The organism is Roseateles sp. DB2, assembly GCF_051857535.1.
Lineage (GTDB): Bacteria > Pseudomonadota > Gammaproteobacteria > Burkholderiales > Burkholderiaceae_C > Roseateles_B.
Genome location: NZ_JBPZGY010000005.1, coordinates 343,032 through 436,362, shown reverse-complemented (window position 1 = coordinate 436,362; position 93,331 = coordinate 343,032). Strand labels below are relative to the sequence as shown.

The 93,331-nt window shown below is 68.1% G+C and carries 77 protein-coding genes and 3 tRNA genes; 46 read left to right on the top strand and 34 right to left on the bottom strand.

Features of this window, described 5'->3' with window-relative positions; genetic code table 11:
* Nucleotides 1-221: 221 nt before the first annotated feature.
* Complete coding sequence (locus ACS5PK_RS11390) at nucleotides 222-1,130, bottom strand: hypothetical protein (protein ID WP_439440345.1); 909 nt, start codon at nucleotides 1,128-1,130, stop codon at nucleotides 222-224.
* Between the two features lie 153 nt (nucleotides 1,131-1,283).
* On the bottom strand, nucleotides 1,284-1,949 hold the full coding sequence (locus tag ACS5PK_RS11385) for a hypothetical protein (protein WP_439440344.1): 666 nt from the start codon (nucleotides 1,947-1,949) through the stop codon (nucleotides 1,284-1,286).
* Between the two features lie 784 nt (nucleotides 1,950-2,733).
* On the opposite strand from ACS5PK_RS11385, the gene ACS5PK_RS11380 reads away from it, so the two are divergent.
* From ACS5PK_RS11380 to ACS5PK_RS11365, 4 genes are all read left to right on the top strand, one after another.
* Nucleotides 2,734-3,132, top strand: a complete 399-nt coding sequence (locus tag ACS5PK_RS11380; RefSeq protein WP_439440343.1) for a hypothetical protein — start codon at nucleotides 2,734-2,736, stop codon at nucleotides 3,130-3,132.
* 44 nt (nucleotides 3,133-3,176) lie between these two features.
* Nucleotides 3,177-3,554 carry a hypothetical protein gene (locus ACS5PK_RS11375; protein ID WP_439440342.1) on the top strand — a complete coding sequence of 126 codons (378 nt, stop codon included), beginning with the start codon at nucleotides 3,177-3,179 and terminating at the stop codon, nucleotides 3,552-3,554.
* 313 nt (nucleotides 3,555-3,867) lie between these two features.
* Nucleotides 3,868-4,059, top strand: coding sequence for a DUF4160 domain-containing protein (locus tag ACS5PK_RS11370; protein ID WP_439440341.1), 192 nt, complete (start codon nucleotides 3,868-3,870; stop codon nucleotides 4,057-4,059).
* The gene (locus ACS5PK_RS11365; RefSeq protein WP_439440340.1) at nucleotides 4,056-4,535 is read left to right on the top strand and encodes a DUF2442 domain-containing protein; all 480 of its coding nucleotides are present in this window, start codon (nucleotides 4,056-4,058) and stop codon (nucleotides 4,533-4,535) included. Before ACS5PK_RS11370 ends, ACS5PK_RS11365 begins: the two co-directional genes overlap by 4 nt.
* 7 nt (nucleotides 4,536-4,542) lie before the next feature.
* Here the strand turns inward: ACS5PK_RS11365 and ACS5PK_RS11360 are convergent, their stop codons facing one another.
* A complete protein-coding gene (locus tag ACS5PK_RS11360) occupies nucleotides 4,543-5,832 on the bottom strand; it encodes a HipA domain-containing protein (RefSeq protein ID WP_439440339.1) in 1,290 nt (429 codons plus the stop codon).
* A 338-nt stretch (nucleotides 5,833-6,170) separates the two neighbouring features.
* On the opposite strand from ACS5PK_RS11360, the gene ACS5PK_RS11355 reads away from it, so the two are divergent.
* Nucleotides 6,171-7,829 (top strand): serine hydrolase domain-containing protein, encoded by a 1,659-nt coding sequence (locus ACS5PK_RS11355; protein ID WP_439440338.1) that lies wholly within the window; start codon nucleotides 6,171-6,173, stop codon nucleotides 7,827-7,829.
* A 210-nt stretch (nucleotides 7,830-8,039) separates the two neighbouring features.
* Nucleotides 8,040-8,726, top strand: a complete 687-nt coding sequence (locus tag ACS5PK_RS11350) for a response regulator transcription factor (RefSeq protein WP_439440337.1) — start codon at nucleotides 8,040-8,042, stop codon at nucleotides 8,724-8,726.
* An 18-nt stretch (nucleotides 8,727-8,744) separates the two neighbouring features.
* Here the strand turns inward: ACS5PK_RS11350 and ACS5PK_RS11345 are convergent, their stop codons facing one another.
* Entirely contained in the window at nucleotides 8,745-9,872 is a 1,128-nt protein-coding gene (locus tag ACS5PK_RS11345; protein ID WP_439440336.1) for a sensor histidine kinase, read from the bottom strand.
* A 640-nt stretch (nucleotides 9,873-10,512) separates the two neighbouring features.
* On the opposite strand from ACS5PK_RS11345, the gene ACS5PK_RS11340 reads away from it, so the two are divergent.
* On the top strand, nucleotides 10,513-12,078 hold the full coding sequence (locus tag ACS5PK_RS11340; protein ID WP_439440335.1) for a methyl-accepting chemotaxis protein: 1,566 nt from the start codon (nucleotides 10,513-10,515) through the stop codon (nucleotides 12,076-12,078).
* Nucleotides 12,079-12,702: 624 nt separating this feature from the next.
* Here ACS5PK_RS11340 and ACS5PK_RS11335 read toward each other — a convergent pair.
* Nucleotides 12,703-13,080, bottom strand: coding sequence for a hypothetical protein (locus ACS5PK_RS11335; protein WP_439440334.1), 378 nt, complete (start codon nucleotides 13,078-13,080; stop codon nucleotides 12,703-12,705).
* 472 nt (nucleotides 13,081-13,552) lie between these two features.
* Here ACS5PK_RS11335 and ACS5PK_RS11330 point away from each other — a divergent pair, with 472 nt between their 5' ends.
* The 5 genes from ACS5PK_RS11330 to ACS5PK_RS11310 all read left to right on the top strand — a co-directional run bounded on the left by ACS5PK_RS11330 (nucleotide 13,553) and on the right by ACS5PK_RS11310 (nucleotide 16,757).
* On the top strand, nucleotides 13,553-15,709 hold the full coding sequence (locus ACS5PK_RS11330; RefSeq protein ID WP_439440333.1) for a TonB-dependent siderophore receptor: 2,157 nt from the start codon (nucleotides 13,553-13,555) through the stop codon (nucleotides 15,707-15,709).
* 223 nt (nucleotides 15,710-15,932) lie between these two features.
* Nucleotides 15,933-16,008 (top strand) — tRNA-Asn (locus ACS5PK_RS11325).
* 129 nt (nucleotides 16,009-16,137) lie between these two features.
* Nucleotides 16,138-16,213, top strand: a tRNA-Asn gene (locus ACS5PK_RS11320).
* 60 nt (nucleotides 16,214-16,273) lie between these two features.
* Nucleotides 16,274-16,349: transfer RNA gene (locus tag ACS5PK_RS11315), tRNA-Asn, on the top strand.
* 63 nt (nucleotides 16,350-16,412) lie between these two features.
* Nucleotides 16,413-16,757 (top strand): zinc ribbon domain-containing protein YjdM, encoded by a 345-nt coding sequence (locus tag ACS5PK_RS11310; RefSeq protein WP_439440332.1) that lies wholly within the window; start codon nucleotides 16,413-16,415, stop codon nucleotides 16,755-16,757.
* 6 nt (nucleotides 16,758-16,763) lie between these two features.
* On the opposite strand, the gene ACS5PK_RS11305 is transcribed toward ACS5PK_RS11310, so the two are convergent.
* Nucleotides 16,764-17,651, bottom strand: a complete 888-nt coding sequence (locus tag ACS5PK_RS11305; protein WP_439440357.1) for an AraC family transcriptional regulator — start codon at nucleotides 17,649-17,651, stop codon at nucleotides 16,764-16,766.
* Between the two features lie 209 nt (nucleotides 17,652-17,860).
* On the opposite strand from ACS5PK_RS11305, the gene ACS5PK_RS11300 reads away from it, so the two are divergent.
* Complete coding sequence (locus tag ACS5PK_RS11300; RefSeq protein ID WP_439440331.1) at nucleotides 17,861-18,406, top strand: carboxymuconolactone decarboxylase family protein; 546 nt, start codon at nucleotides 17,861-17,863, stop codon at nucleotides 18,404-18,406.
* A gap of 9 nt (nucleotides 18,407-18,415) precedes the next feature.
* On the opposite strand, the gene selD is transcribed toward ACS5PK_RS11300, so the two are convergent.
* Nucleotides 18,416-19,474: a selenide, water dikinase SelD gene (gene selD / locus ACS5PK_RS11295; protein WP_439440330.1), complete on the bottom strand. Its 1,059-nt coding sequence runs from the start codon at nucleotides 19,472-19,474 to the stop codon at nucleotides 18,416-18,418.
* A gap of 85 nt (nucleotides 19,475-19,559) precedes the next feature.
* On the opposite strand from selD, the gene mnmH reads away from it, so the two are divergent.
* The 3 genes from mnmH to ACS5PK_RS11280 all read left to right on the top strand — a co-directional run bounded on the left by mnmH (nucleotide 19,560) and on the right by ACS5PK_RS11280 (nucleotide 23,879).
* Nucleotides 19,560-20,612, top strand: coding sequence for a tRNA 2-selenouridine(34) synthase MnmH (gene mnmH / locus ACS5PK_RS11290; RefSeq protein ID WP_439440329.1), 1,053 nt, complete (start codon nucleotides 19,560-19,562; stop codon nucleotides 20,610-20,612).
* A gap of 97 nt (nucleotides 20,613-20,709) precedes the next feature.
* Nucleotides 20,710-22,962 (top strand): M1 family metallopeptidase, encoded by a 2,253-nt coding sequence (locus ACS5PK_RS11285; RefSeq protein ID WP_439440328.1) that lies wholly within the window; start codon nucleotides 20,710-20,712, stop codon nucleotides 22,960-22,962.
* Nucleotides 22,959-23,879 (top strand): hypothetical protein, encoded by a 921-nt coding sequence (locus tag ACS5PK_RS11280; protein WP_439440327.1) that lies wholly within the window; start codon nucleotides 22,959-22,961, stop codon nucleotides 23,877-23,879. The genes ACS5PK_RS11285 and ACS5PK_RS11280 overlap by 4 nt, the downstream gene beginning before the upstream one ends.
* Before the next feature lie 29 nt (nucleotides 23,880-23,908).
* Here the strand turns inward: ACS5PK_RS11280 and ACS5PK_RS11275 are convergent, their stop codons facing one another.
* Genes ACS5PK_RS11275 through ACS5PK_RS11265 form a run of 3 tightly spaced genes read right to left on the bottom strand, consistent with a single transcriptional unit; the run spans nucleotide 23,909 to nucleotide 26,462 of the window.
* Nucleotides 23,909-24,388 carry a carboxymuconolactone decarboxylase family protein gene (locus tag ACS5PK_RS11275; protein ID WP_439440326.1) on the bottom strand — a complete coding sequence of 160 codons (480 nt, stop codon included), beginning with the start codon at nucleotides 24,386-24,388 and terminating at the stop codon, nucleotides 23,909-23,911.
* Nucleotides 24,389-24,438: 50 nt separating this feature from the next.
* Nucleotides 24,439-25,386 carry an RNA polymerase sigma-70 factor gene (locus tag ACS5PK_RS11270; protein ID WP_439440325.1) on the bottom strand — a complete coding sequence of 316 codons (948 nt, stop codon included), beginning with the start codon at nucleotides 25,384-25,386 and terminating at the stop codon, nucleotides 24,439-24,441.
* Between the two features lie 50 nt (nucleotides 25,387-25,436).
* Nucleotides 25,437-26,462, bottom strand: coding sequence for an AraC family transcriptional regulator ligand-binding domain-containing protein (locus tag ACS5PK_RS11265; RefSeq protein ID WP_439440324.1), 1,026 nt, complete (start codon nucleotides 26,460-26,462; stop codon nucleotides 25,437-25,439).
* Between the two features lie 181 nt (nucleotides 26,463-26,643).
* On the opposite strand from ACS5PK_RS11265, the gene ACS5PK_RS11260 reads away from it, so the two are divergent.
* The 4 genes from ACS5PK_RS11260 (at nucleotide 26,644) to ACS5PK_RS11245 (ending at nucleotide 30,109) form a co-directional block, all read left to right on the top strand.
* Nucleotides 26,644-27,846 carry a lipid-transfer protein gene (locus tag ACS5PK_RS11260; protein ID WP_439440323.1) on the top strand — a complete coding sequence of 401 codons (1,203 nt, stop codon included), beginning with the start codon at nucleotides 26,644-26,646 and terminating at the stop codon, nucleotides 27,844-27,846.
* Nucleotides 27,847-27,867: 21 nt separating this feature from the next.
* A complete protein-coding gene (locus ACS5PK_RS11255; RefSeq protein ID WP_439440322.1) occupies nucleotides 27,868-29,031 on the top strand; it encodes an acyl-CoA dehydrogenase family protein in 1,164 nt (387 codons plus the stop codon).
* Between the two features lie 73 nt (nucleotides 29,032-29,104).
* Nucleotides 29,105-29,659, top strand: a complete 555-nt coding sequence (locus tag ACS5PK_RS11250; RefSeq protein ID WP_439440321.1) for a hypothetical protein — start codon at nucleotides 29,105-29,107, stop codon at nucleotides 29,657-29,659.
* 48 nt (nucleotides 29,660-29,707) lie between these two features.
* Nucleotides 29,708-30,109, top strand: a complete 402-nt coding sequence (locus ACS5PK_RS11245) for a hypothetical protein (protein WP_439440320.1) — start codon at nucleotides 29,708-29,710, stop codon at nucleotides 30,107-30,109.
* A gap of 68 nt (nucleotides 30,110-30,177) precedes the next feature.
* Here ACS5PK_RS11245 and ACS5PK_RS11240 read toward each other — a convergent pair whose 3' ends face one another.
* Both ACS5PK_RS11240 and chrA read right to left on the bottom strand, forming a co-directional pair.
* Nucleotides 30,178-32,391, bottom strand: a complete 2,214-nt coding sequence (locus ACS5PK_RS11240; protein WP_439440319.1) for a M3 family metallopeptidase — start codon at nucleotides 32,389-32,391, stop codon at nucleotides 30,178-30,180.
* A gap of 64 nt (nucleotides 32,392-32,455) precedes the next feature.
* The gene (gene chrA / locus ACS5PK_RS11235; protein WP_439440318.1) at nucleotides 32,456-33,838 is read right to left on the bottom strand and encodes a chromate efflux transporter; all 1,383 of its coding nucleotides are present in this window, start codon (nucleotides 33,836-33,838) and stop codon (nucleotides 32,456-32,458) included.
* A gap of 150 nt (nucleotides 33,839-33,988) precedes the next feature.
* Between chrA and ACS5PK_RS11230 the strand changes: the two genes are divergently transcribed.
* The 3 genes from ACS5PK_RS11230 to ACS5PK_RS11220 all read left to right on the top strand — a co-directional run bounded on the left by ACS5PK_RS11230 (nucleotide 33,989) and on the right by ACS5PK_RS11220 (nucleotide 37,512).
* Nucleotides 33,989-35,314, top strand: a complete 1,326-nt coding sequence (locus ACS5PK_RS11230) for an O-acetylhomoserine aminocarboxypropyltransferase/cysteine synthase family protein (protein ID WP_439440317.1) — start codon at nucleotides 33,989-33,991, stop codon at nucleotides 35,312-35,314.
* Nucleotides 35,315-35,669: 355 nt separating this feature from the next.
* Nucleotides 35,670-36,347, top strand: a complete 678-nt coding sequence (locus tag ACS5PK_RS11225) for a hypothetical protein (RefSeq protein ID WP_439440316.1) — start codon at nucleotides 35,670-35,672, stop codon at nucleotides 36,345-36,347.
* 739 nt (nucleotides 36,348-37,086) lie between these two features.
* Nucleotides 37,087-37,512 (top strand): hypothetical protein, encoded by a 426-nt coding sequence (locus tag ACS5PK_RS11220; RefSeq protein ID WP_439440315.1) that lies wholly within the window; start codon nucleotides 37,087-37,089, stop codon nucleotides 37,510-37,512.
* Nucleotides 37,513-37,836: 324 nt separating this feature from the next.
* Here the strand turns inward: ACS5PK_RS11220 and ACS5PK_RS11215 are convergent, their stop codons facing one another.
* Nucleotides 37,837-38,049, bottom strand: a complete 213-nt coding sequence (locus ACS5PK_RS11215) for a YjfB family protein (protein ID WP_439440314.1) — start codon at nucleotides 38,047-38,049, stop codon at nucleotides 37,837-37,839.
* A gap of 187 nt (nucleotides 38,050-38,236) precedes the next feature.
* On the opposite strand from ACS5PK_RS11215, the gene ACS5PK_RS11210 reads away from it, so the two are divergent.
* The 8 genes from ACS5PK_RS11210 to ACS5PK_RS11175 all read left to right on the top strand — a co-directional run bounded on the left by ACS5PK_RS11210 (nucleotide 38,237) and on the right by ACS5PK_RS11175 (nucleotide 50,197).
* On the top strand, nucleotides 38,237-39,262 hold the full coding sequence (locus tag ACS5PK_RS11210) for a sulfate ABC transporter substrate-binding protein (RefSeq protein WP_439440313.1): 1,026 nt from the start codon (nucleotides 38,237-38,239) through the stop codon (nucleotides 39,260-39,262).
* Between the two features lie 22 nt (nucleotides 39,263-39,284).
* Nucleotides 39,285-40,148, top strand: a complete 864-nt coding sequence (gene cysT, locus ACS5PK_RS11205) for a sulfate ABC transporter permease subunit CysT (protein ID WP_439440312.1) — start codon at nucleotides 39,285-39,287, stop codon at nucleotides 40,146-40,148.
* A gap of 127 nt (nucleotides 40,149-40,275) precedes the next feature.
* Nucleotides 40,276-41,154: a sulfate ABC transporter permease subunit CysW gene (gene cysW / locus ACS5PK_RS11200; protein ID WP_439440356.1), complete on the top strand. Its 879-nt coding sequence runs from the start codon at nucleotides 40,276-40,278 to the stop codon at nucleotides 41,152-41,154.
* Entirely contained in the window at nucleotides 41,151-42,203 is a 1,053-nt protein-coding gene (locus tag ACS5PK_RS11195; RefSeq protein WP_439440311.1) for a sulfate/molybdate ABC transporter ATP-binding protein, read from the top strand. The genes cysW and ACS5PK_RS11195 overlap by 4 nt, the downstream gene beginning before the upstream one ends.
* 13 nt (nucleotides 42,204-42,216) lie before the next feature.
* A complete protein-coding gene (locus ACS5PK_RS11190) occupies nucleotides 42,217-43,140 on the top strand; it encodes a CysB family HTH-type transcriptional regulator (protein WP_439440310.1) in 924 nt (307 codons plus the stop codon).
* A 223-nt stretch (nucleotides 43,141-43,363) separates the two neighbouring features.
* Nucleotides 43,364-46,111, top strand: a complete 2,748-nt coding sequence (locus ACS5PK_RS11185) for a TonB-dependent receptor plug domain-containing protein (protein ID WP_439440309.1) — start codon at nucleotides 43,364-43,366, stop codon at nucleotides 46,109-46,111.
* A 166-nt stretch (nucleotides 46,112-46,277) separates the two neighbouring features.
* Entirely contained in the window at nucleotides 46,278-47,306 is a 1,029-nt protein-coding gene (locus ACS5PK_RS11180; protein ID WP_439440308.1) for a sulfate ABC transporter substrate-binding protein, read from the top strand.
* A gap of 545 nt (nucleotides 47,307-47,851) precedes the next feature.
* Nucleotides 47,852-50,197 carry a TonB-dependent receptor plug domain-containing protein gene (locus ACS5PK_RS11175; RefSeq protein WP_439440307.1) on the top strand — a complete coding sequence of 782 codons (2,346 nt, stop codon included), beginning with the start codon at nucleotides 47,852-47,854 and terminating at the stop codon, nucleotides 50,195-50,197.
* A gap of 148 nt (nucleotides 50,198-50,345) precedes the next feature.
* Here the strand turns inward: ACS5PK_RS11175 and ACS5PK_RS11170 are convergent, their stop codons facing one another.
* The 3 genes from ACS5PK_RS11170 to ACS5PK_RS11160 are packed head-to-tail and all read right to left on the bottom strand — an operon-like array spanning nucleotide 50,346 to nucleotide 53,163.
* Nucleotides 50,346-52,028: a serine hydrolase domain-containing protein gene (locus ACS5PK_RS11170; protein WP_439440306.1), complete on the bottom strand. Its 1,683-nt coding sequence runs from the start codon at nucleotides 52,026-52,028 to the stop codon at nucleotides 50,346-50,348.
* Between the two features lie 20 nt (nucleotides 52,029-52,048).
* Nucleotides 52,049-52,636 carry a hypothetical protein gene (locus ACS5PK_RS11165; protein WP_439440305.1) on the bottom strand — a complete coding sequence of 196 codons (588 nt, stop codon included), beginning with the start codon at nucleotides 52,634-52,636 and terminating at the stop codon, nucleotides 52,049-52,051.
* Nucleotides 52,633-53,163, bottom strand: coding sequence for an RNA polymerase sigma factor (locus ACS5PK_RS11160; protein WP_439440304.1), 531 nt, complete (start codon nucleotides 53,161-53,163; stop codon nucleotides 52,633-52,635). The genes ACS5PK_RS11165 and ACS5PK_RS11160 overlap by 4 nt, the downstream gene beginning before the upstream one ends.
* A gap of 198 nt (nucleotides 53,164-53,361) precedes the next feature.
* On the opposite strand from ACS5PK_RS11160, the gene ACS5PK_RS11155 reads away from it, so the two are divergent.
* The 9 genes from ACS5PK_RS11155 to ACS5PK_RS11115 all read left to right on the top strand — a co-directional run bounded on the left by ACS5PK_RS11155 (nucleotide 53,362) and on the right by ACS5PK_RS11115 (nucleotide 64,256).
* Nucleotides 53,362-54,408, top strand: coding sequence for an SPFH domain-containing protein (locus ACS5PK_RS11155; RefSeq protein ID WP_439440303.1), 1,047 nt, complete (start codon nucleotides 53,362-53,364; stop codon nucleotides 54,406-54,408).
* A gap of 80 nt (nucleotides 54,409-54,488) precedes the next feature.
* Nucleotides 54,489-56,072 carry a DUF4178 domain-containing protein gene (locus ACS5PK_RS11150; RefSeq protein WP_439440302.1) on the top strand — a complete coding sequence of 528 codons (1,584 nt, stop codon included), beginning with the start codon at nucleotides 54,489-54,491 and terminating at the stop codon, nucleotides 56,070-56,072.
* 43 nt (nucleotides 56,073-56,115) lie between these two features.
* Nucleotides 56,116-56,340: a DUF350 domain-containing protein gene (locus tag ACS5PK_RS11145; protein WP_269629857.1), complete on the top strand. Its 225-nt coding sequence runs from the start codon at nucleotides 56,116-56,118 to the stop codon at nucleotides 56,338-56,340.
* A gap of 12 nt (nucleotides 56,341-56,352) precedes the next feature.
* Entirely contained in the window at nucleotides 56,353-56,850 is a 498-nt protein-coding gene (locus ACS5PK_RS11140; RefSeq protein WP_439440301.1) for a GNAT family N-acetyltransferase, read from the top strand.
* Between the two features lie 23 nt (nucleotides 56,851-56,873).
* Nucleotides 56,874-57,170: a YciI family protein gene (locus tag ACS5PK_RS11135; protein WP_439440300.1), complete on the top strand. Its 297-nt coding sequence runs from the start codon at nucleotides 56,874-56,876 to the stop codon at nucleotides 57,168-57,170.
* Between the two features lies 1 nt (nucleotide 57,171).
* A complete protein-coding gene (locus tag ACS5PK_RS11130) occupies nucleotides 57,172-58,746 on the top strand; it encodes a polyamine aminopropyltransferase (RefSeq protein WP_439440299.1) in 1,575 nt (524 codons plus the stop codon).
* 2 nt (nucleotides 58,747-58,748) lie between these two features.
* Nucleotides 58,749-60,359: a flavin monoamine oxidase family protein gene (locus tag ACS5PK_RS11125; protein WP_439440298.1), complete on the top strand. Its 1,611-nt coding sequence runs from the start codon at nucleotides 58,749-58,751 to the stop codon at nucleotides 60,357-60,359.
* A 285-nt stretch (nucleotides 60,360-60,644) separates the two neighbouring features.
* Nucleotides 60,645-63,407 carry a bifunctional diguanylate cyclase/phosphodiesterase gene (locus ACS5PK_RS11120; RefSeq protein ID WP_439440297.1) on the top strand — a complete coding sequence of 921 codons (2,763 nt, stop codon included), beginning with the start codon at nucleotides 60,645-60,647 and terminating at the stop codon, nucleotides 63,405-63,407.
* 51 nt (nucleotides 63,408-63,458) lie between these two features.
* Nucleotides 63,459-64,256: a hypothetical protein gene (locus tag ACS5PK_RS11115; protein ID WP_439440296.1), complete on the top strand. Its 798-nt coding sequence runs from the start codon at nucleotides 63,459-63,461 to the stop codon at nucleotides 64,254-64,256.
* 15 nt (nucleotides 64,257-64,271) lie between these two features.
* Here ACS5PK_RS11115 and ACS5PK_RS11110 read toward each other — a convergent pair whose 3' ends face one another.
* A complete protein-coding gene (locus ACS5PK_RS11110; protein ID WP_439440295.1) occupies nucleotides 64,272-64,925 on the bottom strand; it encodes a hypothetical protein in 654 nt (217 codons plus the stop codon).
* 237 nt (nucleotides 64,926-65,162) lie between these two features.
* Here ACS5PK_RS11110 and ACS5PK_RS11105 point away from each other — a divergent pair, with 237 nt between their 5' ends.
* Both ACS5PK_RS11105 and ACS5PK_RS11100 read left to right on the top strand, forming a co-directional pair.
* Complete coding sequence (locus ACS5PK_RS11105) at nucleotides 65,163-66,152, top strand: FHA domain-containing protein (protein ID WP_439440294.1); 990 nt, start codon at nucleotides 65,163-65,165, stop codon at nucleotides 66,150-66,152.
* A gap of 18 nt (nucleotides 66,153-66,170) precedes the next feature.
* Complete coding sequence (locus ACS5PK_RS11100; RefSeq protein ID WP_439440293.1) at nucleotides 66,171-67,610, top strand: serine/threonine-protein kinase; 1,440 nt, start codon at nucleotides 66,171-66,173, stop codon at nucleotides 67,608-67,610.
* A gap of 13 nt (nucleotides 67,611-67,623) precedes the next feature.
* On the opposite strand, the gene ACS5PK_RS11095 is transcribed toward ACS5PK_RS11100, so the two are convergent.
* From ACS5PK_RS11095 to ACS5PK_RS11035, 13 genes are all read right to left on the bottom strand, one after another.
* Nucleotides 67,624-68,052 (bottom strand): hypothetical protein, encoded by a 429-nt coding sequence (locus tag ACS5PK_RS11095; protein ID WP_439440292.1) that lies wholly within the window; start codon nucleotides 68,050-68,052, stop codon nucleotides 67,624-67,626.
* Nucleotides 68,053-68,128: 76 nt separating this feature from the next.
* Nucleotides 68,129-70,549 carry a glycosyltransferase gene (locus ACS5PK_RS11090; RefSeq protein WP_439440291.1) on the bottom strand — a complete coding sequence of 807 codons (2,421 nt, stop codon included), beginning with the start codon at nucleotides 70,547-70,549 and terminating at the stop codon, nucleotides 68,129-68,131.
* Between the two features lie 25 nt (nucleotides 70,550-70,574).
* Nucleotides 70,575-71,924, bottom strand: coding sequence for a hypothetical protein (locus ACS5PK_RS11085; protein WP_439440290.1), 1,350 nt, complete (start codon nucleotides 71,922-71,924; stop codon nucleotides 70,575-70,577).
* 28 nt (nucleotides 71,925-71,952) lie between these two features.
* Nucleotides 71,953-72,558 (bottom strand): phage tail protein, encoded by a 606-nt coding sequence (locus ACS5PK_RS11080; RefSeq protein ID WP_439440289.1) that lies wholly within the window; start codon nucleotides 72,556-72,558, stop codon nucleotides 71,953-71,955.
* Nucleotides 72,555-75,476, bottom strand: a complete 2,922-nt coding sequence (locus ACS5PK_RS11075; RefSeq protein ID WP_439440355.1) for a hypothetical protein — start codon at nucleotides 75,474-75,476, stop codon at nucleotides 72,555-72,557. The genes ACS5PK_RS11080 and ACS5PK_RS11075 overlap by 4 nt, the downstream gene beginning before the upstream one ends.
* A gap of 62 nt (nucleotides 75,477-75,538) precedes the next feature.
* Entirely contained in the window at nucleotides 75,539-76,156 is a 618-nt protein-coding gene (locus ACS5PK_RS11070; protein WP_439440288.1) for a hypothetical protein, read from the bottom strand.
* A gap of 121 nt (nucleotides 76,157-76,277) precedes the next feature.
* Nucleotides 76,278-76,913, bottom strand: a complete 636-nt coding sequence (locus tag ACS5PK_RS11065; RefSeq protein WP_439440287.1) for a hypothetical protein — start codon at nucleotides 76,911-76,913, stop codon at nucleotides 76,278-76,280.
* Nucleotides 76,914-77,096: 183 nt separating this feature from the next.
* Complete coding sequence (locus tag ACS5PK_RS11060) at nucleotides 77,097-77,732, bottom strand: nucleotidyltransferase family protein (RefSeq protein WP_439440286.1); 636 nt, start codon at nucleotides 77,730-77,732, stop codon at nucleotides 77,097-77,099.
* A complete protein-coding gene (locus ACS5PK_RS11055; RefSeq protein ID WP_439440285.1) occupies nucleotides 77,732-78,787 on the bottom strand; it encodes an XdhC family protein in 1,056 nt (351 codons plus the stop codon). Before ACS5PK_RS11055 ends, ACS5PK_RS11060 begins: the two co-directional genes overlap by 1 nt.
* A 13-nt stretch (nucleotides 78,788-78,800) precedes the next feature.
* Nucleotides 78,801-81,071: a molybdopterin cofactor-binding domain-containing protein gene (locus ACS5PK_RS11050; RefSeq protein ID WP_439440284.1), complete on the bottom strand. Its 2,271-nt coding sequence runs from the start codon at nucleotides 81,069-81,071 to the stop codon at nucleotides 78,801-78,803.
* A gap of 11 nt (nucleotides 81,072-81,082) precedes the next feature.
* Complete coding sequence (locus ACS5PK_RS11045; RefSeq protein ID WP_439440283.1) at nucleotides 81,083-81,556, bottom strand: (2Fe-2S)-binding protein; 474 nt, start codon at nucleotides 81,554-81,556, stop codon at nucleotides 81,083-81,085.
* Nucleotides 81,557-81,717: 161 nt separating this feature from the next.
* Nucleotides 81,718-82,725, bottom strand: a complete 1,008-nt coding sequence (locus ACS5PK_RS11040) for a LysR family transcriptional regulator (protein WP_439440282.1) — start codon at nucleotides 82,723-82,725, stop codon at nucleotides 81,718-81,720.
* A gap of 74 nt (nucleotides 82,726-82,799) precedes the next feature.
* On the bottom strand, nucleotides 82,800-83,975 hold the full coding sequence (locus ACS5PK_RS11035) for a questin oxidase family protein (RefSeq protein WP_439440281.1): 1,176 nt from the start codon (nucleotides 83,973-83,975) through the stop codon (nucleotides 82,800-82,802).
* Nucleotides 83,976-84,085: 110 nt separating this feature from the next.
* On the opposite strand from ACS5PK_RS11035, the gene soxR reads away from it, so the two are divergent.
* Complete coding sequence (gene soxR, locus ACS5PK_RS11030) at nucleotides 84,086-84,607, top strand: redox-sensitive transcriptional activator SoxR (RefSeq protein WP_439440280.1); 522 nt, start codon at nucleotides 84,086-84,088, stop codon at nucleotides 84,605-84,607.
* A gap of 151 nt (nucleotides 84,608-84,758) precedes the next feature.
* Complete coding sequence (locus ACS5PK_RS11025) at nucleotides 84,759-85,649, top strand: alpha/beta fold hydrolase (RefSeq protein WP_439440279.1); 891 nt, start codon at nucleotides 84,759-84,761, stop codon at nucleotides 85,647-85,649.
* Between the two features lie 29 nt (nucleotides 85,650-85,678).
* On the opposite strand, the gene ACS5PK_RS11020 is transcribed toward ACS5PK_RS11025, so the two are convergent.
* From ACS5PK_RS11020 to ACS5PK_RS11005, 4 genes are all read right to left on the bottom strand, one after another.
* Entirely contained in the window at nucleotides 85,679-86,449 is a 771-nt protein-coding gene (locus ACS5PK_RS11020; protein WP_439440278.1) for a hypothetical protein, read from the bottom strand.
* Entirely contained in the window at nucleotides 86,446-87,642 is a 1,197-nt protein-coding gene (locus tag ACS5PK_RS11015) for a patatin-like phospholipase family protein (protein WP_439440277.1), read from the bottom strand. Before ACS5PK_RS11015 ends, ACS5PK_RS11020 begins: the two co-directional genes overlap by 4 nt.
* Before the next feature lie 34 nt (nucleotides 87,643-87,676).
* A complete protein-coding gene (locus ACS5PK_RS11010; RefSeq protein WP_439440276.1) occupies nucleotides 87,677-88,987 on the bottom strand; it encodes a tetratricopeptide repeat-containing protein in 1,311 nt (436 codons plus the stop codon).
* Nucleotides 88,988-89,145: 158 nt separating this feature from the next.
* Nucleotides 89,146-89,535: a hypothetical protein gene (locus ACS5PK_RS11005; protein WP_439440275.1), complete on the bottom strand. Its 390-nt coding sequence runs from the start codon at nucleotides 89,533-89,535 to the stop codon at nucleotides 89,146-89,148.
* A 322-nt stretch (nucleotides 89,536-89,857) separates the two neighbouring features.
* Here ACS5PK_RS11005 and ACS5PK_RS11000 point away from each other — a divergent pair, with 322 nt between their 5' ends.
* Together ACS5PK_RS11000 and ACS5PK_RS10995 are read left to right on the top strand one after the other, a co-directional pair.
* A complete protein-coding gene (locus tag ACS5PK_RS11000) occupies nucleotides 89,858-92,830 on the top strand; it encodes a toll/interleukin-1 receptor domain-containing protein (protein WP_439440274.1) in 2,973 nt (990 codons plus the stop codon).
* A gap of 230 nt (nucleotides 92,831-93,060) precedes the next feature.
* Complete coding sequence (locus tag ACS5PK_RS10995) at nucleotides 93,061-93,264, top strand: hypothetical protein (RefSeq protein WP_439440273.1); 204 nt, start codon at nucleotides 93,061-93,063, stop codon at nucleotides 93,262-93,264.
* Nucleotides 93,265-93,331 lie beyond the last annotated feature (67 nt).

The window sequence follows — 93,331 nt, the reverse complement described above, 5'->3', positions numbered from 1 at the left end:
CAACCGGCGCTTTGACCTGCGGGCGATATTGGTCGCGCTACTGAGCGATGCCATCCGCTCCCAGCCCTGGCGGCAGGTTTCATTGAGGCAGCGGATGCCAGCGGAGATAGGTGCCTAATCAGGTAAATCTAAAGGCCTACAGATTTATGGCCTGACCCCGACTCCTGGCCTGAGCATCTTTAACTGCCGGCCGACCGCCGTACATCAAAGAACCGTAACGGTCAGCCTGATCGTCGGCGCCAACGCCGATACCGCGCCCTCAGTGGCCCGAACACGTAGTACTTGAACCAGCCTATTGGCCGGGCCTCGAACATCTCCTTGCTGAGCAGGCCTGACCTTCTTTCGCGAAGATCATCAAGGTCCATCACCTCGATGGACTCACAGCTCAAACGACCCGTGGACACGTGGGATTGGAAAAGAGTTCGAAGCGCGTCGGCGCTTTTTAACGATGCCTCCGTGATACGGATTTCTTCGAACGGTTGTACTTTGTGGTCGAACCGCCGAATCATCAGGGTTTGTTTTTTTCCCCCTTCGGCAGTGAGCGTCACGATGTACTGAACGTTACCCCCAATCACTTCCCCTTCGTACATCCCGCGCTGAGGCGAGACAGTCGTAGTCAATTGATTACGGAGATAGTCGTGCGTCGGCTTCCAAGCTTTGGGGGGCTCCTTGACAACATGCTTTCCTTCGCTGGTCGAAACAACTAGTCGATGCTTTGTTATGCCACGGTGTAGTAGCGACTGCATTGCAATTCGACTTCCATGGGCAATGTAGTGCTCAATTGGACCATAGGACTTGGTCCAAGTCTCATAGGCGCGCAGGATATGCGGAGACTTCTCAAAGTCCTCAATCAAGATGTAGTAGCCGCGACTTACGCGCAGGTACACCGCATAGATAGAAACGGCGCGATCCTTAAGGTTCTCGATCACGATGGATGACACGTACGGGTCATCGCACTCTGCGCTGAATTTGATGCTATGGAAACCGCGCAAGTTCAGCGAACTCTTGCGCCTGTAGTTCAGCCAAGCAATGGTGGCTGCTGTCGCAGAAATCAATAGCGCAGTGAACGAGACTAGCAGTGCAATCAGCCCCACATGCGGCTTAATGGCCCCGAGAATTGTCTGAAGCAATTGATCCTCCCTTAGGATTCGTGGCCCACATCGGAGCCGGGGTCACGACTCGGAGCCTGGGTCAGGCCATAAATCTAAAGGCCTACAGATCTAAGGCCTGACCCCGCTCCGCTTCGCGGACCTTGAGGCAGCTGCGCAAGATCACTGACTTACTTATTGCCCACCGGGCGGCGATGGCTTCTGCGGAGGGAGGCCGTTCCTGACAATGCGATGAATCAACGACGGCATCTGTCCTGACGCCGCAATAGCTTCTCGACTGAGCGTCGCCCTGCGCCCCCCCTGATAACCTGCCAAGGCCAGTGTCACCAGCACCTGGTAAACCTGCTGCCCCAAAAGATCGCGAAGTTCGCCTGCCTTGTCCTTAAGTTCTATGCGATGTCGGTCATGGTGAAACTTCCTCTCCCCAACCCGCTCCTCCAGCAAGTTAATAACTTCGGCCAGTCGCTCAGTACTTATGTCATTCCCCCAGTCGACTAGCGTCTTGTTGAGGTACCTGATTCGGTGCGCAAAGTTGTTTCGGATGGACGCGAGCATCCTGCAAATCGCGGCTTCCCGAGTCGTGATGATCTCAATTGCTTGAGCCATGTCGACCAGCGCGCCGGCGTTGACCTTCTGACCGCCGAAGACGTCCTCTAACTCTTGCCGCTCAAGCACTTCGCAAAGTGCTTTCACCAAAAGCGCCTCAATGACGACTTGTGTCTTGACCAAGAAGGCCCAATCCGCCTGCTCGAGCATCAGCTCGGAGATCGTTCCAGTTTCAAGCCAAAGTGTGTCTTCAACCTGCGATGTCAATATATCGAACAGTGACTGCTTCGCCAATTTGGCCTCCTTCAGTACCTGAATTCGGAGCCTAACTCATCTGGACCTGGAATCCAGGGTCAGATACCGTCTTGAATTTCAAGCTTTGACACAGCCAAAGCGGGATCAAACGGACGGCCTGAGCGCAGAACGCCAAAAATCAGCATCGCCATCTTGTGCATGCAAGCACCGATGATGGCCTTGGGGGCGTGACCCGGGGGATCGGGGTCATGGGGGATCGAGGTCAGGTCTTGAATCTAAAGTCCTCTATCTACCCGCCCAGGCCTCTCAAATGAACTTCCACATCCGCACCTCCACCGGCAGCGAAGTCATCTTCGACGGTATCCCCACCTCACCCGCCACCGTCTACTACGGCGGCCCGCCGCCCGAGACCGGTCGCTGGCGCGTGGACATTCCTGCCTTCGAGGACTTCTGCGCCCGGCACCTGGCCCCCTGTCCATTTCGGGGCCTCCATCGGCACCTACTACTTCGGGCTGGAGATCGCAGAGCTAGACGGTTGGGGGGACACCTTCACCGCCACCCGGAACTACTGCAGCCATTGGCCGAAGATGCGCGCCCTCGTGTCCGTCGGGCAGCTCGAATGGGCGGAGGTGAAGCACTTGCCTTGCGCGGAGCAGGTCGCGGCACCGTGGGACGCGCTGCTATCGTCCATTGAGCAAGTCGCCACGATGAAACGCCGGCCCAAGGACTTCGATGCGGGCGCCCTGGCTGACGCCGTCCGGCTGATCAGGGCCAGCAGCGAGGCGTCCATGTTTGCCATCAACAACGAGCTGCGGCCCTCACCATGAAGCACACGCCCACCCATACCCAACGTACGGTCCTGGCCCTGACCATGGCCACCATCTTGGCCGCCGCAACCGGCTGCACGAACTCCGAGTCGAGAGAGACCCCCGACGAGAAGGCGGAGTGGTCAGTGCTGCAAGCGGTCGAACTCAAGCACCGGGACCAGCCACTCGCAGAACCGACCGTGCAGACCATTGGAGGACACGAGGTGCTTGGGCTGCGCTCGACCAGCGGCAGGAATGTCTGGATCCTTCTCAGGCCAACGGCGCCGCCCTACTACAAGCAGCTGCCCAGCGAGAACTACATCCTTCCAGCGGAGCTTGCGCAAAGGCTCATCCGTGAGCACCGCGTCTCGTACACGGTTGAATCCGTTCTGGAGTCGAGAGTCGACAAGCCTTGAACTGGGCAATGGGCGCCCCTCCCTCATGCTTAGCCATCCGCGCCATGAGCAAATTCCAGCACCACTCTCGTTTCCCGAAGCCGAAGCATGTGCAGGCGTATCGCTTCCCGTTTGTCTGCTTCCATTGCCGCAAGTCCTTCAAGCTGCCGGTCAGTACCGGATCGCGGCTTTGCCCTCAGTGCAGGCGCCCGATGGAGATGCTCAGCAGGAAGTTCTCGGCCCCCAGGTCTGCTGATGTAGCGCAGTGGAAGAAGGTGCAGTTTCTCGTGGAGCACGGCTTCCGCTTCTACTCCGTCTACAAGCCCGTCGAGTCGGGCGGCAAGCAATCAGTCCGCTATCCGGCGACGTTGGAAGAGGCAAAGGACTTTGTCCTCGCGTTTCGCGAGCAAGCTCATCAGCCTGCGGCTATCGACGTGTACTGACCCCGACCCGCCTTTCATTCAAGCGGCCCGTCTACAGATGCTTTCACGGCGGAGCCTGGCCCTGCCGCCTGCATGCCTGGCTCACCCAAGCCAGTCCAACACTCCCCATTCCTGAGGACCTGGCCCCCGTCCTGCTCCTCTCAGGCGGCATCGCCTTCCCTACACTCCCCACCGCAGCACCAGGCCGGCCTTCCCTCCCCGCGGCACGACGGAAGCTCCGCATCGCACGATGCAATCATTGCATCAGTGCATTCATTGCACCATACTTCCTACCATGCCACCCCTGGCACTCCTGAGCCCCTGCAAGACCACCATGTTCGCCGCCGATCACAACCCGCCCCACTTCCACCTCATGGCCAATGACGGTAGCCAGACGCTGGTAGAGATCAAAGGGCTGACCGTGATCCGCGGCCAAGTAAATGCCGCCGCATTGAAGGAGGCGCTCAGCTGGGCCCGTCAGAACTGGGCCGCCCTTGCGGTCCGATGGAAGGAACTCAATCCATGAGCAAGCATTTCACCCTGCGCAAGGTGAAGGTCCTGGACGGTCTCCGGCTCGCCTTGGTCTATGCAGACGGCGAAGCCTTCACCGTCGACCTGGCCTCCATCGTCAAGCGCCACAAGACGCTGGCCCCGCTGCGCGATGCGGCGGTGTTCAGCAAACCCAAGATCACCGACGGTGGCCAGACCCTCACCTGGGCCGGCCATGACGCGCTGCAGCTGGCCGCGGACAACCTGCGCGCCCGCGCCATCGAGCAGGCGGGCGGGGTCTCGCATGAGTTCATCTGGCATTGGATGGACAAGCACCAGCTGACCCTGGACCAGGCCGCGAAGCACCTGGGGCTGTCCCGGCGCATGCTGGCCTACTACCGCAGTGGCGAGAAGCCGGTGCCGCTCACCGTGGGGCTGGCCTGCCTGGGCTGGGAGATGGTGCAGGCGCAGCCGGGGGCAGCCAATGATGGGCTGTTTGCGATTGCGGGTTGATGGGGCTTCACCCCGGCAGCAAAGGCCCCACAAACGCCCGCACCCTCTCCAAATTCCGGCCCGCCAACTCCTTCATCGCGGGTGACACCGGCACCGCCAGCGCCTCCTCCTGCGCCGCCCGCCAGAAGCGCTCCGCCGCCTCCGCCGCGCAGCGCCACACCTCGGGCTTGGCACCGATGCTGCCCACCTTGGGCTCGATGGGCGTGAGCTCCGGATCCACGCCGCCGCCCAGGGAGGCATAGCGCATGGGCAGGATGTCGTAGGCAGGGGCGAGGCCCTGGAACGCGCCGTCCTCGCCGATCAGCAGGGAGATGTTCTCGAAGTGACGGTCGCTGTTGCCGATGAGCTCGCTGAAGGCGGCAAGGGTGTCCGCGCGGCGCACGTCCTCGGCGCTGAGGAAGCGGGCCTGCGCGCAGCGGGCGGCGAACGGGGACCAGGCGTCGCGCTGGCCGAAGTATTCGTCGTCCACCGCCCCGGCGGAGAGCAGGCCGATGCGGCCATGCAGCCCCACGCGGTCAAAGCGCCGGACCTCAAGGAAGACGTAGCCGCCCGCAGCGAGCAGCGCCGAATGGCTGGCGGGAATGTCCACTTCCTGCAGCGAGCGCAAGGCCAGGTGCTCCAGGGGAAGAAGATCGGCCATGCGACTGCCCAGCTTCGCGAACTTCACGATGACGGGGCCGGCGTCCTGCGTCTGCCACAGAAACTTGGGCTGCTCGCCGCCAGCGCTGGATCCGTAGGCCGCACCCTTGAGCTGGGAGGCCATGGCAACGTAGGCGTCCAGCTTGTCCTGCGCAGGCGTGGGGGGCAGCGCGCGGAGGTCCAGCTCGCGCTGCAGGGCCGTGTCGCCGAAGACCAGGTTGCCGGGCAGGTTCAGCCCCCAGGTGAAGAGCCAGACCACGCGGTGGTCATCGTTCCAGTCCCGCAGACTGGCAGGGAAGCCGGACGTCCGGGCCGCCTCCTGCGCCTGCTGGCGGCCGAGGAAGCCGGAGGGCGCGGCGAAGGCCATATAGGGCGGCAGGCCCTCGTAGAGCCGTGTGACGCCGCTGCGGCGCTCCAGCGTGGCGCCACCGGCCAGGAACTCCACCTCGGCAAAGGGCTCGATGCTGCCGCTGCTCAGGACGCGGTAGATGCGCTGGCGGGCGCCAAGCCCCTGGGGCAGTTCGCGCAGCAAGGCGTAGCGGGGCGTGCGCTCGCCCTTGATGCGGAAGCTGGTGACGGTGTGGGCCAGGCCCTGAATAGTTCGTGACAGCGTCGGCTGGCTCACGCCCAGCGCGGCCATGAGCTGGGCAGCAGACAACGGCCCTCCTCTGAGGGAGCGCTCGATATCCCGGGCTTGATCCCCGGGGGAAAGACGCTGCCGGGTGGTCATTTGAATTCTTTATGAATAGTTCAATGAATTATCCATGAATACATCCACAAGATCAAAGTCGCGGGTCTGATGCCGGAGGGCGGCGCGTGGAGGCTCGATGCAGGCGCGCAATCCATGGGGGGCCGTGAGCGCTCCCGAACGGCAGCCGGACCGTCCCCCCGCCCGCGCAGTCTGTCGCACCGCCGCTGCAGGCATGCCGGCCGATTGACATAGTCGCGCCCTATGCCATGGCAGCCGCCAGCGCAGAACAACAACGAGGACATCCCATGCCCGCATCCACCCCGCGCCTGCGCGCCCTGCCCCTGCTGATTTCCGCGTGCCTTGCCCTGGCCGCTGGCACTACCCGCGCCACCGAACTCGACACCGCCAAGATCGACGCCGTGTTCGCCGCCTTCACCCCGCAGACGCCCGGCTGCGCCCTCGGCGTCTATCGCGAGGGTCAGGTCTTGCTGGCACGCGGCTATGGCCTGGCAGACCTGAACCATGGCGTGCCCATCACGCCCGACACCGTGTTCGACATCGGCTCCAGCTCCAAGCAGTTCACCGCCCTGGCCGTGCTGATGCTGGCCAAGGAGGGCAAGCTGGACCTGCAGGACCCGGTGTCCAAGCACCTGCCCGAGATGAAGGCGCTCGGTCAGCGCTTCACCATCGCCCAGATGCTGCACCACACGGCCGGCCTGCGGGACTACAACGAGCTGCTGCTCCTGGCGGGCCGCGACATGGGCGACGTCACCAGCTCCGCGGACGCGCTGCGCCTGCTGGCCGCCCAGCAGGGCCTGAACTTCGAGCCCGGTACGCGCTTCAGCTACAGCAACAGCGGCTACTTCCTCGCAGCCATGATCGTCGAGCGGGTCAGCGGCCAGAGCATGGACGCCTTCCTGCAGGAGCGCGTATTCAAGCCGCTAGGCATGACGGTGACCCATGTGCGCACCGACCACACCGTCGTGGTGCCGCACCGCGCCACGGCCTACAGCCAGAACGGGCCGACCAGCTTCGCCATCGACATGTCCAACTGGAACCAGCCCGGCGACGGCGCGGTGCAGACCCATGTGCGCGATCTCGCGCGCTGGGACGGCGAGCTGGCCAGGCCCACGGTCATTGACCCGACCCTGCTCAAGGCTCTGCAGACGCCGGGCAAGCTTGCGGACGGCTCGGCCATCCAGTACGGCCTCGGTCTGTCCATGGACCAGTACCGCGGCTTCGCACGCGTCCACCATGCAGGCGCCTGGGGCGGCTACCGCGCGGTCGTGATGCGCTTCCCCGAGCAGCAGCTGGGCCTGGCGCTGACCTGCAATGCTGCGCAGGCGAACCCGGTGGCGCTCGCGCAGCGTGTGGCCGACATCGCGCTGCAGGGCCAGTTCAAGGAAGCGCCAGCCACGCAGGCGGCCCCGACCGCTGCGCCGGCAGGCTTCGATCCTGCCATCTTCATCGGTCTCTATGAGGGCGAGCCCGGCGACCTCCTGCACATCGAGAAGGCGGCCTCGGGCCCGCTCACTCTGCGACGAGGCGGCGGCGGCGCGGCCCTGCGTCCGCTCGGCCCGCGCCGCATGCAGAGTGCCAGCGGCATCACCCAGCTTGACTTGGCGGACGACGGCAAGACCCTCACGCTGACACGCAACGATGAGCCCAAGCCGATGTCCTTCAAGCGCCTGCCCGACTACCGCGCCAGCGCTGCCGAGCGGGCCGCACTGGCCGGGCGATACCACAGCGACGAGTTGGGCGCGGAATGGACGCTGTCGAACCAGCAGGAGGGGCTGACGCTCAAGGGCTCGGGAAGCGGCGAGGCGATGCTGGTGGGCGTCAAGCCGGATCTGCTGGAGGGCCCGGGGTTCAGCCTGCGCGTGGAGCGGGATGCCAAGGGTGTGCCCGTGGGCATGGTCTACGACAGTGCGCGGACGCGGGGCATCCGGCTCTCGAAACGCTGAGGGCCGGTGGCGGTAGGTGGCGGTAGGTGGCGGCAAATGGCGACGGAGGACACCATCGCCATCTAATCCCCAGGATGCATTCCTTTGTCGCCGCATTGATGTGCCAGGAGTCCGCCGCGCGTCGGGCTGCTGGACTCCTGATGCGATGGAATGGGGCAGGGCCTCCGGCGTTTCACGCTAGGATGTCAAGCCCATAGACGCTAGGCACCCATGCTGCCCAAAACTCTGGCCCTGATCGACGACGATCGCGAATACAGCGACGGCCTTTCCCGCTACCTGGTCGAGCGAGGCGTTGCCGTGGACACCTTCGCAGACAGCAACGAGCTTCTCGTCTGCCGTGACCCCTACCGATATGACTTCTACGTCACGGACCTGATGCTGCCGGGCGTGGACGGCGTCGATCTCATCAAGATTCTGCGCATGCGCACCAACGCCGGGGTCCTGGTGGTGTCCGGCCGCCTGGCCAGCGACACCTTCAAGCAAGTGGTCACGGCCGGCGCCGACATGTACCTGGCCAAGCCCGTGCAGTTCGAGCAGGTCGAGATCGCGATCGAAGCGGTCTGCCGGCGTGCTTCCCCGGAAAGTGCGCAGCACAGCGAGTGGTTCTTTGACCGCCGCGAGGCGCTCCTCGTGGCCCCCGACGGCGCGCAGGTCGAGCTCAGCGACGCCGACGTCGTCCTGCTGGAGTGCTTCATCGAGGCACAAGGTGAATTCGTGTCACGGGAGGCGCTACTGCAGCGCCTGGGCCGATCCGGCGCGGGCGATGCATCCGGCGGGCTCAATGCCATGATCTTCAGGCTACGCCGCCGCATCGAGCGAGCAACGCCCGCTGCAGTCCCGCTGCAGACGAAGTCGGGGGTGGGCTACGCCTTCAGGGCGCCTCTCACCTCTCGTTAGCCGGCAGTCCCGCCAGGATCAGCTGTCCGTCTGGCAAATGGTCAGCCTGAACGTGGTGCCCCGCTCACTCGTGCTCAGCACTTCGGCGGTGCCGCCATGCAACTGCATCACCTGGCGAACGATGTAGAGGCCCAGACCGTTCCCTGAGCCCTTGCCACTGCCGCGAGCGCCCCTCGTGAAAAGGGCGGATGCGAGGCTCATGGGAATGCCAGGCCCCTCGTCCGTCACATCGATCAGCAAGGCCAGCGGATCATCGGAATCCGCGATGCGAAGGACGACCTGCGAAGCCGGCGGCCCGAACTTCAGGGCATTGGCGATCAGGTTGCGAAGCGCAAGACGCATCAGGCTCATGTCAAGCATGGCCGTGCGCGTCGCGGTCGCCCTGATCACGTGCACCCGAGCCCGCTCACTCTCGGGCATGTCACCGATGGCCACGGCGATCAGCGCGTCAATGTCGGTGTCCGTCTTCTGAATCGGCCCGGGCCGGGCCAGCAGGGCGGCCACGGCCAGCGTGTTGTCAATGCTGGACTGCACCTGGCCCAACACGGACTGGGCGCGTTGCAACTGGTCAATCGCCAGGTCCTGCCCCAAGTTCTTCAGCAGGCGATGGGCTGTCTGCATGGCAGCGGAAGCATTGTTCAGCGGCTGACGCACCTCATGCGCCAGCACCTCCAGCATCTCCGTGCGCTCAGAGAGCAGTTCCTGCAGATGACTGGCGTGCTCCTCAATCTGATGCCTGAGGGCCTCTTCACGCCTCAGGGCCGCCTGGGTTTGCTTCAGCTGCGTCACTTCGGTGACCTGCACCAGAAATCCGCGCACCGTCCCGCCGACGATGTCGGGAATGTACTCGGCAAGACTGTGCCGCTTGACGCCATCCGGCCCCGGAATGATGCGTTCAAACACCTGCCGCTCACCAGCCAGGGCTGCCCGCATGTGGGGCTCATTCAGCGCGAAAAGCGCCGGCCCCAGAAGCTCCCGGATGGAGGTTCCCAGGAGATTGCCTGGATTGACGCCGAACCAGCGCTCGTAGGCTCGGTTGGCGAATCGGCAACGAAGGTTCTGGTCCCAATACGCCAGCATGGACGGCACCCTGTCCACCAGCAGGCGCATGTAGTAGTCCGGTCCACCGTACTGTTCATCGTTCATACCTTGGGTGCCTCGCTGCATGGCTGGAATCTGCGTCGCCATTGTCACCAGTCCGCGGCGGCGCCAGCCCCCGGCGGGCGAATGCGCACCGCGGTTGCGCCACGGCCATGCGCTCAGGCCCGCCCAGCATGCAACGCACCGGAGCCCGCTCCCATCGGCTCGCCGGGCATGGACGCCGGGAAGCAGGTGGCGAGCCCGGCCATGGGATCAGCGGAAGCAGTGCCCTCAACCCCTTGCTTGGCCGGTCGGAGGCAAAGCGCCCGTCTGATCTCTGCCTGATTCCCATCAGGATTTGCGTATTTATGCACTTATTTGATGCATAGCGAATTTATTCGATGAATGCAAACAAACTTTGCTGCATCATGAACCAGCGTTCCAGCACAGGTGCCGACTCAGCGTCAGCGCCCGGCCGCCGAAGACTTGCACGCCGACTTGCTCCGCCCATGACCTGCCAAACCAAGTTCAGTACCGCGCCAGAGGCAGCGTGTTGCAGGGCTTGTCAGCCCAGGCATGGAGCGAACCCAGGCCGGACGAGCCGTCGCTACGCATGGCCGTGATCCAAGGCCTGGACGACAAGACAAGGACCTATCTGCAATAACGCGTCAACACTCGCCAAATTGGGCAGAAGTACGGAGTGGACATGTCGATTCAATCTCTTTCGGTCAAGGCCAAGCTCTCATCCGCGTTCGGATTTCTGTGCTTCATCTTCGTCATGGTGTCGATACTCGCGCTGAACGCACTCTCCACGGCCAGCGAGAATTTCGCCCAGTTTGTGCACGGGACCAACGCGCGACTGCTGCTGTCCTATGAAGCACGCACCTCCGTCGAATTGCGTGCCATCGCGGCAAGAGATCTTGTCAATGCCGCCGCCAGCGACGTGCAGGCGATAAAAGCTGAGGTGTCAAAAGCCCATCTGAAGGTCACCAAGGATCTTGAAGACCTCGGGAAAATGGTCGGCGACGCCCGAGTCACCGACACGGAGCGGAAGTTGTATGCGGAACTGGCCGACGTGGAGCGGAAGTACGCCCCTGTTGCCCTTGCCATCGTCGAGCTGGCCAGCAATGGCCAGCGCGAGGCGGCGGTGGCAAAAATGAACCAGGAATGCCGCCCGCTTCTCTCATCGCTGGTGAAGGCCGCTCAAGCGTACCGCGACTTCTCCGCCGCCCACTCGTCGGAGCTCGTTGAGCAGGCTGCGCAGGCCTATTCCACCAAGCGTTCTGCCTTGCTGATTGCCTGCCTGCTCACCGCCTGCGCGGCGATTCTCGCTGGATATGCCATCACCAGAAGCCTCAGCCGTGCGCTGGGCGCGGAACCCGGCGTGCTGGGGCAAATCGCCCAGAAGGTTGCCTCCGGGGACCTGAGCGCCATCGAGGCCGGCCCTATCCCGGATGGCAGCGTCATGCATTCCTTGGTGGGCATGCAGCAAAGCCTCGCAAAAATCGTGGGCGTCGTGCGCCATGGCAGCGAGAGCATCGCGACCGGCACATCGCAAATCGCGACAGGCAATGCCGATTTGAGCCAACGCACGGAAGAGCAGGCGAGCAATCTTCAACAGACCGCGGCCTCGATGGAACAGTTGGCCGGCACCGTCCGGACGAGTGCCGATACTTCGCGCGAGGCCAATCGCCTGGCCTCGGATGCCGCGGGCGCAGCCATCCGCGGTGGGGAGCAAGTGGGCCAGGTGGTTCATGCCATGCGCGAGATTGCGGCGTCCTCCTACAAGATTGCGGACATCATCAGCGTCATCGACGGCATCGCGTTCCAGACGAACATCCTGGCCCTCAATGCGGCCGTCGAGGCCGCCCGCGCAGGAGAACAGGGGCGCGGCTTTGCCGTGGTGGCCGGTGAAGTCCGTACGCTGGCTCAACGCAGCGCCCAGGCCGCCAAGGAAATCAAGGGGCTGATCACGGCCAGTGTTGAACGCGTGCAGGCAGGCTCGGCGCAGGTGGATCTGGCGGGGCAATCGATGCAGGAGATCGTCGAACAAGTCCAGCGGGTCAGCGCCATGATCAGTGAGCTGTCCACAGCGGCGAACGAGCAGTCGCAGGGCATCAGCCAAGTGGGGGATGCCGTTCACCAGCTGGACCAAGTGACTCAGCAGAATGCAGCGCTGGTCGAAGAGACGTCCGCTGCAGCGGAAAGCCTCAGGGTCCAGGCCGCACAGCTTTCGCAAGCAGTCAGCGTGTTTCGTATCAGCGCGGCGTGAGCAGGCTGCGGCGCATGCCAGACAAGCCCGATGCGCCCGCGAGCCGGTGGGCAAGTCGGCTTGCGCCGGGCTCAGTGGCCTGTGCCAAGCAAGCCGCCGAGGCCGCCTTGTCTCTTGCCTTGTCGCCGGGCCAGCGCGCGCTCACAGCCGGTGCCCCCGTGCGCAGCCCTGTGCACCGCCCATAGCCTCGCATTGGCCTGCGGCTGTCGAGTCGCTGATGAGCAAGCGGCAAGCAGGCCCACCCCGAGGCGATCCGTCTCGCCTCAAAGCCAGGGCAGGCACGGGAGAGGCTGGCTCGGCATCACCGTCGGCGATCCGCTGACGACCCTTTCTCCCGATGCCATCACTGCTCTCCTGCTCCCGCAGCATGAGGCGGGGAGGCTGGCGCGCCGGGCCGCATACAATGCCGGCCTCAGCTCACTCATCGAGCTGATTCCGCTAGGGGTGCTGGCTCATCACATGAGCCGGCTGAGAAAGTCCCTTTGAACCTGATCGCGCCCAGGCTGGCAGCCTTGCCTGCCCGGGACCGAGGTAAGCCTCAAGCAACAAAGATAAACAAAAACTCGGGCTCCTCAGCCGGCCGGACAGCCATCGCCATGTCAGCTGAGAAGGCGGCGGAGTGAGTCATCGTCCCGCTTTCGACGCCGCTGCTGACGCGTCCCGCGCAGCTGACGCGCGCTCCACCCCCAGCACCCGACCTTCTGGCGAAAGGCTCAACGCAATCCACGCTGTGTTCAGCGAGCCGTCCTTTTCGTAAGGCGCTTCCTGCGGGAACAAAGAACGGAGAAGTTGGTGTGCCTCCGATGCAGTCTTCCCTTTCACCGCGATATCGGCGAGGGTCTGCAGCGCTTCGACCTGGTGCTCGTATTCGTAGAGCGCCTGCTCCCGATAAGTGTTGGTGATGCCTTGGTCAATCGACCGGAAGGCCCACCATCCGTTGGTTCCCAGGAGCGCGATGGCAAGTACGGTGGCTTGCCATTTCCCATTGAATTGAACAGCCAAGAGCCCCTCCTCGAGTCAAAGATGTGCGACGCGCCTATCGCCAAGGACCCTCGCCTTGTCTGAATATGCCGCCACATCTTATCGGCCGGCGATCCATCAGAGGCTGACTCCACAGCGCTTCGCAAGTGGAGAACTGGGAGCTCTGGCGAGACAAGCACTTCAACCGTGATCCGCGGTGAGCTTGGCCCGGCTTTACTGGGGCGCCAAGCGCATGAATCCTGGCGATCAGGCGAACCGCCTACAATTCGCGGTCAGCTTCCTTGTGGAGCTGATTCCGCTAGGGGTGCTGGCTCATCACATGAGCCGGCTGAGAAAGTCCCTTTGAACCTGATCGCGCCCAGGCTGGCAGCCTTGCCTGCCCGGGACCGAGGTAATCCTCGCGCAGGGAAGCACGCACGCCACGGCCTGAGCTCTCAGCAGGCCCTTGATGTGGCCGCTTCGCCGCCCTGCCATCGCTAGAAGCAGTCCGACGATGGCCCGTATCACCCGCTCACTTCCCCATGTCCTCGCCGCCGCCTGCGCGCTCGCCTGCGCACAAGGCGCGACGGCACAGTCCACCGACATCAGCCTCCCCAGCGTGGCCGTCAGCGGCCGCAGCGCCGATGCGCCCGTCAACGTCGGCGGCTTCGGCGACACCCCCGCGGCCAAGCTGCCCTTCCAGGCCAGCGTGCTGAATGCCGACCGTCTGGCGGATGCCGGCCTGAGCAGCCTCGCAGGCCTCGTGAATCTCGACGCCTCAGTGCAGGACAGCTACAACGCCGCCGGCTACGTCTCCTACCTCAAGGTGCGCGGCTTCGAGCTGGACAACCGCTTCAACTACCGCCGCGACGGTCTGCCCATCAATGCCGAGACAGCCCTGGCCCTGGGCAACAAGAGCAGCATCGAGGTCTTCAAGGGCACCAGCGGCATCCAGGCCGGTACGAGCAGCCCCGGTGGCCTCGTGAACCTGGTGGTGAAGCGCCCGACGACGAAGCTGCTGAGCGCCACCCTGAGCGTCTCCGAGCGCGGCACCACCGAAGCAGCACTGGACTGGAGCCAGCGCTTCGGTGCCGGCGAGGCCTTTGGCGTGCGCGTCAATGCCGGCAGTGCGCAACTGCGTCCCGAGCTGAATGACGCCAAGGGCAGCCGGCACCTGCTGGCCGTCGCCGCCGATGCAAGGCTCAGCAGCGACACCCTTCTTGAAGCCGACCTCGAATGGAACCGCCAGTCCCAGCGCAGCCAGCCGGGCATGAGCCTGCTGGGTGACCAACTGCCTTCTGCCAAGGATTTCGACCCGCGCATCAACCTCAACAACCAGGAATGGAGCCTGCCGGTGGTCTTCGACAACCGCCATGCCTCCCTGCGCCTGACCCAGCGCCTGAACGCTGACTGGCGGGCCCAGGCCCATCTGGGCATGCAGCGCTTGAAGACGGACGACCGCCTGGCCTACGCCTTCGGCAAGTTCGACCCCGCCACCTACGACTGCAATCCCTGCGACCGCTATGCCGCCGATGGCAGCTTCTCGATCTGGGATTTCCGCAGCGAGAACGAGCGCCGCAACACGGACGCCCTGGATCTGTCCCTCGCGGGCCGCCTCAGCACGGGCGCGCTTCAGCACCGGCTGAGCACCGGCGTGCTGCTCAGCCGCTTCGAAAGCCGCTTCCAGCAGCAGGCCTACAACCTCGTGGGCGTCGGCCGCATCGACGGCCAGAGCCGCGTCCCCGCCGACCCCAGCCTCACCGACGAGAACACCAAGCGCGACGAGCGCAGCACCGAGTTCTATGTGCGCGACGCCATCCAGATCGACACCCAATGGCAGGCCTTCCTGGGCCTGCGCCACACCCGCCTGCAGCGCGACAGCATCCGCACCAACGGCTCGCGCGCAACCAGCTACTCGCAAAGCCTCAACACCCCGTGGATCGGCCTGAGCTACGCACTGAGCCCCAGCCTCATGGCCTACGGCAGCTGGGGCCAGGGCATGGAGTCGGACGTCACGCCCAACCGCAAGCGCTTCGGCACCCAGGCCGGCCAGGCCCTGCCGGCGATCAAGAGCCGGCAGATGGAGCTGGGGATCAAGTCCGGCAGCAGCACGGTGGACTGGTCCATCGCCTGGTTCGACATCCAGCGCCCGGCATGGGTGGACGTCGGCGCCTGCGATGACGCCACGCCCGGCTCCTGCACTCGCGTGCAAGACGGCAGAGCCCGCCACCGCGGCCTGGAGGCCCAGGCAGACCTGAAGTGGAGCGGCGGCGGCCTGCTGGCCAGTTGGATGGAACTGAAGGCCCGCCGCGAAGGCAGCGCGGACGCCGCCACCAACGGCCTGCAGCCCACCAACGTGCCCAAGCGCAACATCAAGCTGCAGCTGCGCCAGAACGTGCTGGCGGGCCTGCAAGGTCAGCTGGGCCTCGTCTATGAAGGCCCGCGCGCCGTACTGCCGGACAACAGCGTGATGATCGCCGGCTGGACCCGCCTGGACGCTGGCCTGCGCTACGAACAGGCCATGGGCACGCGCCTGTACACCTGGCGCGTGGGCGTGGACAACCTGACGGACAAGCGCGCCTGGCGCGAAAGCCCCTACCAGTACGGCCACGCCTACCTCTACCCCCTGGCCCCGCGCACCTGGCGTGCGAGCCTGGAGGTGACGCTGTAAGCAAGCTGAGCGGGTCAGGCTGAGGCTGGCCCAGGTGGCTGTCGGCTGTCGACTGTCGGCTGTCGGCTGGCGGCTGGCGGCGCAGCCTGGCCAGGGCGAAGCTGTGCTGGCGCAGGCAGGATTGGCCGAGGGGAGGCTGTCAGTGCCCCTAAGGGCTTTCCTGGCGCCCTGCACGCCATGCTTGTGGAAGCCCAGAAATTCTGTCTATAATCCAAGGCTCTGTTCCCCGATAGCTCAGTCGGTAGAGCGCCGGACTGTTAATCCGTAGGTCCCTGGTTCGAGCCCAGGTCGGGGAGCCAAGAACAGAAAGCAAGGTGGATTGAGAGATCTGCTGAGCACCCAAGGCCACCTTGATGCGAATCCTGGTGGCCTTGCTATTTATGAAGGCCTGCTTTTTGCGCAGCAGTGAGCAGGCTGTACCGATCAAATCCCCGATAGCTCAGTCGGTAGAGCGCCGGACTGTTAATCCGTAGGTCCCTGGTTCGAGCCCAGGTCGGGGAGCCAAGAACAAGAAGCATCAAGACGCCCGCGCGCCACCGTATGCGCGGGCTGACATAGAACGATTCCCCGATAGCTCAGTCGGTAGAGCGCCGGACTGTTAATCCGTAGGTCCCTGGTTCGAGCCCAGGTCGGGGAGCCAAATCGAAGCCTCGCTGCACTTGCAGCGGGGCTTTTTCTTTTCCTCCGCGTCAGAGCCACCGCCATGAGCACCCTCCCCCCCTGCCCCCAATGCGCCTCCACCTACACCTACGAGGATGGCGCCAACCTCGTCTGCCCGGAATGCGGCCATGAGTGGTCGGCCCAGGCCTCCGCGGCCGAAGGCGCCGAGGAAGCCCGCGTGATCAAGGACGCGGTGGGCAATGTGCTGCAGGACGGCGACACCGTCACCGTGATCAAGGACCTGAAGATCAAGGGCTCGTCCCTGGTCGTGAAGGTGGGCACCAAGGTCAAGAACATCCGCCTCTCCGACGGCGACCACGACATCGACTGCAAGATCGACGGCATCGGCGCCATGGGCCTGAAGTCGGAGTTCGTGAAGAAGGTCTGAGCCTCTTCAGCGGGCCTGTCTCGCCAGCCACTCCCGCGGCGAACACCCCATGCGCTGCGCAAAGGCCCGCGAGAAAGCCGAGGGGGTGGCATAACCCAGCGCGTCGGCCAACTGCTTGACGGGCTGCCCCTGCCGCAGTGCCTGGCAGGCAAGGCCCAGGCGCCAGCCCAGCAGGTACTCGGCCGGGGTATCACCCATCAAGTCCTTGAACAGGCCCGCGAAACGGCTGCGGGACATACCCGCCGCCGCGGCCATGCGCTCCAGGCTCCAGGCATCGCCAGGCCGTTCATGCACCGCCACGAGCGCACGGGCCAGCTGCGGATGGCCCAGACCGCGCAGCAGCCCGGCCGGCAGACCGCTGGCCTCCGGATGGGCCAGCATCCAGCGCAGCAGCTGCATCAGCAGGACCTCGAACAGCCGGTCCGCCATCAGGCGCTGGCCGCACTGCACGCGCCCGGTCTCGGCGAAGAGCAGACCAAGGCAGGACTCCAGACCCTCGACCTGCGCCAGCGGCAGCACGATCAGCGGGGGCAGTGCGCGCACCAGGGGATGGGCGTCCCCGCCCTCGAATTCCAGCGTGGCGCAGGTGAAATCCGAGCCCTCGGCGGGCGCGTTGTGGAAGTCATGCGCCAGCGGGCGGGGATAGAAGAGCAGGCTGGGCTCGCGCACATGCAGACGTCGCGCCATGCCCGGGTCGGCAGGATGGCTCAGCGTCATCTCGCCCCGCCGCATCACATGCAGAAAGCCGCGCCCGGGCTCGGCCGCGAAATGCGTGGTCCCGCACAAGGGCCCCGCGTGGAAGAGATGGGCCCGCACACGGCAGCGCTCCAGAAGGCCGGACAGTCGGTCCAGCCCCCCATCCCCCTGCACGCCCACAGTCTCCTGCGGAGCCATCACGGGGTCAGGTCTTGCTGTGTCATTCATGGGCTCATGTCTGCGCTAAGGCAGTCCTCGTCAGGCAGCGCCGGGCGGCGTGGCAGGCTCAATTTTGTACCAATTGGATATTTTCAAGGACGATTTAAACCATTTCATCCTTCCTGGCGCGACAAACTGGCGCCATGCCTCAGGGCATGTCAAGCCACCCACCGATGAAAGGATCGACCATGAACCGCCTCTCCCTCCCCACCCCGGACCAAGCCCCCGCCGCCAGCCGCCCCGTGCTGAACCAGATCCAGCAGGCCTTCGGCAGCACGCCGCAGATGTTCCGCACCGTGGCCCATTCGCCCGCCGCACTGCAGGCCATGTGGGCCTTCTTCGGCGCCCTGGGCGGCGGCACGCTGGGCGCCAAGCTCGGCGAGCAGATCGCCGTGGCCGTGGCTGACCGCAACCGCTGCGACTACTGCCTGGCCGCCCACACCGCCCTGGGCCGCAAGGCCGGCGCCACGTCCGAGGAGCTGCGCGCGGCGCAACAGGGCGAGTCCGCCGACCCGCGCACCGCCGCGGCCCTGCGCTTCGCGCTGCAGTTGGTCGAGCACCGCGGGCAGTTGCAGGACGCGGATCTGCAGGCCCTGCGCGCGGCCGGCTTCACGGAAGGCGAGACGGTGGAGATCCTCGCCCATGTGGCCCTGAATCTCTTCACCAACTACGTCAATGTGGCCTTCCAGGTGCCGGTCGACTTCCCGCCGGTGCCCCTGAGCCGCGCGGCCTGAAGCCTCGGATCAGCGCAGCTGCAGACGCGCCGGGCTGCCGTCTGGCGCCTGCAGCTCGCCGATCTCGGCCGCCTGCGCAAAGCCGGCGTCCTGGAAGCACTGCAGCACCTGGGGCACGGCCTCCGGGCTGCAGCTCACCAGCAACCCGCCGCTGGTCTGGGGGTCGGTCAGCAGAGCGCGCTGCCAGTCGGACCATCCCTCGACACCGGCCACCTCGTGGCCATAGGCAGCCCAGTTACGGGTCGAGGCCCCGGTCCAGATGCCTTGCTGCGCGAAGACGAGGGCACTGTGGATCAAGGGCATGTGCCGCCAGTCCACCGCCGCCCGCAAGCCGGAACCGCGACAGATCTCCAACAGATGGCCGGCCAGGCCGAAGCCGGTGACGTCGGTGATGGCGTGCACGGCGTCCAGCTGCGCCAGTTGGGCGCCCACCTTGTTGAGCCGCGTGGTGTGGGCCAGCATCTCCTGGTAGCCCGCCGCGTCCAGCAGGCCCTTCTTGAGAGCGGCAGAGAGCACGCCCACGCCCAGGGGCTTGCCCAGGACCAGGCGGTCGCCCGCGCGCGCGTCGGCATTGCGGCGCACTTTCTTCGGGTGCACCAGGCCCAGGGCCACCAGGCCGTAGATGGGCTCGACCACGTCGATGGAATGCCCGCCCGCGATGGGGATGCCCGCCTCGCGGCAGACGCTGGCGCCGCCTTCGAGGATGCGGCCGATGACATCGGGGCTCAGCGTGTTGATGGGCATGCCCACGATGGCCAGGGCCATGATGGGCGTGCCGCCCATGGCGTAGACATCGGACAGCGCGTTGGTCGCGGCGATGCGGCCGAAGTCGAAGGGATCGTCGACGATGGGCGTGAAGAAGTCCGTGGTCGCCACCAGCGCCTGTTCCTCGTTGAGCTGCCAGACGGCGGCATCGTCGCTGGTCTCGGTGCCCACCAGCAGCTGCGGCGGCACCACGCCTGGCGCGGTGCGGGCCAGGATGTCGGACAGCAGGCCCGGGGCGATCTTGCAGCCGCAGCCGCCGCCGTGGGCCAGCTGGGTGAGTCGGGGAGCGGTGGAATCGTTCATGGCGTGAGCAGGTGAGGCATCCCATCCGGCGTGAAGCCCGCCGGATTTCTGCGAGGATTGTGCCGCCTGTCAGGAAGCCGCCCCCATGTCCCGCCCCCGCCCCATCACGCCCGAGCGCATCCAAGAGTTCGACTGCATCGTCGACGCCCGCTCGCCCGCCGAATACGCCCTCGATCACCTCCCCGGCGCCATCAACTGCCCGGTGCTGGACGACGACGAGCGCCGCATCGTCGGCACCCTCTACAAGCAGCAGGGCACCTTCGAGGCCAAGCGCGTGGGCGGCGCCATGGTGGCGGCCCAGCTGGCGCGGCACCTGCGCGAGACCTTCGCCGACAAGCCCAAGTCCTGGCGCCCCCTGGTCTACTGCTGGCGCGGCGGCATGCGCAGCGGCACCATGGTGCAGTGGCTGCGCCTGGTCGGCTGGGACGCCCAGCAGCTGCATGGCGGCTACAAGGCCTTCCGCGCCCATGTGATGGAGCGCATCGCCACCCTGGCCCCGCAGCTGAAGCTGCAGGTCATCTGCGGCCCCACGGGCAGCGCCAAGACCGCCCTGCTGCAGGCCCTGCTGGCGGCCGGCGCGCAGGTGCTGGATCTGGAGGCCCTGGCCCGTCACAAGGGCTCCATCCTGGGGCGCTGGCCCGGCCAGGAGCAGCCCTCGCAGAAGGCCTTCGAGACCGCGCTGGCCCAGGCGCTGCAGGCCTTCGACCTGGCGCGCACGGTGTTCGTGGAGGCCGAGAGCCGCAAGATTGGTCGCCTCATGCTGCCGGACGCCGTGCTGAACGCCCTGCGCGCCGCGGACTGCATCGCCATCGAGGCCCCGCTGCATGCCCGGCTGGCCTACCTGCTGCAGGACTACGCCTACCTGGGCCACGACGGCGAGGAACTCGCCACCCTGCTGGGCCAGCTCAACGCCAACACCGGCCTGCATGCCAAGGACACCATCGCACGCTGGCAGGCCTGGGCACGCGCCGGCCAACTGGCACCGCTGTTCGAGGCGCTGATGACGGAGCACTACGACCCGCTTTATGCACGCTCCCAACGCAGCAATTTCCTGCGCCTGGCGCAGGCCCGGCCGCTGGTGCTGCCGCGCCTGGATGGGCAAGACCTGGCACTGGCTGCGCAGGGCTTGATGCGCTGACGCGCCCCGTGTGCTTGGTCATGCGCATATGTCCGGGGTTGTGGCGGCGGCTCTCGGCGTTATCCAATGCGCACTCCGACGCTGAGTACATCCGACCATGCCTGCATTGCCTGCCTGGACCCGACGACGCCACACCTGGCTGCTCGCCCTTCTCGTGTTCCTGCTGGCGCTGGGCGGCTGGAAGCTGAGCTCTCACGACAACGACGAAGACGCGCCCGCGGCGCCCTTGAGCTCCGCCTCCACGCCTGAGGCAGCGGTTCCGCCCTCCCCGGACGGCATTCCTCTTGCAGGGCCGCTGGCCTCAGCCGTGCGGACCTCCAGCGACTCCAAGGCCTGGGGCGGCCCCCGCAGCGGCCAGGAAGCCACGCTGTCCGACCGCGTGGTGGACTACCGCATCGAGGCAAGACTTGACCCCGTGCGCCACACCATAGACGGCAAGCAGCAGCTGCGCTGGCGCAACCGCAGCGACCGCGAGGTGCGCTCGGTCTACCTGCACCTCTACCTGAACGCCTTCGAGGGCGAGGGCAGCACCTTCATGACGGAGAAGCGCCAGGGCTTCGCCTTCCGCACCGATGTCGAGTCCGAGGAAGGCGAGTGGGGTCGCATCGAACTGCGCAAGGTCCAGCAGCAGGGCCGCGCCGTGCCCTACCACTTCGTGCAGCCGGATGGCGGCCCCAGGACCGACCGCACCGTGGTCCGCCTGGACCTGCCCCAGGCCGTGCCGGCGGGCGCCAGCACCGTGCTGGACATTGACTTCTTCGACCAGTTGCCGCGTGTCGTGGCCCGTACCGGACACTTCGGCAGCTTCCACCTCGTGGCCCAGTGGTTCCCCAAGATGGCCGTGCTGGAACTGCCTGGCGAACGAGGTGCCACCGAGCCGCGCTGGAACGCCCACGAGTTCCACCTGCACAGCGAGTTCTATGCCGACTTCGGCAGCTACGACGTCACGCTGGACGTGCCGGAAGGCTATGTGGTGGGCGCCACCGGCGAGGAACAGGGCGCGCCGCGCAAGGTCGACGGGCGCAGCATCCACCGCTTCGTCCAGGGCGATGTGCACGACTTCGCCTGGACGGCAGACAAGCGCAGCGCGCAGCCCCTGACGGGCCGCTGGAGCTTCCCCGGCAGCCCCGAGGTGACGATCAAGGTGCTCTCGCCGCCGGAATACGCCCACACCATGCCCAGCGTGCTCAAGGCCACGCAGGACGCGCTGACCTGGTTCTCCAAGACCCTGGGCCCCTATCCCTACCGCACCGTCACTGCCGTGATCCCGCCCTTCAATGCGGGCGAGGCCGGCGGCATGGAATACCCGACCTTCTTCACCACTGACGCCTACAAGAGCGACAAGGAAGGCACGATCGAGCGCTTCGGACTGGACTTCGTCACCATCCACGAATTCGGCCATGGCTACTTCTACGGCATCCTGGCCTCCAACGAGTTCGAGGAGCCCATGCTGGACGAGGGCATGAACCAGTACTGGAACCAGCGCATGTTGCTGGCCGCGGGCCGCCGCATCCCCGTGGCCACGGATTTCATGCAGCGCCTGGGCATCAACCCCAGCGTGGACGTGTTCGATGCCGAGCGCATCGCCTCCCAGGGCAATCCGCCGGACGGCCTGGGCAGCAACGCCTGGCACCGCTATTCCAGCGGCAGCTACGGCAGTGTCTACGCCCGCACCGCCACCGTGATGCGTGGGCTGGAACTGCAGCTGGGCACCGAGGTGATGGACCGCGCCATCCAGGCCTACTACCAGCGCTGGAAGTTCCGCCACCCCTCCGTGGCCGATCTGCGCGACGTGCTGGCTGAGGTCTCCGGCAAGCCGGCCCTGGTCGATCAGGTCTTCAACACCCATGTCTATGCGGCGGCCGGCGTCGATGACCGGGTCGAGAAGCTGGAGAGCGTGGAGGTGGAACCGCCACTGGGGCTGTACGGTCCCAAGGGCAGCGAAGTGACGGCGTCCCAGCGCAGCAAGCAGCTCAAGGCCCAGCGCAAGGCCTGGGACAAGACCCATCCTGATGCCCAGGCCAAGGACGGCGGCGCCCTGCCCTATCGCAGCACCGTCACGCTGCGCCGTCGCGGCGCAGCCCAGCCGCAGACCCTGCTTGTCCGCTTCGCTGACGGCAGCGAGGAGAAGGTGGTCTGGGACGACCAGGAACGCTGGAAGCGCTACAGCTGGGTCAAGCCGGTCAAGGCGGTCTCGGCCGAGCTGGATCCGCAGCAGGCCCAGCGCCTGGACATGAGCGTGGCCGACAACAGCCGCCGCCTCAAACCCGACAGCAGTGCCACCCGCCGCCTGATCAGCGACGCTGGCGCCGCCCTGATGTCCTTCCTCGCCCTGCTGAGCACGCTATGAACACGGTGACCGACATGGGCTCGCCCCTGCCCTCCTCCCGCTCCGACCGCCCCTCCCCCTACGCCGCCGCCCTGCAGTCCGGCCTGCGCCTGGGCCTGCAGTGGCGCCTGCTGCTGAGCTGGCTGCTGATGCTGGGGCTGTCCACCCTGCTGGCGCTGCTGCCCCTGTGGAGCGCCCTGGGCGACTACTTCAACCGCTCGCTGGCGGCCGAGCGCCTGCTGCAGCACCTCGACCCCTCGATGCTGGTGGATGCCATCGCCAACCTGCCGCAGCGCGGCTACAGCCCCCTGTCCGGTCTGCCGGGCCTGGTGCTGGCCGCCTTGTGCCTCCCCTGGCTCAGCGGCATGGTGCAGACCGCTGCGCGTTTCCATGTGGGCCGGCCCACCCTGGGCCAGCTGTGGCTGGGAGGCTGGAAGGAATATCCGCAGATGGCACGGCTCTGGCTGTGGGGCCTGCTGCCCCTGGGCGCCACCGCGGCCCTGATCGGCGGACTGACGGACATGGTGGACGAGCAGGCGCGGCACTGGCTGCTGGAGTCGGACCTGGACCTGCATCGCCGCGTCATCCTGCTGCTCGGGCTGGCCCTGCTCCTGCTGGTCATGGCCTCGCTCGATGCGGCACGTGCACTGCTGGTGCTGGAGCCAGGCCGCCGTTCGGTGGTCAAGGCCTGGGGCAGCGCCGTGCGCGGCCTGCTGCGCCGCCCTTCCCGCCTTTGCCTGAGCCTGAGCCTGTTGCTGCTGGGCCTGCTGCTGGCCGCCCTGCTGGGCTGGGCACGCATCCAGGTGCTGCCCATCGGCCCCCTGGGCCTGGCGGGCGCGGCCCTGCTGAGCCTGCTGCTGGTGCTGGCCCTGGCCTGGCTGCGGGCCGCCCGGGTGTTTGCCCTGGTGCAGTACGGGCGCCAGGTGGGCGCCCGCTGAGACTTCCTTTGAGGCCCGAGAGGGTCAGGTCATGCCAGGCCGGCCGACGCCAGTCCGTAGGCCTCGTCCTTGGAGCCCGGCACGGTCGCAAAGGCGATGGCCAGGCGGTTCCAGCCGTTGATGGCCACGATGGCGAAGCTCAGGGCCGCCAGTTCCGCCTCGCTGAAATGGGCGCGCACGGCCGCGTAGTCGGCGTCCGCCACGCCGTGGGCGGGCAGCTGGGTGAGCAGTTCGGTCCAGGCCAGGGCCGCCCGCTCGCGTGGCGAGAACAGCGGGGACTCGCGCCAGATCGCCACATGGTGCAGGCGCAGCGGGCGCTCGCCGTGGAGGTGGGCCTCCTTGACGTGCATGTCCAGGCAGAAGGCGCAGCCATTGAGCTGCGAGGCCCGTAGCGTCAGCAGGTCCGCGAGCGAGGGTTCCAGCGGGCCTTTCTTGAGGCTGAGGGCAAAGTCCAGGTACTTCTTGAAAGCCTCGGGGGCCTGCTGTGTGTAGTCGAGACGAGAGGACATGGAAAGACTCCTGAAGTGAATGGAGCCCAGGCACCCCGGGCTTTCATCACTCAAGACGCAGCCGCCTCCCGCCTTGTGACAGCCGCCGCCCAGGCCTCGGCCAGGCCCTTCAGTTTCTCCGGGTTGCGCTGCGTGTAGATGCGGGTGATGCGCTGGCCGTCGGTCTCCAGGCACTGGGCGGACTCCAGCCGCCCGTCGATGAAGCGCAGCAGGCCCCACTGCCCGTTCAGGCGCACAATCGCCAGTTGCAGGGCGTGCAGGCCCCGCGCATGACGCCGCCAGGCCGCGAAATACAGCCGTGCGATGCGAGCCGCCCCGGCCAGCACCCGGCCGAAGCTGGGCACCACACCGCCGCCGTCGCTGATCAGTTCGGCGTCCTCGGCCAGCAGGGCCTGCAGGCGGCGGAAGTCGCCTTGCCGCGCGGCCTCGGCAAAGCCGGCCAGCAGGCGGTAGTGGGTGTCGGCCGGGACCTGGTAGCGCGGCCGCTGCGCCTTCAACTGCCCCCGGGCGCGGGAGATGATCTGCCGGCAGGCCGCCTCGCTCTTGCCCAGGGCCTGGGCCACCTCCGCGTAGTCGGCGTCAAAAACCTCGCGCAGAAGGAAGGCCGCACGGGCCTCAGGCGTCAGCCGCTCCAGCAGGGTCAGGAAGGCCATGGAGATGTCGTCGGCCCGCGCCAGCTGCTCCTCGGGCGTGGCCGGGCCCTCGACGTGCGCAGCAGGCAGCCGCGCGTCCAGCTCCAGCCAGGGCTCGGGCAGCCAGAAGCCCACGTAATGCGCTCGCTGCGCCTGAGCCGCGCGCAGGTGGTCGATGGACAGGCGCGTGGTCACCGTCACGAGCCAGGCCTCGGCATTGGCGATGGCGTCCTGCTCGGCGGCGTGCCAGCGCAGCCACACGTCCTGCACCAGCTCCTCGGCCTCGGCGCGGGAGCCCAGCATGCGGTAGGCGATGCCCTGCAGCCGGGGGCGGAGCTGCTGGAAGAAACGGGTGGGGTCGTTCATGCCAGGCAAGACGAATCGGGGCGGCTTCTTGTGACAAGCAGGGCCACCGCCTAGCGCCCCTGCCGGTAGGCCCCGGGCGGCAAGCCGGTCCAGTGCTTGAAGGCACGCTGGAAGGCCGCCGTGTCCGAGAAGCCCAGCTCGATGGCCAGCTTGGCCAGCGGCGTGTCGCTGGTGTGCAGGCGGTAGATGGCCACCTCGCGACGCAGCTGGTCCTTGAGCGCCTGGAAGCTGCTGCCCTCGGCGGCGAGACGCCGCTGCAGCGTGCTGGGCGACATGTGCAGGGCCTGCGCAGTGCGCACCAGGTCTGGCCACAGGGGCTGGGTGCGCTGCAGGTGGGAGCGCACGCGGCCGCTGGTGCCGGCATCGCGCCGGGGCAGGATCACCTGCACAGGCACGTCGGCCATGAAGGCACGCAGGGCCTGCTCGTCCCGGCACACGGGCAGCTGCAGGCGCCCGGCCTGGAACCACATCGCGCTGCGGGCGGCCTCGAACCGCCAGGGCGCGGGAAAGATGGGGCCATAGCCCTCCGAGTAGCTCGGCCGCGCGTAGGCGAAGTCGAAGCGCACCACCGGCAGCTGCCCGCCCACCAGCCAGGCAAACAGCCGCCAGTAGACGCGCAGCACCAGCTCATGCAGATGCGGATGGCTCGCGGCCTCGGCCCGGTGGAAGTCCAGCGCGACGCCCGCCAGGTCCTGGCCTTCGCGGACCAGGACCAGGCTCAGGTCGTCATGCAGCAGGCGGAACACATGGGCGATGTGGCGGATGGCCTGCTCCAGCGTCGGCGCGGCGATGCCCGCGCGCACCTGCAGGGCGAAGGAACCGCGCTTGGAGGGTCGGGACAGCATGCCCAGCACCTCGTCGTCGTGGCGCTCGATCAGGGCGCGCAGCAGCTGCGCCAGCTGGATCGTGGCGATGCGCGCGCCGGGCTGGTGCAGGGCCTCGTCGGGGATGCCGGCCTCGCGCAGGAGCTCGCTGCCGTCGATGCCACGCCGGCGCAGGCCGGACAGCAGATTCAGCGCGAACTCGATGCCCACGGTCAGGGCCGGGGCGGGCGGGGCAGGCTTGCGGGCAGTCACAGCCCGCCACTGTAGCGCCCGGCGCCGCCACCGCGGCCCGCGCCCGGGCGAGGTGAAATGACATCGGGCTGACGTCTTTTGCAATCGCCGCGGCGCTCCGCGCTGCCTAGCATCGGCGGATGGCCGGCCCCGGAGCCGGCGCCAAGCCACGCTGAAGGGGCTGTCCCGAGGAGCAGGAACCATGAATCGCAAGGTCTTCGTCGCCGGGGTCGGCATGATCCCCTTCACCAAGCCCGGTGCCAGCGCGCCCTATCCGCAGATGGCGGCGGAGGCCACACGGCGGGCCCTCGCCGATGCCGGCATCGCCTATGGCCAGGTGCAGCAGGCCTATGCGGGCTATGTCTACGCCGACAGCACTGCCGGCCAGCGCGCGCTGTACGAGGTCGGCATGACGGGCATCCCGGTGATCAACGTCAACAACAACTGCTCCACCGGCTCCACCGCCCTCTTCCTGGCGCGCCAGGCCGTGGAGAGCGGCGCGGCGGACTGCGTGCTGGCCCTGGGCTTCGAGCAGATGAGCCCCGGCGCGCTGGGCTCGGTCTTCAAGGACCGCCCCAGCCCCTTCGACCGCTTCGACCAGACCACGGACGAGCTGGTCGGCCATGCCGAGATCCCGCTGGCCCTGCGCTACTTCGGCGGCGCCGGCCTGGCGCACATGCAGCAGTACGGCACGCAGCTGAGCACCTTCGCCAAGATCCGCGCCAAGGCCAGCCGCCATGCCGCGAACAACCCGCTGGCGCTGTTCCGCACCGTGCTCAGCGAGGAGGAGGTGCTTCAGGCGCCCGCCATGTGGCCGGGCGTCATGACCCGGCTGATGGCCTGCCCGCCCACCTGCGGCGCGGCGGCGGCGCTGGTCTGCTCCGAGGATTTCGCGGCGCGCCACGGCCTGCGGGCCGACGTGCAGATCCGGGCCCAGGCCATGAGCACGGACGGCCCGGCCACCTTCGAGTCGCAGGACATGCGGGAGCTCGTCGGCTTCAGCATGGCCCGCAGCGCGGCCCGCCAGGTCTACGAGGCCGCGGGCGTGGGCCCGCAGGATCTGGATGTCGTGGAGCTGCACGACTGCTTCGCCCACAACGAGCTGATCACCTACGAGGCCCTCGACCTCTGCCCCCTCGGCGGCGCCGAGCAGTTCGTCCTCGATGGCGACAACACCTATGGCGGCCGCATCGTGACCAACCCCTCCGGCGGCCTGCTCAGCAAGGGCCACCCCCTGGGCGCCACGGGCCTGGCGCAGTGCACCGAGCTGGTCCAGCAGCTGCGCGGCGATGCCGGCGCGCGCCAGGTCGAAGGCGCGCGCCTGGCCCTGCAGCACAACCTGGGCCTGGGCGGCGCCTGTGTGGTGACCTTGTACGAGAAGGTCGACCCACGCGCCGCGGCCTGACACGACTGACAGGAGTCCCTCATGCACCCCTCCCTGCTTCCCCGCCTGCACCGCCACCCCTGGATGGACGAGCAGATCGAGGCCTTCCGCGAGCAGGTCCGCCGCTATGTCGCCGCGGAGCTGGCCCCGCAGCTGGAGGGCTGGCGGCGCCAGGGCTACATCCCGCGCCAGGTCTGGCGGCCCTTCGCCGCGTTGGGCTTCCTGCTGCCCGAGCTGGACGAGGCCTGGGGCGGCGCGGGCGCCAGCCTGGCCTACCAGCTGGTCGTGCAGGACGAGCTGGCCCGCGCCGAGATGCCGGCCAACACCGCCGTGCACACCATCGCGGCGCACTACATCCTCGACTACGGGACCGAGGCCCAGAAGCAGCGCTGGCTGCCCGGCCTGGCCAGCGGCGAGCTGCTGGCGGGCATCGCGATGACGGAACCGGGCTGCGGCTCCGACCTCAAGGCCCTGCGCACCCGCGCCCGCCGCGAGGGCGACAGCTACCTCATCGACGGGGCCAAGACCTTCATCACCAACGGCTTCACGGCCAATCTGCTGGTGGTGGCGGTGCGCACCGGCGAGGCGGGCAGCAAAGGCGTCTCGCTGATCGTGCTGGAGACCGAGGACCTGCCCGGCTTCAGCGTCGGCCGCCGGTTGGAGAAGCTGGGCCAGCATGCCTCGGACACCGCGGAGCTGGCCTTCCAGGGCGTGCGTGTGCCTGCCGACCACCTGCTGGGCGGCACGGAGGGCCAGGGCTTTCGCCAGCTGATGAGCCAGCTGCCCTACGAACGCCTGCTGCTGGCCGTGCCGGCGGCCGCCATCATCGAGCGCGCTGTCGAGCTGACCGTCGAGTACACGAGCCAGCGTCAGGCCTTCGGCCAGTCGGTCGCGAGCTTCCAGAACACCCGCTTCAAGCTCGCCGAATGCGCCACCCTGGCCCATGTGGTGCGCAGCTTCGTCAACGACTGCGTGCAGCGCCTGCTGGACGGCACTCTGGACGACGAGGCCGCCTACATGGCCAAGTGGTGGACGACGGAGCAGCAGTGCAAGGTGCTGGACGAATGCCTGCAGCTCTTCGGCGGCTACGGCTACATGGCCGAGTACCCAATCGCACGGCTCTACGCCGACGCCCGGGTGCAGAAGATCTACGGCGGCACCAACGAGATCATGAAAGATCTGATCGCGCGCAAGCTGCTGGGCTGAGGTCGTCATGAAGCGGTCGGCTCGCTGATATCCTCCGCCATCCGCCAATCCCCGGCGCTATGCTCGCAAATCCATGTCCATGACAAAGCCGCCACTCAAGACCCTGGCTGCCGCCCTTCTGCTGGGCTTGTCCGCAGGCGCCTCGTCGCAGAGTGGCTGGAGGGACATGAACGGAGTGGCGCTGCCGGAGAGCGACAACGCCAAGACAAGGCAGGGCTTCAGTGCCTCGCTGATCATCACCCCGGACAAGGACTGGCAGGAAAAGTGGAACACCCCACCGGAAACAGTGCCCAGCTTTCGCACGGCATCCGAAGTTTCCGATGGAGGCGAACTCTTCATCCTGACATTTCTAAGCAACCCCCAGCTTGACGCGACCGGCATGACAGACGTCAGCTGCGATTTCCGGGTGCAGCGTCCAGACGGCAGCCTGTCGGCCGACGAGCACGGCCTGCCCTGCTTCAGGGTGCAGCTGAAGACAGACCCTCGCCATGTCTACCTGTCCACCGCCTCGATGGTGTTCGTGGCCGAGCCGTCGGACGTGCGGGGAACCTGGCGAGTGGAAGTCACCGTGACGGATCGTCAGAGGCAGGTCAGCATCCCACTGCAGTCCTCGTTCACCTTGAAGTGAAGATCGCCGTGCACGCTTTCCGCCATGAGGTCCAAAGCATCGGCCGTCATGGAAGTCGTTGAGCTCAGCTTCGGGCCCGAGGGCCATGACACGCTTCGCCTGGAACTCGGTGCCCTGGGCCGGGAACGCTATTACGTCAACCAGGAGCTCGCCTACAGTCACTGCAGCCTGATGCCACGCGGCCTGCGCCAGTTCCGACACCGGCAGCACCAGTTCACCGTCAAGGTCTGCATCGGCGTGCGAGCGGTCAAGGGAACAGTGCACGTCGACGGCCAACTCCTCAGCGACGATCTCTTCTCAGCCTTCAATGCACGCCTGGCACAGCGCCGGCAGCATCGCCATGCCCTGCGCGAGGCCCGGACTGGCTTCGGCCGCCTGTTCGCCCGCCTGTTCGTCTGGCTCAGCTGCTGCCTGCTGGCGTTCGCCCTGATGAAGTCTTGCTTGGGCTGAGACCCAAGCAGCAAGGCCCGGCCGCTTCACGGCGCCGGGCCTTGTTCATGGCGATGGCGGGAGGCGGCTTACTTCACCGCCACCTTGCCTTCGGCATTCGCCTTGACCTTCAGGCCGCGGCGCTCCAGCAGGGGCTCGATCCGCGGCTCATGGCCGACCACGCCGCGGAACAGTTCCAGCGCATCGCGGCTGCCGCCCTGGCTCAGCAGCTTGGCGCGGAAAGCATCACCCAGCTCGCGCTTGAGGCCGCCTTGGCCCTTGAACCAGGCCACGGTATTGGCGTCCAGCACCTCGGACCAGATGTAGGCGTAGTAGCCGGCTGCATAGCCGCCCATGATGTGGCTGAAGTAAGGCGTGCGGTAGCGCGGGGGCACCGGGGCGTAGTCGAAACCCTCTTCCTTCAGCACGCGGGCTTCGAAAGCCATGACCTGGTCGGCCGAGGGCACTTCCCCGGCCTTCAGCTGGTGCCAGCGCTGGTCCAGCACCGAGGACGCGAGGTACTCGGTGGTCGCCTGGCCCTGGTTGAACTTGCCGGCAGCCAGCACCTTGTCCAGCAAGGCGCGGGGCAGGGTCTCGCCCGTCTTGTGGTGCTTGGCGTAGTGGGCCAGGATCTCGGGCCAGTCGGCCCACATCTCGTTGACCTGCGAGGGGAACTCGACGAAGTCGCGCGGCACGGCCGTGCCGGCGAACATCGGGTACTTCACCTGCGAGAACATGCCGTGCAACGCATGGCCGAACTCGTGGAAGGCGGTGCGCACCTCGTCCCAGGTCATCAGCGTGGGCTCGCCGGCCGGCGGCTTGGGGATGTTGAGGTGGTTGGCCACCACGGGCAGGGTGCCCTCCAGACCGTTCTGCGAGACGTAGGCATTCATCCAGGCGCCGCCGCGCTTGGAGGGCCTGGCGTACATGTCAGCGATGAAGATGGCCAGTTGCGAGCCGTCGGCGTTGAAGACGTCGTAGACGCGCACGTCGGGGTGGTAGACGGGCAGGTCTTTGCGCTCCTTGAAGCGCAGGCCGTAGACCTTCTCGGCGGCGTAGAACACGCCGTTCTCCAGCACGTTCGTGAGTTCCAGATAGGGCTTGAGCTGGCTCTCGTCGAAGCCGAACTTGGCGGCGCGCAGGCGCTCGCTGTAGAAGGCCCAGTCCCAGGCTTCGAGCTTGAAGGTGGGCTGGCCCTTGGCGGCCTGTTCCTTGTCGATCAGGGCCTGCAGTTCGGCGCCCTCGCGGCGCGCGGCGGCCACGGCGGCGGGGGCCAGCTGGCGCAGCATGCCGTTGACGGCCTGCTGGCTCTTGGCGGTCTCCTCCTCCAGCACGAAGTCGGCATGGGTGGCGTAGCCCAGCAGCTGGGCGCGCTCGGCGCGCAGGGCCGCGACCTTGGCGACGATGGCGGTGGTGTCGTGCTCATTGCCACGGCTGCCACGGGCCACCGAGGCCTTGTGCAGGCGCTCGCGCAGGGCGCGGTTCTCCAACTGGGCCTCGAAGGGCTGGCCGGTGGTGTTGAGCAGGGCGATCACGAACTTGCCCTCCAGGCCACGGGCCTTGGCGGCCTCGCGGGCGGCGGCGATCTGGCCGGCGGACAGGCCCTTGAGCTCGGCCTCGCTGTCCACCACGACGGCGCTGGCGTTCACCTCGGCCAGCACGGCCTGGTTGAACTGCGCGCCCAGGCGGGCCAGCTCGGCGTTGATGGCCTTGATGCGGGTCTTCTGGGCCTCGTCCAGCTTGGCGCCGGCACGCACCAGGCGCTTGAAGTAGCGCTCGGTCAGGCGCTGCTCGACGGCACCGAGCTTGTCACGCTGGGCATGGAGCGTGGCGATGCGCTGGTAGAGCTTGGGGTTGAGAAGGATGGCGTCGGCGTGGGCTGCCAGCCTGGGGGCGTACTCGGCCTGCAGCTTGAGACGGGCGGGGTTGGAATCAGCCCCCAGCAGGCTGAAGAGCACGGTGCTGGCGCGGCCCAGCGTGCGGCCCGAGCGCTCGAGGGCGACAAGGGTGTTCTCGAAGGTCGGCGCGGCCGGGTTGTCGGCGATGGCGGCCACTTCCTTCAGCTGCTCGGCCATGCCTGCGTCCATGGCGGGGGCGAAGTCGGCGTCACGGATCTTGTCGAAGGGCGGGTAGCGCAGCGGCAGGGGGCTTTCGCTGAGCAGGGCGTTGGGGGCAGGCTGGACGGCGGCAGTCACGGCGGCACTCGCGGGCGGGGTGGCAGGCGGGGTGGATTCGGCGGCCTGAACGGCCAGCAGAGGCGACGCCAGGCTCATGCCGGCCGCCAGGACATAGGGGAGCTTCACGTCAGGGGTACCTGTCTGGATGCAAAGGCGCGAGCCTAGCAAAAGCACCCACACCTGCCGGGAGTCACGCCCCCAGCAAGCGCCAGACCATGCCCAGGATTGCACACAGGCCCACCACTTCCAGCACGCCACGCTTGAACCGGATCAGGGCCAACCCTGCCGCCACGGTCAGCAGCAAGGCGGCGGCATCCACCACCCCGGCCACGCCCTGCGGCCAGATCACGTGCACGGCGAAGAAGAGCGCCAGGTTGAGGATCACGCCCACGACCGCCGCCGTGATGGCCGTCAGCGGGCCGGTGATGCGCAGGTCCTGGTGGGTGGCCTCGACCAGCGGCGCCCCCGTGAGGATGAAGACGAAGGACGGCAGGAAGGTGAACCAGGTGACCAGCAGGGCCGCCACCGTGCCTGCGGCCAGTGCCGCCCATTCCTGGCCCACCACGGCCGCCCAGCCCGCCTGCAGGGCCTCGGACTGCCAGCCCCCGACGAAGGCCACGAAGGCCACCACCATGATCAGCGGCCCCGGCGTGCTCTCGCCCAGGGCCAGGCCGTCCATTACCTGGCCGGGGCTCAGCCAGCGGAACTGCGTGACCGCCGCCTGGGTGACGTAGGGCAGCACCGCATAGGCCCCGCCAAAGGTCAGCAGGGCCGCCTTGGTGAAGAACCAGGCCATCTGGGTGTAGGGCCCCGAGGCCCCCTGCCAGGCCCACAGCAGGCCGAAGGGCAGCACCCACAGCACGAGAGCCAGGGCCAGCTGCCGGGCCAGGCGGGGCCAGCGGAAGCGGGCGCGCTCGGGCAGCGGGCTGTGGTCGTCGATGACGGTAGGCCGGTGGGCCTCGTCCTTCACACTGCCATGCCCGCCCCCCGCACCCACCAGGGCCGGACGCCAGCGCCCCAGGGCCCAGCCTGCGGCCCCCGCCCCCACGACGATGGCCGGGAACGGCAGCTGCAGCAGCGCCAGCCCGACGAAGGCCAGGCCGGCCAGGCCCCACAGCCAGGCATTGCGCAGGGTGCGCTGCCCGATGCGCCAGGCGGCCTGCGCCACCAGGGCCGTCACCGCCGGCTTGACGCCGTAGAACAGGCCGGCCACCCAGTCCAGCTGCCCGAAGGCCATGTAGACCCAGGACAGCCCGATCAGCAGCAGCAGCGAGGGCAGCACGAAGAGCGCGCCTGCCGCAATGCCGCCGGCCGTGCCGTGCAGCAGCCAGCCGATATAGGTGGCCAGCTGCTGGGCCTCGGGGCCGGGCAGCACCATGCAGTAGTTCAGGGCATGGAGGAAGCGGCGCTCACTGATCCAGCGCCGACGCCGCACCAGCTCCTCGTGCATCAGCGCGATCTGCCCGGCCGGCCCGCCGAAGCTGATGCAGCCGAGCCGCAGCCAGTAGCGCAGGGCCTCTCCCAGCGAGGGATGAGGCGGTGCATCGGCAGCGGGCAAGGGATGGTCGGGCATGGCGCCGCCGATGCTACGGCACATCCCCGCCCCCGGCCGCTGCAGGCTCTGCGGTTTGGAAACATGGATATGCAAAACCTGACAGGACGGCCACGGCTTCCAGGCGCTAGGCTTGCCCCACCTTCCCTTCGAGACCCTTCAGGAGCTTCCATGAGCCAGACCACTCCCGCCGCCCGCCCCGAAGCCGACTGGCACTTCGAGACCCGCGCCGTGCATGCCGGCTATTCGCCGGACCCCACCACCCGCGCCGTGGCCGTGCCCATCTACCAGACCGTGGCCTATGCCTTCGACAGCGCCCAGCACGCGGCCGACCTCTTCGACCTCAAGGCCGAGGGCCACATCTACACCCGCATCAACAACCCCACCAATGCCGTGCTGGAGCAGCGCCTGGCCGCGCTGGAAGGCGGCATCGGCGCGCTGGCCCTGGCCTCGGGCCAGGCGGCCGTCACCTATGCCATCCAGACCATCGCCGAGGCGGGTGACAACATCGTGGCCTCCAGCGCGCTCTACGGCGGCACCTACAACCTCTTCGCCCACACCCTACCCCAGCTGGGCATCACCACCCGCTTTGCCGACTACCGCCGCCCCGAGAGCTTCGAGGGCCTGATCGACGAGCGCACCAAGGCCGTCTTCGTGGAGTCCCTGGGCAACCCGCAGGGCAATGTGACCGACATCGCCCGCATTGCCGAGGTGGCGCACCGTCACGGCGTGCCCCTGATCGTGGACAACACCGTGCCCAGCCCCTACCTGAGCCGCCCCATCGAGCATGGCGCGGACATCGTCGTGCATTCGCTGACCAAGTACCTGGGCGGCCATGGCGCGGCGGTGGGCGGCGCCATCATCGACTCCGGCCGCTTCCCCTGGGACCAGCACAAGGCCCGCTTCAAGCGCCTCAACGAGCCCGACCCGAGCTACCACGGCGTGGTCTACACCCAGGCTGCGGGCGCCGCGGCCTACATCACCCGGGCCCGCGTCGTGCCCCTGCGCAACACCGGCGCGGCGCTGTCGCCTTTCAATGCCTTCCTGATCCTGCAGGGCATCGAGACCCTGGCCCTGCGCCTGGACCGCATCAGCCAGAACGCCCTGGCCGTGGCACAGCACCTCCAGAACCATCCCAAAGTGGCCTGGGTCAACTACGCCGGCCTGCCCGAGCACCCGGACCATGCCCTGGTGCAGAAGTACCTCTCGGGCCAGGGCTCGGGCCTGCTGACCTTCGGCCTGAAGACCGCGCCGGGCCAGGACCCGCGCGCGGCCGGCGCCCGCTTCCTCGACGCCCTGCAGCTCTTCACCCGTCTGGTCAACATCGGCGACGCCAAGTCCCTGGCCACCCACCCCGCCTCCACCACCCACCGCCAGCTCTCACCGGCCGAGCTGGATCAGGCGGGTGTGGGGGAGGACACGGTGCGGTTGTCGATTGGCATTGAGCACATCGACGATTTGAGGCGGGATCTGGAGGGGGCGTTGGCGGCGGTGTGAGGATTGGGGGAGGCTGCGGCGCCGGGGGCGGAAGTCCGGTCCGCGGCGCGCTGCGGTGGCTGTGCGGCGGTTGCTGCCGGCCGCCAGGCCTGGGCTGTTAGCCTGCTTTCGGCCAGGAGCGGAAGGCTGGCAGTGACCGCTTTGCCGCCGCATCAGCTTGGAGCCTTGATGCGTCGCAGCAGTTGCAACCCGTGCCGCTTTTGTCAAATTTTTAGTACCCTGGGCGCGACTGCAGACTGGGAGAAATCGCCAATGAATCAAAGGCTTGTGAAAGCTTGCTGCGGTGTTGTTATACGGACAGCGCCGATATTATGCAGCAGTGTCTGTCTCCCCATAACACGTTAGGCTTTTCTTCGTGGCATCACTGTTTAAATACCTGCCATCAAAGTACCTCGACGCATTTGTCGGCCGAGGTGAATTGTTGTTTCGCTCGCTGTCGTACTTCAGGAACTACGAGGAGCTAGAAGTACGAGGCGATCGACACGAAGGCCGAAGGCTCTACAGCCCACCACAAGGGTTAGCAATCAACAACTTAACTACTGGTGAGAAATTCAACCTCCCCGGGTCTTTCGAATCGAGCGTACAAGACAGAGAAATCTTTGTCTTTTGCCTTGCACAGGAATGTTCGACAGAACTAGCCAGCGAATTCAAAACGGACGTCTGTGTCGAGATCCACAATCCAACAGCTTTACTGGCAAAAGTGCGTGCAGCATTGATGCTTCGGAGGTGGATAAAAAATGCAAGATTGCTCCATGGCAGAGTGGATTACTACTCCCCATCGGAAGCACCACTCGCAGAGTGGGCAGTACCAGAGAGGATGGTTCTACAGAAAACAGTGGACTTCGCGCGCCAGAAAGAATATCGGCTCGCTTTTGCACGAGGCAATGCACTGCAGTTGAATAACGTGGCAACTCAAATCACAACTACCCCTGGGGCAAGTCAACCGACCTTATTAGGGCATCCAGAGCATGTTCTTCGCCTCGGCAGCCTAGCCAAGCTATGCACCGTTCATTCCATCCAAACAGCAGCCTAGGTAAAATGCAAGTGCAACACCGTGCCTTCGCTCCCCAGCCTAACTGGGGGTTCAACGCGGACGCCAACATAGGCCATGCCTTCGGCATTTTCATGGCCTATGTCGGTACCCTCCAGCCTTCGGCTTCCGGCGCCGGTTAACCAGGGCGTTGAATGACTGCTCTGGGGCAGCGAATTCGCCACATCGTTTGCCCGCTCCGGGTCGATAGGCTGAGTCCATCGGGTCGGAGACCGGTCGTTCCGGCGTCACTGGCTCAACCGGCAGCTATGGGAGGCGATCGCGAACGCGTGGTCGCAGCCAGGAGCAGTCATCGAGGAATGACCCGTATCAGGTAGGCTGTGGTGGTATGCCGTTCTTCCATGTACTTGTCGAAGGATCGAACCTCTGCATACCGGGGCAGCCGGACGAGACTCCAATTGTCGGATTCTTCGCCTCGCGAGTGGTCTGGGCTAGGGGGTTGGGGACCGCTGAGCACAAGGCGCTGCGATCTGTGCGTGATGCTTGGGTAAGTGGCCCTTACGCTACCCAACCCACTTCGAGCGAACTGAAGTTAGCCGTATCCGAGTCGAGTCCATCGACGTTTTCTCAGTGGCTACTTGCCCCCAATAAAGGTCATGTGTTCTTCCCTGCTGATCGCGCAGAAGGCATCTCCCCGGAAAGGCACGCCGCCTAAGTCGGCCTATGGCTCGGGCAGATCGTCATTTCAGCGTGTTGCGTACAAGCCGCTAAGAACGACAAGATGAAGCGCCTCATTCTCCTAACAGTCGCCTGCCCCTCCGTTGCACTGGCCGGTGGCGACTATTCAGCCGGCACTGTCAGCAATTTTTCCGGTGAGCGCGGCAATTACACCTTTGTCATTACCTGGGATCAGCCGCCAGCCCGCTACGAGCAGTGCCGCCAGGCCAAGGTCGAGGTCCGGCAAGAGCGCTCGCCCTGGTACTCATGGCTGCCATTCGTGCACTCCGATCATCCAACGTTGGAGCAAACCGACCAGGCAGCGTCCCTTCTGGCTGCGGCGCAGCGCAGTTCGAAGAAAGTCTCGTTCGGCTACATGGGCAACGGATTGCCGCCCGCTGATGGTCAATGTCAATTCAAGAGCAAAGGCTTGCGAGTCGAGCATGACTCGGGAGGCCAGTTTGTCCTGTCATACCACGACCCCGTCTAGACACTCCATCGACTGAGTTGTTGTCCGACTTCTCTATGGCCGCGGGCGCCCTCGTTGAGTGACCGCTTGAAGGATCGCAGTCAAGGCGGTCCATGGCCCGCTCCGGGTCGATAGCAGTCCACTGGCAGATCTGCTCGCAGGGCCGCAATGGAATGACCTCCGAGTTGCCCCACCCCATGCAAGCGCAGGCTATGCGCCCGAAGCCGTCCGCATCAAGGGCCTGCACATCCGGGCGATCGGCACCTTCGGGCGATCAGGACCGCTGAAGCCCCCTGGGCCCGGACCGAGTCGCAGCCGTGGAGGGCGTCAGGCCAACGCCGTCACTCAAGCGTAGGCATTGAGATTCCGCCCCAGATGCCCGCTCGTGGCCAAGGCCGGCTGCGGCAGGGCCGCAATGAGCTGGGCGGCGCCCATTTCCTGGGCATCCAGCGCCTTGCGCAGCACCAGCAGGCTGGCGTCCGCGCCGACCTCGCCGGGCGTGCTGTTGGAGGCACTGCTGACCGCAGCGGCGACGCTGGAGGAATTGGCGATGTCCATTGCGGCACTATCGGCAGGCCCCGCGCCGGCTTGAGGACTGTTTGCCGATCGCCGGCCCGGCGACCCCGCCGCGGCTTATGCACGCCTGCATCAATGCTTATTCTGGATAAGCAAATACAAAAACTATCGTTTATCGAATAAGGAACCTTGGGCACATTGGCGGCTCCTGATCATTCGAGGCTCCGCCATGACGTTCCTGCGCTCCCTGCCCCGCCGCTCCCTGCTGCTCGCCGCCGCCCTGCCTCTGGCCGCGATGCTGATGCCGGCACAGGCGGCCGAACCCGGCCTGCTCAACGTCAGCTACGACGTCTCCCGCGAGCTCTACAAGCAGATCAACCCCGCCTTCGCCGCCAGCTGGAAGGCCAAGACCGGCCAGGCCGTGGTGCTGAACCAGTCGCATGGCGGCTCCAGCAAGCAGATCGGCTCGGTGATCGGCGGCCTGGAGGCCGATGTGGTCACCATGAACCAGGCGACCGACGTGGACCAACTCGCCGACAAGGGCCTGACCCCCGCCGACTGGCGCCAGCGCTTCCCCAACAATGCCGCGCCCTACAGCTCGACCATCGTCTTCCTGGTGAAGAAGGGCAACCCCAAGGGCATCAAGGACTGGACCGACCTGGCCAAACCAGGCGTGCAGGTGATCATTCCCAACCCCAAGGTCACCGGCAACGGCCGCTACAGCTACCTCGCGGCCTGGGGCAGCGTGATCGCCAAGGGCGGCAGCGAGGCGCAGGCGCGTGAGCTCGTCGGCAAGATCTTCGCCAACGTGCCCGTGCTGGACGGCGGCGGCCGCGGCGCCACCACCACCTTCACCCAGCGCGGCATCGGTGACGTGCTGCTGACCTTCGAGGCCGAGGCCGAGCTGATCGAGAACGAGTTCGGCAAGGGCCTGTTCGACGTGGTCGCGCCCAGCGTCTCCATCGAGGCCGAGGCGCCGGTGGCCATCGTCGACAAGGTGGCTGCGAAGAAAGGCAACACGGCGCTCGCCAAGGCCTACCTGGACTTCCTCTACACGCCCGAGGCCCAGGAAATCATCGCCAAGAACAACTTCCGCCCGCGCGACCCGGCCGTGTTCAAGCGCCATGCCCAGCGCTATGCCGACATCAAGCTCTTCAGCGTGGACCAGCTGCTGGGCGGCTGGCCCAAGGTGGGCAAGACGCACTTCGCCGATGGCGGCACCTATGACCAGATCGTGTCGACCCTGAAGCGCTGAACGATCGCTCACTGCCATTGCCATGACCACCGCCGTCCTCACCCCAGCACAGGCCGCCGCCGTGCCGATCCCGAAGCGCCGCCGCGTGCTGCCGGGCTTCGGCCCGACGCTGGGCTTCACGCTGTTCTACCTCTCGCTGCTGGTGTTGATCCCGCTGGCAGCGGTCTTCCTCAAGTCCGCGGGCCATGGCTTCGAGGCCTTCTGGGCCGCGGCCACCTCGCCGCGCGTGCTGGCCTCCTACCGCCTGAGCTTCGGCGCGGCGCTGCTGGCAGCGGGCATCAACCTCGTCTTCGGCCTGATCCTCGCCTGGTGCCTGGTGCGCTACGAGTTCCCGGGCAAGAAGCTGGTGGATGCACTCATCGACCTGCCCTTCGCCCTGCCCACCGCCGTGGCCGGCATCGCGCTGACGGCGCTGTATGCGCCCAACGGCTGGATCGGCTCCCTGCTGGCCCCGCATGACATCAAGGTCGCCTTCACGCCGCTGGGCGTGCTGGTGGCGCTGATCTTCATCGGCCTGCCCTTCATCGTGCGCACGGTGCAGCCGGTGCTGGAGGACATGGAGACCGAGCTGGAGGAAGCCGCCGCCTCGCTGGGCGCGCACCGCTGGCAGACCTTCCGCTACGTGGTGCTGCCCACGCTGACGCCGGCCCTGCTGACGGGCTTTGCGCTGGCCTTCGCCCGTGCCGTGGGCGAATACGGCTCGGTGATCTTCATCGCCGGCAACATCCCGCTGGTGAGCGAGATCACGCCGCTGATGATCATCTCCAAGCTGGAGCAATACGACTACGTGGGCGCCACGGCCATCGCCACCGTGATGCTGCTGTTCAGCTTCGTGCTGCTGCTGGGCATCAACGGCCTGCAGGCCTGGAGTGCCCGCCGGAAATGACCCACCCCCTACGCGCTTCGCGCGCCCCCTCAAGGGGGCACACCCGAAGGACCGGCGGAGCCGGATCCTCGGGTGTCGCTCGACAGAATCAGCTGGAGCCACGACATCCATGAGCGGATCAACAACAATGGCCCTGGGGCAGCGCCCGAGAGGCCGCTACCAGAGCAACCCCGCCACGCGCGAGGCGCCCTGGGTGCGCTGGACCCTGCTGCTGCTCGGCCTGGGCTTCTTCGCCCTCTTCCTCATCCTGCCCCTGGTGGCCGTGTTCACGGAGGCCCTGCGCAAGGGCTTCGACGTCTACCTGGCCGCGCTGATCGAGGAGGACGCCCTCTCGGCCATCAAGCTCACGCTGATCGCCACCGTGATCGCCGTGCCGCTGAACCTCGTCTTCGGCGTGAGCGCCGCCTGGGCCATCGCCAAGCACGACTTCCGCGGCAAGCAGCTGCTGATCACGCTGATTGACCTGCCCTTCTCCGTCTCGCCCGTGGTGGCCGGCCTGATCTATGTGCTGCTCTTCGGCGCGCAGGGCTGGTTCGGGCCCTGGCTGCAGGCGCATGACCTGAAGATCATCTTCGCCGTGCCGGGCATCGTGCTGGCCACCGTCTTCGTGACCTTCCCCTTCGTCGCCCGCGAGCTGATCCCGCTGATGCAGGCCCAGGGCCGGGACGAGGAAGAAGCCGCCACGGTGCTGGGCGCCAGCGGCTGGCAGACCTTCTGGCACGTGACCCTGCCCAACATCAAATGGGGCCTGCTGTACGGCGTGATCCTGTGCAATGCCCGCGCCATGGGCGAGTTCGGCGCGGTGTCCGTGGTCTCGGGCCATATCCGCGGCCAGACCAACACCCTGCCCCTGCACGTCGAGATTCTCTACAACGAGTACCAGTTCGCCGCCGCCTTCGCCGTGGCCTCGCTGCTGGCGCTGCTGGCCCTCGTCACCCTCGGTTTGAAGCAGTTCGTCGAATGGAGAGCAGCCGTCGCCGCACGCGCTGCGAAGGAAGAAGCATGAGCATCCAGGTCCGCAACATCCACAAGCAGTTCGGCGACTTCACCGCCCTGGGCGACGTCAGCCTGGACTTCCCCACCGGCGAGCTGGTCGCCCTGCTGGGCCCCTCGGGCTGCGGCAAGACCACGCTGCTGCGCATCATCGCCGGGCTGGAGACGCTCGACCGGGGTCAGGTCTTGCTCGACGGCGAGGACGCCTCCGACACCCATGTGCGCGAGCGCCAGGTCGGCTTCGTGTTTCAGCACTACGCCCTGTTCCGCCACATGACGGTCTTCGACAACGTGGCTTTCGGGCTTCGCGTGAAGCCGCGCAAACAGCGCCCCAGCGAGGCCGAGATCAAGAAGAAGGTGCACGAGCTGCTGAACCTGGTGCAGCTGGACTGGCTGGCGGACCGCTACCCACCCCAGCTCTCCGGCGGCCAGCGCCAGCGCATCGCCCTGGCCCGCGCCCTGGCGGTGGAGCCGCGCGTGCTGCTGCTGGACGAGCCCTTCGGCGCCCTGGACGCCAAGGTGCGCAAGGAGCTGCGCCGCTGGCTGCGCCGCCTGCACGACGAGCTGCACATCACCAGCATCTTCGTCACCCACGACCAGGAGGAAGCCCTGGAAGTGGCCGACCGCATCGTGCTGATGGACCACGGCAAGGTCGAGCAGGTGGGCTCGCCCCAGGAAGTCTGGGAACGTCCGGCCACGCCCTTCGTCTACGGCTTCCTGGGCGCGGTCAACCGCTTCGAGGGCGAGGCGCAGGGCTCGGTGCTGCACATGGGCGAGCAGCAGCTGCGCCACGGCGGCAGCCTGCAGACGCAGGGCCGCGTGCTGGCCTATGCCCGCCCGCATGAGCTGCAGATCCTCACCGACGCCCAGGCACACGGCCTGCCCGCCACCGTGGACCGCGTGCTGAGCTTCGGCGCCGCGGCCCGCGTGGAGCTGCGCGGCCCCGACGGCCAGCACCTGGAGGCCGAGCTCACCCGCGAGCAGGCCTCGCAGCTGCAGCTGCAGCCGGGCCAGCGCGTGCAGCTGCAGGCCTCGCGCCTGTCCCTTTTCGAGGCCGCCTGATCACGCCACGCCCATGAACTTCCAGCAGCTGCGCATCATCCGCGAGGCCGTCCAGCAGAACTTCAACCTGACCGAGGTGGCGGCGGCGCTGTTCACCTCGCAGTCCGGCGTGTCCAAGCACATCAAGGACCTGGAGGACGAGCTGGGCGTGGAGCTCTTCGTGCGCCGCGGCAAACGCCTGCTGGGCCTGACCGCGCCGGGCAAGGAGCTGGCGATCATCGTCGACCGCATGCTGCAGGACGCGCGCAACATCAAGCGCCTGGCCGACCAGTTCGCCGACGCCGAGGCCGGCCAGCTCACCGTGGCGACCACGCACACGCAGGCGCGCTATGCCCTGCCGCAGGTGGTGGCGCGCTTCAAGGCGGCCTTCCCGAAGGTGCACCTGGTGCTGCTGCAGGCCAACCCGGCGGAGATCGTCAGCCTGCTGCAGTCGGGCGAGGCGGACATCGGCATCGCCACCGAGGCCCTGGGCGAGGACCCGGCCTTCGTCACCTTTCCCTTCTATGACTGGCACCACAGCGTGGTCGTGCCCGAGGGCCACGCCCTGGGCAGCGAGCCGCTAACGCTGGAGGCCCTGGCCGAGCAGCCCCTGATCACCTACCACGAGGGCTTCACCGGCCGCGCCCGCATTGACGCCAGCTTCGCGCAGGCTGGCCTGGCACCGGACATCGTGCTCTCTGCGCTGGACGCCGACGTGATCAAGACCTATGTGCAAGTGGGCCTGGGCGTGGGCATCATCGCCTCCATGGCCTTCGAGCCCCAGCGCGACGCGGGCCTGCGCCTGCTGGACGCCTCCCAGCTCTTCCCCACCAACACCACGCACCTGGCCCTGAAGAAGGGCCACTACCTGCGTGGCTATGCCTACCGCTTCCTGCAGGAATGCGTGGGCTCGCTCAGCGAGGAGCGCATCCGCGAGGCGCTGGGCGGCGAGGCCTGATGGGCGCTTCCAGCGCCTAGCACGGCAAGACCGAGCCCCAGCGCATGTGCTTGCGCGCTTTCCTTTCTTGGTTTCCATCAGGGTCAACCCTAGAGTCTGGCTCCAGCTGCCGCCGGTCTGCCATGCACCGCGGCGCGCTCCTTCAGCCGGCAGCCCCGCGCCCGCCGGCCGTCCCAGGGGCTTGACCGGCCCCGACTGACCCAACCTGACCAAGGATTGCACGATGATGTCCCTGCCTCTGCGGGAGGCCCTGCCTTTGCCTCTCCTGCCCCTCACCCTCGCCCTGAGCCTGGCCCTCCCGGCCGCCGCCCAGACATCGCCGGACGGCAAGACGCCGCCCCCGCAGGAAGCCGCGGCCACAAGCACGAACGTCCAACCCACGGTGGTGGTCACCGGCTCGCGCATCTCCCGCCTGCAGAGCGAAGGGCCCAGTCCGGTCACGGTGATCCGCGGCGCGGACCTGGACCGCCTGGGCTACAAGAACGTCTCCGACGCCCTGGCCAACCTCACCCAGAACACCGGCTTCACCCAGGGCGAGGACTTCGGCAACACCTTCACCCCCGCCGCCAATGCCATCAGCTTGCGCGGGCTGGGCCCCAATCACAGCCTGGTGTTGCTGAACGGCCGGCGCATCGCCGACTATCCGGCGGCCTACGAAGGCTCGGTGAACTTCGTCAACCTGGCCAATCTGCCCTCGGCCCTGATCGACCGCATCGAGGTGCTCAGCGGCGGCGCTTCGGCCATCTACGGCTCCGACGCCATTGCCGGCGTTGTGAACGTGGTGCTGAAGAAGTCCCAGCAAGACCTGACCCTGGACCTCAAGGCTGGCGGTACCCAGTTGGGCGGCGGCGAGAACCTGCGCCTGCAGCTCAGCGGCGGTCTGGACCGCGGCGCCCTGCAAGGCGTCTGGGGCCTGGAGCTCAGCGGCCGCCAGCCCATCTGGAGCCGCCAGCGCGAGTTCATGGCAGACACCACGCTGGCCGGCGCCCAGCCCGCAGCGGCCTTTGCACGCCGCAATGCCAAGACCCGTCAGTACCTCGACCCAGGTGCCGGCGTCTGCGAGAGCCATGCTGACCTCTTCGACGGCAGCCTGGCACGGGTCAAGACCAAGGACGGCTTCTACTGCGGCACGGGCCGCGCTTCGCCCAGCTACTGGACCACGCAGACCGGCAACCGCAGCCTCAGCCTGCTGTCGGTGGTGCAGTACGCGCTGGACCCCGGCACCGAGCTCTTCGCCGAAGGCCTGCTGAGCAGCACCAGCACCGAGAACAACACCCGCGGCCCGTCCTGGACCTCGGCCGCCAACGGGCCAGGCTACTTCCTCAACACCCGCAGCGGCCAACTGGAGACGTGGTCGCGCCGGCTGGCGCCCGAGGAACTGGGCGGCGCCCAGGCCTTCAACCGCGAATGGCGGGACCGCAACCACAGCCTGGCCCTGGGCGTTCGCGGCGAGTGGGCCAATGGCTGGAGCTACGAAGCCGCCGCGAGTACCTCAGGCTCACTCAACCGCGGCATCACCCCGCGCTTCCTGGCCGGCATCGACGAGTTCTTCCTCGGGCCCAAGCAGGGCGTCGATGCCAAGGGCGTGCCCAGCCATGCGCCGGACCCCGCGCGCCTGTTCACGCCGCTGGCGCCGGCCGAGTTCGAGCAGCTCATCGGCCGCAGCGAAAGCCGCAACCGCAGCTGGACGCACAACCTCAGCCTCAGCGCCAACGGCGACTGGCTGACGCTCCCCGCCGGCCCGCTCAAGGCGGCCCTGGTGGCCGAGCTGGGCACGCAGGGATTCCGCAATGCCGGCGACCCGCGCCTGGGACAGGGCGTGTTCTACAACACCAGCGAGGCAGTGGTGAACGAAGGCACGCGATCGCGCGCCGCCCTGGGCGCCGAGCTGCGTGCGCCGCTGAGCGAGCGCCTGGCCGCGACCGGCGCCCTGCGCTACGACACCTACCGCTTCGCCGGCCGCAAGGACGGCAGCCTGACCCACAACGCCGGCCTGGAGTTCCGCCCCAATGGCCAGTGGCTGCTGCGCGCCCAGGCCGCCACCAGCTTCCGCGCCCCGGACATGGAGTACATCTACACCGCGCTGAGCCGAGGCTACTACGCCTCCTCCACCGACTACTACCGCTGCAAGAAGGCCGGCGGGGACCTGGACAAGTGCGACTACGCCGAGGTCTCGCCCGGCTTCAACTACGCCCGCTCCGGCTCCAAGGACCTGAAGTCCGAAAAGGGCCGCTCCTTCAACCTGGGCGTGGTCTGGGCGCCCAGCGCCGATCTGGACTTCTCGGCGGACCTCTGGAAAGTGCGCATCAAGGACCTGGTCACCGACCTCAGCGGCGATGCCGTGCTGCAGGAGGAATCCCGCTGCCGCACCGGCGAGAAGGACGTCAACTCGCCCGCCTGCCAGGCCACCATCGCCCGCGTGAAACGCAATCCGGACGATGCCGTGGTGCGCCCCGGTGAGGTCGCCGAGATCTGGATCAATCCCATCAACGCCGCCCGGCAAAGCACGCATGGCGTGGACCTCTCGGCCCGCTACCGCTGGACGACAACCGCCCTGGGCCAGTTCACGGCCAGGGCGCAGTACACGCGGGTGCTGGGCTTCGTCTCGCAAGCCCATGAGCAGGACCCGGCGGACAACCTGGTCGGCACCCGCGAGTTCGGCGACTGGCCGGAGAAGCTCCAGACCTCGCTCAGCTGGAAGCGCGGCGCCTGGTCCGCCACGCTCAGCGGCAACCGCAACGGCCGCATCCCGGCCTCGGCCACCGACCAGTGGATCGCCCCGCAGTGGCTCTTCAACGCCAGCGCGAGCCTGGAATGGGACCGCCGGACCACCGTCGGCCTCATCGTCAACAACCTGCGCGGCACGGTGCGCAAGGATCCCGGCGCGGCCTGGCCCTACTACCCCGTGGGCTACTACCTGCCGCACGGCCGCCAGGTCTGGGTGACGCTGAACCACCGCCTCGGCAGTTGAGCGCCCCCGGGCGCGGCCCGGGCGATGCCCTGGGCCGCGCCCGCCTCCAATCTCCAGGCTATGCGCCGGGCCTGCAATGCAAAGCACTTCTTCTTCGTTCACAGCGTCGGGGCCGCCACCTACATTGGCGGCTCCCCTTCCATCCTCAGCCCGAGCCTGCCCCATCGTGAAACTGCTCAGCAACGTCCGCTCCGCCCTGCAAGGCCTGACCCTGTCCCTGCTAGGCCTTGGCCTGGCCGGCACCGTCCAGGCCCAGACCCAGCTGCTCAACGTCTCCTACGACCCCACTCGCGAGCTCTACCAGGACTTCAACGCCGCCTTCGCCAAGCAGTGGAAGGCCAGGTCCGGCGAGACGCTGTCCATCAAGCAATCGCATGGCGGCTCGGGCAAGCAGGCCCGCTCGGTGATCGACGGCCTGGAGGCGGACGTGGTGACCCTGGCCCTGGCCTATGACATCGATGCCCTGCACGATGCCGCGAAGCTCCTGCCTGCGGACTGGCAGAAGCGCCTGCCTCACAACGCCAGCCCCTACACCTCGACCATCGTGTTCCTCGTGCGCAAGGGCAATCCCAAGAAGATCACGAACTGGCCCGACCTGGCCCGCAGCGGCATCGACATCATCACGCCCAACCCCAAGACCTCGGGCGGCGCGCGCTGGAACTACCTGGCAGCCTGGGGCTACGCGCTCAAGCAGCCCGGGGGCAATGCCGACTCGGCCAAGGCCTTCGTCAAGCGCATCTACGCCAACACCAAGGTCCTGGACTCCGGCGCCCGCGGCTCCACCACCACCTTCGTGGAACGCGGCATCGGCGACGTGCTCATCGCCTGGGAGAACGAGGCCTACCTGGCCGTCAAGGAGTTGGGCAAGGACAAGTTCGAGATCGTCACCCCCAGCGTCTCCGTGCTGGCCGAGCCGCCTGTGGCCGTGGTCGACAAGGTCGTGGACAAGCGCGGCACCCGCAAGCAGGCCCAGGCCTATCTGGAATACCTCTACAGCCCCGAGGGCCAGGAGATCGCCGCCCGCCACTACTACCGCCCCCGTGATGCAAAGGTGGCCGCACGCCACGCCAGACAGTTCGCGCCGGTGCAGCTCTTCACCGTGGATGAGCTCTTCGGCGGCTGGCGCCAGGCCCAGAAGGCGCACTTCGACGATGGGGGCATCTTCGACCAGATCTACGCGCCGGGGGCTCGCTGAGCTCAGCCGGGGTGGCAAGACCTGCCCCCAGCCACACAGTTTGTCTCCTCGTCAGACCCCTGCGCCCGCATCGCTGGTGATGGGCGCGGACTGACCTTGGACCTCCCCGGCACCAGCCGCGGGAGGTTTTTTTTGACCGTAGAAACCTTGCTCCCCGTCAAATCCCTGACACAAACGATGCGCACAATGCGAAGCATCAGGACGCGAGAAATCGGCTGCAACATAGGGCAGAGCACTGGAACCCGTGACCAGCGCGAAATGATCCGTCAGGGCCTTGTGCCTTGTCCGGTAGCAGGGCCACCACTGGTGGCCCTTTGCTTTTTCAGGCCCGCTCTTCGCTGCCTGCCCCCGGGGATGCAGCCGTGAAGCGCCTGTAAAGAAGTTAAAAAATCGGGCATGCCAAACGTCAGGGCCTGGCCTGCGTGCGATGCTCCGTCCCGTGCAGCGAGCACCCTGAACGCTGCAAGGCCAGCCCCCTCCTGGGCTCGGCCACCCCTGAAAATGCGCAACCCGCCGTCGCCGCTGCGCCCCTGCCCACCGTCACCATGCTGTCCCACCCCGAGCCTTCCTCGAGCCGATTTGCCCTGCGCGGCCTTTGCCTGAGCCTCAGCCTGATGGGCTGCACCCACCTCGTCCTGGCCCAGGAGGCGGCCCCAGCGCCCGCCACGACAGCCAGCTCCCCGCGTGCAGCCACCATGCCGGCCGCCGAGCGCAAGGCCACAGAGAAGCCGGCAGCACCTGCAACCGAAACGCGGCAGACGCTGGAGAAGGTGGAAATCAGCGGCGGCCCCAGCGACGACGCCACGCGCCGCGCCTCCTCGGCCGCCAAGATCGTGATCAGCCGTGAGGAAATCGAGAAGTTCGGCGACAGCAGCCTGGGCGAGGTGATGAAGCGCCTGCCCGGCGTCACCACCGGCGGCCGCCCGGGCCGCGGGGGCGACATCCGCATGCGCGGCATGGGCGGTGGCTTCACGCAAATCCTGGTCAACGGCGAGCGCATGCCGCCGGGCTTCTCACTGGACCAGCTGCCGCCCGAGCAGGTGGAGCGCATCGAGATCATGCGTGCCCCCACGGCCGAGTACGGCGCCCGTGCCATCGCCGGCACCATCAATGTGGTGCTGCGCGAGGCCTACCAGCGCAAGGTCAACGATGTGCGCGCCGGCCTCACCGTCGAGCGCTCCCACGTCAACCCCAACGTCTCCTGGCAACGCAACGACAAGCTCGACAACGCCGGCAGCAGCTACAACCTGGCCCTCAACGCCATGCAGATGAAGCACGAGGACGACCAGAACGGCCGCACCGTGTCCGAAGACCTGCACGGCGGGCCCGCGCGCGTGCTCAGCTCCAGCGGCAGCAGCAGCGACGATCGCAAGATGCTCAACGCCAACGGCCGCGTGCAATGGCGCCTGGGCGAGGGCGAATCCTTTGCCCTCCAGCCCTTCCTGAGCGTCAACAAGGGCAGCAGCAGCAGCCAGCAGCGCCAATCGGGCGAACGCAGCGACGGCCGGCCCCTGCCCTATGACAGCGCCCAGACCGAGGGCCGGACCGAGTTCAAGATGCTGCGCCTGAACACGCAGCTGCAGAAGAAGCTGGACCCGGACACCCGCCTGGACCTGCGCGCCGGCCTGGGCCGCGCGCTGATGGACTCGCGCACGCTGCGCCAGGAGTTCCTCGGCGGCGTCGGCTCGCGTACACAGGACGACACGGTGAACGGCCATGACCGCAACTGGAGCCTGATGGCCAAGGTCGCGCGCCAGCTGGAGAACGATCACAGCCTGGTGGGCGGCCTGGAAGCCGAGAACCAGACCCGCCAGCAGACCCGCCTGAGCCTGCAGAACGGCCTGCCCCGCCCCGAGCTGGCGGACTTCGGCGACAACCTCTCTGCCTCCGTGCGACGCTTCGCGGCCTATGGCCAGGACGAATGGTCCGTGGGTCCGCACTGGTCCTTCTATGCCGGCCTGCGCTGGGAAGGCATCGAGACCAAGAGCGATGCCGCCAACTACGCCGTGAGCAACAAGTCCAGCGTCTGGACCCCGCTGCTGCATGCCGTCTGGAAGCCGGACGAAAAGAGCCGCAACCAGGTCCGCATGAGCCTCACCCGCAGCTACCGCTCACCGCAGCTGCAGGACCTGATCGCCCGGCCGAGCATCAACAGCGACTACCCCTGCCCCGCCGACGGCGCCTGCGGCCCCAATGCGGTCCAGTACCCCGACCGCAGCGGCAACCCGGACCTGCGGCCCGAGATGGCCACAGGCCTGGAGATTGCCTTCGAGCGCTACCTGGCCAAGGGCGGCCTGCTGAGCGCGAACGTCTTCTACCGCCACATCAATGACCTGATCCGCACCGAGACCCGCCTGGAGACCGTCTCCTGGGCCAGCGTGCCGCGCTGGGTGGCCCGCCCGCAGAACATCGGCAAGGCGCGGACCTTCGGCCTGGAGCTGGAAGCCAAGTTCCGGCTGGACGAGTTCGTCGACGATGCCCTGCCCCTCAATCTGCGCGGCAACCTGAGCCTCTTCAGCTCCAGCGTGGACGGCATCCCCGGCCCCAACAACCGCCTCGACGCCCAGCCCAAGGGCACCGTCAACATCGGCGTCGACTACAAGCTGCGCAGCCTGCCCCTGACCCTGGCTGCCGGCCTGAACTGGACGCCAGGCGGCACGATCCAGCAGACCCTGATCCAGCAGAGCGTGACGCCCGTCAAGCGCGTGATCGACGCCTCGGCCACCTGGGCCATAGACCGTGACACCCAGCTGCGCCTTTCAGCCTCCAACCTCGCGCCGCTGGACTACAACACCAGCAGCATCATCACCACGGCCGACAAGCGCATCACGACGGACAGCCTGGGGCGCAGCTTCACGGTGTGGCAGCTGAGATGGGAGAGGAAGTTGTAAGTCCAGCGCCGGCACCCCGCAGGGCCTGCAGGGCCGGTGAACAGCTGGCAGACCGCCACCGACAGGCGGGCGTTCGCCTGCCCTTGTCGGGCTCGTCACCCGGCACGAGGCGGCCGGGCTCGGACAGGATCATGGCGGCGGATGCGTCTCAGCGACGCTGGCCCTTCAGCCGCTGTCCGTTCTGCAGCAGCACTGCCGCCACGACCCGGCCGGCCGCATCGCGCTCGAACTCGACCACGGCATCGACCGCGCTCACCTCGAGGCGATCCGGTCCGCTGGCCGCGGCGGGAATCGCCGGCTGCCCGGTGCCGCGGACCATGAGGCGCCCGCCCTGCTCCAGCACACGCAGACTGAATTGCGGCGTCAGGGCGTATTCGCCGAGCCAGTCGGCCCAGGCGGGATTGCCAGCGGGCAGGGCATTGACGGCGTCTGTGGCCATGGGAGGCCGAATGCGCACGGCCTCGGAGGTGCCACCTCCCTGGCGCCACGCAAGACCTGACACCGCCCCGTCCGGCCCCGCATCGCGCAGCGGCGTCAGCAGCGCGCTGAAGCCCTCAGGGTAGAAGTCGCCCGCAGAGTCCTGGTGCAGCTCGAAGGCGGCTTGACCTTCGGCCTGGGCCATCAAACGCTCGCCCTCGGCCGACCAGATCCGGAGCCTGAGAGCACCGAGCCGGTACTCGCCGGCCAGGGACTGCCGCTGCGCCTCCGTCGTGGAAACGGCCCGGCGAGGCCCGCTCACCGGCCAGTCCAGGCCCAGCAGCGCAAGGCCAAGATCGCCCAGCCCGCCCAGATCGGCCAGGCTGGTGTCCGCCAGCAGCACCACGGCACGCCCGCCGGGCCGGTCCACCCCGATGAACGAGGAAAAGCCCCCCGTGCCGCCCTCATGCAGCAGCAGTTCCCGGCCCTGCACGGCCTGGCGCATCCAGTTCATGCCGAAACCGTGGGCGAGTGGCTGCCCGGTCAGAGCCAGGCGTCTGACCACCGGCTCGGGCCCTTCGCCCAGCGCTGCCTGGGCATAGCGCGTCATGTCAGCCAGGCTGGCCTTGACCATGCCCACGCCGGCCAGATTCGGGGTGATGGTCCAGCCCGGCGCGCGCCGGCCGTCGCTCGCATGGCCGGGCGCCAGCGGCGCAGTGGGGCCAGGCACGATGAAGGCCTGCATCGACAGCGGCTTGAAGAGCTGCTCCCTCAGCGTCGCTTCCAGATCGCCGCCCGTGCTGCGCGCCACCGCCAGCGACAGGACCATCATGCCGAAATTGGAGTAGGCGGCTTGTTCACCGATGGGCGAAGCGAGGGTCGTGCGACCCAGTGCCTCAAGCAGGCCGGCCTCCGTCAGCGCGGCATACGGATCGGCCGGGTTGCGCAGAGGCATGCCCGGGGGCAGGGCAGGCAGTCCGGCGCTGTGGGTGAGGAGGTCGCGCACGAGGATCTGCCGATCGCCCTGCCGCGGCACAGGCGTGCCCTCGGGCAGGTGGCGGGCGATGGGGTCGTCCAGCGACCACCGCCCCGACTGGATCAGCCCGGCAACGAGAGTGGCTGTCATGGTCTTGCTGATGGAACCAATCTCCAGGGCTGCCTCCCAGGCAGGCGGTCCATCCTCCCGTGTGCCGGCACACACGCGGGCACGTCGCACCTGCTGTCGCTCTATCACGGCCGCGAGCACGCAGGCCCCCGTTCGATCACCCAGGAGGCGCTCCGCTAGTGGACGAACGACCTCGGCGTCTCCCTGCTCCGACGCAGGGGCTGTCTCTGCCGCGCGAGCCCGTGATGCGACTGCAGCCACCAGGCAGATGCTGACCGCCGCCAGGACGGTCGCCGTTTGCTTTCTCATGTGATGCTCCCAGGAATCGATCAGATTTGTTGAGCTGCTGGCTCGGCGAGCGCGTCCAGCTCATCCAGTTGCCGCTGCAGCCGCGAAGCGCTCCAGCGATTCACCAGGACGATGGCCGAGAACACCAGGGCAATGCAGACATTGGCCAGCGTGCCATGCGCGAATGCCGGCGAATCAGCCAGCTCGGTCTCCACGCCCCAGCGAAACACGACGACGCCTGGAATGAAGGGCGCCACATACCAGCGCCACACGTCCCGCAGCGCATCGCGCTGGCGGGCCAGTTCCGCGCGGTGAAAGTCCAGGCTGGCAATCCCCAGGCCCGGCCCGGGCGGCTGGCGGGAGGCCCCCCGGCGGTGCAGCTCAAAGAGCACGAACAGCGCCCCCAGCATGACCAGCACGCTGCCTGCACGCATGAGCAGTCCGGTGAACTCCACGATGTAGTAGCCAAAGCCGCCCAGCACGAAGAGGCCTGCGCCGTACTCGAGCAGGTTGCGCAGCCGGACTTGCCGCTGGAAGCGCGCGGCCCGCCGATGGATGTCCTGCAAAGGCATGGTGAAGGCATCCGTGCTCTGGGACTTCCAGAGAGTCTTGAGGTCGTTGTCAGTCATGGCTGAGGTCTCCTGGTCTGGAGTTGCGAGGCCAGCAAGGCCTTGAGGCGGTGCACTTTGGTGGCCACGTTGCGGGCCGACAGGCCGGTCACCTCCGCGATGGCCTGGGCGCTCAGGTCCTCCAGGTACAGCAGCATCACCTGGCGGTCCACCGCCGGCAGGCGGTGGACCAGGGCGAGAACCCGCCGGAGGTCGAGCTGGCGGTCGACGGCACCCATGTCGGCTCGCTCGTCGGGCACCTCGCTGGCGTCATCAAGCGCCAGCGCGCCCCGGTCCACCGTGCGCTGGCTGCGGTGGACATGAGAGGCGCCCACGTTGTGCGCCACCCGGTAAACCCAGGTGCGTAGCGAACACTGCCCCTCGAATCCCGCGAAGCTCTGCCAGAGCGCGACATGGATCTCCTGCAGCAGCTCGCGCCGACGGGCCGGGTTGAGCTCGTAGCCGCCGGCAAAACGCTCGATATCGCCGCCATAGCTTGCTGCCGCCTCCCTGTAGCACTGGTTCTGCCTGTCGATTGTTGGGTCCATCAATGGCCATTCTGTGGTCGTGTCTGAAGCAGGTAGTCCCCGTCGCGCGGACTTTCTTACAAGAGCCCGCCTCTTCTGGGGTGCCGCCGGTCACACACCCCTCCGGGGGGCGCTGGCCTGCCAAAACCCGTCCTCATCTGGTGGATACTCTCATCCGCGGTCGCCCCGACCGCATTGCCTGGAGCCTGGAGGGTCATCATGGGTTTGATGGATTTCATCAAGAAACAATTCATTGACGTCCTGCAATGGACGGAGGACGGGGACGGCACCCTGGCCTGGCGCTATCCCATGCAGGACTTCGAAATCCAGTACGGCGCCCAGCTGGTGGTGCGCGAGTCGCAGCTGGCGGTCTTCGTCAACGAAGGCAAGGTGGCAGACGTCTTCGGCCCCGGCACCTACAAGCTCAGCACGCAGACCCTGCCCCTGCTGACCAATCTGAAGAACTGGGACAAGCTCTTCGAGTCCCCGTTCAAGAGCGACGTCTACTTCTTCAGCAGCCGCCAGCAGATCGACCAGCGCTGGGGCACGCCGCAGCCCGTCACCATCCGTGACAAGGACTTCGGCGCCGTGCGCCTGCGCGCCTTCGGTAACTACGCCTACCGCATCGCCGACCCGAAGCGCTTCCACCAGGAGATCTCCGGCACCCGCGAGCGCTACACCGCCCAGGAGCTGGACGGCCAGCTGCGCGGCACCATCCTGCAGCACATCAGCGACGCCGTCGCCCAGAGCGGCATCCCCTTCCTGGACCTGGCGGCCAACCAGGTCGAGTTCGCCTCTCAGTTGCAGGCCGCCACGGCGCCAGCCTTCGAGAATCTGGGCCTGAAGCTGGAATCGGTCACGCTGCAGAGCGTGTCCCTGCCCGAGGAGCTGCAGAAGATCCTCGACCAGAAGATCGGCATGGGCATGATCGGCCAGAACATGGGCCAGTTCATGCAGTACCAGACTGCTCAGGCCATCCCCAAGCTCGCCGAAGGTGTGGGCCAGGGCGGTGGCGGCATCGCGGGCGATGCCATGGGCCTGGGGGCAGGTCTTGCCCTGGGCCAGACCCTGGCCCAGCAGATGGCCGCAGGCCTGGCCGCGCAGCCCCCGCAGGCCGCCCAGCCTGTGGCGGCGGCGCCGGTGGCACAGAGTGCGGACGACATCATGTCCCTGCTTGAAAAGCTGGGCGAGCTGAAGGCCAAGGGCATCCTCACCGAGGAAGAGTTCGCGGCCAAGAAGGCCGACCTGCTGAAGAAGCTGGGCTGAGGCCCTCGCTGCGTCGACCCACCCTGCATGCAGCGTCCAGGGCCGCCGGCCCAGGGCGCGCATGCCCAGCCTGAGCACGCGTGGCAAGCACATCCCCCCAGCGCCGCTGGCAAGCAGCCTGTCCCAACTGCGGAGCGCCCGTCGAGTTCGCCTCGGCGGCGTCGCACAGCGCCGTCTGCAGCTACTGCCGCGCCACGCTGCTGCGTGAAGGCGAGGCCCTGCGCAAGATCGGCCAGAGCGCCGAGCTCTTCGAGGACTACTCCCCCCTGCGCTTGGGCGCCAGCGGCAAGTACCAGGGCGAGCCCTTCACCGTGTTGGGCCGCATCCAGCTGCGCACGGAAGAGGCCAGCTGGAACGAGTGGCACATCCTTTTCGGCCACGGGCGCAGCGCCTGGCTCTCGGAGGACAACGGCGCCTTCGTGATCGGCTTCGAGCTGCCGCTGTCCGAGGCTGCGCCCCTGGCGGGCAATGTCACCGTCGGCTCGCCGCTGACCCTGGGCGGCTCGCGCTGGGAAGTCGCCTCCAAGGTGGACGCCACCGTGCTGGCCTGCGAAGGCGAGCTGCCACGTCCGCCCGAGCTGCTCAAGAGCTACTGGGTGGTGGAGTTGCGCAGTGCCAAGGGCGAGGTCGGCAGCCTGGAGTACAGCCAGCCCCAGGCCCCGGTCTGGACCGTCGGGCGCAGCGTGCGCCTGGCCGACCTGGCCCTGAGCGGCCTGCGCGAGGAGAGCAGCAAGACGCTCAGCGGCAAGTCCCTGCCCTGCCCGGGCTGCGGCGCCTCGCTGACACCCCGCCTGGACAGCACGCAGTCCATCGTCTGCGCGCAGTGCCATACCGTCACCGACATCTCCAAGGGCGTCGGCGGCGACCTGGGCCACTACGCCCAGGAAAACGGCATGGAGCCGCTGATCCCCATGGGCAGCAGCGGCAAGCTGGCCCTGATGGGCGGCACGCCCCAGGAATGGCAGGTCGTGGGCTATATGGAGCGCTGCGACCTGCCCCAGGGTCAGGACGAGGAACAGACCTTCTGGCGCGAATACCTGCTCTTCAACCGCCTGGAGGGCTTCGCCTTCCTGGTGGACACCGAGGACGGCTGGAGCGTGGTGCGCCCGATCACCGGGGCCCCCACGTCCGACAAGGGCGGCGCCGTCAGCTGGCAAGACAAGCGCTTTGCCCGGCGCTGGCAGTACACCGCCCTCATCACCTACGTGCTGGGCGAGTTCTACTGGCGCGTGAAGCGCGGCGAGAAGTGCCTGGTCACCGATTACGAGTACCGCGCCGGCAGCCGCACCGAGCTGCTCAGCCGCGAGCAGACCGGCAAAGAACTCACCTGGAGCCACGGCCGCAAGCTGGACGCCGACGAGGTGATCAAGGGCTTCGCCCTGTCCCCCGAGAAGCGCGCCGCCTTCACCCGCGACGCCGGCGTGCGCGCCAGCGGCGATGCCCACGGCCTCTTCGCCAAGATCATCCTCGGCGCCTTCATGCTGCTGGTGCTGCTGCTGCTCTTCCGGGCCTGCAGCAGCGATGATTGCCAGTCCTACAAGGACAGCTACGGCGAGAACAGCACCGAGTACCAGGCCTGCAAGCGCAATGGCGGCGTACGCTACAACGGCGGCTCAGGTGGATCCTGGGGCGGCTACAGCAGCGGCGGCGGCGGGCACAAATGAGTCCCGCAGGGATCACAGCGAACACTGGAAAGGCGACCACCTCATGAATGGCTTCGAATACCTCAAGCCCGGCATCGTGCTGGGATCCATCCTCTACGCCATCGTCGGCGTGCTGGTGTTCTGGATCAGCTTCGTCATCATCGACAAGCTCACCCCCTACAAGCTCTGGGAAGAGATCGTCGAGCACAAGAACATGGCCCTGGCCGTGGTGGTGGCGGCCATGTGCATCTCCATCGGGCAGATCGTGGCGGCGGCCATCCATGGATGAGGGCGGGCCGCGTTGAAGCTGCTGCAGGACCCTCTGCCCTGGTTGGACGCCATGGCCGCGCTGGACGAACGCACGCTGCGCACCCACACCGAGGCGGCGGGCAAGACCTGGCACGGCGGGCAGCACCGCGCGCAGCTGGAGGCCTCCCTGCCCGGCGCCCGCTTCCTGGGCCTCGCCCGCGATCGCGCCCTGCTGGCCTACGTGCTGCTGCGCCCCCTGCCTGAGACAGAAGGCAGGGACTGGTTCGTGGGCATGATCAACAGCGACCCGATGCACCGCGGCGCCGCCCTGTGGCGCCGGCTGTTCGCGGCCATCGCGGCCCTCCTTCAGGCCGAGGGTGTGCAGGGGCTGCACAGCCACGTCTACAAGACCAACGCCGCCTCGCTGGCCCTGCACCGCCGGCTGGGCTTCGCGACCGCGCGGGAGAGCGCGCAGGCACTGGCCTTGCGCATCGACACCGCCATGCTTCTGGACCACCCCATGCTGAGGCGGATCGCCCAGCCCGCCTGAATCCCGCGCCCACCGCAGTCCCCATGCTTTTCATCGTCCGATTCCATGACCGCGAGGAGGCCCTGCCTCTGCGCCACGAGCACATGCAAGCCCACCTCGACTGGCTGGCCGCGCATGCCGATCAGGTGCGCGTCGCCGGATCGCTGCGCGAAGATCCGGTTCTGCCGCCCCTCGGCGCGCTGTGGGTCGTCGAGGCGCCCAGCCGCGAGGCCGTCCAGGCCCTGATCGCCGCCGATCCCTTCGCGCAGGCCGGCCTGCGTGCACGCTGGGAAATCCTGCACTGGTCCAAGGCCTTCCCGGGCCAGAGCGCGACGATCTGACATGAACCAGGCGCCCCTCGACGAGCCGCTGCCCGCCGTCCAGCGCATCAGCCTGCAGGAGCTGCTGCTGCTGGCCAGTGTCTTCGTGATCGCCGCCTGCGGCCTGGTCTACGAGCTGGCCGCAGGCGCCCTGGCCAGCTACCTGATGGGCGACTCGGTGCTGCAGTTCAGCACCATCATCGGCTGCTATCTCTTCGCCATGGGCCTGGGGTCCTGGCTCTCGCGCTTCGTGGAGCGCCAGCTGGTGGCGCAGTTCCTGCGCATCGAGCTGCTGGTGGGCGTGATCGGCGGGCTCATGCCGGCCGGCCTCTTCCTGGCCCACAGCTGGCTGCCGCCCTCCGAGCTGCTCGTCTTCCGCAGCCTGCTCTACGGCCTGGTGCTGCTGGTGGGCATCCTGGTGGGCCTGGAGATCCCGCTGGTGATGCGCATCATCAAACGCCAGGTGCGCCAGCGCTATGCGCTCAAGGATCTGGTCTCGCAGGTGCTGACCTTCGACTACCTGGGGGCGCTGGTCGTGGCCCTGGCCTTCCCGCTGCTGCTGGTGCCCCAGCTGGGCCTGGTGCGCACGGGCCTGGTCTTCGGCCTGCTCAACGTGGCCGTGGCCTGCTGGGCGCTGTGGATGTTCCGCGGCGAGCTGCGCGGCTGGCGTCAGCATGCCCTGGCCTGCGCGGGCTCCGCCCTGCTGCTGTTGGCCGGCCTGGCCGGCGCCGACCGCCTCACCACCTGGGCCGAGGACCGCTTCTACGGCGAGCACATCCTGATCAAGGAAAGCAGCGCCTACCAGCGCATCGTCGTCACGCAGGGCAAGGCCGGCGTGCGGCTCTTCCTCAACGGCAATCTGCAGTTCCACTCCAAGGACGAGTACCGCTACCACGAGGCCCTGGTCCATCCTGCCATGGCCGCTCACGGCGCGCCGCGCCGGGTGCTGGTGCTGGGCGGCGGCGACGGCATGGCAGTGCGCGAGATCCTGCGCTACCCCTCGGTGCTCTCGGTCACGCTGGTGGAGCTGGACCCGCACATGACGCGGCTGTTCTCCTCCCTTCCCCTGCTGCGCAGCCTCAACCAGGACGCCCTGCGCAACCCCAAGCTGAGGGTGGTCAATGCCGACGCCTTCGGCTGGCTGGAGCAGCACGAGGAGCGCTTCGACGTCATCGTGATCGACTTCCCCGACCCCAGCAACTTCGCCCTGGGCAAGCTCTACACCACCAGCTTCTACCAGCTGATAGACCAGCACCTGGACGCTGGCGGCTATGCCGTGGTGCAGACCACCTCGCCGCTCATCGCGCGCCGCAGCTTCTGGACCGTGGTGAACACGCTGGAGTCGGTGGGGCTGTCCACCACGCCCTACCACGCGCACGTGCCCAGCTTCGGCGAGTGGGGCTTCGTCATGGCCTCGCGCCGCCCCTGGGCCGTGCCGCGAGGCCTGCCGCCGGGCCTGCGCTTCCTCACGCTGGACAGCCTGCCTACGATGATGAGCTTCCCTGGGGACATGGGCCGGGTCGAGACCGAGGTCAACCGCCTGTCCAACCAGGCCCTGGTACGCGAGTTCGAGGCCGAGTGGGGCAAGGTGCACTGACCATGCGCCGCCGCGAGCTGCTGGCCACGCTGGGCGCCTCATCCACCGCCTGGGCCGCGTCAATGCTGATGGGTGGCTGCACGGCCCGCGAGCAGCCGCCCCTGCAAGGCGCCTGGGTGGGCGCCCATGCGGACCGCGGGCACCTGCTGCGCGAGGCGGGCACGCGCGATCGCCTGATGCGCGCCGCTCGCGAGGCCGTGCCGCGGCGTACTGACACCCTCATCGTCGGCGGTGGGGTGTCAGGTCTTGCCTGCGCCCGCCGACTGGCCCAGGCCGGCCGCGACTTCGCCCTGCTGGAGCTGGAAGACGAGGCCGGCGGCAATGCGCGCGGACACCGCATGGGTGGGCAGGCTTGCCCGCTGGGGGCGCATTACCTGCCCACGCCCGGTCCACAGGCACCTGAAGTCGCGCAACTGCTGGAGGAGCTGGGCGTCAGCCGTCAGCTGAGCGGGCGCACGGTCTACGAGGAGCGGTTCCTGTGCCACAGCCCACAGGAGCGCCTCTTCTTCGAGGGCCAGTGGCACGAGGGCTTGTTGCCGCCGGCCCAGGGCACGGCCACTCGCCAGCAGTACCGGCGCTTCGCGCAGGCCGTGTCGCAAGCCCAGACCCTGGGCTTTGCCATGCCATCGCACCGCGCGCCCTGGACGCCCGCCCATGCCGCACTGGATGCGCAAACCTTCGCCCGCTGGCTGGATGCTCAGGGCCTGGATGACGCGCAGCTGCGCTGGTACCTGGACTACTGCTGCCGCGACGACTACGGCGCCGGCGCCGACACCGTCAGCGCCTGGGCCGGTCTGCACTACTTCGCCAGCCGCCACGGCTTTCACGGCGGCGACTCGCAGGCGGGCGACGACGAACGCGATGCCGTGCTGACCTGGCCCGAAGGCAATGCCTGGCTGACCCGGCAGATGGCCCGCCCCCTGGCCGAGCGTCTGCAGACCGGCCGACTGGTGCTGCGCGTCGAACAGGGCCGGCAGCAGACCGAGGTGCTGGTCTGGAACGCGGCCTCGCAAGCCGGCGAGCGCTGGCAGGCCCAGCAGATGGTGATGGCCACCCCCCTGTTCGTGGCCGCCCGCCTGCTGGACGACGCACCGCCAGCCCTGCGCGAGGCCGTCGCCCTGCAGCCGCACGCGCCCTGGCTGGTGGCCAATCTGCAGCTCGCCGCCCCGTTGCTGGAGCGCAGCGGGGCCGGGCTCAGCTGGGACAACGTGATCTACGGCAGCGAGCAACTGGGCTATGTGGACGCCGGCCACCAGCGACTGGATCCCACGCCAGGGCCAACGGTGCTGACGACCTACTGGGCGCTGCCCCAGTCGCAGCGCCCGGCGCTGCTGGCATCGCCCTGGAGCGCCTGGGCGCAGGAACTGTTGGCGCCCATGCTGGACGTGCATCCGGACCTGGCGGGCAAGCTGCAACGCATGGACCTCATGCGCTGGGGCCATGCCATGAGCATCCCGGTGCCCGGCCTGCGCGGCAGCGCGGCCCTGAAGGCCCTGCGCCAGCCCCAGGGTCGCCTGCATTTCGCGCACAGCGACCTGGCCGCCTACTCGGTCTTCGAGGAGGCCTTCGTCGCAGGCTGGCATGTGGCCGGCCGCCTGCTGGGATCGCTTTGATGTCCGCCCCGGGCCGGCCAGAACGCCTTGCCGCCTCCCCAGCCCCCTGACCGGAGCGGCTGCGCCGCAGCGCTGAACTGCAGCGTGACACCAACAGGCTTTGCCCCAGGCCTGCCAATTCTGAACGGAGACAGGTGGCGAGGCGCCCCCATTGGCTTGCGGGCACCACATTGGGGGTAGGCTTGCCGTCCTGATGGAGACGGCATCTTGTTCACGCTGAAGAGTCCCCCAGCACCCGGCCCGGCGGCAGCCACCAAGGGTTCGCCTGCGGCGCAGCCGCAAGGCATGACCATGCGCACCGCCTTGCTGGGCGTGGTCGCCCTGCCCATGCTGGCACTGGTCATCTCGCTGGGCTACGACACCCATCAGCAATACAAGGCCAACCTGGCCGCCGCCTATCGCCAGGCCGGGGCCGCGAAGCTGCTGTATGGCGCACAGACCGAGCTCTTCCTGGCGCAGGCGGAACGCATGCTGAGCCGCCTGGCCGAGCGCCCTGGCATCAGCGCCCTGGACAGGACGCGCTGCGACCCCGTCATGGGCGAGCTGATGCAATTCCAGCCGGCCTATGCCAATGTGCTCACGCTGGATGCAGCGGGGCAGCTGGTCTGCAGCGCGACAAGCCTGCTCCCGGGGCGCACTGCCGGGCCGGATCCGCGCTTCTACTTCAATGAAGTGCTGCGCAGTGGCCGCTTCACCGTGGGCAAGCCCGCCCAGGGCTTCATTACCGGGCGCTGGGTGTCCACCCTGGCCTATCCCATCCGGCGCGAGGACGGCGCCATCAGCGGTGTCGTCGGTCTCGCCGTAGATCTGGCCAACTACCGGCCGCTGCTGCCCGCAGGCACCGTCCCGCCCAAGTCCTTCGTCGGCATGATCAACAGCGACGGCGTCGTGATCGCGCGCTCCGAACGGGCCGAGGAGCGCGTCGGCAAGCCCGCCCACCCCGAGACCTCATCCCGCATGCTCCGCGAGCGCGAAGGCGTGATGGCCGCGCCGGACTTCGAGGGCATCCCGCGCCTGTTCTCCTTCAGCCCCGTGCCCCGCAGCGACTGGATCGTCTTCGTGGCCCTTGATGAAGCCACCGTGATGGCGCCGGTGGTGCAACTGGCCTGGCAGCGCCTGGGCTTCATTGCCAGCCTGCTGTTGCTGGTCGGCCTGGTCACACTGCAGCTGACACGCCGCATCGCGCGCCCCGTGGAGGCCATCTCCCGCACCATGGCCGCCGTGGGAGCTGGCGCGATCGACGAGCGCGCCGAGCCGGCCGGGCCTGCCGAGTTGCGGGCCATCGCCCGGGAGCTCAACGCCATGCTGGACGCGCGCATGCATGCCGACGCCCGGCTGCGCCAGAGCGAGGAGCGCTTCCGCATCGCCTTTCGCACCAGTCCAGACGCGCTGTGCATCACCCAGCTGAGCACCGGCCGATTCATCGAGGTCAACGACAGCTTCCAGCCCTTGACCGGCTGGCCGCGTGAAAGCCTGGCCGGCAAGACGGTGCACGACATCCGGCTGTGGCGCCACCCCGAGGACCGACAGCGCCTCATCCAGCCGCTCATGAAGACGGGCACCTGCAGCAATATGGAAGCCGAGTTCACGGCCCGTGACGGCCGCGTGTGGACCGGCCTGATCTCGGCCCAGCTCATCAGCCTGGATGGCGTGCCCTGCATCCTCTCCATCACCCGCGACATCAGCGAACGCAAGGCCTCGGAGGAGCGCATCCACAGCCTGTCATTCTCCGACCCGCTGACCGGCCTGCCCAACCGGCGCCTGTTCATGGACCGGCTGCAGCAGGCCATGATCGGCTGCCAGCGCCACCACCGCCTGGGTGCCCTGCTGTACGTGGACTTGGACGACTTCAAGACCGTCAACGAGGCCCTGGGGCATGACCAGGGGGACCTGCTGCTGCAGGAGGTGGCTCGCCGCCTGAGCCAGTGCGTGCAGGAGGGCGACACGGCAGCGCGGCTGGGTGGGGACGAGTTCGCCATCGTGCTGGACGAGTTCAGCGGACAGCGCGAGGAGACCGCCTCCCATGCAGAGGCCGTCGCCGAGAAGTTGCTGCTGGCGCTCAAGCAGCCCTATCTGCTGGGTGGGTCCACCCAGCACCGCACGGCCAGCGTGGGTATTGCGCTGTTCGGGCACCCGTCCGACGGTGCCACCGAAGCACCGACCGAGCCACTGCGCCGCGCCGAGCTGGCCATGTACCAGGCCAAGGCGGCCGGGCGCAACACCCTGCAGTTCTTCGACCCGCAGATGCAGTCGGTGGTCAGCGCCCGCGCGGCCCTGGAAGCAGGCCTGCGCGAGGCCATCGAGCAGCAGCAGTTCCAGCTTTTCTACCAACCCCAGGTGAACGCCCAGGGCCGGGTCGTGGGCGCCGAGGCCCTGGTGCGCTGGCTGGACCCGCGCCGCGGCATGATCTCGCCGGCGGAATTCATCCCGCTGGCCGAGTCCTCCGGACTCATCCTGCCTCTGGGCCAATGGGTACTGGAGACCGCCTGCGCGCAGCTGGCGCGCTGGCGCACGATGCCGGGGCTGTCGCAGCTGAGCCTGTCGGTCAACGTCAGTGCGCGCCAGTTTGGCGAGAGCGACTTCGTCGAACAGGTCATGACCACGCTCATGCGCAGCGGCGCCCGCGCCCAGACGCTGAAGCTGGAGATGACCGAGAGCATGCTGGCCACCAACATCGAGGACGTGACCGCCAAGATGAACGCGCTCAAGGGCCTGGGCCTGGGCTTCTCGCTGGACGATTTCGGGACGGGCTACTCCTCGCTGTCCTACCTCAAGCGGCTGCCGCTGGACCAGCTCAAGATCGACCAAGGCTTTGTACGCGACATCCTGGTCGACCCCAACGATGCCGCCATCGCCAAAATGGTCGTTGCCCTGGCTGACAGCATGGGCTTGACCGTGATCGCCGAAGGCGTGGAGACCGCGGCGCAGCGCGAAGCCCTGATGGCCCTGGGCTGCGTGCATTACCAGGGCTATCTCTTCAGCCGCCCGGCGCCGGCATCAGAATTCGAGGCCTGGGTGATGGCCCGAGCCACGGACTCGCCCACCTGAAGCACGGCCTGCGCGCCGCCCCCGCCCCTGGCCCCGATTTCCCGCATCACCATGAACCGACTCCATGCCCAGCGGCAACGCCTTTTCCTCCCACACGGCACCACGCCAGAGGGCGCCGTGCCCACGCTGCAGGCGGCCGACGGCCGCACGCGCGCCTTGCTGATCGAGCTGTCCCGCCCGGCGAGCTGGTCGACGCTGGCACCGGTCTGGCAGGGCGTCCAGCAGGAACTGGCCTTGCCGGCTCCTGCCATTGCCATATCGGGGCGTGACGGCTATCAGCTGTGGTTTCCGATGGCAGAGCCCATCGAAGCGCAACAGGGCCTCGCTTTCCTGCAGGCCTTGTGCCTGCGCTACCTGCCGGACGTCCCGCCGCCTCGTCTGCACCTGCAGGCCGGAGAGACATGCAGCAGCGGGGAGGCCGCCCCGCGGCAGGTCATCGCCCTGCCACCACAGGCGCAGGCCGAGCCGGATCGCTGGTCCGCCTTCGTGAGCGCTGACCTCGCCCCCGTCTTCGGCGACAGCCCCTGGCTCGACATGGCCCCCGGGCCCGATGCACAGGCCGACGTGCTGGCCAGCGTGGCGCCGATTCCCCCAGGCGCCCTGGCGGACGCACTGTCCAGGCTGGCACCAGCACCAGCACCAGCACCAGCACCAGCACCCGCACTCCCCACCAGCCCCAGCACGGTGGCCAAGGCCCCAGGAGCGCTCCCTTCGAGCGGCTCGCCCAGCACCTCCGAAGACCCCAGGGCAGCAGCCACCGCCTTCCTGATGCAGGTCATGCGCGACGGCACCGCACCGCTGGCGCAGCGCATCGAGGCGGCCCGAGCGCTGCTGGGCGCCGGGCGCTAGCCTGTACGCCAGAGTTCAGATCACGCGGTTCAGCATGTCGACCTGGGGCTGGAGCAGGCCATCCAGCCGGATGACGGTCTCCAGCGGCTGGTGCTCATCCCACACAACGCCGCAGTTGTAGGACAAGGGCGTGCCGTTGACCTTCTGCTGGTAGGTGATGTCCCCGCCACCGGGCCCACGGATGCCCAGGGCCCAGTGGTCCCAGCCGTGCCAGCTGCTGGTCTTCATCACCAGGGTGTAGACATCCGAGCCGTCGTCGTCCAGCACGGTATGTCCGTTGACACAGGCCGTGAGCTTCAGCAGCGCCACGCGGCAGGCGTCCTGGGAAGCCTGCACCCCCGCCAGGGCGGCATCGATGTGCTCGGCGAGTGTCTGGTGGTAGGGCACGGTCTGCTCGAAGATCTGGTCCGTGGTCGCGAAGAAGTACGGATTCAGGCCGATCGGCTCCTGCTGGTCGTTGTATCGGAACGCGCCTTGAGGCGAGTTGTAGATCGTGACCGCCGTGTAGGCGTTGTCGGCGTGCTCGTACTCCCCCGTCAGCGCCCACCCCCAGCAGGCAGCGTTCACGAAGGGGGCATTGTTCGAGGTGGGGACGATGGCGCCATCGCGCGGGTGCTCGCCCCCCTGGGGCGCCAGCAGGGCGCGTTGTGCATTGCTCAGTTCAGGCATGAAGGCTCTCCAGTGAGTCAAGAAGAGAGCCCATGCTGAAGCGGCTCAGACACCCCTGCAATGACAGCCCATGACAGCGCAGGCGCCGGATCTACAAGTGATGCCAGGAATGTAATGTCTGACAGATCCCCCCTCGCCCTGCCGGCGTTAACGTGCGGCTCCTTCTCGAACCGGCGCACTTACGCAATCCGTTAGTGCTCCTGGCCCCCGCATGACTCAAGGAACACCGGATTCCACGTGGCCAAGCTCAGCAATTGCGCCAGCGGACGCAGCATCTACCTCCGCGCCCAGCATGTCTTCGGGCGAGATCCCTTGTCGGACACCCTGCTCGACAGCCCTGGCGCCTCTCGCCTGCACGCAGCCATCCACTGGACTGGTCAGCGCTGGGAACTGCGGGACCTCAGCCGCCACGGCAGCCTGGTCGACGGCGTCCGCGTGCCGCCGGGCTGCCCGGTGCCCTTGCGCCAGGGCAGCCTGCTGAGCTTCACGGCAGACGCCGGCCAGCGCTGGCGTGTCGAGGACCTCTCAGGCCCGACCCCCATGCTGCTGCCCCTGGACGGCGGCGTGCCCGTGCTGCTGGGCGGCACGAATCCCCTGCCGCAGGAGCTACAGGAGACGCTGCATCTCGTGCTCGGCGAGCAGGGTCAGTGGCTCTGCTGCCATGCACGAGGAGCGCAGCCTCTGTCCGATGGTGAGGAGGTGCGCATGGGCGGCCGGCGCTGGTGCTTCGTGTCTGGCACGGACCCCCACGTCACCCCAGGCAGCCTCAGCGAAAGCATCGGGCTGGAAGGGCCCACCGCGCTGGAGCTCCGGGTCAGCCTGGATGAGGAGCACGCCTGGCTCAAGCTCCATCACTTCGGCCATGTCCTGGATCTGGGTGAGCGCAGCCACCACTACACCCTGCTGACACTGGCCCGCATGCGGATGCAGGACGCGGAACGCGGCGTCAGCAGCGAGGCCCAGGGATGGGTGGAGCACGGCCGGCTCGCGTCCATGCTCGGGATTGACGGACCCCACCTGAACATCCAGCTCTTCCGCCTGCGCCAGCAGATTGCACAGGCCGTTCCGCACCCGCTGGAGCCTCCGACGCTGGTCGAGCGGCGACGCGGCGCGCTTCGCCTGCAGGCACTGCCCTGCCGGGTGCACCGGGGGCAGACGCTGCAGGGCAGCTACGAACCCTGGCGCCAGCCCCAGACCCCGCCGTGGGCGGACGCCCGGTCGAGCTGATGCGCAGCCCGCCTCTCGGTGCATCCGGACCCTCTGCCCTCGGGCGTCAGCGGCTATGAGTCGCTCGAATTCCTCGGGCGCGGTGGCTCTGCCACCGTCTACAAGGCTCGCCAGACCAGCACTGGGCAGTATGTGGCCCTCAAGTTCCCGCGCGGCATGCCGGCGGCCGCCCAAGCCCGCCCGCCGGACCTCCCCCAAGAGGCCCTGCATCGGGAGGCCCGGCTGTGTGCGACGCTGCATCACCCGCATGTCGTGCGGCTGATGGATCTCGGGACCGCAGACAGCGGCCATCCCTTCTGTGTCTTCGAATATGTCCCGGGAGCGCCGTTGTCCGAATACCTGAGGCGCCAGGGGCCGCTCTCGCTGCGCACGGCGGCCTCACTGATGGGCCGCGTGCTGGACGTGCTCAGCTGGCTGCATCGGCAAAGGATCTCTCACGGTGATCTCAAGCCTCAGAACATCATGGTGTTCTCAAGCGGCAGCAGCCTGCATCCCAAGGTGCTGGACTTCGGCACCGCCGGACACGCGAAAGACCGCACGGCGCCATGGCAAGGCACGCCGGCCTACAGCGCACCGGAACGCCTGCTCGGACAGCCGCCATCGCCCACGGCGGACCTCTACGCCTGGGGACTGGTGTTTGCCGAATGCCTGCTGGGGCGCCCTGTGCTCGAGGGCATGAGCGCTGAGGAAGCGCGCCGCTGGCAGCTTGGCAATGCCCCGGTGGTGCTGCCGGCAGCCCTGGAGCGGCACCCGCTGGGGGCCCTGCTGCGGCGCACGCTGGAAAAGGACTGCACCCGCCGCAGCCACGATGCCGCGGCGCTTTATCGCGACTTGCGCAGGCTGCCCATGGCGCCCGGCAGCACGAGGCGCCTACGGACCCGGGCCGGCCGAGCGCTCGCAGCCCCGACGGAAACCTCGACCGACACGCCGCAGCAGACGGCCGCCCGGCGGCAGGTGGCTCTGTGCGCGCACCTCCAGATCATGGCGCCGGCGGGCGACTGGGATCTCGGCACCCTCAACAGCCAGCGCAGCGAACTCCTGCACTGGTGCGAGAGCGTCCTTCGCCGCGGCGGAGCCCAGCCCGCTGGCACGCTGGGTGACCGCTGCCTCTTCCACGTGAGCGACGGCACGAGCCCGGAATCCAGCATGGCACGGGCGATCGATGCCATGCTGAACCTGGCCACGGCCGCTGTCCGGCGCGGGCACCTCATGGCCGCCGGGCAGCGCCTGGAACTGCACCTAGGCGCCGCCGTCTGCGTCGTGGACAAAGACCTGGCGCCAGACCAGGCCTGGCGACTCGCCCTCAACAAGGCCCTGCTTCTGGCAGGCAAGGCGCCCCATGGCGCCGTGCTGCTGCCGGCGCAGGACTGTCGACACCTGGAGGCCAGCTCGGGTGTGCAGGGCGTGCAGGCCGTGGAGGTCGAGGGCCTGCACGCCTGCCGGCTGGAGCGACGCTGAGGCCGCCCCTGCCTCAGCGCCAGAACGCTTGGCCAAACTGCTGCTTCGCATCCTGGGGGGTAATGCCTGACAGATCGCAGTGGGTGGCATTGCCCGGCCTGGAAGCCTGCAGGAGGCGTGCGCTCTTGACCGGCGCACTGTCGATCACGCAGTAGGCGGTGAGATGCGGCGCGAGGTTCACGACCAGCGCCGGGACGGTGGTACCGGGCCCGCAGTTCACGCTGGCACCTTCCAGGCGCCCCGCCTGGCTGACTGGCTCCTTGCTGAAGTCGCATTGCCGCCCGGTCGGGTCACCCGGATTGGCCGTGGCCGGCCTGGGGCCGAGGTTCACGCCGCGGACCACGGGGCCGCTGGTCACCGGCTTGGTGCCGTCGGCCTGCGCAGCAGCACACAGCAGCAGTGCGAGGACGGGGGCCAGGGAAGAGACGATGGATGGACGCATGATTTCTCCTTGAGTGGTTCAGAGTCGCCCGAAGACCGGGCCCAGTCAGCGTAGGCCATGGCGCTGACTTGTGACATTACTCTTCATGACAAGGCACCGACACCAGACCCTGCACCCAGTCATAAGAGCAGGGATGCCAGCGAGACCCCTGCGTGGCCTTGGCGCTGGTGTTGCCGGGATGCACACGCGCCACATAGAGCTCCACTGCCGGGTTGACCGCCACCTGCTCGGCGGACGCCTTCCACACGAAGGCGTTGTCCTCGCCAATGTTGAGATCGGGAAAGGGCGTGGCCCGCCAGTAGGACCGCCGATAGCACAGCGTGCCACCGCAGACCCAGTGGGTGCGACCGTCCCAGCGGTACTGCCAGGCCTCGGCGCTTTCCGGACGCCAGAAATAGACGCGGTCCAGGCCACAGAGATCGGCCCCGCTGCCTGTCAGCAGCCGGACCTGGGACGACAGCCAGGCGGGCGATCGCCAGTCATCGTCGTCCCAGTGAGCGATCAGCTCGCCACGCGCCAGTTCGCAGGCGATGTTGCGCTTGGCACCGACGCTGCGGCGCTGTTCCAGCCGGATGTAGCGGATGTCGGGCCGCGACGGCACGAGGTCCTCCACGGGATCGGTGCCGTCATCGACGATGAGCAGCTCGCGCTGCGGATACTGCTGAGCCAGGAAGTCGCGGATGGCCTGGGGCACGAAGGCACGCCGGTTGGCAGTGGGCATGATGCAGCTCACGAAGGGCTGCCGCTGCAGTGCCGCCTCCACGGCGGTGGGCGGAAAGTAGAAGGGGAGGTCCTTCGCCATGCAGGACGGCGCCTCCACCCGCGACCACTCACGCTCCTGCAGGTAGCTGCCGGCCCGGAACTTCCAGGTGTTGCCGGGGTGGCGGACGTACACGCATAGTTCGCGTCCCGGCAGCCGGCACAGGCGCGCACCGGCGGCCATCACCTGTTCCATGAAATCGGCGTCCTCGCGCAGTGACGTGGGGGGATAGCGCCCATGGTGCAGCCACAGCCGCCGCCAGTAGACCAGCGTGCCGCCGCTCACGTTCTCCACGAACAGGCGCCGGAACAGCGCCGGACTGGCCTGCCACCACTCCCCCGAGGCCAGGGCCATGAAAAGCAGGTCGTTCAGGCCGGTGATGTCGGCGATGCCCTGCAGCAAGGGCGCCACCTGGCGGCTCAGGCGCCCATCGGCATACCAGTCGTCGTCGTCCCAGTGGGCCACCACCTCGCCGCGGGCCAGGCGCACGGCCTCGTTGCGCTTGGCCCCGATGCTGCTGCCCAGGGGGACACGCAGGCAGCGGATGCGCGCATCCGCCAGCTCATGCGCCGGAGGCAGGTCCTCCTCGTCCTCGTACACGATGAGCAGCTCGCGTCGGGGCCAGTCCTGGCGGCAGAAGTAGGCGATCGACTGAGCCACGTAGCGGGCGCGTCCCCGGGTGGGCATGATGCAGCTGACCAGCGGGGTGGCGGCCAGCGGCGTCACGCGCCGCTCGCCAGCGGGTCCGGGAAGCGGCACGGCCGGCGGCATCAGCGCCGGGCGGGCGAAGTGCTCGCAGCGGTCGCCCGCGCAATGTGCGTGGTAGGGACCCAAGGCGCCCGTGGCATCCGGCTGCGGGGCGCCCATCGGCCCGCCCGGCACGCGCAATGCGCAGAACCGGTCCTGGTAGCGCTGCTTGCTGCGCTCCAGGCCCTCGGCCTCGCGCTGCTGACGCTCGGCCGTCATCGGAGCCCGGTGCACATAGGCGGCTGGCACCCACACGCCGGCAAAGCCGGCCCGCGCCGCACGGATGTTGTAGTCCATCTCCCAGCAGGGCCCGGTCCCGTAGCCTTCGTCGGCGGCGCCCACGGCCTCCACCACCTCGCGCCGGACGACGTAGCAGAAGTCGGACAGGCTGTGCAGCGGCGCCAGCGGCACCAGCGGCGGCGCAGGCGCACCAGACCCGTCTTCGCTGGTGTGCAGGGCCGGCAGGCGCTCTGGCTGCGCCATGGCCGCCAGTGGCAGGGGCGCACGGCTGGCCCGTCGGTAGAGGGAGAGCGAGGGCGGCGCCACCCGTGCCGGCGGCGCGGCGCGGGTCTCGGCCCTGGCCGCAGCGTGCGAGGGGCCGGCCTGCTCGTTCCAGCCCCAATTGGTGGAGGGGCCGGCCAGCCCTATCGCGGGATCGCCGTCGAGGGCCTCAAGAAGCCTCGCCAGCCACCCCGGCGCTGGCCGGGCGCCTGCCTCCAGCAGGACATAGACGTCCGCCGGCTCCGCAATCAGACGATTGAACGCCGCCGCATCGCCCGCGCCCGGCGCGACCCACAGCTGGAGCACACCCGGACAGCTGTCGAGCTGCCGCTGCAGGGGGGCGAGCTGTGACGCGGACCGCGGCGCCGCCAGGAGACACAGGCGAAATGGTGTGGCGGTGCACTCGTGAACGGCGTGCAGGGTGGCCTGCACCTCCTGCTGCGGCGAGTGAACCAGCACCCCCAGCAGGACGCGACCATGCTCCGCCATCCCGATCTCCCCTGCGCACTCACGTTCACCAGACGGTCTCGGCGGCAGGGCCCGATGCCGTGCCGGGAAACTCCACTGCGTTGCCTTGGAACTGGAAGCCGGGCACGTCGATGCGGCACCACACAGCCCCGGCGAAGGGGTTGCTGCCATTGCCCAGCTCCATGCGGATCTGGACAGGCCGACCCTGGCTGTCCTGGGTCTGCAGGATGAGCGGGAGGAAGTACTGGTTGCCCATGAAGTCCAGGGTGCGGCTGGTGATCTCGCACAGCACGTTTGAGAACTGACCCGAGGGCCCGTAGATCAGCAAGAAGGTGAAGGTCCAGTCGTCGCTGGCACGCCAGACCAGCCGGACCGTGCTGCCGGCCACCGTCTGCGCAGGAGGCACGGCCTGGGCCGGATAGACCTGGATCTCTCCTGCACCCGAAGCGTACAGGCTGGCGACCGGCACCGCCTGCCCGGAGACCATCAGGTCGGCGTCAGGCACGGGCGCACTGGCCTGCTGGCCGGCCGTCGCCAGCGGCGGCTGCCATTGGGCCAGCGTGGCGTGCCGGGTGTCGCGATAGCCATCGCAGTTGAAGGCCCAACCGCCGTACTCGCAGACGATGCTGGCCGGCTGCAGGCTCATGCCGCATGACGGCACCAGCTGCAGCTGCACCATCGCGTCGCCCGGCAGCTGTGGCGAGCGCTGCAACCTTTGCACTGTGTCCCGGTGGTCAAGGCAGATGTCCAGGGCCCAGGTGATGCCCTGCAGCTGGAAGATGCCCGCGCCGTCGTAGTTGATCTTCTGCTGCTCGCGGCCCGGCCCCGAGACACGGGCGGGCGCCAGCGGGTCGACCTGCCCGAGCAGCAGTCCGCCCGGCACCGGCGTACTGCTCACGAAGTCGATGCCGGACTTCAGCTCCTTCATCACCACGCGCGCCCCGGTGTCGCCCTGCCCGCCCACGCCACCTTGCTGCACCAGGCTGAAGTTGTAGATCTCACGGGAAGGCATCCCGGGCTGCTGAACCGCCAGCAGCGAACTGCCCACGATCGTGCCAAAGACGAACACCCAGTCGTCCCACTGGGCCGCGCTGGCGCTCGCCTGCAGCTGCTGGATGACGCGCTGGACCTCGTCCATCTCGTAGGCGCCGGTCGGTCCGCGGAAGAAGAACTCCGGGGCCATGAAGACCTTCAGCGTCGTGCCGGCAGCCTCCGGGGGCGAGGTCTGCGGCAGCAGCGCGAACGCCGTGTCCATGGCCCGCTGCATCAGCGCGCAGCGGGCATCGACATCGAGCGAAGGCGTCGACAGCCCGAGGTAGGTCTCGCTGCCGTCCGGATTGAGTTGCGGCGCCGTGTCCAGCACATAGCCGATGAATTGAACCTGCGTGTATGCCATGGGATGCTCCTGGTGAAAGGTGTCGAAATCAGCGATGCAGCCGCTGCAAGCCGTAGGTGAACTTGATGAGGTAGTTCACATAGACGTTCACCGGCCGGGTCTCGCTTGCGCTGACCTTGACCGTGCCCGGCGGCTGCAGACTGCTGGTCGGGCCTCCCGTCGTCAACGTGGCCGTGGCGCTCGGCGCGCCCGCAGCCTGGCCGGTGTTGGAGGGTGTCGCTGGCGCTGGCGCGCTGCTGTAGATGTGCTCGTGCGTCTGGAGGGCGAAGGCCTGGATGGAGCCCACCCCCTGGGCCTCGCCCTGCCCGCCCTCTGGCCGCTGGCGCTGGTCCGGATCCGGATCGACAGACGAGCCCGCGGCCGTGCCCCGCAGGAAGTAGCCGCGGTAGTCAGGGATCTTGAATTCGCTGCCGCCCCCGCCGTAGACGAAGCCCAGCACAGCGAAGAGCTCCGGGTACTGCGCGATGGCGAGCGCCCGTCCGTCGCAGAACATCCAGCCCCAGGCCTCGATGGGCGAGGTGCCGTGATCCTGCTGGTCCAGCGCGCCAGCGAAGGGAATGACGGCGCCGACCGGCACGTCGCCGAAGCCGACAGGCGCGAAGAAGGGATGCTGATGCGGATACGGATGCATCATCGCTGGGCCTCGGAGGCATCGGTCGGCAGCAGCGCGGCGGCGGGCCGCACGCCGGCGTCACCGGCCGGCGCGCGCCAGTCCTCGCCTTCCTCCAGCCACTGCAGGGAGGTCGGCACGAGCACCTCCCACGCCGGCCCCACCCGCCGCTGGGGAGGGCGCTGCAGGGCCCCGTGCTTGAGGTCGTTGACCAGCGGCAGGTCGGCCGGGTCGGCGGGCACCAGGCGGTCGGAGCCAAGCCACACCATGCCGCTGGAGCAGAAGTACAGAAAGGCCATCACACGGTGCGGCCGCACAGGCAGCAGGACGCGGGCCTGCCCGGCCTGCAGGAAGGCGGCGAACTGTGTGTCCTCGTCGTCCAGTGGCAGCTCGGCAGGGTCGGCATCGCAGGGCCTGGGCGAGGCGTGGAAGGTGTAGCTCATCTCGCCCCATTCCAAGGCCTCATCCAGGAACTGCACGTAGCGGGGCTCGTTGACCTGCATCTCCGAGGGCGGCGAGCCATCGGGGCTGCTCCACGCCCCGCCCGTCAGCCGCTGCATGCGGTCCAGCAGCAGGCGAAGACAGGCACGCTTGATCTCCCGCTGCTCGATCAGCCGGCACGCCAGGGGCGAGCGAGGCCCGGGGAGCGGCCCGCTGCCCGTGCGCCGACGGTAGGCCTCAAGCTGCGCCTGGTAGCCGGCCATCAGCCGCGCGTGCACGGCCATGCGCCAGGCGTCCATGAGCGGCGGGCCCGGCTCGCAGGCGATCTCCACGATCACCTGGACCGACTCGTCCGATGGCGGCGATGCCTGCGGATCGGCCTCGCCCACGACCACAGGCACGCTGCCGTCCTCCTCGGCCATGGCGGCCTGGCTGGGACCGCCCGCCGGGAAGGCACGGCAGCCCACGACCACGGTCGGCAAGGAAGCCCCCAGGCAGCGCACCGAGGCGCGGACGGCGCGATAGCCCTCCGGCAGGGCCACCAGCGCTTGCTGCCCGCCCCGAAGCGAGGCGCCGGCCGTGCGCAGGGCGGCGGGGGGCACCGGCATCTCGGTGACGCCGTAGCGGGCCGCCAGCCGGGCATAGTTGTCACGGTCCACGTCCTCGAAGCTGAGGATTCCCAGGCAGCGGGGCGGCACGGGACGCAGGTCGTCCATGCCGTTCAGCGCCGCCTCCGCCAGCAGGTAGCCCGCCGCCGGCCGGCTGACCATGCATTCGATCATCAGCCGTTGCCCCTCGTTGACCACGCAGGCTTCGTAGACCTTGTTGACCCAGCGATAGACCGCTCGCAGCGGCCCGGCCCCGTGGGTGTTGTCCAGCACGCTGCTGACCGTGTCCTCGCTCTGGCTCATGCGGCTGCTGGAGCGCAGCAGGCTCACGCTGCGCTGAATGCGATGCACCGTCCGGCTGAGGATCTCCCGGGCGAAGCGCACGGCGTCCTCCACGCCGGGCGTGCTGCCCGGTTGCACCGACTGCGTCCAGCTGCCGTCGAGTGTGGCCTGCGTCGGCGGGCCGTAGGCGCTGGTGAACTTGTTGTACTGCTGTGTGAGGCTGGCCTCGGCCACCGCCTGCCTGGCCTGTTCTTGCAGGCTGCTGCGGCCGTCCTCGGCGGCATTGCCCAACAGCAGCTGCTCGTTGCTGCCGTGGCGGCTCTCCTCGACCTCCCGATGCGTCTGGCGGCTGACGAGCTCGCGCCGCTCGCCACGCATCACCTGCTCGATGCGAGCAACCTCGCCCGCCTGGTAGCGGAGCAGCCGTTGGCGAACCCGCTGCAGCTCGCCGATGGCATAGGGCTCGATCCAGCCGGGAGCGTCCTGCGGCGGTGACGAAGGCCCCAGCGGGGCTGGCGGCAGAGGAAAAACCGCGGCCGGCAGCGCCACCGTGGCATTGAGCAGGGACAGCTGCTGCGCGCGGCTCAGCGGCGAGGCGCACTCGGGCGGGCTGCCGGACGGCGCCGCGGTCTGGACGCGGTCGACGGCATGCGCGACCAAGAGGCAGCGCACCAGCGATTCCAGGAGGGCCGGCAGGTCTCCCAGCAGGATCACGAGGGCGAAATAGCTCTGCCACACGCGGTCCAGGGCCTGGGCGTAGGCCGGCGAGCGGAGATAGTCCCAGGGCAGGCCCCAGCGCTGCAGAAGCGCTGCGAGGTCCGCCTGCAGCGCCAGCGCCCAGGCCTCGGGCGGCAGCTCGGTGTGCCAGAGGCGCTCCTGCAGGGCCGGAAAGTCCTGCACGGGGCAGTCCAGCAGATCCAGCGAGGACAGAAACTCGCCGGCATAGGGCGGCTCGCCGTCCACGAATGCCAGGGCCAGGTCTTGCGCGGCCAGGCGGCCTTGCGTCCGTGCCCGGATGAGATCGCCATAGAAGGCGCTGGCGGGCGGACTGCTGGGCACGTAGGCCATGAAGTTCCACAGGGCGTCCTGCGCCGACATCTGGGGCCAGCGACGCACGTAGAGATAGGGAAAGAGCTCCTGGCTGCTGCCGCCCAGGAGGGACGGGCCACCTGCCAGCTCGGGCGCCAGCGGCGGTATCGGCAGCGGGGTGGGCGGCCAGGGGGAAGGAGGCGGAAATGGCGGCAGCGGCGGCCCAGGCGGCAGCGGAGGAGCCGGTGCGGCATGGACGGGCACCGCCACCATCACGCCCTCGAAGTGGTGCTCATCATCCGGACCGCAGCCGTAGTGCATGTCCGCGAACAGCGCCGTGCACAGCACGTCGTCGATGTGAATGGGTGTTTGCTGGCGGATCCAGCCCCGGGCATGGCATCCGCCGCTGAAGCGCACTTTGAACACGCAGGCCTGCGCGGTGACGAAGACCTGATGCTCCTCGCGGGGCGAGGACCTGCTGCGGATGGACACCACCGTCGGCACGCCATCGCCTGGCTCGCGGTTGACGTGGCAGTCGAACACCAGTCTGCCGTCCAGCCCCCGCCATGTCTCGTGGACCATCTCGTTCACAGGGCCTCCTCCTCACGCCGACCCGCGCCGGGCGGCGCGGGTCGATGGCGCGATCAAGCCATCACGACGTTGTCGAGGTTGAAGGCGAAAGGCTGCGAGTTCGGGCCCGGGCCGCCGCCGGTCATGACGATGTCGGCGCTGGCGATGCCCAGCAGCGAGATCTCGGTGTTGACGCTGGAGATGATGGCGGAGTTCATCACCTCGCCCTGCTCGACCTGCGAGACCACGCCGATCCAGATGGTGGGCTTGAACTGGAACACCGCCTTCTGCTGAGGCGCGATGGAGGTCTTCGTGGCAAGCAGGCGGCCATCCTTGTAGCAGCTGGCGGTGATCGCGCCCTTGGGCAGGCCATTGAGCACTTGCACTTCCTTGGGGCTGGTGCCCGGGCCGCCGGCCACCAGCTGGTTGCCCGACGCGGTCAGTGCCATCTTGTACAGCTCGCCGTTCTGCGCCTTGATCTGCGGCGTGTAGTTGCCGTAGCTGTCAGAAGACCCGACGCTCAGGCCCATGGGGAAGGTGAAGGGGTGGTTGTCACCCTGGCCGCAGTACTGGATGACCTTCCAGGCCACCGACAGCTCATCGAAGTCCGTTGCCACGTTCTTCTGGAAGATGACGATCTGGGAGTTGTTGAGGTCGTTGGATTGATTGATGAAGTTGAGCTTGACTGCCACGATTGGCTCCTGAAGTTGCTAACGATGAGAGTAAGTAGGCACACCAAAGGCGCACCGCATGTCAGCCGCCGATGCCGCGCTTGGAAGCGGCTCGGCAGCGAACTCCTTGAGGCACGGATCGCTACCAGGCGACCACGTTTTCCAAACTGAATTCGTAGGGTTGGGCGGCTGGGCCGGATCCGCCGCCAGTCATGACGAGGTCGGCGCGGGCAACCCCCATCAGGGACAGCTCCTGCGCCTGCTCCGACAGCACGGCCGACTGGAAGGACTGCCCCTCGGCGATCTCGGACGCCACGGCGACCCAGAGACTCGGCGGATACCGGAAGAGCGCCTTCTGTCCCGGCACCACCGCGGTCTTGCAGCCCAGCAGCACGCCCCCGCGGTAAAGGCAGACGTCCACAGCGCCCTGGCTCTGGCCGTTGAGCACCTCGATCACCCCGCCGACGGCATGCGCGGCGGCGCCATCGCGGCGGCAGCGGCGCAGCTGCCTTCCGGCCACCGGCCCCTGGACAAGCTCGAAGGATTGGCCGGGCTGGGCCGCCAGACGCGGCGTGTAGTTGCCCCAGCGGTCCTGCACCGACACTTCAAAGCTCTGCGCAAAGACCACGGGATGGGAGCAGTCACGTCCGCAGTAGCGGATGACCTTCCACGCCACATCCAGCGCACTCATTTCCAGCGCCAGGTTCTTCTGGAAGAGCACGATCTCGACGGTGTGGCCTGCGAGCGAGCGATTGATGAAGTTGAGCTGGGTGTCCATGAGTTCTCCGCTGATGGGATGAACTCTAGGCATCCATCGTGGCCACGGACATTACAGGCCATTACCCGCGGCGAGCCATGGCAGGATGTGCGGGATCAGAGGGGATGCTGCCGGCGTGCGCGTCGCGCGCCGGGCGGTCGATGCGCGGGCATGCGGGCCCACGACAGGGCCGTTCCGGAGCGCCTAGCGCCAGTCCACCGGCAGGGGGTGATGCGCAGCGCGCAGGGCCAGCAGGTCCGCCTCGGTGTCGAGGTCCTGTACCGGTCCCGGGCCGGACAGCGCCGCGAAGTGCACGCGATCACCGTGCGCAGACAGCCAGTGGCGTACGCCCAGGGTCTCGGCCTGTCCGTCGATGGCCTCCAGCGCCTGCGGTCCGAGGATCACCGGGTGCCCGCGTTGCCCTTCCACGGTGGGCACCAGCGCCTGGATGTCGGGGGCCCGCTCGCGCCAGGCCTGCTGCAGGCGCCGCAGATCCTCCCCGCTCAGGGCCGTCATGTCCCCCAGCAGCAGCCACAGCGGCCGCTCCGGCTGCAGCCGGCGATGGGCCTGCAGCGCCAGGCGCTGTGAGTCGATCAGCGAGGGCTGCTCCCGCTCATGCAGCAAGGGGTCCAGGCCGGCACGCAGGGCCAGGGGCAGCAGGGTCTCGCGATAGGGTCCCAGCACCACGCGGGGCTGCTCAACGCCAGCCTCGCGCAAGACCTGGGCCAGGCGCTCCAGCAGGCTTTGCTCGCCAATGTGCAGGGCGGCCTTGGGACGTCCCCCCAGGCGACGGCCCAGGCCGGCGGCGAGGATGATGGCGCCCGGTGCGGGCGACTCCATCAGCGACCGCACACCAGGGCGTCCACAGGCCCGGCGCTCACGGCCGCCTCCGCCTCCTCCAGCCCCTTGGCCTCAGCCACCTGGACCTGCGGCGGCAAGGCAATGCCATTCTTGCGGGCAATGATCTCGGCCATGATGGACAGGGCGATCTCCGCCGGTGTCTTGCTGCCGATGTAGAGCCCCGCCGGGCTGCGCAGCGCCTGCATCTGGGCCGGGCTGAGGTCGAAGTGCTCCTGCAGGCGCTGGCGGCGCTGCTGGGCGTTGCGGCGGGAGCCAATGGCCCCCACGTAGAAGGCCTCAGACTGCAGGGCGTCGATCAGGGCCAGGTCGTCCAGCTTGGGGTCGTGCGTGAGCGCCACGACGGCCGTGCGCGCATCGGGCCTCAGGCGCTGGAGGAGGTCGTCCGGCATCTCGTGGCTGACATGCACGCCCGGGAGGGCCCAGCTGGCGCGCTGCTCCGGCCGCGGGTCGCAGACCATGACCTCGAAGCCCAGGCTCAGGGCCATCTCCGACATGAAGCGTGAGAGGTCACCCGCGCCGATCAGCACCAGCCGGGCCCGCGGCCCGAAGTGGTTGACCAAGGTCTCGCCGTCCCAGCGGGGCAGGCCGTCGGTGCGGCCCGGCCGCAGGGTGACTGCGCCGCTGCGCATGTCGAGGCAGCGCTCGGTACTCTGCCGCGCAGTGCAGGCGGCCAGCAGCGTGTCGACCCGGCTGTGCGGCTGCAGCGGCTCCAGCACCAGTTCCACCGTGCCGCCGCAAGGCAGGCCAAAGCGATGGGCCTGGTCGGCCGAGATGCCATAGCGCAGCACCGCGGGACGGCCCTCGGCACAGACAGCGTCAATGCCCTGCTCGCGGATGCGCAGGATGAGGTCATCCTCGATGCAGCCGCCCGAGACCGAGCCCACGGTCTCGCCCCGGCCGCTGATGGCCATCAGCGAGCCCGGCGGCCGCGGCGAGGAGCCCCAGGTGCGGGCCACCGTCACCAGCAGCGCCGCCTGGCCCGCGGCCTGCCAGCCGGCAGCGGTGCGCAGCACCAGGGTGTCGAGGTCTTCCATGGCGCGACGCAGTTCAGGCGAGCTTGAAGGGCAGCTGGCGCTGCGGCTTGCCGGTCAGCTTGGCAATGGCATTGGCGAAGGCCGGCGCCAGCGGCGGCAGGCCGGGCTCGCCCATGCCGGTGGGTGGCTCGGCGCTGGGCACGATGTGCACGGCGATGGACGGCATGTCCGTGATGCGCGGCACCACGTAGTCCCCGAAATTGCTCTGCTCCACCACGCCGTCCTTGAAGGTGATGGCGGCGCCCGGCAGGCACATGCCAAGGCCCATCAGGGCGGCGCCCTGCACCTGGGCCTCGATGGTGCGCGGGTTCACCGCCAGATTGCAGTGCACGCCGGCCGTGACCTGGTGCAGCACCGCCTGCCCCTTCTTCACCGAGGCCTCGACCACATAGGCCACCACGGTGTCGAAGGACTCATGCACGGCCACGCCGAAGGCCCGGCCCGCCGGCAGCTTGCGCTTGCCGTAGCCGCTCTGGGCCACGGCAAGCTCCAGCGCGGCGCGGTGGCGCGGGTGCTTGTCGCCGAACATCTTGAGGCGATAGGCCACCGGGTCCTGCTTCGTGGCGCGGGCGATCTCGTCCACCAGGGTCTCCATCACGAAGGCCGTGTGGGTGGAGCCCACGCTGCGCCACCACAGCACCGGCACATTGAGCTTGGGATGGTGCACGCGCAGCCGCATGGGGAAGGGATAGGGCTCCTTCATGCCCTCCACCGCGGTCTGGTCGATGCCGTTCTTGACCATGAAGCCTTCGAACAGGGTGCCGGACACGATGGACTGGCCCACGATGACGTGGTCCCAGGCCAGCACATTCCCCTGTTTGTCGAAGCCCAGCAGGGCCTGGTGCAGGTGCATGGGGCGGTAGTAGCCGCCGTGGATGTCGTCCTCGCGGCTCCACTGGGTCTTGATGGGCGCCTCCAGGCCGGCGGCGCGGGCGGCCTTGGCAACAGCGCAGGCCTCAGTGACGAAGTCGCTGGTAGCCACGGCACGGCGGCCGAAACCGCCCCCGGCCATCTGGACCTTGACCGCCACCTGCTCGGCCTTGAGGCCCAGCACCTTGGCGGCAGCCATGCCGTCCACGCCGGGGAACTGGGTGCCCACCCACAGCGTGGCGCCGTCGGGCCGCCACTGCACGGTGCAGTTCAGCGGCTCCATGGGTGCATGGGCCAGGTAGGGGAAGTGGAACTCGGCCTGGATCTTGTGCGGGGCCTTGGCCAGCGGCGCCATGTCGGCCTTGAAATGCTCGGGGCCGTCCTGGCGGGCGAGCTGGCGGTACTGGGCCAGTTGCCGCTTGCTGTCGACCTTCTCGACAGCAGAGGTGTCCCAGTCGATCCTGAGCGCGTCGCGGCCCTGTCTGGCAGGCCAGTAGCCTTCGGCGATCACGGCGATGCCTTCGGCGCCACGGTCCAGGGGCACGCGCAGCACGGCCTTGACGCCGCGCACCGCCCGGGCCGCCGTGTCGTCCACCGTGCGGGGCCTGGCGCCGAAGACCGGCGGGCGGGCGATCACCGCCGTCAGTTGGCCGGGCAGGCGCACGTCAATGCCGAAGTCCTGCTGGCCGCTGCTTTTGGCCTTGCTGTCCAGGCGGTCCGTGGGCTTGCCGATCAGTCGGAAGTCCTTGGGACTCTTGAGCGCGACCTGCTCCGGCACCGGCTGGGCCATGGCGGCCTCGGCCAGCTCGCCATAACCTGCACGGCGGCCGTCGGCAGCGATCACCTGGCCCTGCTCGGTGCGCAGCGTGGCCACGCCCACGTTCCAGCGCGCTGCGGCCGCGCCCATGAGCATGGCCCGGGCGCGGGCGCCCAGCTCGCGGTACTGCATGAAGCTGTTCTTGATGCTGTTGGAGCCGCCAGTCATGTGCAGGCCGAAGGCCGGGTCCACGAAGGCGGGGTCGTTGCTGCCCAGCTCGGCGCGCACGCGGGACCAGTCGGCGTCCAGCTCCTCGGCCAGGATCATGGGCAAGGCCGTGTGCACGCCCTGGCCGAACTCCAGGCGGTTGACCAGCACGGTGACCGTGCCGTCCGTGGCAATGCGCAGAAAGGACACGGGCTGCTGGAAGGGCTTGAGGCCGGCGGCAGGCGGGTCCCCAGCCGCGGCGGCCGTCGCGGCCAGCGGTGCGAAGCCCAGCGCAAAGCCGGTGCCGCCGGTGATCTTGAGAAAGCCGCGACGGCTCAGCGCGGACGGCGCTTCGGGAGCCGCCTCGCGCGCGAGGATGTGCTGCAGCGCGCGAGGCATCTCGGCCGCCAGGGTGGTGCCGAGTTCAGGAGACAGGTGGCGGTTGAGCATGGCAGTCTCCTTCAGGCCAGGTTGCGGGCGGCTTCGGCCACGGCGGCGCGAATGCGGACATAGGTGCCGCAGCGGCAGATGTTGCCGGCCATGGCGGCGTCGATCTCGGCCGTCGTGGGCTGCTTGCCCTTGGGCAGGCTCTTGAGGAAGGCGGTGGCGGACATGATCTGGCCGCTCTGGCAGTAGCCGCACTGGGCCACGTCGTGCTTGACCCAGGCGGCGTGCACGGCGTCACCCACGCGGTCGCCTCCGGCCGTCACGGCCTCGATGGTGGTGACGGACTTGCCCTGCACGGCCGAGACGGGCGTCACGCAGGAACGCACGGCCTGGCCGTCCACATGCACGGTGCAGGCGCCGCACAGCGCGGCGCCGCAACCGAACTTGCTGCCGCACAGGCCCAGGCTGTCACGCAGGGCCCAGAGAACAGGGGTGGCAGGGTCGATGTCGAGCTGGTGCTCGCGGCCGTTGACGAGGAGCTGGGGCATGGCGTCGGGTCTCCGCGGTGGAAAGATGAAGAGGGCGCACCGGCATGCGGACACATGTCCGGCAGGCGAATGACGCAAGGATCAGCCGCCGAATGTAGGCCCTTCCCTGGGCCAGGGATAGCCCATGTGCGCTTGCTGCAGTGTCAAGCCCTGATTGCCAATCAGGCCGCCGGCCGCAGGTGCTGGCGCCGGCCTTGGACCTCCAGACGGGCCAGTTCCTTGTCACCGAGCACATAGTCGGTGTTGCCGGCCAGGCGCTCGATGGCCAGGTCGATGAAGGCCCGCACGCGAGCCGGCTGCGCCACCCGACTGCCCCAGTAGATGTGCAGGCCGTATTGGTCTGCCACATGGGCGGCCAGGACGGGTACCAGGCGGCCTGCGCGCAGATGGGCGGCCGCCATGATGCCGCTGAGCTGGCCGATGACGCGACCCGCCAGCACCGCCTCCATCTCCAGGCTCTCCTCGTTGGTGCAGAAGGCGGGCAGGACGTCCTGTTCCACCGTGCTGCCGTCCACCTTGACATGCCAGGGCAGCAGACGCCCGGTGGACGGATGACGGAAGCCGCTGCAGCGGTGCGAGGCCAGCTCCGCCAGGCTGGCAGGGGCGCCGTGGCGCTCCAGGTAGGCCGGCGCGGCGCATAGGATCAGTTGCAGGGAGAAGAGCCGCCGGGCGATCACGCCATCGGCCGGCGCCGAGCCCACGCGAAAGCCTACGTCGACCCGGTCCTCCACCCAGTTGCCGATGCGGTCGTCCAGTTGCACCTCGGGCTGGGCGTCGGGATGGCGGCGGCAGAACTCGTCAAGCAAAGCGCCGATCACGGGCTGGAAGCTGGAGCGCGGGCCCACGATGCGCAGGGGCCCGGCCACCTCGTCTCGCGCCTGGCGCACCACCTGGAAGGCGCGCTCCAGGCCCTGCAGGGCCGGCAGGGCGGCATCCATGAAGAGCCGGCCCTCGTCCGTCAGGGACATATTGCGCGTGGTGCGGTGAAAGAGCCGCGCCCCCAGCTTGAGCTCCAGCTGCGCCAGGGCCTGGCTGGCCGCCTGGGGGCTGATGCCCTCGGCCGCCGCCGCGCGGCGCAGGCTGCCCAGCTCGGCGGTCTTGACGAAGATGGTGAGGGTGCGCAGCTCGCTCTGGGCCATGGACAGCAGCTCCGGCTGGAGATGAATCAAGAAAGAAGCCGGCAGATTATCAAGCCGGACTTGCCAATTCCACTGTCCTGGCAGGCCTTGCTCCCAGGGCCGTCTCAAGCATGCCCTTCCAGCATGCGATGCGCCACCTGACGCCAGCGCGGGTCCGGGGCACGCGTGTCCTCCTGCCAGCAGGCATGCACGCCCTTGATCACATGCTCGTCGTCCTGGGCCAGGGCGGCGCGGTGCAGGGCCGGCCAGGCCGCAGACGGGGGTGCGGGCACCTCGTCCTGCCACTGCAGGCGCCCGGCCATCCAGCCGGCCACGGCGGCGCGATCCAGGGCCGCAACCAGGGGCTGCTGATCAACCGACAGTGGCAGCAGCGGCAGCAGCACCCGCAACGCCCTCAGCCCCGTGATCAGGTGCAGCACCGTGAAATTGCGGCTGTGCAGATAGGCCTCACGGGCCACGACCAGCAGTTGCTCGCGGCGCTGGAGCAGCCCGGACGCCGGCGCCAGCCGCTCCGCCAAGTCCGCGTAGACCGGTGTCTCGGCGGCGCTGCGCATGCGGTAGATGATCATGGGCAGCTCGCTGCGCCAGCCTTGCGTGCGGCTGCGCAGGGCCTCGGCCCAGGCTTCGGGGGGCATCGTAGGGCCGCCCGCTCGTCCGGTCGATTGTCCTGCCGGCAGCAGCTCCCACCACGCGGCCCAGGTGGCCAAGGCGGCAGCCAGCTCACCCCGATGGCCGCTTTCCCAGGCGTGCGCCGTACGGATCAGGCCATGGAAAGCAAAGGCATGAGGCGACCTCAGCAGGCCCTCCAGGTGGGAGCCCAGCACCTCCGCGGCCGGCTGCTGGGTCAGCAGGGCCGCGAAATAGGCCTGCAGCCAGGGGTAGCCCTCGGGCTGGCCGCGATGCACCAGCCATTCATCCGCCCCGGCGGCTCCGGCCCTGTGCCGCTGGGCCGCGCGCAGGGCTGAGGCCTGCTGAGCGTCCGTTGCGCGCCGGGCGGTGGCCAGCTTGGGCCGCTCATGCTGGACCAGGGCCTGCAGCCGCCGGGCATCCGCCCCCATCTCCCAGGCTGCGTGCAGGACCATGGGGAGGTGGTTGCTCATGGCGCCGTCAAAGGCGGGGCCGAAAGCCTGGGCCTCGTCCAGTTCCTGGTGCAGCAGGGCCTGCGAGCCGGCCTTGGGCTGCGGCGCCCTGCTCGCTCGTTCCGTCCCGGATCCTGCGGATCCCCCGTCCTCGAAGCTTCGGGCCCAGTCCCGGAAAGCATGGTTCAACACTTCATTCATCGCCGTTCTCCTCGCTGTTGCACGATACGATGGGCGCATGTTGCAAGTTCAAGTGAACTTGAAGTCAAGCCCCCTTCTGCACCTCATTGCCCTTGCTGAGGAACCCGTCCATGAGCGACACCTCCCCTGCCCTGCTGCCCATCGGCGATTTCGCCCGCCGTGCCGGCGTGGCCGCCAGCGCCCTGCGCTTCTACGAGGAGCAGGGCCTGCTGCTGAGCCGCCGCAGCGCCTCGGGCCGCCGCCAGTACGCGCGCAGCGACCTGCGCCGGGTGGCCTTCATCCGCGCAGCACAGCAGGTGGGCCTGAGCCTGGACCAGATCCGCACCGCGCTGGCCAGCCTGCCGGACGCCCGCACGCCCACCGCGCGCGACTGGGAGCGCCTCTCGCGCGCCTGGCAGCCCCTGCTGGCGGCGCGCATCGCGGCGCTGCAGCAGTTGCAGGACACGCTCGCCTCCTGCATAGGTTGCGGCTGTCTTTCGCTCACCAAGTGCAAGCTCTACAACCCGCAGGATGCCGCCGGGAGACGCGGTGCAGGCGCCCGCTACTGGACGGGCGACAGGGCCAGCCAGGTCCTGGCGGAGCTCGAGTTGGAAGCACCGCCAGCGAAGAGCCCCCACGGCAAGGGAAGCTGAGGGCCGGGGCGTGACAGCACCTTGACGCCCCACTATCCTCGCGGACTGACCCCCTGCTCCCGCGCTCCCGGGCGTCCTGCCTGAGACCGATGCCAGAGGGTCAGGTCTTGCCCAGGGCCCCGCGTCGACATCGAACAGCCAGGAGAATCGCATGGAATTCGTCGGGTTCAAGTCATCGCGGGCGGCGCTTGGCGAGATCGAGATCGCCTATTGCATCGGCGGCTCGGGCCCTCCCCTGCTGCTGCTGCACGGATTCCCGCAGAACAAGTCCATGTGGGCACGCATCGCGCCACAGCTGGCCAGGCATTACACCGTGGTGGCCGCGGATCTGCGGGGCTACGGCGACTCCAGCAAGCCACGCGACCAGGCCGATCACTCGAACTACTCCTTCCGCGCCTTCGCCGAAGACCAGTTGGGCCTGATGCGCAGCCTGGGCTTCGAACGCTTCCATCTGGTCGGCCACGACCGCGGCGGGCGCACCGCCCACCGGATGGCCCTGGACCACCCCGAGGCCGTGCGCTCGCTGACCGTCATGGACATCGTGCCCACCCTGGCCATGTTCATGGATACCAACCGCCAGGTCGCGGCCACTTACTGGCACTGGTACTTCCTGCAGCAGCCGGAGCCCTTCCCGGAGCGCCTCATCGGCCAGGACCCGGACTACTTCTATGAGACCTGCCTGCTGGGCTGGGGCAAGACGCGACTGGACGACTTCGACCCGGCGATGCTCGCCGACTACCGCCGCTGCTGGCACGACCCCGCCATGATCCACGGCTCCTGCTCGGACTACCGTGCCGCCGCCACGGTGGACCTGGCCTTGGATCAGGCGGATGCAGAACGGCGCGTCGAGTGCCCGACGCTGGTCTTCCACGGCACGGCCGGTGTGATGACTGCGCTCTTCGACATCCCCGCCGAGTGGCGCAAGCGCTGCCGCACCGTGCAGACGGCCTCCCTGCCCGGGGGGCACTTCTTCGCGGACCAGTTCCCTGACGAAACGGCTGCGGAACTGCTGCGCTTTCTGGGCGGAGTCTGCGAGCCCTGAAGCAGGCGCGCGGCACCACAGGGTCGTTCTCAGCCCTCGGCGCGCAGGCCGTAGAGCAGCGCTGCAGCCATCGGCGGCCAGCCCAGCAGCGACTGTCGATGCCACCAGCGCGAGCCTGAGGGCAGCGGCAGATCCGATCGCAGCGGCCGGGCGGATGCCAGGAGGTGCTCGACCAGGCGCGCTGCATCGAGGCGCTGTGCAATACGCCGACGCCATTGGAAATGCGACTCCTGCGGTGAGCGCGTCGCCAGGCCGCCAATGCGCAACACCCTCCAGACGGCAGCCGGACCGGCAAGATTGGGTGATCCCGGGGTGATGGACCGGGCGCAGGTCGACAGGATCTCGTCGAGGCAGGCGAGGTCGGTGCTGTCATTGACCAGCAGGGTCACGCGCGAAAGGGGGACGCGATCGAGCAGTTGCCCCAGTTCCCACGCGCAGCCCGCGTTCGTCGGCGGGAACTCAGGGCGGCGCCACAGATAGTGCGCCACGAGGCCGATGAAGCCGGCCAGCGGGACAAGACCCCAGCCCCAATGGAGCGGGGCCTCCTGAGAGGAAGGTGCGCGGTATCCCGTGAGCATCGACCAGGCCAGCGGCAGCAGGCAGAGGGCCCCGAAGATGACGGGGACCAGCCGATCAAGCTCCGCCGACAGCCTGGCCCACCCCGTGCGCCTGTCCAGTGGCGCCCCGGCAAAGGCTGCGGCCTCGAGAATGACCGCGTCACTGGGTGTCCAAGGGATGGCCGCACCCTCGCCCGGAGCCGCCCTGGCGCTGACCGGACAGCCCACGGGGGGCGGCATCATCCGGCCCGAACGCCCACGTCAAACACCGGGGGGAAATGCGCCGCATCCACTTGCTTCGCCGCCAGCGCGGCGCCCAGCCGGGCGAGTCTGTCCAGGTTCTGGGGCCTGTCCATCTCCTGCATGGAACTGAGATACGCTGCATCCACCGCCTCCCCGAGGTCCAGGCCGGCCTGGGCGAACCAGCCGGCGGTGAACAGGGCGTTGTAGCGGTGGTAGGTGAACAGGGCATTGCCGCCCAGCACGGGTCCGGCGAGATCCATTTCGGCATCGATCGCGCGGGCGGTGGGCGTGGGCACCGAGAGCCACTGCATCATCGTTTCGACGAGATCGCCGCAGTCCTCCATGAGGTTCTTGAGCGCCAGCAGGGCCTGGGCAGCAGCGAGATCCGTGGCCCGGCCTGAGAGATCCACCCGGGCATCAGCCTTTCCGGTGCCCACCGAGACAAGCAGCATCTGGTCCGCGCCCGCCTGCCAGCCAAAGCGATAGCCGTCCATCGTGGCCACCATCAGGGCCAGCAGCGAGGGGTTGTTGTGCGGGCTGACACCGCCATCGATGAACAGTCCCGCCGTGGCCTGCCGCTCCGCACCCGCCTGGGACTGGATGACGATCTCCTCCCCCGCGAAGAAGGTCGGCGCCGCGGTGCTGGCACGCACCACCTGCCACAGCGGGTACTCACCGTTGGGAATGATGCGGGGATCCTCCTGCGGACCGTAGAACCTGGCCGCGGGGTTGTTCGTCAGCGCCCAGGTGCTGCCGGAATCAAGGCGCTTGGTCACGACCAGCAGCCCCGTGCGGAACGCGGTGTCCTTCATCGCCTGGCCGCCCAGCACCTCGCTCAGCGCGGCCGCCACGTCCTCGGCCTTGTACTTCTCCATCGTGAGGCCCTGGCGCCAGAAGCTGCGCTTGAAGACCTTGTCACCGAGCTTGCGGTAGTGCCCGTCGATCTCCTCGGCGCTCATGCCCTTGGCAAGGCCGGCCGCAATGATGGCGCCGGTGGATGTGCCGGCGATGAGGTCGAAGTAGTCCGCCAGCACCAGGGTAGGGTCGCCGAAGCGCTCACGCAGCAGCTGTTCAATCTTCTTGAGCACCTGCACGGTCATCATGCCGCGAAGGCCTCCGCCGTCGAGGGACAGGATGCGCTTGGGGCCGTGTGTGGGGTCCAGGTGCTGCTCAAAAGTGCGGTAGTGGGCCATGTAGTCTCCGATGGGAGGGTGAAGCGAATGCGTCTCAGGAGAAAGGCTGGGCCTCGATGTCATGCATCACGGCGCGTGCCAGGTCAGCGCCTATGCCCAGGCGCTCGAACAGGGCCAACTGCCCGCGCGCGGAGTCCCAGTAAAAGCCGCGCTGGGAGGGGATGGCGTCGCGATAGGCCTGCACGACGGCACTGTGGCCGCTCGTGTCCGTGCCGCGTGCATGCCCGAGGAACAGCAGGTCTGCAGCACTGATGGCGGCCCACACCCGGGCATCGCCTCGACTGGCCTCTACGGCCTGCTGGATGGCCGCGCCCACCACCGGCTCGATCTGGCCCAGTTGCTCGCCCAGGTCCTCCAGATAGCGATGGGCCTTGGCAGCGCTGCCGCCAAAGAGGTTCACGAACTTGGGGTGCGCTGACAGCGACTGAAGGATGCGCCCCATCTGCAGGGCCGTGAGGCCGGAGAAGAAATGGTTCAAGTCGGCCCTGTGAGCGGCCAGGTAGGCCTCGTAGCAGTCCTTGGCCCTGCGATCGATGGCGCGCTCCCGCCGCTCGACCTCCGTGCCCAGGTGATCGAAGGCCTGGCGCCACTGCGTCTTGAGGTTGCGCGCCAGCAGCGCCTGCGCCTCCGCGCGCACGGCCGGCGGCAGCTCACCCTGGTCCAGCACGCGCCGGATGGTCTGGGTGGAGCGCTCCAGCCGCTCCAGCTCCCTGCTGCGCTTGTACTGGCGCTCGTAGAGGTTGGACAGGGCCAGTTGGGTGTCGAGGTCGTCGGCGCTCTGCGCCGCGGCTTCCCAGGTGGCCACCGCAGCGTCCACCTCGTTCATCACCCAAAGCGCCCGCCCGACCGCCTTGAACGCCTCGCGCTCGTAGACCGTGCCGCGAGCGTCCTCGGCCAGACGCGCCAGGGCTGTCTTGTCCTTGCAGGCTTCTGCCCGCTGCACCGCTTCGACGAAGGTCGTCGGGATCTCCACGATGCAGCCGACGTTCGCCTCGGGCAGCGAGGGCATCGTCATGAAGACGGGGCTGTCGGTCGCCCGCTGAGTGCCTGTCGTCGCGTTCAGTGCCGCGATGAGTGCATCCGTCGCACCTCGGGGCTCGTCGATGGCGTAGCTCAGGTAGCGCAGGCCGGCGATGTCGAAGGGCGTGCCATCAGACGAAGGCTCGCCCTTGATCAGCACCGTGTGCCGCCGACGCAGCGCATGCCGCACGCCCAGCTCGTAGAACACATTGGCGTTGTGCACCGTGATGTCGCAGACGACGAGATCCGCCTTCACGATGCGCACGAACATATCCTTGTGGATGCTGCCCGCGTCGACGAACTCGGTGGTCGTGCCTCCGTCCATCCCGCACGCCTTCAATGCCGGCGCGATGAGGTCTTCATGCACCTTGTCAAAGTTGATTCTGCGGCCTTGGGAATCGGTCTTCTCGCCAAATCCCCGGATCACGAAACAGCGCATACAGCCTCCCTCCCCGTGCAGACATGTCGTCAGGACGCGGTCATTCACGCATCCGGTTCGTACTGCTTCTCGAAGGTCTCGGCGTCCACGGCGTAGGCGTCCGATCCATCGGCCTCATTGGAGACCAGCCAGTCGCCCGCCTTGTAGGCTGTGCGGCCTTCCTTGGTGTCCACTCGGCCGGACCCAAGCGCCTGCTCGGCCCAGACCTTGCCGGTCTTCTCGTACCTTCCCTGGCCCAGGGCCGTGTAGGTGCGGGCAAAGGAGTCGGCGTCGACGGTGTACACCTCCCCCCCGTTGTCCACCACCCAGTCATTGGCCTTGCATTGCTGCTCGCCGCCCCACTTCTGGTACCGGAAGCCTTCGGTGACCAGGCGGAGCTGCACCGCCACCACCGCCTGGCCCGGCCGCCGTCGCCAGCACTTTCTTTCACCCATGACGATCCTCCAATGCCGAGAGCCGGCCACACCGGCCTCACGAGCTTGACCGGCGCATTGTGAATCCAAGCCTGGGCAGGAGGGTGAGCACGGACCCTGACTCAATCAAGGTTCATCCGCTGATCCAGGCCGCATAGCAAGGCAGGTCTCTTGGGCCTCTGGGCGATTCCTGCGGCCGTGGTGCCGACGCCCGCTGCCATCGTCCGGGGACCGGCATGTCATCGTCAAGATTGACTACGGGATCACCTGTAGTGCGGCTGAAAAAGCCCGGAGACCGCCGCTAGCATGGCGGCCACTTCCCACACCACAGGACGTGCGCAGCATGACGGAACCTGGCCCTTCGCACGCGCAGGACAAGACCGCGCGACACCCGGCTTTCATCAGCTACTCGCACGCGGACAAGGCCTTCGCGAGGAGGCTGCACAGCCGGCTGGAGTCCTACAAGCTGCCTCAGTCCCTGCTGGCTGCCGGAGAGGATGCGCGCCTCGCCAGGCTTTACATCGATCACGCAGAACTGGGCGCAGCCAGCGATCTGCCCGCGGCCATCGAGCAGGCCCTGGCCGCCAGCGACTGCCTCGTGGTGGTGGTGAGCCCCCAGTCCTTGCAATCAAGGTGGGTTCAAGCCGAAGTCCGTGCCTTCCGGGCGCTTCATCCCGATGCGCCCATTCTCTGCATCGCCGCACCGGGGCATGGGGGCCTGGTGGCCGACCCGCTGTTTGAGGGCGCATCCCAGAACGGCACATTGATCGCCATGCCTCGTGTGCCTCTTGTCGTCAATACCGACGAAGGCTTCGAGGATGCGCTGCTGGCCATCGTCGCCAAGCTCAGGGGCCGAGACCTTGAGCAGCTCCGCAACCGGGAGCAGCAACGCCAGCGGCGCGCACGGCGGATCTGGACCGCGGTCATCACCTCGGTGTCGGGGCTCATCCTTGTCCTGGGCCTGCTGTCCTTCGCGGCGGCGATCAAGGCCGACCGCGAGAAGAACCGGGCGCTCGTAGGCCAATCGGAGCTGCTCGCCGCCCAGTCCGCAGACGCGCTGCGCGCAGGTGATGCCACACTGGCCACCCGCCTTGCGCTGGCCGCCCTGCCCACGGAAGGCCGGGAGCGCCCCTATGCCTGGCAGGCCTCGGTGGCGCTGAGCCGCGCCGCCCAGCACCTGCGCGAGCGAAGCCAGGCCCGGCATCCTGGCGAGAAACTGGTGCTTTACGCGCCCAGCGCCCGGGAGGCAGGATGGCGCTATGCGCTGTCACGTACCGGCCAACTGCACCTGGAGGGCCCGGATAGCGCCCAGCAGGCCGCGCCCCTCACCGAGTCACTCAAGCTGGCCCAGCCCGAGATCGACATGGCCTACTATGCCCGGCGGCATGCCCTGATCATCGCCCTGGGCGGCCGGCAAATCGTCGCCTGGAGCGAGAAGAACCGCACGCAGTCCCTCAAGACCTTTGACACACCGCCGGCTTGCATGACGGTCGCGCCGGACGGCGACACGGTGACGGTGACCCTGCAAGACAAGGTGGAAGTCCTGCAGTTGCCCGGCATGACGACGCTGCACGAACTGCCATTGGCTCCCGACCACATCGGCGAATGTGCGGCCTACAGCGAGGAACGAGAACAGGCGCTGGTGGTGTCGATGGCCGGCAATGCCCACCAGGCCACCCTGCTCGACACCCGTCTGCGCAAGCCTGTGCAAGTCTGGGCGCTCGCGGAGATGGCGACGGTCGTCACCATGGCGCCCGGCGGCCAGCGCGCCGCCATCGCCCTGGGCGACGGCACGCTCGCCGTCGTCGACCTGGCGGCGGCCACGCTGCGCAAGGCCTCCGCACCAGATGCCCCCGCGATGGGCATGCCCGCCAGCGTGGCCTTTGACGATGAGGGGCTGCGCGTTCTTGCGGGCGACAACCGGGGACGCGTGCATGTATTCGATGCCGCCAGCCTGCAGCGCAGCACCGTGTTCGCCGAGCACGCCGATACCGTGGCCTCCATCCTTGTCGACAAGGGCTTCATCCATACGGCCGGCCATGACGGTGTCGCCAACACCTGGTCCTTCGGCCCGCTGCTCCAGCATCGCGCGCTGCAATCCTTGCCCGAAGTCACCCATGCCCGCGTGGCCTCCGCGTCAGGACGCTACATCGCCGCAGCCGGCCGCGATGGCACGGTCCTGACCTGGGACCTGGACAAGCCGGGCGGCTCGCCTGCCGTGGCCCAGCCCTGCAGGGGCCCCCTGCGAGCCCTGGCCCTTTCCGACACCTTGAGAACGGTCGCTGCAGGCTGTGAGAACGGCGAGATCCGGGCCTGGTCCCTGGACTCCCAGGCCTTGGTTCGGCTGCACAGGGCCGAGGGCGCCGTCCTCGACCTGCGCTATGGAACGAACAGCACGCTGCTGTTCGCTGCAGCAGACAAGTCCTTCGGCGGCATCTATCCGGACGGCATGGTGACGGTCTCGAGCCGGCCTGGCGGTGCCGTGGCCGTGGTCGAGGTCCCAGGCACCTCGCAGGTCCTGGTGGTGGATGAGCAAGGTGATGCCCTGGTGCACGAGCTGAAGACGGGTCGAGCGCTCCGCGCTTTGAAAGCGCCAGGACGCAGCTATCCCAAGAACCAGAATCTGCTGGGCGGCGTCGTGACCGGCAATGGCCGGTATGCCGCCGTTGCCGGCTCCGATGACCATTTGCGTATCTGGGATCTGGCCGACGGCGGTCTGGCGGCGGAGTTCCCTATGAACCGCGCCCACGCGGCCTCCCTGGCGGTTGGCCCGGCGGACCAGATCGCCTTCATCAGGGAGGGCAAGGTGCATGTCTGGTCGCCGGCCTTCGCCGAGCCGCAGGAGCTCAAGAGAAGCTCCGCCACGGATGAAGTAGCCTTCCTGCCAGGGCAAGCCGGGCGCATCGCGACATCGGTGCGGGCCGAGGGCCAGTGGCAGGTGTGGCTGTGGGACCTGCAGTCAGGCACCGCCTATGCACTGATCGAGCCGGGGCGGGCCAAGGAAAGCCCGTCCTCCAATCGACTGCTCTTCTGCGGTCCAGGCAAGTCCCAGGTGGCGATCAGCACCCCCCAGGGGCCCGTGCTCGCCCCGCTCCTGCCCTACACGTCCGAGCTGGTTGCGATGGTCAGACAGCAGGCGCCCGCGGTCTCCAGGCCTCTTGCCCGGGAGGACCTGAAGCGCTTCTTCCTGCCCATGGAATCCATCCTGGATACCCGCCCCGAGCCCGTCCTGCCCTACGCGCCACTCGAAAACCTGGTGGAGCAGATGCTGGGCTGGGTGGGCCGCGCCAGGGCCGCGGAACCCGCTGGACGATGAATCCCCAGTCGTTGCGTCAGGGACGCAACGACTGCCGTCTTGCAGCGTCGGGAGCGGGGCCTCGCCGACTCGCGCGAATCGGACGCTGGCCGCGGCCCTCGTGAGGTCCCCGCGGCGCTGCAGGCTGAGCCTGCCCCCGGGCCGCCAAGCTCCCGTCAACCGCCTCGGCTCGCCTGCGTTCAGGAAGGAACCGGCTGCAGCACGCCGCCGGCTCTTCAAGGACATCCACCATGACCACCCTGACCCTCACCTTCAACGGCGCCCCCAGCCAGGCCCGCAAGGCCCTCGGTGAGCTCCTGCTGCGCTACCGCTCGGCCTATTTCATCGAGCGCAGCAGCCATGAGTACCTGGTGACCGCCGACGAGCGCACGGCGGACGAATTGGCCGCGCAGGCCCAGTGGTCCATCCGCCCGGCGCCCGAACCGGTGCGCTGATCGCCGCAAGGGGCCTTCGCCGCCCGCCGTTCGCTCCGGCCATCCAGGCAAGCCCTGAGGTGCGGCC

Bases quoted from the DNA above. Each gene is read 5' to 3' on its own strand.
- cysT (WP_439440312.1), top strand. From the start codon at position 39,285: ATGACCACCGCCGTCCTCACCCCAGCACAGGCCGCCGCCGTGCCGATC.
- ACS5PK_RS11165 (WP_439440305.1), bottom strand. From the start codon at position 52,636: ATGACTGACAACGACCTCAAGACTCTCTGGAAGTCCCAGAGCACGGAT.
- ACS5PK_RS11305 (WP_439440357.1), bottom strand. From the start codon at position 17,651: ATGGCTCCGCAGGAGACTGTGGGCGTGCAGGGGGATGGGGGGCTGGAC.
- ACS5PK_RS11025 (WP_439440279.1), top strand. From the start codon at position 84,759: ATGGAATTCGTCGGGTTCAAGTCATCGCGGGCGGCGCTTGGCGAGATC.
- ACS5PK_RS11125 (WP_439440298.1), top strand. From the start codon at position 58,749: ATGCGCCGCCGCGAGCTGCTGGCCACGCTGGGCGCCTCATCCACCGCC.
- ACS5PK_RS11005 (WP_439440275.1), bottom strand. From the start codon at position 89,535: ATGGGTGAAAGAAAGTGCTGGCGACGGCGGCCGGGCCAGGCGGTGGTG.
- selD (WP_439440330.1), bottom strand. From the start codon at position 19,474: ATGAACGATTCCACCGCTCCCCGACTCACCCAGCTGGCCCACGGCGGC.
- ACS5PK_RS11035 (WP_439440281.1), bottom strand. From the start codon at position 83,975: ATGAATGAAGTGTTGAACCATGCTTTCCGGGACTGGGCCCGAAGCTTC.
- ACS5PK_RS11375 (WP_439440342.1), top strand. From the start codon at position 3,177: ATGAGCAAATTCCAGCACCACTCTCGTTTCCCGAAGCCGAAGCATGTG.
- ACS5PK_RS11350 (WP_439440337.1), top strand. From the start codon at position 8,040: ATGCTGCCCAAAACTCTGGCCCTGATCGACGACGATCGCGAATACAGC.
- ACS5PK_RS11185 (WP_439440309.1), top strand. From the start codon at position 43,364: ATGATGTCCCTGCCTCTGCGGGAGGCCCTGCCTTTGCCTCTCCTGCCC.
- ACS5PK_RS11080 (WP_439440289.1), bottom strand. From the start codon at position 72,558: ATGATGCATCCGTATCCGCATCAGCATCCCTTCTTCGCGCCTGTCGGC.
- ACS5PK_RS11045 (WP_439440283.1), bottom strand. From the start codon at position 81,556: ATGCCCCAGCTCCTCGTCAACGGCCGCGAGCACCAGCTCGACATCGAC.
- ACS5PK_RS11370 (WP_439440341.1), top strand. From the start codon at position 3,868: ATGTTCGCCGCCGATCACAACCCGCCCCACTTCCACCTCATGGCCAAT.
- ACS5PK_RS11055 (WP_439440285.1), bottom strand. From the start codon at position 78,787: ATGGAAGACCTCGACACCCTGGTGCTGCGCACCGCTGCCGGCTGGCAG.
- ACS5PK_RS11345 (WP_439440336.1), bottom strand. From the start codon at position 9,872: ATGAACGATGAACAGTACGGTGGACCGGACTACTACATGCGCCTGCTG.
- ACS5PK_RS11065 (WP_439440287.1), bottom strand. From the start codon at position 76,913: ATGGACACCCAGCTCAACTTCATCAATCGCTCGCTCGCAGGCCACACC.
- ACS5PK_RS11340 (WP_439440335.1), top strand. From the start codon at position 10,513: ATGTCGATTCAATCTCTTTCGGTCAAGGCCAAGCTCTCATCCGCGTTC.
- ACS5PK_RS11210 (WP_439440313.1), top strand. From the start codon at position 38,237: ATGACGTTCCTGCGCTCCCTGCCCCGCCGCTCCCTGCTGCTCGCCGCC.
- ACS5PK_RS11015 (WP_439440277.1), bottom strand. From the start codon at position 87,642: ATGGCCCACTACCGCACTTTTGAGCAGCACCTGGACCCCACACACGGC.
- ACS5PK_RS11075 (WP_439440355.1), bottom strand. From the start codon at position 75,476: ATGGTCCACGAGACATGGCGGGGGCTGGACGGCAGACTGGTGTTCGAC.
- ACS5PK_RS11110 (WP_439440295.1), bottom strand. From the start codon at position 64,925: ATGCCTGAACTGAGCAATGCACAACGCGCCCTGCTGGCGCCCCAGGGG.
- ACS5PK_RS11245 (WP_439440320.1), top strand. From the start codon at position 29,708: ATGGAAGTCGTTGAGCTCAGCTTCGGGCCCGAGGGCCATGACACGCTT.
- ACS5PK_RS10995 (WP_439440273.1), top strand. From the start codon at position 93,061: ATGACCACCCTGACCCTCACCTTCAACGGCGCCCCCAGCCAGGCCCGC.
- ACS5PK_RS11095 (WP_439440292.1), bottom strand. From the start codon at position 68,052: ATGCGTCCATCCATCGTCTCTTCCCTGGCCCCCGTCCTCGCACTGCTG.
- mnmH (WP_439440329.1), top strand. From the start codon at position 19,560: ATGTCCCGCCCCCGCCCCATCACGCCCGAGCGCATCCAAGAGTTCGAC.
- ACS5PK_RS11330 (WP_439440333.1), top strand. From the start codon at position 13,553: ATGGCCCGTATCACCCGCTCACTTCCCCATGTCCTCGCCGCCGCCTGC.
- ACS5PK_RS11355 (WP_439440338.1), top strand. From the start codon at position 6,171: ATGCCCGCATCCACCCCGCGCCTGCGCGCCCTGCCCCTGCTGATTTCC.
- ACS5PK_RS11310 (WP_439440332.1), top strand. From the start codon at position 16,413: ATGAGCACCCTCCCCCCCTGCCCCCAATGCGCCTCCACCTACACCTAC.
- ACS5PK_RS11250 (WP_439440321.1), top strand. From the start codon at position 29,105: ATGTCCATGACAAAGCCGCCACTCAAGACCCTGGCTGCCGCCCTTCTG.
- ACS5PK_RS11300 (WP_439440331.1), top strand. From the start codon at position 17,861: ATGAACCGCCTCTCCCTCCCCACCCCGGACCAAGCCCCCGCCGCCAGC.
- ACS5PK_RS11255 (WP_439440322.1), top strand. From the start codon at position 27,868: ATGCACCCCTCCCTGCTTCCCCGCCTGCACCGCCACCCCTGGATGGAC.
- ACS5PK_RS11195 (WP_439440311.1), top strand. From the start codon at position 41,151: ATGAGCATCCAGGTCCGCAACATCCACAAGCAGTTCGGCGACTTCACC.
- ACS5PK_RS11090 (WP_439440291.1), bottom strand. From the start codon at position 70,549: ATGGCGGAGCATGGTCGCGTCCTGCTGGGGGTGCTGGTTCACTCGCCG.
- soxR (WP_439440280.1), top strand. From the start codon at position 84,086: ATGAGCGACACCTCCCCTGCCCTGCTGCCCATCGGCGATTTCGCCCGC.
- ACS5PK_RS11010 (WP_439440276.1), bottom strand. From the start codon at position 88,987: ATGGACGGAGGCACGACCACCGAGTTCGTCGACGCGGGCAGCATCCAC.
- ACS5PK_RS11260 (WP_439440323.1), top strand. From the start codon at position 26,644: ATGAATCGCAAGGTCTTCGTCGCCGGGGTCGGCATGATCCCCTTCACC.
- ACS5PK_RS11060 (WP_439440286.1), bottom strand. From the start codon at position 77,732: ATGGAGTCGCCCGCACCGGGCGCCATCATCCTCGCCGCCGGCCTGGGC.
- ACS5PK_RS11175 (WP_439440307.1), top strand. From the start codon at position 47,852: ATGCTGTCCCACCCCGAGCCTTCCTCGAGCCGATTTGCCCTGCGCGGC.
- ACS5PK_RS11365 (WP_439440340.1), top strand. From the start codon at position 4,056: ATGAGCAAGCATTTCACCCTGCGCAAGGTGAAGGTCCTGGACGGTCTC.
- chrA (WP_439440318.1), bottom strand. From the start codon at position 33,838: ATGCCCGACCATCCCTTGCCCGCTGCCGATGCACCGCCTCATCCCTCG.
- ACS5PK_RS11230 (WP_439440317.1), top strand. From the start codon at position 33,989: ATGAGCCAGACCACTCCCGCCGCCCGCCCCGAAGCCGACTGGCACTTC.
- ACS5PK_RS11145 (WP_269629857.1), top strand. From the start codon at position 56,116: ATGAATGGCTTCGAATACCTCAAGCCCGGCATCGTGCTGGGATCCATC.
- ACS5PK_RS11050 (WP_439440284.1), bottom strand. From the start codon at position 81,071: ATGCTCAACCGCCACCTGTCTCCTGAACTCGGCACCACCCTGGCGGCC.
- ACS5PK_RS11215 (WP_439440314.1), bottom strand. From the start codon at position 38,049: ATGGACATCGCCAATTCCTCCAGCGTCGCCGCTGCGGTCAGCAGTGCC.
- ACS5PK_RS11155 (WP_439440303.1), top strand. From the start codon at position 53,362: ATGGGTTTGATGGATTTCATCAAGAAACAATTCATTGACGTCCTGCAA.
- cysW (WP_439440356.1), top strand. From the start codon at position 40,276: ATGGCCCTGGGGCAGCGCCCGAGAGGCCGCTACCAGAGCAACCCCGCC.
- ACS5PK_RS11170 (WP_439440306.1), bottom strand. From the start codon at position 52,028: ATGAGAAAGCAAACGGCGACCGTCCTGGCGGCGGTCAGCATCTGCCTG.
- ACS5PK_RS11135 (WP_439440300.1), top strand. From the start codon at position 56,874: ATGCTTTTCATCGTCCGATTCCATGACCGCGAGGAGGCCCTGCCTCTG.
- ACS5PK_RS11275 (WP_439440326.1), bottom strand. From the start codon at position 24,388: ATGTCCTCTCGTCTCGACTACACACAGCAGGCCCCCGAGGCTTTCAAG.
- ACS5PK_RS11285 (WP_439440328.1), top strand. From the start codon at position 20,710: ATGCCTGCATTGCCTGCCTGGACCCGACGACGCCACACCTGGCTGCTC.
- ACS5PK_RS11020 (WP_439440278.1), bottom strand. From the start codon at position 86,449: ATGATGCCGCCCCCCGTGGGCTGTCCGGTCAGCGCCAGGGCGGCTCCG.
- ACS5PK_RS11160 (WP_439440304.1), bottom strand. From the start codon at position 53,163: ATGGACCCAACAATCGACAGGCAGAACCAGTGCTACAGGGAGGCGGCA.
- ACS5PK_RS11280 (WP_439440327.1), top strand. From the start codon at position 22,959: ATGAACACGGTGACCGACATGGGCTCGCCCCTGCCCTCCTCCCGCTCC.
- ACS5PK_RS11120 (WP_439440297.1), top strand. From the start codon at position 60,645: ATGACCATGCGCACCGCCTTGCTGGGCGTGGTCGCCCTGCCCATGCTG.
- ACS5PK_RS11190 (WP_439440310.1), top strand. From the start codon at position 42,217: ATGAACTTCCAGCAGCTGCGCATCATCCGCGAGGCCGTCCAGCAGAAC.
- ACS5PK_RS11380 (WP_439440343.1), top strand. From the start codon at position 2,734: ATGAAGCACACGCCCACCCATACCCAACGTACGGTCCTGGCCCTGACC.
- ACS5PK_RS11130 (WP_439440299.1), top strand. From the start codon at position 57,172: ATGAACCAGGCGCCCCTCGACGAGCCGCTGCCCGCCGTCCAGCGCATC.
- ACS5PK_RS11085 (WP_439440290.1), bottom strand. From the start codon at position 71,924: ATGGCATACACGCAGGTTCAATTCATCGGCTATGTGCTGGACACGGCG.
- ACS5PK_RS11000 (WP_439440274.1), top strand. From the start codon at position 89,858: ATGACGGAACCTGGCCCTTCGCACGCGCAGGACAAGACCGCGCGACAC.
- ACS5PK_RS11270 (WP_439440325.1), bottom strand. From the start codon at position 25,386: ATGAACGACCCCACCCGTTTCTTCCAGCAGCTCCGCCCCCGGCTGCAG.
- ACS5PK_RS11220 (WP_439440315.1), top strand. From the start codon at position 37,087: ATGAAGCGCCTCATTCTCCTAACAGTCGCCTGCCCCTCCGTTGCACTG.
- ACS5PK_RS11115 (WP_439440296.1), top strand. From the start codon at position 63,459: ATGAACCGACTCCATGCCCAGCGGCAACGCCTTTTCCTCCCACACGGC.